This is a genomic window from Lysinibacillus sp. NPDC093190, from assembly GCF_050280425.1.
GTDB lineage: Bacteria > Bacillota > Bacilli > Bacillales_A > Planococcaceae > Lysinibacillus.
This window is the reverse complement of sequence record NZ_JBNNVG010000007.1, coordinates 1-115,343: the sequence shown is the minus strand read 5'-3', so window position 1 is coordinate 115,343 and position 115,343 is coordinate 1. Positions and strand designations below refer to the sequence as shown.

100 protein-coding genes, 2 pseudogenes and 1 riboswitch are annotated in these 115,343 nt (G+C 38.7%); of the genes and pseudogenes, 91 read left to right on the top strand and 11 right to left on the bottom strand.

Annotated features, from left to right (window positions below):
• Window positions 1–33 precede the first annotated feature (33 nt).
• On the bottom strand, window positions 34–783 hold the full coding sequence (gene hemQ / locus ACQKOF_RS08080; protein ID WP_427555273.1) for a hydrogen peroxide-dependent heme synthase: 750 nt from the start codon (window positions 781–783) through the stop codon (window positions 34–36).
• 157 nt (window positions 784–940) lie between these two features.
• Here hemQ and ACQKOF_RS08075 point away from each other — a divergent pair, with 157 nt between their 5' ends.
• A complete protein-coding gene (locus ACQKOF_RS08075; protein ID WP_427555271.1) occupies window positions 941–1,774 on the top strand; it encodes a lipoate--protein ligase family protein in 834 nt (277 codons plus the stop codon).
• 65 nt (window positions 1,775–1,839) lie between these two features.
• Here ACQKOF_RS08075 and ACQKOF_RS08070 read toward each other — a convergent pair whose 3' ends face one another.
• Window positions 1,840–2,484, bottom strand: a complete 645-nt coding sequence (locus ACQKOF_RS08070; RefSeq protein ID WP_370048160.1) for an RsfA family transcriptional regulator — start codon at window positions 2,482–2,484, stop codon at window positions 1,840–1,842.
• A gap of 236 nt (window positions 2,485–2,720) precedes the next feature.
• Between ACQKOF_RS08070 and ACQKOF_RS08065 the strand changes: the two genes are divergently transcribed.
• The 3 genes from ACQKOF_RS08065 to ACQKOF_RS08055 all read left to right on the top strand — a co-directional run bounded on the left by ACQKOF_RS08065 (window position 2,721) and on the right by ACQKOF_RS08055 (window position 10,329).
• Entirely contained in the window at window positions 2,721–2,945 is a 225-nt protein-coding gene (locus ACQKOF_RS08065; RefSeq protein ID WP_049667962.1) for a DUF1450 domain-containing protein, read from the top strand.
• Between the two features lie 352 nt (window positions 2,946–3,297).
• The gene (locus ACQKOF_RS08060; RefSeq protein ID WP_427555269.1) at window positions 3,298–4,671 is read left to right on the top strand and encodes an HD domain-containing protein; all 1,374 of its coding nucleotides are present in this window, start codon (window positions 3,298–3,300) and stop codon (window positions 4,669–4,671) included.
• 480 nt (window positions 4,672–5,151) lie between these two features.
• The gene (locus ACQKOF_RS08055; RefSeq protein WP_427555267.1) at window positions 5,152–10,329 is read left to right on the top strand and encodes a collagen binding domain-containing protein; all 5,178 of its coding nucleotides are present in this window, start codon (window positions 5,152–5,154) and stop codon (window positions 10,327–10,329) included.
• 50 nt (window positions 10,330–10,379) lie between these two features.
• Here ACQKOF_RS08055 and ACQKOF_RS08050 read toward each other — a convergent pair whose 3' ends face one another.
• Complete coding sequence (locus tag ACQKOF_RS08050; protein ID WP_427555265.1) at window positions 10,380–11,048, bottom strand: class A sortase; 669 nt, start codon at window positions 11,046–11,048, stop codon at window positions 10,380–10,382.
• A gap of 222 nt (window positions 11,049–11,270) precedes the next feature.
• The gene (locus ACQKOF_RS08045) at window positions 11,271–11,456 is read right to left on the bottom strand and encodes a 2-hydroxymuconate tautomerase (RefSeq protein WP_370044727.1); all 186 of its coding nucleotides are present in this window, start codon (window positions 11,454–11,456) and stop codon (window positions 11,271–11,273) included.
• Between the two features lie 169 nt (window positions 11,457–11,625).
• Here ACQKOF_RS08045 and ACQKOF_RS08040 point away from each other — a divergent pair, with 169 nt between their 5' ends.
• Window positions 11,626–12,141 carry a YwhD family protein gene (locus tag ACQKOF_RS08040; RefSeq protein WP_427555263.1) on the top strand — a complete coding sequence of 172 codons (516 nt, stop codon included), beginning with the start codon at window positions 11,626–11,628 and terminating at the stop codon, window positions 12,139–12,141.
• Between the two features lie 354 nt (window positions 12,142–12,495).
• Here the strand turns inward: ACQKOF_RS08040 and ACQKOF_RS08035 are convergent, their stop codons facing one another.
• Complete coding sequence (locus ACQKOF_RS08035) at window positions 12,496–14,550, bottom strand: transglycosylase domain-containing protein (protein ID WP_427555261.1); 2,055 nt, start codon at window positions 14,548–14,550, stop codon at window positions 12,496–12,498.
• 435 nt (window positions 14,551–14,985) lie between these two features.
• Here ACQKOF_RS08035 and speB point away from each other — a divergent pair, with 435 nt between their 5' ends.
• Entirely contained in the window at window positions 14,986–15,858 is an 873-nt protein-coding gene (gene speB / locus ACQKOF_RS08030; RefSeq protein WP_370044723.1) for an agmatinase, read from the top strand.
• A 235-nt stretch (window positions 15,859–16,093) separates the two neighbouring features.
• Here speB and ACQKOF_RS08025 read toward each other — a convergent pair whose 3' ends face one another.
• Window positions 16,094–16,810, bottom strand: coding sequence for a 3-ketoacyl-ACP reductase (locus ACQKOF_RS08025; protein WP_376075001.1), 717 nt, complete (start codon window positions 16,808–16,810; stop codon window positions 16,094–16,096).
• Between the two features lie 165 nt (window positions 16,811–16,975).
• Here ACQKOF_RS08025 and ACQKOF_RS08020 point away from each other — a divergent pair, with 165 nt between their 5' ends.
• The 26 genes and pseudogenes from ACQKOF_RS08020 (at window position 16,976) to ACQKOF_RS07895 (ending at window position 47,080) form a co-directional block, all read left to right on the top strand.
• Window positions 16,976–17,359, top strand: coding sequence for a winged helix-turn-helix transcriptional regulator (locus ACQKOF_RS08020; RefSeq protein WP_370044719.1), 384 nt, complete (start codon window positions 16,976–16,978; stop codon window positions 17,357–17,359).
• A 99-nt stretch (window positions 17,360–17,458) separates the two neighbouring features.
• Window positions 17,459–17,653: a hypothetical protein gene (locus ACQKOF_RS08015; RefSeq protein ID WP_427555258.1), complete on the top strand. Its 195-nt coding sequence runs from the start codon at window positions 17,459–17,461 to the stop codon at window positions 17,651–17,653.
• A gap of 458 nt (window positions 17,654–18,111) precedes the next feature.
• Entirely contained in the window at window positions 18,112–18,870 is a 759-nt protein-coding gene (locus tag ACQKOF_RS08010; protein WP_427555256.1) for a CPBP family intramembrane glutamic endopeptidase, read from the top strand.
• 396 nt (window positions 18,871–19,266) lie between these two features.
• Window positions 19,267–19,836, top strand: a complete 570-nt coding sequence (locus ACQKOF_RS08005; protein ID WP_427555254.1) for a TetR/AcrR family transcriptional regulator — start codon at window positions 19,267–19,269, stop codon at window positions 19,834–19,836.
• Window positions 19,833–20,603, top strand: coding sequence for a CPBP family intramembrane glutamic endopeptidase (locus tag ACQKOF_RS08000; RefSeq protein ID WP_427555252.1), 771 nt, complete (start codon window positions 19,833–19,835; stop codon window positions 20,601–20,603). The genes ACQKOF_RS08005 and ACQKOF_RS08000 overlap by 4 nt, the downstream gene beginning before the upstream one ends.
• 201 nt (window positions 20,604–20,804) lie before the next feature.
• Entirely contained in the window at window positions 20,805–21,236 is a 432-nt protein-coding gene (locus tag ACQKOF_RS07995) for a DUF1934 domain-containing protein (RefSeq protein ID WP_427555250.1), read from the top strand.
• Window positions 21,236–22,903, top strand: coding sequence for an arginine--tRNA ligase (gene argS / locus ACQKOF_RS07990; RefSeq protein ID WP_427555249.1), 1,668 nt, complete (start codon window positions 21,236–21,238; stop codon window positions 22,901–22,903). The genes ACQKOF_RS07995 and argS overlap by 1 nt, the downstream gene beginning before the upstream one ends.
• Before the next feature lie 548 nt (window positions 22,904–23,451).
• Entirely contained in the window at window positions 23,452–23,841 is a 390-nt protein-coding gene (locus ACQKOF_RS07985) for a MerR family transcriptional regulator (protein WP_427555247.1), read from the top strand.
• Window positions 23,834–25,338, top strand: a pseudogene (locus ACQKOF_RS07980) (class I adenylate-forming enzyme family protein). The gene ACQKOF_RS07985 and the pseudogene ACQKOF_RS07980 overlap by 8 nt, the downstream one beginning before the upstream one ends.
• Window position 25,339: 1 nt before the next feature.
• Complete coding sequence (locus tag ACQKOF_RS07975; protein WP_427555245.1) at window positions 25,340–27,007, top strand: acyl-CoA dehydrogenase family protein; 1,668 nt, start codon at window positions 25,340–25,342, stop codon at window positions 27,005–27,007.
• Between the two features lie 86 nt (window positions 27,008–27,093).
• A riboswitch (cobalamin riboswitch) is annotated at window positions 27,094–27,276 on the top strand.
• Window positions 27,277–27,294: 18 nt separating this feature from the next.
• The gene (locus ACQKOF_RS07970) at window positions 27,295–27,507 is read left to right on the top strand and encodes a hypothetical protein (protein ID WP_427555243.1); all 213 of its coding nucleotides are present in this window, start codon (window positions 27,295–27,297) and stop codon (window positions 27,505–27,507) included.
• Window positions 27,508–27,526: 19 nt separating this feature from the next.
• A complete protein-coding gene (locus ACQKOF_RS07965; protein WP_427555241.1) occupies window positions 27,527–28,492 on the top strand; it encodes an ABC transporter substrate-binding protein in 966 nt (321 codons plus the stop codon).
• Window positions 28,489–29,490, top strand: coding sequence for a FecCD family ABC transporter permease (locus tag ACQKOF_RS07960; protein ID WP_427555239.1), 1,002 nt, complete (start codon window positions 28,489–28,491; stop codon window positions 29,488–29,490). Before ACQKOF_RS07965 ends, ACQKOF_RS07960 begins: the two co-directional genes overlap by 4 nt.
• Entirely contained in the window at window positions 29,487–30,953 is a 1,467-nt protein-coding gene (locus ACQKOF_RS07955; protein WP_427555237.1) for an adenosylcobinamide amidohydrolase, read from the top strand. Before ACQKOF_RS07960 ends, ACQKOF_RS07955 begins: the two co-directional genes overlap by 4 nt.
• 5 nt (window positions 30,954–30,958) lie before the next feature.
• Window positions 30,959–31,522, top strand: coding sequence for a cob(I)yrinic acid a,c-diamide adenosyltransferase (locus tag ACQKOF_RS07950; RefSeq protein WP_427555235.1), 564 nt, complete (start codon window positions 30,959–30,961; stop codon window positions 31,520–31,522).
• 706 nt (window positions 31,523–32,228) lie between these two features.
• Window positions 32,229–34,427: a (Fe-S)-binding protein gene (locus ACQKOF_RS07945; protein WP_427555233.1), complete on the top strand. Its 2,199-nt coding sequence runs from the start codon at window positions 32,229–32,231 to the stop codon at window positions 34,425–34,427.
• Between the two features lie 331 nt (window positions 34,428–34,758).
• A complete protein-coding gene (locus tag ACQKOF_RS07940; protein WP_427555231.1) occupies window positions 34,759–35,964 on the top strand; it encodes an acetyl-CoA C-acetyltransferase in 1,206 nt (401 codons plus the stop codon).
• Entirely contained in the window at window positions 35,964–36,815 is an 852-nt protein-coding gene (locus ACQKOF_RS07935) for a 3-hydroxybutyryl-CoA dehydrogenase (RefSeq protein WP_427555403.1), read from the top strand. Before ACQKOF_RS07940 ends, ACQKOF_RS07935 begins: the two co-directional genes overlap by 1 nt.
• A gap of 68 nt (window positions 36,816–36,883) precedes the next feature.
• The gene (locus ACQKOF_RS07930) at window positions 36,884–38,020 is read left to right on the top strand and encodes an acyl-CoA dehydrogenase (protein ID WP_427555229.1); all 1,137 of its coding nucleotides are present in this window, start codon (window positions 36,884–36,886) and stop codon (window positions 38,018–38,020) included.
• 219 nt (window positions 38,021–38,239) lie between these two features.
• Window positions 38,240–39,376: an acyl-CoA dehydrogenase gene (locus ACQKOF_RS07925; protein ID WP_427555227.1), complete on the top strand. Its 1,137-nt coding sequence runs from the start codon at window positions 38,240–38,242 to the stop codon at window positions 39,374–39,376.
• A gap of 3 nt (window positions 39,377–39,379) precedes the next feature.
• Window positions 39,380–40,012 (top strand): TetR/AcrR family transcriptional regulator, encoded by a 633-nt coding sequence (locus ACQKOF_RS07920; RefSeq protein WP_427555225.1) that lies wholly within the window; start codon window positions 39,380–39,382, stop codon window positions 40,010–40,012.
• Window positions 40,013–40,447: 435 nt separating this feature from the next.
• A complete protein-coding gene (gene icmF / locus ACQKOF_RS07915) occupies window positions 40,448–43,696 on the top strand; it encodes a fused isobutyryl-CoA mutase/GTPase IcmF (RefSeq protein ID WP_427555223.1) in 3,249 nt (1,082 codons plus the stop codon).
• 148 nt (window positions 43,697–43,844) lie between these two features.
• Entirely contained in the window at window positions 43,845–44,006 is a 162-nt protein-coding gene (locus ACQKOF_RS07910) for a hypothetical protein (RefSeq protein ID WP_170938864.1), read from the top strand.
• A gap of 151 nt (window positions 44,007–44,157) precedes the next feature.
• A complete protein-coding gene (rpoE, locus tag ACQKOF_RS07905; RefSeq protein WP_427555221.1) occupies window positions 44,158–44,697 on the top strand; it encodes a DNA-directed RNA polymerase subunit delta in 540 nt (179 codons plus the stop codon).
• Between the two features lie 620 nt (window positions 44,698–45,317).
• Window positions 45,318–46,910: a CTP synthase gene (locus ACQKOF_RS07900; protein ID WP_427555219.1), complete on the top strand. Its 1,593-nt coding sequence runs from the start codon at window positions 45,318–45,320 to the stop codon at window positions 46,908–46,910.
• Entirely contained in the window at window positions 46,910–47,080 is a 171-nt protein-coding gene (locus ACQKOF_RS07895) for a hypothetical protein (protein WP_427555217.1), read from the top strand. Before ACQKOF_RS07900 ends, ACQKOF_RS07895 begins: the two co-directional genes overlap by 1 nt.
• On the opposite strand, the gene ACQKOF_RS07890 is transcribed toward ACQKOF_RS07895, so the two are convergent.
• Window positions 47,075–47,605 carry a DUF2529 family protein gene (locus tag ACQKOF_RS07890; RefSeq protein ID WP_427555215.1) on the bottom strand — a complete coding sequence of 177 codons (531 nt, stop codon included), beginning with the start codon at window positions 47,603–47,605 and terminating at the stop codon, window positions 47,075–47,077. The genes ACQKOF_RS07895 and ACQKOF_RS07890 overlap by 6 nt on opposite strands.
• Before the next feature lie 156 nt (window positions 47,606–47,761).
• Here ACQKOF_RS07890 and ACQKOF_RS07885 point away from each other — a divergent pair, with 156 nt between their 5' ends.
• The 49 genes from ACQKOF_RS07885 to ACQKOF_RS07645 all read left to right on the top strand — a co-directional run bounded on the left by ACQKOF_RS07885 (window position 47,762) and on the right by ACQKOF_RS07645 (window position 96,925).
• On the top strand, window positions 47,762–48,118 hold the full coding sequence (locus ACQKOF_RS07885; protein ID WP_053484466.1) for a response regulator: 357 nt from the start codon (window positions 47,762–47,764) through the stop codon (window positions 48,116–48,118).
• A 414-nt stretch (window positions 48,119–48,532) separates the two neighbouring features.
• Window positions 48,533–49,387 (top strand): class II fructose-bisphosphate aldolase, encoded by an 855-nt coding sequence (locus tag ACQKOF_RS07880; RefSeq protein WP_370044672.1) that lies wholly within the window; start codon window positions 48,533–48,535, stop codon window positions 49,385–49,387.
• A 227-nt stretch (window positions 49,388–49,614) separates the two neighbouring features.
• Window positions 49,615–50,265 carry a fructose-6-phosphate aldolase gene (gene fsa, locus ACQKOF_RS07875; RefSeq protein WP_053484463.1) on the top strand — a complete coding sequence of 217 codons (651 nt, stop codon included), beginning with the start codon at window positions 49,615–49,617 and terminating at the stop codon, window positions 50,263–50,265.
• 61 nt (window positions 50,266–50,326) lie between these two features.
• The gene (locus ACQKOF_RS07870; RefSeq protein WP_427555212.1) at window positions 50,327–51,613 is read left to right on the top strand and encodes a UDP-N-acetylglucosamine 1-carboxyvinyltransferase; all 1,287 of its coding nucleotides are present in this window, start codon (window positions 50,327–50,329) and stop codon (window positions 51,611–51,613) included.
• A gap of 95 nt (window positions 51,614–51,708) precedes the next feature.
• The gene (gene glpX / locus ACQKOF_RS07865; protein WP_100546229.1) at window positions 51,709–52,665 is read left to right on the top strand and encodes a class II fructose-bisphosphatase; all 957 of its coding nucleotides are present in this window, start codon (window positions 51,709–51,711) and stop codon (window positions 52,663–52,665) included.
• Between the two features lie 275 nt (window positions 52,666–52,940).
• Window positions 52,941–54,224 carry a transcription termination factor Rho gene (rho, locus tag ACQKOF_RS07860; protein ID WP_427555210.1) on the top strand — a complete coding sequence of 428 codons (1,284 nt, stop codon included), beginning with the start codon at window positions 52,941–52,943 and terminating at the stop codon, window positions 54,222–54,224.
• A 232-nt stretch (window positions 54,225–54,456) separates the two neighbouring features.
• Window positions 54,457–56,364, top strand: coding sequence for an AraC family transcriptional regulator (locus tag ACQKOF_RS07855; RefSeq protein ID WP_427555208.1), 1,908 nt, complete (start codon window positions 54,457–54,459; stop codon window positions 56,362–56,364).
• Window positions 56,365–56,456: 92 nt separating this feature from the next.
• Entirely contained in the window at window positions 56,457–58,181 is a 1,725-nt protein-coding gene (locus tag ACQKOF_RS07850) for an ABC transporter ATP-binding protein (protein ID WP_427555206.1), read from the top strand.
• Between the two features lie 39 nt (window positions 58,182–58,220).
• Entirely contained in the window at window positions 58,221–59,015 is a 795-nt protein-coding gene (locus ACQKOF_RS07845; protein ID WP_427555204.1) for an ABC transporter ATP-binding protein, read from the top strand.
• Between the two features lie 40 nt (window positions 59,016–59,055).
• A complete protein-coding gene (locus ACQKOF_RS07840; RefSeq protein ID WP_427555202.1) occupies window positions 59,056–60,108 on the top strand; it encodes a FecCD family ABC transporter permease in 1,053 nt (350 codons plus the stop codon).
• The gene (locus tag ACQKOF_RS07835) at window positions 60,105–61,139 is read left to right on the top strand and encodes a FecCD family ABC transporter permease (protein ID WP_427555200.1); all 1,035 of its coding nucleotides are present in this window, start codon (window positions 60,105–60,107) and stop codon (window positions 61,137–61,139) included. Before ACQKOF_RS07840 ends, ACQKOF_RS07835 begins: the two co-directional genes overlap by 4 nt.
• A gap of 57 nt (window positions 61,140–61,196) precedes the next feature.
• The gene (locus tag ACQKOF_RS07830) at window positions 61,197–62,135 is read left to right on the top strand and encodes an ABC transporter substrate-binding protein (protein WP_427555198.1); all 939 of its coding nucleotides are present in this window, start codon (window positions 61,197–61,199) and stop codon (window positions 62,133–62,135) included.
• 62 nt (window positions 62,136–62,197) lie between these two features.
• The gene (locus tag ACQKOF_RS07825) at window positions 62,198–63,247 is read left to right on the top strand and encodes an NAD(P)/FAD-dependent oxidoreductase (protein ID WP_427555196.1); all 1,050 of its coding nucleotides are present in this window, start codon (window positions 62,198–62,200) and stop codon (window positions 63,245–63,247) included.
• A 166-nt stretch (window positions 63,248–63,413) separates the two neighbouring features.
• Window positions 63,414–63,617, top strand: a complete 204-nt coding sequence (rpmE, locus tag ACQKOF_RS07820; protein ID WP_100543414.1) for a 50S ribosomal protein L31 — start codon at window positions 63,414–63,416, stop codon at window positions 63,615–63,617.
• Window positions 63,618–63,738: 121 nt separating this feature from the next.
• Window positions 63,739–64,311, top strand: coding sequence for a thymidine kinase (locus tag ACQKOF_RS07815; protein ID WP_049668006.1), 573 nt, complete (start codon window positions 63,739–63,741; stop codon window positions 64,309–64,311).
• Window positions 64,312–64,495: 184 nt separating this feature from the next.
• Window positions 64,496–65,572: a peptide chain release factor 1 gene (prfA, locus tag ACQKOF_RS07810; protein ID WP_427555194.1), complete on the top strand. Its 1,077-nt coding sequence runs from the start codon at window positions 64,496–64,498 to the stop codon at window positions 65,570–65,572.
• Window positions 65,559–66,419, top strand: coding sequence for a peptide chain release factor N(5)-glutamine methyltransferase (gene prmC / locus ACQKOF_RS07805; RefSeq protein WP_427555192.1), 861 nt, complete (start codon window positions 65,559–65,561; stop codon window positions 66,417–66,419). Before prfA ends, prmC begins: the two co-directional genes overlap by 14 nt.
• 44 nt (window positions 66,420–66,463) lie before the next feature.
• Window positions 66,464–67,063, top strand: coding sequence for a stage II sporulation protein R (locus ACQKOF_RS07800; protein ID WP_427555190.1), 600 nt, complete (start codon window positions 66,464–66,466; stop codon window positions 67,061–67,063).
• 101 nt (window positions 67,064–67,164) lie between these two features.
• The gene (locus ACQKOF_RS07795; protein WP_427555188.1) at window positions 67,165–68,199 is read left to right on the top strand and encodes an L-threonylcarbamoyladenylate synthase; all 1,035 of its coding nucleotides are present in this window, start codon (window positions 67,165–67,167) and stop codon (window positions 68,197–68,199) included.
• A gap of 245 nt (window positions 68,200–68,444) precedes the next feature.
• Window positions 68,445–68,942, top strand: coding sequence for a manganese efflux pump MntP family protein (locus tag ACQKOF_RS07790; protein WP_427555186.1), 498 nt, complete (start codon window positions 68,445–68,447; stop codon window positions 68,940–68,942).
• 24 nt (window positions 68,943–68,966) lie between these two features.
• Window positions 68,967–69,407: a low molecular weight protein arginine phosphatase gene (locus ACQKOF_RS07785; RefSeq protein WP_427555184.1), complete on the top strand. Its 441-nt coding sequence runs from the start codon at window positions 68,967–68,969 to the stop codon at window positions 69,405–69,407.
• A gap of 8 nt (window positions 69,408–69,415) precedes the next feature.
• A complete protein-coding gene (locus ACQKOF_RS07780; RefSeq protein WP_427555182.1) occupies window positions 69,416–70,699 on the top strand; it encodes a methyl-accepting chemotaxis protein in 1,284 nt (427 codons plus the stop codon).
• A gap of 658 nt (window positions 70,700–71,357) precedes the next feature.
• On the top strand, window positions 71,358–71,795 hold the full coding sequence (rpiB, locus tag ACQKOF_RS07775) for a ribose 5-phosphate isomerase B (protein ID WP_370044640.1): 438 nt from the start codon (window positions 71,358–71,360) through the stop codon (window positions 71,793–71,795).
• 79 nt (window positions 71,796–71,874) lie between these two features.
• Complete coding sequence (locus ACQKOF_RS07770; RefSeq protein ID WP_427555179.1) at window positions 71,875–72,417, top strand: TIGR01440 family protein; 543 nt, start codon at window positions 71,875–71,877, stop codon at window positions 72,415–72,417.
• A gap of 60 nt (window positions 72,418–72,477) precedes the next feature.
• Window positions 72,478–73,719, top strand: a complete 1,242-nt coding sequence (glyA, locus tag ACQKOF_RS07765) for a serine hydroxymethyltransferase (RefSeq protein ID WP_427555177.1) — start codon at window positions 72,478–72,480, stop codon at window positions 73,717–73,719.
• A gap of 1,283 nt (window positions 73,720–75,002) precedes the next feature.
• Window positions 75,003–77,153 carry an EAL domain-containing protein gene (locus ACQKOF_RS07760; protein WP_427555175.1) on the top strand — a complete coding sequence of 717 codons (2,151 nt, stop codon included), beginning with the start codon at window positions 75,003–75,005 and terminating at the stop codon, window positions 77,151–77,153.
• Between the two features lie 125 nt (window positions 77,154–77,278).
• Window positions 77,279–77,908, top strand: a complete 630-nt coding sequence (gene upp, locus ACQKOF_RS07755; protein WP_427555173.1) for a uracil phosphoribosyltransferase — start codon at window positions 77,279–77,281, stop codon at window positions 77,906–77,908.
• A gap of 496 nt (window positions 77,909–78,404) precedes the next feature.
• On the top strand, window positions 78,405–79,526 hold the full coding sequence (wecB, locus tag ACQKOF_RS07750) for a non-hydrolyzing UDP-N-acetylglucosamine 2-epimerase (RefSeq protein WP_427555171.1): 1,122 nt from the start codon (window positions 78,405–78,407) through the stop codon (window positions 79,524–79,526).
• Between the two features lie 518 nt (window positions 79,527–80,044).
• Window positions 80,045–80,416, top strand: a complete 372-nt coding sequence (locus ACQKOF_RS07745) for an ATP synthase subunit I (RefSeq protein WP_053484445.1) — start codon at window positions 80,045–80,047, stop codon at window positions 80,414–80,416.
• A gap of 36 nt (window positions 80,417–80,452) precedes the next feature.
• On the top strand, window positions 80,453–81,175 hold the full coding sequence (gene atpB / locus ACQKOF_RS07740) for a F0F1 ATP synthase subunit A (protein ID WP_427555169.1): 723 nt from the start codon (window positions 80,453–80,455) through the stop codon (window positions 81,173–81,175).
• 64 nt (window positions 81,176–81,239) lie between these two features.
• A complete protein-coding gene (gene atpE, locus ACQKOF_RS07735; RefSeq protein ID WP_049668022.1) occupies window positions 81,240–81,452 on the top strand; it encodes a F0F1 ATP synthase subunit C in 213 nt (70 codons plus the stop codon).
• Window positions 81,453–81,625: 173 nt separating this feature from the next.
• Window positions 81,626–82,147: a F0F1 ATP synthase subunit B gene (gene atpF / locus ACQKOF_RS07730; protein ID WP_427555167.1), complete on the top strand. Its 522-nt coding sequence runs from the start codon at window positions 81,626–81,628 to the stop codon at window positions 82,145–82,147.
• The gene (locus ACQKOF_RS07725) at window positions 82,144–82,680 is read left to right on the top strand and encodes a F0F1 ATP synthase subunit delta (protein WP_427555165.1); all 537 of its coding nucleotides are present in this window, start codon (window positions 82,144–82,146) and stop codon (window positions 82,678–82,680) included. Before atpF ends, ACQKOF_RS07725 begins: the two co-directional genes overlap by 4 nt.
• A gap of 28 nt (window positions 82,681–82,708) precedes the next feature.
• Window positions 82,709–84,217, top strand: coding sequence for a F0F1 ATP synthase subunit alpha (gene atpA, locus ACQKOF_RS07720; RefSeq protein WP_053596444.1), 1,509 nt, complete (start codon window positions 82,709–82,711; stop codon window positions 84,215–84,217).
• Between the two features lie 47 nt (window positions 84,218–84,264).
• A complete protein-coding gene (gene atpG / locus ACQKOF_RS07715; protein ID WP_053484440.1) occupies window positions 84,265–85,122 on the top strand; it encodes an ATP synthase F1 subunit gamma in 858 nt (285 codons plus the stop codon).
• Window positions 85,123–85,171: 49 nt separating this feature from the next.
• Window positions 85,172–86,587 carry a F0F1 ATP synthase subunit beta gene (gene atpD, locus ACQKOF_RS07710; RefSeq protein WP_323654278.1) on the top strand — a complete coding sequence of 472 codons (1,416 nt, stop codon included), beginning with the start codon at window positions 85,172–85,174 and terminating at the stop codon, window positions 86,585–86,587.
• Window positions 86,588–86,611: 24 nt separating this feature from the next.
• On the top strand, window positions 86,612–87,019 hold the full coding sequence (locus ACQKOF_RS07705) for a F0F1 ATP synthase subunit epsilon (protein WP_100545243.1): 408 nt from the start codon (window positions 86,612–86,614) through the stop codon (window positions 87,017–87,019).
• Between the two features lie 97 nt (window positions 87,020–87,116).
• Window positions 87,117–87,356: a DUF1146 family protein gene (locus ACQKOF_RS07700; RefSeq protein WP_132360374.1), complete on the top strand. Its 240-nt coding sequence runs from the start codon at window positions 87,117–87,119 to the stop codon at window positions 87,354–87,356.
• Between the two features lie 385 nt (window positions 87,357–87,741).
• Entirely contained in the window at window positions 87,742–89,055 is a 1,314-nt protein-coding gene (murA, locus tag ACQKOF_RS07695) for a UDP-N-acetylglucosamine 1-carboxyvinyltransferase (protein WP_427555162.1), read from the top strand.
• A 495-nt stretch (window positions 89,056–89,550) separates the two neighbouring features.
• On the top strand, window positions 89,551–90,432 hold the full coding sequence (gene spoIID, locus ACQKOF_RS07690) for a stage II sporulation protein D (protein ID WP_427555160.1): 882 nt from the start codon (window positions 89,551–89,553) through the stop codon (window positions 90,430–90,432).
• Window positions 90,433–90,469: 37 nt separating this feature from the next.
• A complete protein-coding gene (locus ACQKOF_RS07685; RefSeq protein ID WP_370044612.1) occupies window positions 90,470–91,138 on the top strand; it encodes a peptidoglycan DD-metalloendopeptidase family protein in 669 nt (222 codons plus the stop codon).
• 298 nt (window positions 91,139–91,436) lie between these two features.
• Entirely contained in the window at window positions 91,437–91,697 is a 261-nt protein-coding gene (locus ACQKOF_RS07680) for a sporulation transcriptional regulator SpoIIID (RefSeq protein ID WP_053484600.1), read from the top strand.
• A 458-nt stretch (window positions 91,698–92,155) separates the two neighbouring features.
• Window positions 92,156–93,151, top strand: coding sequence for a rod shape-determining protein (locus ACQKOF_RS07675; protein WP_053484433.1), 996 nt, complete (start codon window positions 92,156–92,158; stop codon window positions 93,149–93,151).
• A gap of 21 nt (window positions 93,152–93,172) precedes the next feature.
• Window positions 93,173–94,006, top strand: coding sequence for a flagellar hook-basal body protein (locus ACQKOF_RS07670; RefSeq protein ID WP_427555157.1), 834 nt, complete (start codon window positions 93,173–93,175; stop codon window positions 94,004–94,006).
• A 24-nt stretch (window positions 94,007–94,030) separates the two neighbouring features.
• The gene (locus tag ACQKOF_RS07665) at window positions 94,031–94,870 is read left to right on the top strand and encodes a flagellar hook-basal body protein (protein ID WP_427555155.1); all 840 of its coding nucleotides are present in this window, start codon (window positions 94,031–94,033) and stop codon (window positions 94,868–94,870) included.
• 47 nt (window positions 94,871–94,917) lie between these two features.
• Window positions 94,918–95,202 carry a DNA-directed RNA polymerase subunit beta gene (locus tag ACQKOF_RS07660; protein ID WP_427555153.1) on the top strand — a complete coding sequence of 95 codons (285 nt, stop codon included), beginning with the start codon at window positions 94,918–94,920 and terminating at the stop codon, window positions 95,200–95,202.
• Between the two features lie 180 nt (window positions 95,203–95,382).
• Window positions 95,383–95,826: a 3-hydroxyacyl-ACP dehydratase FabZ gene (gene fabZ / locus ACQKOF_RS07655; RefSeq protein ID WP_427555151.1), complete on the top strand. Its 444-nt coding sequence runs from the start codon at window positions 95,383–95,385 to the stop codon at window positions 95,824–95,826.
• Window positions 95,827–96,042: 216 nt separating this feature from the next.
• A complete protein-coding gene (locus tag ACQKOF_RS07650; RefSeq protein ID WP_427555149.1) occupies window positions 96,043–96,426 on the top strand; it encodes a hypothetical protein in 384 nt (127 codons plus the stop codon).
• A gap of 109 nt (window positions 96,427–96,535) precedes the next feature.
• The gene (locus ACQKOF_RS07645; RefSeq protein WP_427555147.1) at window positions 96,536–96,925 is read left to right on the top strand and encodes a hypothetical protein; all 390 of its coding nucleotides are present in this window, start codon (window positions 96,536–96,538) and stop codon (window positions 96,923–96,925) included.
• A 142-nt stretch (window positions 96,926–97,067) separates the two neighbouring features.
• On the opposite strand, the gene ACQKOF_RS07640 is transcribed toward ACQKOF_RS07645, so the two are convergent.
• Both ACQKOF_RS07640 and ACQKOF_RS07635 read right to left on the bottom strand, forming a co-directional pair.
• The gene (locus tag ACQKOF_RS07640) at window positions 97,068–97,247 is read right to left on the bottom strand and encodes a nuclease-related domain-containing protein (RefSeq protein ID WP_427555145.1); all 180 of its coding nucleotides are present in this window, start codon (window positions 97,245–97,247) and stop codon (window positions 97,068–97,070) included.
• A gap of 182 nt (window positions 97,248–97,429) precedes the next feature.
• Window positions 97,430–97,855: a YwpF family protein gene (locus ACQKOF_RS07635; protein WP_427555143.1), complete on the bottom strand. Its 426-nt coding sequence runs from the start codon at window positions 97,853–97,855 to the stop codon at window positions 97,430–97,432.
• 481 nt (window positions 97,856–98,336) lie between these two features.
• Between ACQKOF_RS07635 and ACQKOF_RS07630 the strand changes: the two genes are divergently transcribed.
• Window positions 98,337–98,768: a single-stranded DNA-binding protein gene (locus ACQKOF_RS07630; RefSeq protein WP_427555141.1), complete on the top strand. Its 432-nt coding sequence runs from the start codon at window positions 98,337–98,339 to the stop codon at window positions 98,766–98,768.
• A gap of 140 nt (window positions 98,769–98,908) precedes the next feature.
• Window positions 98,909–99,031 (top strand): hypothetical protein, encoded by a 123-nt coding sequence (locus tag ACQKOF_RS07625; RefSeq protein WP_427555139.1) that lies wholly within the window; start codon window positions 98,909–98,911, stop codon window positions 99,029–99,031.
• Here ACQKOF_RS07625 and ACQKOF_RS07620 read toward each other — a convergent pair.
• Both ACQKOF_RS07620 and ACQKOF_RS07615 read right to left on the bottom strand, forming a co-directional pair.
• Window positions 99,028–101,790 (bottom strand): DEAD/DEAH box helicase, encoded by a 2,763-nt coding sequence (locus ACQKOF_RS07620; protein WP_427555137.1) that lies wholly within the window; start codon window positions 101,788–101,790, stop codon window positions 99,028–99,030. The two genes, ACQKOF_RS07625 and ACQKOF_RS07620, sit on opposite strands and share 4 nt — an antisense overlap.
• Complete coding sequence (locus ACQKOF_RS07615; RefSeq protein ID WP_427555135.1) at window positions 101,787–103,361, bottom strand: hypothetical protein; 1,575 nt, start codon at window positions 103,359–103,361, stop codon at window positions 101,787–101,789. Before ACQKOF_RS07615 ends, ACQKOF_RS07620 begins: the two co-directional genes overlap by 4 nt.
• Before the next feature lie 198 nt (window positions 103,362–103,559).
• Here ACQKOF_RS07615 and ACQKOF_RS07610 point away from each other — a divergent pair, with 198 nt between their 5' ends.
• From ACQKOF_RS07610 to ltrA, 8 genes and pseudogenes are all read left to right on the top strand, one after another.
• On the top strand, window positions 103,560–104,033 hold the full coding sequence (locus tag ACQKOF_RS07610; RefSeq protein WP_427555133.1) for a transcriptional regulator: 474 nt from the start codon (window positions 103,560–103,562) through the stop codon (window positions 104,031–104,033).
• Between the two features lie 202 nt (window positions 104,034–104,235).
• On the top strand, window positions 104,236–105,084 hold the full coding sequence (locus tag ACQKOF_RS07605) for a flagellin (protein ID WP_427555400.1): 849 nt from the start codon (window positions 104,236–104,238) through the stop codon (window positions 105,082–105,084).
• A gap of 83 nt (window positions 105,085–105,167) precedes the next feature.
• Window positions 105,168–105,317, top strand: a complete 150-nt coding sequence (locus ACQKOF_RS07600; RefSeq protein ID WP_427555131.1) for a hypothetical protein — start codon at window positions 105,168–105,170, stop codon at window positions 105,315–105,317.
• Between the two features lie 90 nt (window positions 105,318–105,407).
• Window positions 105,408–106,352, top strand: coding sequence for a nuclease-related domain-containing protein (locus ACQKOF_RS07595; RefSeq protein ID WP_427555129.1), 945 nt, complete (start codon window positions 105,408–105,410; stop codon window positions 106,350–106,352).
• A gap of 308 nt (window positions 106,353–106,660) precedes the next feature.
• Window positions 106,661–107,932, top strand: coding sequence for a nucleotide sugar dehydrogenase (locus tag ACQKOF_RS07590; RefSeq protein ID WP_427555127.1), 1,272 nt, complete (start codon window positions 106,661–106,663; stop codon window positions 107,930–107,932).
• On the top strand, window positions 107,929–108,645 hold the full coding sequence (locus ACQKOF_RS07585; protein WP_427555125.1) for a WecB/TagA/CpsF family glycosyltransferase: 717 nt from the start codon (window positions 107,929–107,931) through the stop codon (window positions 108,643–108,645). The genes ACQKOF_RS07590 and ACQKOF_RS07585 overlap by 4 nt, the downstream gene beginning before the upstream one ends.
• A 602-nt stretch (window positions 108,646–109,247) precedes the next feature.
• Window positions 109,248–112,796 carry an S-layer homology domain-containing protein gene (locus tag ACQKOF_RS07580; protein ID WP_427555123.1) on the top strand — a complete coding sequence of 1,183 codons (3,549 nt, stop codon included), beginning with the start codon at window positions 109,248–109,250 and terminating at the stop codon, window positions 112,794–112,796.
• Window positions 112,797–114,068: 1,272 nt separating this feature from the next.
• Window positions 114,069–115,330: pseudogene (ltrA, locus tag ACQKOF_RS07575) on the top strand (group II intron reverse transcriptase/maturase).
• The last annotated feature ends 13 nt before the right edge of the window (window positions 115,331–115,343 follow it).

The window sequence follows — 115,343 nt, the reverse complement described above, 5'->3', positions numbered from 1 at the left end:
GACTCGCATTTTTATATTTAAAGGCATTTTAGATTAGACTGTTAAGAATTTCATAAGTTTTTCTTGATCAAGAAGGTTACCAACGAAGAATGCACCGAACTCACCGTAGCGAGCTGAAACTTCATCAAAACGCATTTCATATACTAATTTTTTGAATTGTAGTACGTCATCTGCAAATAGTGTTACGCCCCATTCATGATCGTCGAAGCCAACAGAACCAGTAATAATTTGTTTAACTTTACCAGCATAGCCACGACCAATCATACCGTGAGAACGCATTAGAGATTTGCGCTCATCCATTGAAAGCATATACCAGTTGTCATTGCCTTGACGACGCTTATCCATTGGATAGAAGCATACATGCTTAGCACGTGGAAGTTCAGGATATAGACGAGCACGAACATGTGGATTTTGGTAAGGATCTTCGTCTGAATCACCCGCTAAATAGTTAGAAAGCTCTACAACAGATACATATGAATATGTAGGAATTGTAAAATCAGCAATCGCCAATTTATTGAATTCAGCTTCAAGCTCTTGTAGCTCATCCATTGTTTCACGTAATGTCATAATCATAAAGTCAGCTTTTTGACCAACGATTGCGTAAAATGCATGGGCACCTGTTTTAGCGATATCAGCTTCGTTTAATTTTTCTAAATATGCAATGAATTCTTCTACTGCTGCTTGACGTTCTTCAGCAGAAACTAGTTTCCATGAAGCCCAGTCGATTGAGCGAAAATCATGTAAAGCGTACCAACCATCTAAAGTAATTGCTGCTTCATTCATTATTAAAAACACTCCTTTATAAGTGAATAGCATTCAAATTTTAGTTTATCATAGTTTGTACAAATTCCCTAAGTTCATGATTGCATTTCACGAATTTGACACCTTCCATAGATAATGTATTCTAAAGAGAAGAGATGTAAATAGAGGAGCTCCAATCATGAAAAGTATTTTACAACAGCCAATTTGGCGTCTTTACGATCAATCCATTAGTGCGAAGCAAAGATCGCCACTTGAATCATTTGCAACAGACGATACTTTATGTCAGCTAGTTGGACAATTAGCCTCTCCACCAACTATACGTACATGGGTACATGATGCATCTGTTGTGCTTGGTATTCAGGATCACCGTTTACCATATGTGCAGCAGGGCATGGATTTGCTCAAAGCACGTGGCTATGATCCTATTGTACGCAATTCAGGCGGATTAGCAGTTGTCCTGGATGAAGGTGTCCTGAATATTTCTATAGTTTTATCTGAACAAACGGAAGCACTAAGTATTAATGATGGCTATGATGTAATGGTAGCTCTAGTAAAGGGATTATTCCCTGAAGTAGCGGATCAAATTGAAGCCTATGAAATTGTAGGCTCCTATTGCCCGGGATCCTATGATTTAAGTATTGCAGGAAAGAAATTTGCTGGTATTTCTCAGAGACGCTTACGTCAAGGTGTAGCAGTGCAAATTTATTTATGTATTGAAGGAAGCGGTTCAGATCGAGCTGCACTCATTCGTGACTTTTATGAGGAAAGTCTTAGAGGGGCGGAAACAAAATTTACGTATCCTAATATTGTCCCTGATGTGATGGCGTCATTATCTGAACTTATGGATACATCATTAACAGTGGAAGCCGTTGTTATTCGTTTACAGCAGCTTCTTAACACTATGGCAGAAGAAGTTCGAGTTGGATCTTTTCATGATGAAGAATTAACGCTATATGCATTTTATTTACAACGAGTTTTAGACCGGAATAAGAAAATGCTTGAACCAAAGTGATGAAGTGAAACCTTTAATCAGTAGGGATCCTTCATAAATGCTGTCCAAAGAAAAAAGCGATGCTGCTAATTAAGCGCATCGCCATTTTCTTGAAAAGGGCTACTTACAACAAGATTTCCGTTTTTCTCCATTTTGAAAACAGGTGCAATTCGTTCTTCCTCTTCATCTAGTGTTACTAGTCGTCTAGCGCGATTCATAATTTGTACAAATTGCTCGTAATCTTTTCGAATAGCTCTATTTTCCTCTTCAAGCTGTGTAACGGTCTTCTCTAGTTTTTTATTTTTCTCAGATGTTACGTGTACTAGTTGTCTCCATTTTGAAGACTCATTGCCTATTTCACCAGAGTGCTGTAAACGTAGTAAATAGGCTATGACAATATCAAGATTTAATGCAGAAAGAGGAATTGATTTACCCTCCGCGGCACTACTATTAACTGTAAACATACTAGAAGCACGGCGTCTTGCTGGAGCTCCTAACACTCGCATTCTTTCTTTTCTTTCTTTTTTGGCTTCTGATAATTGTTCCTCGTATTCTTTACGAACAACAGCATTCCAACGAAAACCACATGCAGCAGCAGTACGATTTAAAGCATCACCCGCTTCTTCAAAGGCATTTAATTGTGTACTACCTTCCGTCACATGGCGAATTACCGCCTCTGCTAATAATTCATCGTTTTCTTCTAACCAAGCATCTTGTCTTACTTTACTCATATTAAAATCCTCCCACCTTTATTTGGAACTTTTATTTACTACTAGCATGACCAATCTTTTAACCTTTTATTCATCTATGTGGAAGGAATTATGCTTGAATACAAGGGGAAAAATGCGATACAATACCCGATGTAGGTTTGTACGTATGCTACATACTTAAATATGTGAAAGTCATACGTTCCATAGAAACGATTTTTAGATTAAAAAAATACTATATAGAAAGGGTTGTTGACAAAATGGCAAACGAATTTAAAGTTTGCGATGAATGTCAGGCCGTTAACTTAAAAACGTTAATTCCAAAATTAAAGGAAATCGATCCTGATGCAACCATCGAAATTGGCTGTCATTCCTATTGTGGCCCAGGACGTAAAAAAACATTTACCTTTGTAAATAGCCGTCCTGTTGCTGCATTAACGGAAGAAGAACTAATGGAAAAGGTTTTAGCAAAGTTAAAGAAATAAGCAAAACAAAGCGCTATCTTCACTAGTCTAGTTGGAGATAGTTTTTGTTTTTTCCGTACATCTATAGAGTCATCGGAGCGACGGATAAAAGATTTAGAGCGACGGATAGACCTCGAGGTGACGGAAAGAAGAGCCAAAGCGACGGATAGAATCATCGGAGCGACGGAAAGAAGAGTCAAGGCCATCAGGTGACGGAAAGAAAAGCCAAAGCGACGGATAGAACGTCATAAAGTGAGGGGCGAGAAGCTTTATTTTCGCGCCATCTCTTGGAAATTAGGTCAATAGAAACCTAAAATAAGACGAGAATACAGTGAGTTAGGTTGATAGTCTCTATAATTAAAAGGGAATATGTATGCTAGTCCTATATAAATCGCATATAATAGAACAAATAGGAAACGGAGGTGCTGTACAATTGACACATTATGCAAAAGCTAAATTACAAGAGGAAAAAGTATTCAAGGACCCAGTGCATCGCTATGTGCATGTACGGGATCAAGCGATTTGGGATCTAGTTGGTACGAAAGAATTTCAACGATTACGTCGAATTCGCCAGCTAGGTACAACGTTTTTAGTATTCCATGGTGCAGAGCATAGCCGCTTTAGTCACTCACTAGGCGTTTACGAAATTGTACGCCGCATAGTAGATGATATATTTGCAGGTCGTCCTGAATGGGATGAAGGTGAACGACTGCTTGTGCTTTGTGCAGCCCTATTACATGATTTAGGGCATGGGCCATTTTCACATGCTTTTGAAAATGTTTTTGAGCTGGATCATGAATTTTATACAAGACAAATTTTGCTTGGCGATACAGAAGTAAATGCAGTATTAAAAAAAGTATCGGCTGATTTCCCGGAGAAAGTATCACAGGTAATTGAAAAAACATATCCAAATAAGCAGGTCGTTAGTTTAATATCGAGTCAAATAGACGCTGATCGTATGGACTACCTACAGCGTGATGCTTATTTCACTGGCGTAAGCTATGGTCATTTTGATATGGAACGTATTTTAAGAGTGATGCGTCCACGAAAAAATCAGGTCGTTATTAAGGCGACGGGCATGCATGCGGTAGAGGATTATATAATGAGCCGCTATCAAATGTACTTGCAAATTTATTTCCACCCAGTATCTCGCAGTGCAGAGGTTGTTTTAAATAATATTTTAAAACGCGCTAAGCAACTAAGCTTGACAGGCTACAAATTTAAGCACGAGCCTACACACTTTTTAGCATTTTTCCGCAACTCAATTACGCTTGAGGACTATCTTGCATTAGATGAGAGTATTCTTTTTACATATTTTCAGCTTTGGATGCAAGAGGAAGACGCTATATTAAGTGACTTAAGTCGCCGTTTTGTTAATCGAAAGCTATTTCAGTACATCGATTTAGATCCAGGTGTAGAGCTAGATAAATATCAAAAACTACAAGAACTCTTCAAACAAGCTGATTTAAATCCAGAATATTATCTTGTCCACGATACGACAGCAGATTTACCTTATGATTTTTATCGACCAGGAGAGGAAGAAGTGCGAGTTCCTATTTTCTTAGAAATGAAAAATGGAGAACTACGAGAGCTATCGCGTGAATCTATTATTGTAGATTCGATTTCTGGTCGCATGAAGCGAGATCATAAAGTATATTTCCCACTAGATTTCTTAGAGGACAACAGTATCCACCCCGTTGTGAAGGAACAAATATTAACCTTACTTCAAGGACAGGGGAAAAATTAATAAAAAAATTTTTGTGTATAAAAATGTGTATATAAAATACTTGAATTAAATAGTATTTCAACATAACTATAGTGAAAAACAGTGAAAATACTCTATTAGAGATATTTTCGCTGTTTTTTTGTTGTGTATAAAAATGAAAAAAGTGGAAAATATATAGAATTTTTTAGATTTTTTTAAATAGAAAGTCCGTGATTGTTTAGAAATTGTTTAGTATCATCTCTTATAATGAGCCTAAAACCCTAAGGGAGGTGAGGCCAATTATTGGAGGTGTCACAAAAGTACTATGTATACATTCAAATTGTACATCGAACATACATAAGTCATCATGATTGCCTATTCGAAGTACTTATTAAAATGTATGACGACAGCTGAATAGAAGGAAAGAGAGACCAACCTATGTTTGTGTACCTTTACAGAAAGGATGCATCGTCGTCAGCAAACATCAACAGGTATTCTCTGAACTTAGAAAAGGAGAGAAACATGAAGAAATTAAAAAAAATAAACATAGCAATTATCTTAATGCTACTCGTATTCCAAACAGTGCTTTCACCGATATCGGTGTTTGCAGATGAAGATACTTCTTCAACATTGCCAGAGCAACAAGCAGGTACTGAACAAGAAGCTGGCACAAACAACGTAGAATCTAGTGGTAATGCTAGTACCACAAATGGAGAAACAAGAAGCGCAGATGATAAAAATCCAAGTGCAGATGAAAAAAACCAAAGCGCAGATGAAAAAAACCCAAGTGCAGATGGTAAAAACCCAAGTGCAGATGGTAAAAAACCAAGCACGGATGATGAAAATCTAAGTGCAGATGATCTTGAGGGAGAAGGGGCAGATGCTGAAATACCAGTAGAAGGTAAATCACCACAGCTATTGAATGCACCAATAATACCCGGTCTACCTGTTGATAGAGAAGACCCTAATTTTAAAGAGACAATCACTTTAAAAATTAATGATGCAGAAGTTTCTGAAACATCGGCACAAGGTAAAGTTGGAGATAAAGTAGAATTTAGAGTGGATTTAAGTTTAATCCCAGGTCACCAATATAGTGCAGGGTCAACTTTAACTTATACATTGCCGAGTCAGTTTGCAGGTCTAAGTGGAGACACACCTTTATATTATCAAGGTACGTTAATTGGTAACGTAGTGGTTTCAGGGCAAACTGCTAAACTTACATTCACAGATGCAATTCGTGATGAAACTAATGCTGGTACAATCGTAGAAGATGTTTATTTCACTATTAAAGGTAAACTACAATCAGTAGGTAATGATTGGTTACAGAATATCGAAGTGCCAGGATTCCAGACAATTTCACTGAATTTCAAACCAGCTAATAGCGGTCAAACAATTACTAAATCAGGTACAGCAGACCGTGATGGTCAAAACAGTGAATTGATTACATGGGTAGTAGATGTCAATACAAACTTAGATGTTAATACAGGCACTGGTAATACAACATTTACTGACACATTATCAGGTCAGCATAGCTTTGAAGGTAGCCCAACTGTAACAGAATTAAGTATTTCTCCAACGGGGGCTATAACAGTAGGTAACGAATTAACACCAGCACCAACGACAACAATTAGTGGTAATACAATGTCAATTGACTTACCTAATAAGGAACATACAGGTTACCGTATTACTTACACAACAAAAATTGGTGACCCAGGTAATGTTGATAAAACAGAATTTGGTAACGTTGCTAATTACAATGGAACACAAACAAAAGAAATAAAAGTACCTGTTAAATTCGGTACACCTTTAGAAAAGTCAAGTTCAGGTCCAAATATTGCTGACTTAACAACAGAATGGACGATTAAATACAACTTTAATAAACGTAATATTCCAGCAGCCCAAGCAGTATTAACTGATACATGGGACGATACTCAAATCTTAGCTGGAGATGTAGAGGTTTATGACGAAAATGGCACTCCTGTTACTGGGGAGTATAAATTAATTCATAATGGAACAAATGGTTTTATATTGTCATTTAATAGCAATGTAACAGGCGCATATGTTATTAAATACAAAACAAAGCCTTCTGACGGTGTATATCCAACAAAGAACTTAACAGTAACAAATACAGTTACTCGTGCGGATATTACTGATTACACAGATCTGAAAAATATTGCATATTCTACTTATCAAAAGAAAGCTCTAATATTAGCCAAATCTCCTACGGGCGTTGACTATCAAAACAAAACAATGTCGTGGAAGATCGTGGCGAACCAAGCGAAATATGCGTTGAAATCAGGTACAACATTTGAAGATACGTATGATGGTTCGTTACTAACATTAAAAGATGGTTTAACTGTTACTGTTGATGGTGCTGATTTTACAGAATTCACTTTAAATACAACAGTAGTTGATGGTAAAGAAACAGGATTTATTCTTGAATTGAATAAAGATGTTAGTGGTGTAATTGAAATTAAGTATACAACAGACTATGAAATTAAGGATGCTGGTACAAATACTCGTATTTACACTAATACTGTGAAATTGAAAGACACTGGGGTATTCACAGCGGAGTCGTTTGATTCAGCAACGCAAACAATTAAAGATGAACAAAAAGCAAATGGTAAGAAAGATGGTTATTACGATTATGAATCAAAAACATTCCATTGGGATGTTGAGCTAAACTTTAACTACAATGAATTCAAGGAAGCGGTATTTAAAGATACACTAGATCCTTCTCAAAAAGTGACTGGTATTACAGTAACTGAAGGTACATTAAATGCAGCAGGACAATTTGTACCAGGCTCAACAAAAAATATTCCTAATACTTCAGGTAACGATCATGAAATTGTACTTGAATTAGGACCGATTAAAGGACCTTATAAGGTGACGTATACATCAGTAGACGCTGATGATGTATTCCCACACGGTTCAGACATTATAATTAGTAATAAAGCAGCATTGTATGAAGGAACAAGTACTAAACCAAACGCAGAATGGAAGAAAGATGTACCGGTTTCTCATACTAAGAAAATCTTAGATAAAACAGGAAATCAAGTAGGTACTTCACCGCAAGTTAACTGGAATTTTAAGTTTAACTATGCGCAGTCACAGTTAAATAACATTGTTATTACGGACGCTGTAGGTAAAGACAGCGAAGGTAATCCAAACCAATTGATCTTAAAAGATTCATTTGAAGTATATGAAATGAATTTTAAAGGGACTAATTCAACACCAACTCGTGGTCAAAAAATTACTTTATCAGATGCTAATATAAATGTTGATATTGAAAAAGGTACATTTACATTAAAATTACCTGATGGTGATAAAGCCTATTATGTTACGTACTCTACAGTATTTATGGGAGCTTCAGGTGAGAATTTAAACAACACAGTAAATGTTGCTTATACTAGTAAAGAGGGTAATCAAGGCACTGATGTGTTTAATAAAGCAAACTTCACTTATGATGGTGGTGGTAAAGTTGGTAAAGTACCATTCGTCATTATTAAAACAGATGCAGCAACAGGTCTACCAATGGAAAACGTTAAGTTTGACTTAAAAGGGCCATACACAGGTAACACAGTGTTAGCGTCAAAAACAACAGATGCAGATGGCTATTTAGACTACGGCTTAAAATTAGCGCCAAGTACTGCTGGTAAGAAATATAAAGTAATTGAGGAAACACAGCCAGGCTATGAACCATTAACAAAAGAGTTTGAACTTGATGCAAAAGAAATAGAAACATCAGGTAAGTATGCCGGTTTCCAAGTGATTGAAATTGAAAACAAACCATTAAGTGGTTTAGCGTGTACAGAATTTGAATTAACAGTATATGATATTGACGGTGAATTAGTTAATGGAACAGTAACATTAGTAAGTAAAGTCACGGGTTTATCAGAAGATCATATCATTAAAAACGGTAAAGCTACTTTTACTCCAGACCAAGTTAAAGCAGGTCAGTACGATGTTGTTTATGATGGTGTAACGATAAAGACGATTACAGTTGAGTACAATGACAAATGTATGGAGAGTATTCAACCAGCACCTAAGTGCGATAACTTCACAATCGTGGTTGAAGATACAGAAGGAAATATCCGTACAAATATAAAAGAGTTAACTTTAAAATCGGGTACTAAAGAAGTAAAGATGTCACCTAATGCGTCAGGTAAGTTTATTTTTGAGTCTAATAAAAATAATCCTAGTAATGGCTTAAAGCCAGGTGAGTACGCGGTGTACGAAGGTAACCAATTCTTAGGAACAGTAACTTTAACGTACACAGAAGACTGTGGGCATGAATTTATTGTTAAACAAGCACCAAAATGCGAAAAGTTTGAACTAACTGTAAAAGATGTGGATGGTAATAATATTACTGAGGGTACTTCAACAATCGTTGTTAAAGATACTGATGGTAACGAAATTATTAACACAACAACTACAACAGGTGTTATTGAATTAACTAATTTAGAACCAGGTACTTACACAATTGAAGTAGATGGTGAAGAAATTGGTACATTCGAAACAAATATCGAATGTAAAAAATCAGTTCAACCAGCACCAAAATGCAAATTATTTACATTAACGGTGAAGGATGAAAATGGCAAACCACGTCCTAATGTTAGCAACATCACAATCAAAGACAAAACAGGGGCAATTATTGCTACAAACCAAACAACAAATGAGTTAGGTCAAATTACCATTCAACCTAAAGAAATTCCTTCAGGTGAATATAGTGTATATCAAGGTGATCTATTCATTGGTCAAATAACAGTTAAATATTCAGTTAAATGTGAAGCAGAAGTATCAGCAGCACCTGCATGTCCTTCATTTACATTAACTGTACAAAATAAATTTGGAACGCCTAATGCGAATGCAAAGATAACAGTAAAAGATGCTAATGGTAATATCGTTAAAGGTGTAGACAACAGTGAAGTTCTAACAACTAGTGTTGTTGGAACGGTTTTATTGCCAAACGAAGCTATTAAACAAGGTACGTACTATGTATATGAGGGAAGTGGTTTAATTGGCTCATTTACTGTAAAAGATACATGTTCTGCATTAGTAAAACCAAAACCTGATCCAGGTCCAAACCCTGGCCCAGGTCCAAATCCAGGCCCAGGCCCAAATCCAGATCCAGAGAAACCAGTTGATCCAAACAAACCAAATCCAGATCCAGAGAAACCGGTTGATCCAAACAAACCAAATCCAGATCCAGAGAAACCGGTTGATCCAAACAAACCGAATCCAGATCCAGAGAAGCCAGTTGATCCAAACAAACCAAATCCAGATCCGGAGAAACCAGTTGATCCAGAAAATCCAGGTAACCCAACAACAGATTCGAAAAACCCAACAAATCCTGGAAAACCTGAAACAACTAAACCATCTGTACAAGAAGTCATTGATCAAGGGAAAGACTTAAAGCCATACAATCCTTCTACAGCAAATAAAGACACTTTAGATGCATATAAGGATTTCCTCGATAAATACAACAAGTTATCTAAAGAGGAACAGGAAGAAGTAGCAAAATCTCTTGATATTGACAAAATCAAAGCAAATGCTAAAGAAATGGAAGCACAGTTAAAGGCGCAAGGCCAGCTGCCACAAACAAATGGAGCAAACCAAACGGCTCTTGCACTAATTGGTGTAGCTCTTGTTCTAGGTGCATTATTCTTATTGCGTCGTCGCAATACAGAAGTGAAATAATTTTCAATAAGAAAACCCCAAGATTATAAAATCTTGGGGCTTTTCTTATACTAAAAAGTCTCTGATAGTTTTGCTGGTGCTTGGTCGAATGGATATTGCTCGATAAAATCTGCTTGAACGGCAAGTCGTTTCGTACCTTTATCAGCGCATGTCACGAGGGTTAAGATAGTTTTGTCAGGGATGTCATCAATAACATAAATATCCGTTGCAGCGATGATTTCCTTAGTCGTTATTTTGTACTCATAAATATACGTTAAATCCGTTAAATAAATCGTATCTCCTATGCTCGCTTTGTATAAGGGGCCAAATAAAATATCTTTTTCCTCAAAGTAATGACCTGCTAATGCGTAGTTTCCTTGTCCAATTTTTTGATTAGGCTTCATTGTGCCTGCTCCAACGGCAAGAGAGGCATTCCCAACTCCTTTGACGATAGGAAGTTTCATCCCAACACTAGGGACAGCGATACTACCAATGACAGGCATTTTATTTGCGGTTGTTTGGGCTTTTAAAACTTCTGCAATGGATAGAGATTGCACTGCATCAAATTCAAAATCGGCATCTGCATTATTGTTTTTTTCAATATCCTCTGCACTGTAATCAGTTGTATTTAGTTGTTTACTCAAGTGAGCGATGATTGCATTTTGAATGGGATTAATAAAAATAAGTAAGAGGCCAACGATGAGCATACAAATGAGTAGTGACAGTTTAAATTTATTCATTTATAGATCACATCCTAGTATTGAAATTACGAGTTGCCGGCAGAAGGTCAAGTTCCATCACTAGAACTGGGAGAATCGCCGGTAGAAGGTCAAATTCCGCCGCTAAAACTGAAAAACGCCGATAACAAGGCAATTACAGCATTCCAAATGTTGTAAAGCACTCGTAAAGTTACCATACGTTAAAAATGGGTAGAGCTTTATGTGCTCTACCCGTTCTAATCTTTATTTATCACTGAAGCGCACGCCTGCAACACCGATATGGTTTTTAGGCATTTCTTCGATGAAAACTGTTACGTTTTCTGGTGGCGCGTCTACTGTACGAGAAACGGCTTCGGTTACTTCTTTTACTAGTGCACGTTTTTGTTCGTCTGTACGACCTTCAAGCATTTTCACTGTTACGTATGGCATAATATTGCCTCCTTTATTGAATAATGTTGTATAGTAAGTTTATAAGAAAGTATATAAACTTCTTACTTGTATGTAGGCATTTGCGCAATGCCAGTGTCGCTATCATTACGGCGCTAATGCGCTTAACTATGCTTTACTTTTATAATAGCAGAATGGAGGTAGTTAGAGTATGGCAAATGAAGAAAAACCAAAACAAAAAATGGGCTTTACTATTATCAAAAATGACCCAACAGATGGACATAAGGGATTTGGTATCGGTTCGCTTTCACTAGAAAACGTATCGCCAGTCATTATCGATATAGAAGAGGGGACGGCATCAGTTGAAATCGGTGCTATGCATGCTCGCAGTGATGTGGAACGAGGTATTAAATTTACGACAGATCGTGCTGATTCAGAAGGTGGGAAACCGTATTGGTTAGTGTGGGTGACAATAGACCATAAAGCGGATGGACCTTACTATGCGGGTGTAACAGCGTGTGAAATGGTAGTCAATCGAGAAAAACGTCGTGGCTATAAAATTTTAGCTGATCATGTGAATAGAATGGATAAATCTATGAAGCGTTATATTATTGTAGAACATATGGATGCACGATCTAAAAAGGTGTTATCTTCTTTCCTAGAAGAGCTTAATCCGGACTTGTGGGCACGTAGTGAGGAGCAATTGCGTCAAGATTTATTTGTTTAATAGACCTACAATGATTGAACAATCTGTGACATTTCATGTTCGCTTTCGATATAAGGTTGAAAGTGGGTTTGAAACAAAGTAAACTTGATAAAGAGCTTACATTTTAGTAAGCTAGGACACTTGGTTCTGCGAATGTGATGAGCGCTATGCGGCATTTGAACAACCCAAACCCAAGCCAAATGCCCCATGATGCTCATCTACTTCGCGAACCATAAATAAAAAGAAAAGCTTTCTGTTCCCACGGACACGTCTCCGGGGAAGAGAAAGCTTTTCTTTTTTGTATATGTCTGTTACTTTGTCGAGAGCCTTCGTTAATTGAAACGTTTGTACCTAATAAAGGTTCCACATGATTCGTTAATTTTTGAAAATAGAGAATGGAAGCATGTTCCAGAAATTACCCCATGTATTGGTATCGAGAATATCGAAGTTTGAACATTTTTCAGTTGGTACATCTTTCGCATCCATATAGACGAGACGTTGTTTAGGGCAGGCATCTGTTGCTAACTTACCTGATTCAATATCGATGACCACACCTTTAACGTCTTTAGGCTTTGCAAAATCTTCGTTCTTTGTACCTTTATTGACAGCCTCCATAAAGTCAATCCAAATTTGCTTTGTAGATGCAGTATCTTCTCTTTCCGTTAGATTTTTTCCTTGGTCATAGCCGTTCCACACGCCGGCAGTTAAGCTAGGTGTAAATCCAATTAGCCACTGATCGCTATTTGTAGAGCCAGATTTTGCTGCATACGTATGCGTCATGCGAGAGCGAATGCCAATCCCTGTAGCTGGAGAATAATCGCTAAAGACTGGATCGAAAATACCTGTCATCATTTCTGTTAAGATATACGTATTTTCTTTTGAGAGAACTGTCTCATCTTCATTACTAACTTCTTTATTTTCGTAGATGATATCGCCATTAGCATTTTTAATAGAAACAATAGTAGTAGGAGTAGTTTTTTTACCCTGCGATGCTAAAATATTATAAGCATTCGTCATTTCATATAATGTTGTTTCGGTCGTTCCAAGTGCGATGGATAAATTGTCCTTAGTACCGATATTCACGTTGAAGCGATTTGCCATATTGTGAAATGCTTTAAATCCAATCTCCTCTAAAGTTTTAACAGCGTAAATATTATCAGAAATAGCGATAGCTTGTGCCATTGACATATCATGCTTTGCAAATTGACCGTTAACATTTTTTGGTGAATATGTGGCACGTCCATGATCATAAGTGAAAGTCGTCTCACCTACATTTAAATATGTTAAAGGTGTATAACCATTTTCTAAAGCAGCCGCATATAAAATAGGTTTAATGGTTGAGCCTGGCTGACGTTTTGCCTGTGTAACTCTGTTAAATGAACTTGTAGCATAGTCACGACCTCCAACTAATGCTGTAACGGCACCTGTTTTGGATTTCATACTAACAAAAGCAGTTTGGAGATCATCATTAGGCATATGTTTGGCTACAGCTCCTTCTGCTGCCTTTTGGTGTTCTAGATTAAGAGTTGTCTGGATAGTCCAGCCACCTTCACTAATATCGAGATTTTTTGATTTCAAAATTTCACTAGACTCTTGCCAGGCTACGTCTAGGAAAAATGGTGCAACAGATTTTGTGGCTACCCAGCTATCACTCTTTAAGACAAGCTTTTCACTTTCTGCACGTGTTTTTTCATCTTGCGTAATAGCACCTTGATCGGTCATCAGTTTTAAAATAACGTGTTGGCGATTAGTTGCCTTATCTAAATTGACAATAGGGGAGTAAATACTTGGCCCTTTTGGAACCCCAGTTAACATTGCTGCTTCCGCAAGTGTTAAATCTTTTGCAGATTTTCCGAAATAAAATCGACTTGCAGCTTCTACGCCGTACATACCATGGCCATAGTAAACAGTATTTAAGTAGCCTTCCAGTATTTCATCCTTATTATAAAAAACTTCTAATCTATAAGCATATAGTGCTTCATTTAATTTTCGTGTCCACGATTTCTCATGTGAAAGATATAGATTTCGAGCATATTGTTGTGTAATTGTACTTGCTCCTTGAACCTTACCTCCAGCCTTAAGATCCACTAATAATGCACCAGCGATACGAGAAAAATCCAAACCGCCATGCTTATAAAAATCTTTATCCTCAACAGCTACTACTGCTTGCTTTAAATAGGGGGACATCTCATCGAGACTAACCCAATAACGTCGTTCATTCGTAAAGTGATCCCCAATTTGGTTCTCATTTTCATCTAAGAAAATAGAGGCTTTAGGTACGGTTAAAGGTGGGGCACCAGCCACTTGAACATAGACGCGTAAAGCTATAAATGCTACTACAATTGCAGATGTAAAGGCGATAAAAAGGGTAAGTGCTTTACGCGTACGCTTTACACGCTTTTGTTTACGTTGATAGCTTTTTCTCTGCATCCGACTTCACCTCGTTTTCTCACACTTGCGTATAGTATGTGTCTGAACATTCATATTTAATCGAAATTATTGGTAAAAACTATTGCACTTTATTCAAAAACATCTATACTTTTTTTGTACTGTTTGAAATGCTAGCGTTCGACAAAAGAATGCCACCTTGTAGATTTTAATCGAATTTTGCTAGACGTTCCAATAATGTATACGAGGATACAAGGATAGAGGTTTCATTACAATCCTGTAAGTCCTTAATAGAGTAATGATAAAAAGGTTTATCATTGAAAGATTTGAATGCCATTTTGCTAGAACATATGTCATGTGTATAAGTTGATTGGAGTGATGAGGATGGCCGCCTCAGAAAAGCGCCTAGTCGGAACGGATATCAACTCTAATGGTGAAAATGAATTTAGTAATTTCTAATATAGTGGAGGTCGAGTAATGAGATTTGATGAAGCTTATTCAGGAAATGTTTTTATAAAAAGTCATCCTACATATGAGGATGCTCAGGCGGTCATTTATGGTATGCCAATGGACTGGACAGTTAGTTATCGTCCGGGCTCACGTTTTGGTCCGCAGCGTATCCGTGAAGTATCTATTGGACTAGAAGAATATAGCCCATATTTAGACCGCGAGCTAGAAGAAGTGAAATATTTTGATGCGGGTGATATACCGTTACCATTCGGCAACGCTCAGCGCTCGCTAGATGAAATTGAAAAGTATATTGAGAAGCTTTTAGCAGATGACAAGATTCCTGTAGGTATGGGCGGCGAACATTTAGTATCGTGGCCTGTTATGAAAGCTGTATCAGCAAAATATGATGACCTAGCAATTATCCACTTCGATGCACATACAGACTTACGTGTAGAATATGAAGGGGAGCCACTTTCTCACTCAACACCTATTCGCAAAATTGCTGAACATATCGGACCGAAAAATGTCTATTCATTTGGTATTCGTTCAGGTATGAAGGAAGAATTCGAATGGGCGAAGGAAAATGGCATGCACATTTCAAAATTTGAAGTGCTAGAACCATTAAAAGGAGTATTACCGTCTTTAGCGGGACGTAATGTTTACGTTACGATTGATATAGATGTACTTGACCCAGCACATGCACCAGGTACGGGAACAGTAGATTGCGGAGGGATTACATCAAAAGAATTACTAGCGTCAATCCATGCGATTGCAGCAAGTAACGTCAATGTAGTGGGCTTTGACCTAGTTGAAGTAGCGCCAATCTACGACTCATCCGAAATGACAGCGAATACAGCTTCAAAACTATTAAGAGAAATGATTTTGGGTTGGGTAAAATAAGACCAGAAACAATAAATAATGCATTCTGCGACGAAAGTGAAACGCCAGTCGCAAATACAGCTTCTAAATTGCTAAGAGAAATGATTTTGGGTTGGGTAAAATAAGTAGGGTTTTCTAATATTGATATAAACCGGTTGGAGTGGGGTTTAGCTATAAGCTAGCCCCATTTTCCTTATCGTTATAAAAAAGAAGACGCCATCTAAAAGATAGCGCCTTGAGATTTCGAATAGTTCTATTAAGGGTTCGTTGACCAAAGTCCAGCATGTTTTAATACAACACGTGGATGAAGTTTTAGCTGTGCAACCATTAAATCTGCCAAATCTTCTGCTTGCATCACTTTTTCTGGATTACCGTCTGTTAAGTTTAGCTCAACCGCCATATCTGTAGCAACTGTACTTGGCGTTAAAGTTGTAACGCGAATATTTTTCTTACGCACTTCAAGCATTAATGATTCACTTAATCCGATAACTGCAGCTTTTGAAGCCGAGTATGCACTTGTAATTGGTGCACCTTTTTGACCAGCTGTTGAGGAGATATTAATGATATCGCCTGTATTGCGCTCGATCATCTCCGGTAATACAGCGCGTGTTGTGTAGTACACACCTTTTACGTTGACATCGATAATATTTGTCCATTCTTCAGGCGTTAAGTCCATGAAGCTACCGAATTTTGAAATACCGGCATTGTTTACTAAAATATCGATGGCGCCAAGCTCACCACGAATAGATTCAACGGCTGTAGTAATAGAGTCTAAATCCGCCACATTTGCCACAGCGATTGCTACCTTCACATCATACTGTTTAAGTTCCTCTGCTACTTGTTGTAAATTTTCAAGCGTACGTCCAACAAGACCTACGTGAATACCTTCTTGCGCAAAAGCTACTGCTGTTGCGCGTCCAATTCCACGTCCTGCACCTGTAATTAACGCCACTTTTCCTGCGATTGTTTGCATGTTATTCGCTCCTTTAGTTGAGATAATTTTATTTAGACGAAAAAATAGATTAAGATTTATCTTTAAGACTATCCTCATTTTACTACGGTTTTATACATTGTGAAGAGTGCACTTTTTGGTGCGGAGGTTACTAAAAGTTACTTACATGAAAAGGGAGTTAGCTCTATGTCAGATAAATTAAGAGAAGAGATAAAAGAGAGAATATTAAATAACGATTATCATTGCGAAAAAGAACTTACCTTATCAATTATTAGCGGGAAATGGAAAGTAGTTATTTTGTGGCATTTAGGTGTAGAAGGGACGCATCGTTTCAGTGAGCTTCAAAGACTTTTTCCGAAAATATCTCATAAGATATTAACAAACCAATTACGTGAACTGATGGAAGATGGGATTGTTCATCGAGAAGTGTTTCCAGAAGTCCCTCCGAAAGTCGAATATTCCATGACAGAACTAGGGATGACGTTATTACCAATCGTTGAGATGATGTATGATTGGGGTAAAAAGAGAATCGATCAAATTAAACAAGAAAGTAATAACGAGGTCATTTAGGATGATTTAAATAGTCGTTGCTGTTTTTAACTTTAATGCCCTTAAGACAGTTGAACTTTCCGTAACCTGTAACGTCTTTTTTGTAAAAGGGGTGAGCTAATGGGAGTTTGGTATTTCTTAATCTTATTTGTAGGGCTGTTTTTGATATTTAAAGGACTTTTTATGAAAAAGCAATCTTTGTTAATGAAGAAGATTGGCATTGTATTTGTAGGATTATTATGTATTTCATTCTCAATATTTATGTTTTCACCAGGAAGTGCAGAAATTATTTCGAATTTGTTAAATTTGGAATGAGGGAAATTTAAGTAATATAATTTATTTTATAATGTGGGCTAAAAGTGGGGAGGCATAAGAGTTCACTTTTAGCCCCACTTGTATTTGGCTAACATAATCATTTCAGGGTTCAATTGATATGGGGAGATAACATGCTTTCTTGGGAAAAAAGCTCATTTACAAAGTGAGCTTTTTTATTTATTTTTTTTGGAAACTTTTTGATTAGATTCACATATCTTATTGACATAGCCAGGAAAAAAAATTTGCATTATAGGTAACGCATGTTACCTATTGAATGGAGGCAGATTTTTTGGGATTGTGCTTTTAAAATGGTTAAGAAGAATGATGTTGATAGTGTGAATGCAAGGGATTTAGCAAAAGAGTTAGGTTGTTCGATAAAGCTTAAGCATGGAAATTGAAAGTATTTAAAAAGACATTTTTGAAGGTGTTAAACAAAAATTATTGAATGGAGAAAATAAATGAAAATGAAAAATTCACCTATTCTTTTATCATTATTATTTACTGTGCTTGCACTTGTTTTTCCTGCTATAGCTGGGGCAATTATAACAATCAAAAATATAAGTAGCTTAAGCACTATATTTTTGATTCAATTTATCTCCACTGCAGTTGGTGTTCTAGTTATTCTTTGGATTATGGAAAAAAGTAAATTCGCTTTCCAAGATTTCGGATTCAGAAAGTTTAAAGCAGAGGCGTGGTTGGCTGTTATCGTTATTTTTGAGCTGGTTCCATTCTTAAATGGTATTACAGATAATGATGGTTTTTCTGCGCAGTATGTATTGATTTTACTTCTATTTGTTATTGCCGTTGGTTTTTGTGAAGAGCTTATTTTCCGAGGTCTAATTTTTAAATATTTATCAGCAAAAGGGCTTAAAGTGGCTATTATAGGCTCCTCAATTTTATTTGGTATTGGACATCTTGCAAATTTAGCTTCCGGTCAGGATTTTTTTATGACATTACTACAACTTATTTTTGCATTCCTCTTTGGGCTAGTTTGTGCAGAAATTGTAGCAAAGACAAAAAGTATTATTTTCCCAATTGTCTGGCACGCTATGCACGATTTTATAGCTTTCTTGACTGATAAAAGTGAGCCGAATGTCCTTGAGGTTTCTATTTATGTTTTTCATTGTATAGTGTTAATTGGTCTTGCAATTTATTTCTGGAGAGCTTTATTTATTAAGAAAGATAAGGCGGGAGCGATAATCATAAACAATGGGTAGCCTGAGAGTTACGTTTAATGGAATCCGCTAAGAGAACTGGTACTGGACTAGATAAAACAATTTATTTAACTTCTTCAGCTGATGACCAAACACCCGCTGAAAGAAGTTAAAGCCTCTGGACGCAATTATGCCGAGGCATAATTGATTAATGTGGGTCTAAAAGTGAGGAAGCGTAATGAGCTCACTTTTAGACCCGCTTGCTTTTAAAACTTGACTAACATAATCATTTCAAGGATACCTTTGTTTATCACAATAGCTATTGAAAAAGGGGGCTCATTTACAAAGTGAGCTTCTTTTATTTCTTTGGAATTTTTTTGAATACCTTATTGACATTAATAGGGAAATACTGTTACATTATAGGTAACGAATGTTACCTATTGATAGGAGGCAATTTTTTTGGCACCAAAAGAGCGATTTACAGAGGCAATTTTATTGGATTGTGCTTTTGAAATGGTTAGGAAGAGTGGCATTGATAGTGTGAATGCAAGGGATTTAGCAAAAGAGTTAGGTTGTTCGACAAAGCCTATATTTCGATTATTCTCGAGTATGGACGATTTGAAGTATGCAATATATGAAAGAGCTGGCAATCTTTATAACGAGAGAATGTTTCAGGGTTTGCAAGAAAGTTCTTTTTTAGGAATGGGGTTAGCTTATATTAACTTTGCTCGCGAAGAAAAAAAGTTATTTGAGCTGTTATTCCTATCCAATAAATATAAGATCTCGAGCTTTTCAGATTTGGTAAATGACGTAGAAAACCAAGGAATTATAGCATTAATTTCTAATTTAACAGGATTAACTCAAACCTCTGCTAGATCTTTATTTATAGATATTTGGTTAACTACGCACGGAATAGCGACAATGTGTGCGACGAATACTTGCGATTTAGATAGCTCGGAAATTGAGGGTATTTTAAAAGAGGTTTATGAAGGTGTTAAACAAAAATTGTTGAATGGAGAAAATAAATGAAAATGAAAAATTCACCTATTCTTTTATCAATATTATTTACTGTGCTTGCACTTATTTTTCCTACCATAGCTGGTGTAATTGTATCTGTCAAAAATATAACTAGCTTAAGCTCCATATGTTTGATTCAATTTATCTTCACTACAGCTGGTGTTCTAATTACTCTTTGGATCATGAAAAAAAGTAAATTCTCTTTCCAAGATTTCGGATTTAGAAAGTTTAAAGCAGAGGCGTGGATAGCTGTTATCGTTGTTTCTGAGCTGGTTTCATTCTTGAATGGTATTACTGATAAAGATGGTTTTTCTGCGCAGTATGTATTGATTTTACTTCTATTTGTTATTGCCGTTGGTTTTTGTGAAGAGCTTATTTTCCGAGGCCTAGTTTTCAAATATTTATCGGCAAAAGGGCTTAAAGTGGCTATTATAGGTTCCTCAATTTTATTTAGTATTGGACATCTTGCAAATTTATTTTCCGGTCAGGATTTTTTAATGACATTACTACAAGTTACTTATGCATTCCTCTTTGGGCTAGTTTGTGCAGAAATTGTAGCAAAGACAAAAAGTATTATTTTCCTGATTGTCTGGCACGCTATGCATGATTTTATTGCATTCTTGACCGATAGTGAGCCGAATGTTCTTTCTGTTTCTATTTATGTCTTCCATTGTTTAGTGTTAATGGGTCTCGCAATTTATTTCTGGAGAGCTTTATTTACTAAAAAAGATAGGGTGGGATCAATAATAAATAAAGGAAAGTCTGAAAGTTACGTTTAAACTCGACGCGTTAAAAAAGCATCTACTCTTCAATTTGAGTGGATGCTTTTTTGTCTAGTCTTCTTATGTCAAAGCTTCTTAACATACAGCAATCCGTAAAATTCCAAGGGATTTGTGACAATGATTAAACCTTGAAAAAATATGAGGATTCATCCTATAATAAAAAGGTTATAGTAAAAACATAAAAAGGGAGCGTCCGTAATGGCGAACGAAGCAAGATCGCAGGTGAACATTAAGCTCATTTCTACGATTCACCCGATTGATGGGGAGTCTGAAAGTTATGAAATGTGGCTGACAGGGCAGCTACTTGAAAAAGCAGGAAGCATGTATTTGAAATATGAAGAGGTGCAGGAGGATAAAACCATCCGCACAACTATGAAGCTAGGCAATGAACAGGCATTAATTATGCGTGCTGGAGCAGTAAAAATGCGACTACCACTTAACATAATTGAACAACAAATAGGTCATTATGAAAGTGAATTCGGTTCAATGCCACTCGTCATCCACACGAAAAAAATGACGTATACAAAACAGGCAGTAAGCGGAGATTTCCATGTACAGTACGACTTACTAATGGGTGGGCAATCCGTTGGCAATTATAAATTAGACATTACATTTACGGAGGTACAATGATGAACGCAGTAGAACAAGTACAACAAGCCATTAAAGCAGCGATTGCGCAGGCTGTTGAAAAAGCTGGCTTAGTCGATGCTGGCACAGAGTTAAATATTCACCTTGAAACACCGAAAGATAAGGCAAATGGAGACTATGCGACAAATATTGCTATGCAATTAACGAAATTAGCAAAAAAACCACCTCGTACGATTGCAGAAGCCATTTTAGAAAATCTTGAAACAGCAGGTACAGATATTGAGAAAATCGATATTGCTGGCCCTGGTTTCATGAATATTACTGTTCGTAAAGATTTCCTAGCAGGTGTAGTAAAAGCAGTGCTTGAGCAAAGTGCTGACTATGGTCGTTCTAATGCTGGGGCGGGAGAAAAAGTTCAAGTTGAATTCGTATCTGCAAATCCAACAGGTGATCTTCATTTAGGTCACGCACGTGGAGCTTCTGTAGGGGATTCATTATGTAATGTGCTAGATATGGCAGGTTTCAATGTATCTCGTGAGTACTACATTAACGATGCAGGTAACCAAATTAATAACTTAGCTTATTCACTTGAAGCACGTTATAAGCAAGCTTTAGGGTTGGATGCTGAGATGCCAGAGGATGGCTACCACGGTCAAGATATTATTGAAATCGCTGGTAAACTAGCAGGAGAGCATAGCGATGCAATTTTATCAAAATCTGAAGAAGAACGTTTTGCATTCTTCCGTCAACATGGTTTAGCGTTAGAATTAGACAAGTTAAAAACAGACCTTGCAAACTTCCGTGTAAACTTTGATGTGTGGTATTCAGAAACTTCTCTGTATGAAAACGGCAAAATTGAAGTAGCGTTAGATAAACTGAAAGCCAATGGTCATGTATTTGAAGAAGACGGTGCTACTTGGTTCCGTTCGACAACATTTGGCGACGATAAAGACCGCGTGTTAATTAAAAATGATGGCTCTTTCACATATTTAACTCCAGATATCGCATACCATGAGGATAAAATTGTACGTGGCTTCGATAAATTAATTAATATTTGGGGAGCTGACCACCACGGTTATATCCCACGTATGAAGGCTGCTATTCAAGCACTTGGCTACGACCGTGATACACTTGAAGTAGAAATTATCCAAATGGTTCAGCTTTATAAAAACGGTGAGAAATTCAAAATGTCTAAACGCACAGGGAACGCTGTTACAATGCGTGAGCTTGTAGAAGAGGTTGGCTTAGATGCAGTTCGTTATTTCTTCGTGAAAACTGCGGGCGATTCTCACATGGACTTTGACCTTGACCTTGCCGTATCTCAATCAAATGAAAACCCAGTGTATTATGCACAATATGCACATGCACGTATTTCTTCTATTTTACGCTCAGCGAATGAGCAAGGATTTGCTGCAACAACAGATCATTTAACTCTGTTAACTGCTGAAAAAGAAATTGATTTACTGAAAAAAGTGGGCGACTTCCCGAAAGTGGTAGCAGATGCTGCGAAACACCGTACACCACACCGTATCGCCAACTATATTCAAGAAACAGCAGCTGCATTCCACAGCTTCTATAACGCTGAAAAAGTGTTAGATGCTTCAAATAAAGAGCAAACAGAAGCTCGCTTAGCGCTTATTACTGCTGTGCGTACAACAATTGCCAACGCATTACGCTTAATCGGCGTATCTGCACCGGAAAAAATGTAATAATAGTCTTCCTAGCCCCCGGCACAACAATGTGCCGGGGGCTTTTTATGTTGAAATGGACTTGGTCTTGTGCTTAGCGGCGGAATTTCGGGTTTTAGCGGCGTTCCTCCTTTGGTTAGCGGCGCAATTCACACTTTTAGCGGCGAATTCCAACATAAGCTGGACAATTTGACAAAACTAAAGTCAGGGTTGAAAAACTTTTTATAGAATTTTACACAATATAAGGACTTGATGGATAGAACCGCTGAAGCGACGGATAGAGCAGTCAAAGCGACGGAAAGCCCCGCCAGAGCGACGGAAAAAACAGACGAACCGACGGATAGAAGCGGAGGCGACGGATAGGTCCATCGAAGTGACGGAAAGCCCCTCCAGAGCGACGGAAGGAACAGACGAACCGACGGATAGACCAGCCAAACTGACGAACAGCACTCCGAAATATCCCAATTCATCTCTTTAGTTCGATAATTTTCTTCAAAATTCGGAAATCTTGTTGAAGTTTACGTTAGCGTCAATGATATACTGAGGAAAAACGGGAAGGGGAGATGATGTTGAGGACGATTCAAGAAGTGGCTAAGCAATTTAATGTTTCAACACGGACAATTCGCTATTATGAGGAGCTTGGGCTGCTTAATCCTAATCGATCATCTACTAATCAGCGAACCTTTTCAAAAAAAGAATTAGCGAAGCTTAAGCTTATTTTCCGAGGAAAGCGTTACGGGTTTTCACTTGAGGAGATTAAGGAGATGGTGTTGCTGTTTGATTTTGATCGCACGGGCATTCAGCAGTTGGAGCGTACGGTCGAATATGGGGAGCAAAAAATTCAAGAGATTGATAGCAAAATAGCAGAGCTTGCACAAATGAAGAGTGAATTACTGCAATTACAAGGCATATTTACAGAAAAATTAGCGACTTTAAAGGGAGAGATGGACAATGAATAGTTCGAATTTGTTAGCACGTAATGCGCGAAAGTACCCTATGAGTGAAGCTGTTGTTTGTCAGGGGAGACGGGTGACTTATCGTGATTTAGATGAGCAAGTGACACGTTTTAGTCATGCTTTAGTAGAGCAGGGTGTGCGGCAAGGCGATAAAGTAATCATTTTTATGCCAAATGTTGTAGAGTTTGTTGTTAGCTATTTTGCTATTCAGCGTATTGGAGAGCTATTGTCGTTCCAGTAAATGCGAAATTTACGCTGCAAGAGGTCGAATATGTAGCACAGCATGCTGATACTAAAGCTATTCTAGTACATGAGGCAATTTTTGCAGCAGTCGAAAATATCACGGTTGTTCCTTTAAAAATCAAAACAGGTCAAGAGAAGGCTGGTTGGCTAAACTATGAAACACTTATTCAACATGCGAGCATTCAAACAATTGATTGCCAGTTGAATGAAGATGATGTTTCAACTATTTTATATACCTCGGGTACAACGGGAAAACCAAAGGGAGTATTGTTTAGCTATCGCAATATTTTAACTGTAGCGCAAATGATTGCAGTAGAAATGGAAGTAAAGCCAGAAAGTCGGATTCTTCTTATGATGCCGTTGACGCATTCAGCCCCATTACATTTATTTTTAATGGCAGGAGTACTTGTAGGCTCAACAAATGTGCTAACGCCAACATTTACGCCTGATTTATTGATAGATTCAATCGAGCAGGAACGGACAACGCATTTCTTCGGCGCACCTGTCGCGTATTTGTTAACCGCTCAAATGCCAAGATTGCAAACAACTGATTTATCATCGATGAAATGGTGGGCTTATGGTGGAGCGCCGTTATCACAAAACGAAGTCCGCCATTTACAAAAAGCTTTTAGAACAGAAAATTTAACTTGTGTTTATGGCTTAACAGAGGCTGGTCCAAACGGTTCAATATTGTTTGGCGAAGAGCATGCAACGAAGGCGGGGAGCGTTGGTCGTCGTGCACCACTTGGGGCGGAGCTGCGTATTATCAACGACAATGGAGAAGATGTCAGTGTTGGTGAAGTAGGAGAAATTGTGTTGTCCGGTGAGGGTAATATGCTGGGCTATTATAAGGATGATAGTGCAACAAAGGCTGCATTTATAGATGGCTGGCTGAAAACAGGTGACTTGGCTCGCATAGATGAGGACGGCTATATTTGGATTGTGGATCGCAAAAAGGATGTTATTTTTTCAGGCGGTGTGAATATTTACCCGAAAGAAATTGAAGATAGTATGTTGAGCTATGAGGGGATATTTGAAGTGGCTGTAATCGGTGTTCCACATCCGGAGTGGGGAGAAACGGTGAAGGCCGTTTATGCCGCTAAAACAGAAATTGGCGAGGACGAACTTAAAGCTTATTTGGAGGAGCATCTTGCTAAATATAAAATTCCACGCATCTTTGAACGTGTGGAAGCGCTACCACGAAATGCATCGGGCAAAATACTAAAACAATCCTTGAAGGGGCAAGAGGTGAGATAGTATGAAGGTTTTACAGCAGGAAGAAATGAAAACAACAAACTTTTTTAAAGATAATGATACACTTCATAAAGTTTTAGAAATGATGCTAGATAAAGAGTTTGTGGAATATGCAACACGTGAGCTAACAGATTTCGGTGAGCTTTGTGCTGGAGATATTGATGTGAGAGCCAAACATACGGATAGAGAGGGTGAACCTCGATTACAAAGGTATAATGCCTATGGTGAAGAAGTGTCAGAAGTTTGGGTCAATGATGGCTATAAAAAAACAATTGAAGAAACGTACAATACCGGCATTGTTGGCTATGTTCATAAGGATATTCCGCAATTAGGTAGAAAGGGCAACTATGTTTATAGCTTTGCTCAAGGCTATATACTATCACATGCTGAGCCAGGCTTTTATTGTCCTGTTACTTTAACAATGGCAGCTGCTTATCTCCTTGATCATTATGCGAGTGATGAGGTGAAGGAACACTTTTTACCGCATGTTTGTGCAACTGGAGATACCGAGCTATATGAGGGGGCGACATTTTTAACGGAGCGTCAAGGTGGCTCTGATGTTGGGGCGAATGTTGTAGAGGCAAGAAAGGACGGCAATCAATATCGTTTATATGGGGAGAAATATTTTGCATCTAACGCGGGAATGTGTGGAGTAACCATGGTATTGGCACGCATGGAAGGGGCTCAGGCAGGCTCAAAAGGCTTAACATTGTTTGCAGTTCCATGGCGAAATGAGGATGGCACAGTTAATAACCTGCGCATTCGGCGTTTAAAGGATAAGCTTGGTGTTAGAGCAGTACCTTCTGGTGAGGTTGAATTTGATGGAGCGCTAGCTTATGTCGTAGGTGATCCGAATAAAGGAATTTATTATATGCTGGAGGCACTTAATTTATCAAGAATTTGCAATGCGGTTGCTTCTATCGGTATTATGCGCCGCGGATATTTAGAGGCGAAACATTATGTGACAAATCGTCATGCGTTTGGTAAGCCTTTAACGCAATACCCTATGATTCAGGATACACTAGGGAAATTAGCTGCCAAGCTTCATGTAGAAGTTGCCACAGTTTTTGATCTTATTCAGCTGTACGATAAAGTAACTAGTGGACAGGGGAATGAAGAGGAAATTATTTTAAATCGCTTGTATATTGCTATTATGAAAAAAGAAACGGCAGAGCAAGCTGTGCATTATGCTAGTGAAGCCATTGAATTACATGGCGGAAACGGCTATATTGAAGATTTTGTTACACCACGGCTATTAAGAGATGCACAGGTGCTTACTGTATGGGAGGGAACTGCTAATATTTTAGCTTTAGAGCTCATTCGTTTAGTTGATAAGTTTCATGCGCATGAATTGTTTGTTCGTGTCATGGAGGAGCGCCTAGAAAAATTAGCTGACAGTCCATTAGTCGAAATTGTAGCGGAGCAATTAGCAAAACTAGATTCAACTTTGCAAACATTTAGCCGTTTAGATGATGCAACGAAAACGTTTGAGGCAAAAAAGGTTGCAGAGAAAATGGCACATATATATGAAAGTGTTGTAGCAGTCGAATGGGCACAAAGATTCGGCGGCAAATATGAGAAGCTAGCAGATATTTATTTAGAGCACACATGGGCGTTACGAGAAATGGGTGCACCGATGAAAACGGTACAGTATTTTTCATATATAGTCTAACTTCTTTCAGTATGCCGGACATAATTGATTTGTTTAGGAGTCGTCTCGAATGGAGGCGACTTCTTTCATTTTCATGTATAATACAATCAACTGAATATTATAAAGGTTCTTTACTTAAGTAAAGTGAAAAGGGAAATCGGTGTAATTCCGATGCGGTCCCGCCACTGTATGTGTGAGTTTTTTCAATCTACGCCACTGAAATTTTCGGGAAGGCTTGAAAAAGCGTATGGAGCACGAGCCAGGAGACCTGCCTTTATAGAAAACACGTTGTAGCCTACGAGGATAGGATGGTGGATTTTGTATATGTTTTTTGTGCAAATTTGACCCCCTCATTGTTTTATGATGAGGGGTATTTGTTTTGGAAGATGAATGTCGATAAATTTGAAACAGTGGGCGATAAATCCACAAAGTTGGGCGATAAACTCACAATGTTAGGCGATAAAAAACTAAAATGTATCGATAAATCAGAAAAACAAAGCGATAAAAACTATATGCACTAATAGACTAAGGGGGATTCACATGAAGAAAATTTGGAAAATAGGATTATCAGCATTTTTAGCTATTGGCTTGCTTGCTGCATGTAATACAAAAGAGGCAACAAATGAAAAGCCATCATCTTCTGAGCAACAAGAGACTGCAAAAGTAGATCAAGCAACATTCCCAATGACGATAAAGGATGCTACTGGCAAGGATATTACGCTAGAAGCACCTCCTAAAAAAATTGTCTCTCTCATTCCAAGTAACACAGAAATTTTATTTAGCCTTGGCTTAAATGATGAAATAGTTGGTGTAACAGATAATGACGATTATCCACCAGAGGCTAGTAAAAAAGAAAAGGTTGGCGGTATGGATTATAATATTGAACGAATTATTGCTTTATCGCCAGATATCGTTCTTGCGCATGCATCGGGTATGAGTTATTCAAAAGGAGCAATTGAACAGCTTGAGGCTGCAGGTGTGAAAGTATTTGTTGTAGCGGATGCAAAAAACTTTAATGAAACTTACACAACGATTGAACAGCTTGGTCGTGCAACAGGAAAACTAGAAGAGGCTAAAAAAATAGTCGCAAACATGAAGACAAAAGTTGAAGAAGTTGAAACAAAACTTGAGGGTGCTGAGCCAAAGAAAGTCTTAGTGGAATCGTCTGATGAGCCACAGATTTATACAGCTGGTAAAGGTACATTTATGAATGAGATGCTAGAAATGATTCATGCCGAAAATGTGGCAGCAGATACAAATGACTGGTATCAAATTGATGCTGAACAAATTATCGCGAAAAATCCAGATGTCATTGTTGTGGCATATAATTATGTACCTGATATTTTAACGAAAATTCCACAACGTCCAGGCTTTGAGACAATTACTGCTGTGAAAAATAAAGCTATAGTACAAGTGGATGAAAATACGACAAGTCGTCAAGGTCCTCGTTTAGCAGATGGTCTGGAGGAATTAGCAAAGGCCGTCTACCCAGAGGCGTTTAAATGAGTAAAACAATTGTAGCCTATGGTTCAGCTATTACGCTTTTAATCATTAGCATCTGGTGTGGAGTAGCGATAGGCTCAGTTCATATTCCACTAGAAGTAGTGTGGAATAAGGCGGCTGATGAAACAGCTGCCAATATTTTGTGGAAAATTCGTTTACCTCGAGTCCTACTGGCAGGGCTTGTAGGGGCATCACTTGCTATAGCAGGGGCAGCTTTTCAAGGCTTATTAAAAAATCCTTTGGCTGACCCTTATACGTTAGGTGTTTCCTCTGGTGCATCAGTTGGCGCAGTTATGACGATTTTCTTTAGTATATCAATACCTGTAGTCGGCCATTATACATTGCCAATCTTTAGTATGATTGGTGCCATATTAACGATGGTAGCTGTTATGGGTTTTGCTAGAATAGTAGACCGTTCACTAAAAATGGAAACTCTTATTTTAACAGGGGTAATATTTAGTTCATTTCTAGGTTCCCTGATTTCATTAATGATTGCATTGTCTGGTGAGGAGCTACGCCAAGTTATCGGATGGCTGCTCGGTTCAGTATCGATGCGTGGTTGGCCATACGTTCAGATGATTATCCCGTTTGTAATAATTGGCTCAATTATGCTTTGGACACAAAGACGCGAGTTAAATGTTCTGTTATATGGAGAAGAACGCGCGAAGCACTTAGGTGTCAATGTTAAGCGTAGTAAATATATTATTTTAGTGGGTGGATCAATGTTGACAGGAGCTGCGGTAGCGGTTTCTGGAACGATTGGCTTTGTCGGTTTAGTTGTTCCTCATATGACGAGAATGGTTTGGGGTTCCGATCATCGTCATTTATTGCCATTATCATTTTTAAATGGAGCAACTTTGCTGATTATTTGTGATTTAATAGCACGAACAATTATTATACCAAGAGAGCTACCGATCGGTGTCATTACTGCATTTATTGGGGCGCCCGTTTTTTCCTATATTTTTTATAAGCAACGTAGAGGCAAGGGGGTACGGGCATGATTGTTGTTGAACATCTTTCTGGTGGCTATGAAGATGTACCGATCGTCCATGATATTAGTTTTTCCGTTGAAAAAGGAAAAATACTAGGGATTTTAGGGCCGAATGGTAGCGGGAAATCCACTCTGTTAAAAGTAATAAGTGGCATACTACCAGCAACTGCAGGCACTATATTAGTAGATGGTAAAAATATTAGCTCTTACAATGCTCGTGCATTAGCAAAAAAAATGGCGGTGCTACCACAATTACATGCTAATGCCTTTTCAAACAGTGTACGGGAGGCAGTATCACTTGGACGTTATCCACATCAAACGGGCTTCTTTTCAAGCTGGACTGATCGTGATGAACAAGCAGTGCAACAGGCGATGCTGCAAACAGGTGTGAAACGCTATGAACAGACACCGATGGAATTTTTGTCGGGCGGTGAACAACAGAGAGTTTTTGTAGCTCAAGCTCTTGCACAAACAGCGGAAATATTGCTGCTAGACGAGCCAACGAACCATCTTGATATTGCACATCAACGTCAAATTTTAGATATGGTGCGAAAGGAAGCAATTGAACGTGGTTTAACCGTTATTATGGTGCTGCATGATATGAATTTAGCTTCTCTCTATTGTGATGAATTATTACTAATGGAGGAAGGACGGATGCGGGCATTGGGGGCGCCACATGAAGTATTAATCGCTTCGCAAATCGAAGACGTCTATCATGCCCGAGTTGCAACTTATGCACATCCAGAAATCCCAAAGCCTCAAATTACCATGATGCCAGCCTCAGTTGAACATCAGCAACGTGCTGTCATTAAAAAAGAAAATTTCACTATTACGGATCGTTACATTCAGCTTCAATCAGAGTTTCCTTTAAAAATAGTGTCCTCAGCTGTCCATAATCCGGGTATCGGTTGGTATGATTGTCTGCTAAATCGCTCTGTACCAATAGATTATGTTATTAATGATGTAAAGAGAGAGGTCGCTGAATTTTTACTAAAGGAGCATTTTTTATCTACAAGCACCGTCGTCATGTTAACAGCTGTCCCAACAAATCTAGTAGCTATTAATGAATTTAAAGCTTCCTTTGGCAGCGTCCTAGTTGCCGTTACGGCTGGAGTTGGCAATGCTGTTGATGTGTCTCGTGCACATGAAAGACAAGATGAACCACATATTGGTACTATAAATACGTGGGTCATTGTTAATGGTTGTTTATCAGAAGAAGCGTTTTTTCAAGCAATGATGACGGCTACCGAGGCGAAAACAAAGGCATTGCAATCAGAAAATATTCGTGATGAACTTAGTGGTACGATTGCGACTAGTACAGCTACAGATAGTTTATTGATTGCAGCGACACAAAAAGGGGAAGAAATGCTGTACGGTGGTCCCGTTACTGATGTAGGTAAGATTATCGGTAAAGGTGTTTTTGAAACAACTGTGCAGGCGATAAAAAATTATAAAAAGAATTCAAGGAGATGAGAGAAATGAAGCTTTACACGAAAACAGGCGATACAGGGAAAACAAGTCTTATCGGTGAACGTGTTGATAAAGATAGCTTACGCGTAGAGACATATGGGGCCATTGATGAATTAAATTCTTTTATTGGTAAGGCTGTCAGTGAATTAGATCGTGAGCTATTCAAGGATATTCTAATTGATTTAGAAACGATTCAGCATGAGCTTTTCGATGCAGGCGGTGACCTCGCTAACGTCATGAAGGAGCGTCATTATAAGCTGACAGAGCAGCCAATTGAAGTGTTGGAAACGCGTATTGATGCATTGTCAGATGAAGCGCCACCATTACAGCGCTTTATTTTACCAGGTGGTGCTCCGGCAGCTGCAACTTTACACATAGGTCGCACAGTAGCACGTCGAGCAGAGCGTCAGATGGTAACGCTTATGAAGGAAATCGAAGACGTACCGACAATTGTACAAAAATATTTAAACCGTCTATCTGATTATCTATTTGCAGCTGCACGTGTTGTTAATTTTAGATTGAATGTCGCGGATATCGAATATATTCGAAGCGGCAATGTCTTTAAAAAATAGCCTGTAATTTATAGACAAATTACGCTCGTTAGCAAAACGTGGGGTTGATTTCCGTTCCGACTGAGCGCTTTGTTGCTGCCGCTTCGCTTTCGCACAGATAAAACATTTGTTGCTGCCGCTTCGCTTTCGCACAGATAAAACATTTGTTGCTGCCGCTTCGTTTTCGCACAGAGCAAAGCTTCCTGGGGGCGTCCGATGAGCCGCTTCACTCGCGCTGCTCGCTCCAGGGTCTCGGGCCAACACGATGTTGGTCACGAAGGCGTTATCACAGGATGTGATGGTTTTAGCCTTCGTTCCTCTATGGCTAATCCCCAAGGAGTCGCCCAGTCTCCACTCCAATCAACCTATATACGTGGGATAGCTTTTAACAAATATCATCTCAAACTGAAAAAGTCGATTTGCCACCTTAACATGATGCAAATCGGCTTTTTTGAGTATCTAAATACAACAAAAGAAGATAAATTTATAATATATATAAATAAATTTCTTTAGTGTTTTAGCACGCTCTTTAAAATTCAGGGTGGCTTTTTTTCTTGTAAAATGTAAGAATATAAAATTATCAGAAATATTTCCGTTTTATGTTGACTGAATGCTCACTCATTTATTAGAATAGGAATATAATGATGGAATGACGTACATTTACGTATGAGCTAGCAAATTTATCACAAAGAGAGAAACTTACGACAAACTAAAGGGGGGACCAACCATGAGTCCATTAGTAATTGCAAACATTGTTCTAACAGTCGTGGTTGTGCTTTATGCAGTAGGATTGTTCTTCTATCTGTTAAAAACACGCTATAAATTTGTGCAATTGGGGAAAAAGGTTGAGTTTGATGAAAGTGTTAAAGAACGAGTTCGATATCTTATGGTTAATGTACTTGGCCAAAACAAGCTATTAAAAGATCCAAAGAGTGGTTTAATTCACGTCATGTTCTTCTATGGATTTTTAATGGTGCAGCTAGGTGCCATTGATTTAATTTGGAAGGGGTTAGCACCTGGATCACATTTGCCGCTTGGCATTTTCTACAGTATGTTTACATTCTTCCAAGAGCTTGTAGTATTAATGATTTTAGTGGCGGTTGTGTGGGCATTTTACCGTCGTTATGTAGAAAAGCTAGTACGTCTTAAACGAGGCTGGAAAAATGGTCTTGTCTTAATTTTCATTGGTGGGTTAATGGTATCCACATTGCTTGCAAATGGTATGGGAATAATTTGGCATGGTGAAGGACTAACTTATACAGAGCCAGTTGCTTCTGGCATTGCTGCTATTTTTGGCTACTTGCCAGCATCAGCAGCGGCTGTTGTTTTCTATGTAATGTGGTGGGCGCACTTATTAACTCTTTTGACATTCTTAGTGTATGTACCACAATCGAAGCACTTCCACTTGATTGTAAGCCCGATTAATGTGTACATGAACCGTTTAGATCGTACAGGTACGCTAACACCGATCGACTTTGAAGCATTAGAAAATGCTGAAGATGAAGAGGATATTCCAGCAATTGGTGTTGGACGTATTCAAGACTTCACACAAAAACAAATGCTAGATTTATATTCTTGTGTAGAGTGCGGACGTTGTACAAATATGTGTCCAGCAGCAGGAACAGGGAAAATGCTATCACCGATGGATTTAATCGTGAAGCTACGAGATCATTTAACATTTACAGGTGCTGTTGTGACAAAGCAAAAGCCTTGGGTACCTTATCAATTCTTTGCTAATACAAAGGGGAATCAGCTAGCGATGGCAGCTGGAGCCGAGGGGGCGGTCATTGAAGATATCTACAACCCTTCTTTAATCGGTGATGTCATTACAGAAGAAGAGATTTGGGCATGTACAACTTGTCGTAACTGTGAAGATCAATGTCCTGTTATGAACGAGCATGTCGATAAAATTATTGATTTACGTCGTTACTTAACAATGACTGAAGGAAAAGTAAACCCTGATGCACAACGCGCGATGACAAATATCGAGCGTCAAGGCAATCCTTGGGGCTTAAACCGTAAAGAAAAAGAAAATTGGCGTGACCTAGATCCAACAATTCATATTCCAACAGTGAAAGAGCTGAAAAAATCAGGCGAGGAAATGGAATATTTATTCTGGGTAGGTTCAATGGGTGCATTTGATAACCGCTCGCAAAAAATTGCATTAGCTTTCTGTCGTTTATTAAACGAGGCAGATGTGAAGTTTGCGATTTTAGGAAATAAAGAGAAAAACTCAGGGGACACTCCTCGTCGTTTAGGAAATGAATTCTTATTCCAAGAGCTGGCAACAGCAAATATCGATGAATTTGAGAAAAACGACGTGAAGAAAATCGTTACGATCGACCCGCACGCTTATAATATCTTTAAAAATGAATACCAAGACTTTGGCTGGCAGGGCGAGGTCTACCACCATACTGAACTATTGAATCAATTGATTGAAGAAAATCGTCTAGCGTTAAACTACGAAGTTCATGAAACGATTGTTTTCCACGATTCTTGTTATTTAGGGCGTTATAACGATGTTTATGATGCACCACGCGAGATTTTACGTGGTATTCCAGGTGTTAAGCTTGTGGAAATGGAGCGTAATCGTGAGACGGCCATGTGCTGTGGTGCAGGTGGCGGTTTAATGTGGATGGAAGAGCATGTCGGCAACCGTATTAACGTAGCACGAACAGAGCAAGCTTTAGCAACTGATGCATCTGTTATTTCTTCTGGATGTCCTTACTGTTTAACAATGCTTGAGGATGGTACAAAGGCAAAAGAGGTCGAGGATTCAATCGGTACATTCGATGTTGCAGAACTATTAGAGCGTTCTGTATTTGGTGGAAAAGTGAAAGCTGTCGAGGAATCTGTTGAAGAAGCAGTAGCCGCTGTGGACAGTGTCGAAAAAGACGAGAATGTAGAAATTAGCGCAGAAAAATGATGGTTATTGCAGAAATATTTTAGTTATCTGAAAAATATAAATTGCACAATAAATAATTGTTTTGTAGAATAAGATTAAATGGAGATGGGAGTTGAGATATAACTTCTTTCAGCGGGTGTCCAAACACTCGCTGAAAGAAGTTAAAGCCTCCGGCGGATGTCACGGAATCGGAAAGGAGTGCTTTGTGCAAGCACAAAGCCGATTCCAGACGCAATTATGCCGAGGCATAATTGATACTCCCATTTTTCATCGCAAGAAGTCGAGCGAGCGTTCAGTCAACGCGGATGCTCTAATACTTCTTCTGGAACGTAAAACAAAAGGGGTGTTTTACTTGAATAGAGCTGTAATTTTAGCAGGAGCAAGAACTGCATTTGGTAAGTTTGGAGGTTCACTATCAGCATTAAGCGCAAGTGATTTAGGCGCAATCGCCATAAAAGGGGCACTTGAAAAAGCGAATCTTTCGCCTGACGAAGTGGATGAAGTAATTTTAGGCTCAGTTTTACAAGGGGGGCAGGGCCAAATTCCTTCAAGGCAGGCTGCGATCAAAGCTAATTTACCAATAGCAGTGAAAACAGAAACGATTAACAAAGTTTGTGCGTCAGGGATGCGTGCTGTAACACTAGCGGATCAGCTAATTCGATTAGGGGACGAAGAAGTAATAATCGCTGGTGGTATGGAGTCCATGTCCAATGCACCGTATTATCTACAAAATGGTCGAACAGGCTTACGCATGGGCGACTCAACGATGGTGGATGGCATGCTATATGATGGCTTAACATGTGCCTTTGATAAGGCAAGGCCGCATATGGGAAGTTACGGTAATACAACGGCCAAAGAATATTCGTTAAGTCGCGAGGAGCAGGATGCTTGGTCAGTTCGCAGTCATGAACGTGCACTTGCAGCAATTGAGAAAGGTTACTTTGCTGAAGAAATCGTGCCTGTGGAAATTCCACAACGTAAGGGAGAACCGCTTCATGTCGATACAGACGAGGCACCAAGAGCCGGTACGTCAATGGAGGTACTTGCAAAACTCAAGCCGGCCTTTGACAAGGACGGAACGATTACAGCAGGTAATGCTCCTGGCGTTAACGATGGTGCATGTGCCTTAGTAGTAATGAGTGAGGAACGTGCAGCGCGTGAAGGCAGAGAACCACTTGCGGTTATTATAGGCCATGAAGAGCTTGCTATTGAGCCAGAGAACTTCCCGCAAACACCAGGACTTGTCATTAACAAATTACTGAAAAAGACAGGGAAATCATTAACTGACATTGATTTGATCGAAATCAATGAAGCATTTGCAGCAGTAGCTCTTGTCAGCAAGCAGATGGCGGATTTAGATGCTGAAAAGGTCAATGTTAACGGTGGTGCAGTTGCACTAGGTCATCCAATCGGAGCGTCGGGAGCACGCATTATTTTAACACTTGCACATGAATTAAAACGTCGTGGCGGCGGTATCGGAATTGCTGCAATCTGCTCAGGTGGAGGGCAAGGCGATGCGATTATGATTGAAGTACCGAAAACAGGGGGACACGAATGATGGGAATTCAAAAAGTGATGGTTATTGGTGCTGGACAAATGGGCTCCGGCATTGCACAAGTTTGTGCACAAGCTGGTTATGATGTCAAACTGAACGACATGAAGCAAGAATTTTTCGAACGTGGTTTAGGAGTCATTATGAAAAACCTGACACGTGATGTCGAAAAGGGTCGTAAAACTGAGGATGAGAAGGCGGCTATTTTAGGTCGTATTAGTATGTCACTAGATTTACAGGATGCTAGTGACGTAGATATTATCATCGAGGCAGCTGTGGAAAATATGGAAGTGAAGCAATCCATCTTTAAGCAAATTGATCAGATTGCACCGGCACATGCCATTTTAGCTACGAATACATCATCTTTACCAATTACGGAAATTGCAGCTGTAACAAATCGTCCAGAGCAAGTGATTGGTATGCACTTTATGAATCCGGTACCTGTTATGAAGCTTGTAGAAATTATTAGAGGGTTAGCAACAAGTGATGAAGTCTACAAATCAGTTGAAGACATGACAGTAAAATTATCGAAAACTCCAGTGGAAGTAAATGACTTCCCAGGCTTTATTTCGAACCGTATTTTATTACCAATGATTAATGAAGCGATCTACGCATTGTATGAGGGTGTAGCATCGAAAGAAGCTATTGATGATGTGATGAAGCTCGGAATGAATCATCCGATGGGTCCGTTGACATTAGCAGACTTTATTGGTCTTGATACATGTCTATCTATCATGGAGATCTTACATGAGGGCTTAGGGGATAGTAAATATAGACCTTGTCCATTGCTTCGTAAATATGTGGCAGCAGGCTGGCTAGGTAAAAAATCTGGAAGAGGCTTTTACGTCTATGAATAATCCTATGGGGATGGGACGATTCAAACGAATGTAATGCTACGGGACAACGTACAGGGGTGACATTATAGATGCATTTACAATTTACAGATGAACAAATAATGATGCGTGATATGGTTCGCAATTTTGCTCAGGATAAAATTGAACCGTGGGTAGAACGTATGGAGGCAGGAGAGTTTCCACGCGAACTCCTTGCACAAATGGGAGAATTAGGTTTAATGGGAATCACGACACCTGAGGAATTAGGCGGCTCAGCGATGGATTTTACATCGTACATAATTGCTATCAATGAACTATCGAAGGTTAGCGCAGTAATGGGTGTTATTTTATCTGTGCATACTTCGGTTGGAACAAATCCTATTATTTATTTCGGTAACGATGAACAGAAGAAACGTTATGTTCCAAAGCTTGCTGCAGGTGAATATTTAGGGGCATTTTGTTTAACAGAGCCTAGCGCGGGTTCTGATGCTGGCTCTTTACAATCCAAAGCAGTGCGAGATGGAGATGACTATATCATCAACGGCTCCAAGGTGTTTATTACAAACGGTGGAGAAGCAGATGTTTATATTGTCTTTGCCTCAACGAATCCTGCTGAAAAAACACGCGGTATTTCAGCATTTATTGTTGAAAAAGGAACGCCAGGCTTAATCATAGGGAAAGATGAACATAAAATGGGTCTACACGGCTCACGTACAGTTCAACTAACATTCGACAACTGTCGCATTCCAGCCACGAACCTTCTTGGGGAGGAAGGGGAAGGCTTTAAAATTGCAATGGCCAACTTAGACGTTGGACGTATTGGAATTGCAGCACAAGCTCTAGGCATTGCTGAAGCGGCGCTAGAGGCAGCTACTGCATATGCAAAAGAACGTGTTCAATTTGGAAAGCCTATTGCAGCGCAACAAGGGGTTGGCTTCAAACTTGCTGATATGGCGACTGCTGTAGAAGCAGCAAAATTACTAGTCTATCGGGCAGCAGATTTACGCACAAAAGGGTTACCGTGTGGGGCCGAGGCCTCGATGGCGAAACTTTTTGCCTCTCGTATGGCAGTACAAACAGCGATAGACGCTATACAAATTTTTGGTGGCTATGGCTATACAAAAGACTATCCCGTAGAGCGTTATTTCCGAGATGCAAAGGTGACAGAAATATACGAGGGTACAAGTGAAATTCAAAAACTAGTCATTAGTAAACATTTACTTAAATGAAGTCAGATGTTATGTTGCAATGTTGATATTTAACGGATGATGTTGATTGCTAAAAGAAATTGTTCGGGTAACTTGAAGAAATGATCAGGTCGAGCAATAAATCGCTCGGGTAACCAAGAGATTTGCTCGGTTTCCCGAGGAATACCGCAGAAACATAATCAAATATAGAAATAAACAATATAGCACTAACAGAGTCTAACGAAAAAGGGGAAATGGACAATGAACTTTCAATTATCAGAAGAGCATGAGCAATTACGCGAAATGATTCGTGATTTTGCTATTAATGAAGTAGCACCAACTGCAGCTGAACGTGACGAGAACGAAGAGTTTGATCGTGCAATTTTCGATAAAATGGCAGAGCTAGGCTTAACAGGTATTCCATGGCCAGAAGAATATGGCGGTGCAGGCTTTGATTATCTTGCATATGTCATTGCTGTAGAGGAATTATCACGTGTATGTGCTTCAACGGGGGTAACTTTATCTGCACATACTTCGCTTGCTGGTTGGCCGATCTTTAAATTCGGTAATGAAGAACAAAAACAAAAATATCTTCGTCCAATGGCAGAAGGTAAACATATCGGTGCATATGGCTTAACAGAGCCAGGATCAGGCTCTGATGCTGGCGGCATGAGAACATATGCAAAACGTGATGGCGATGAATATATTTTAAACGGCTCGAAAATTTTCATTACCAATGGTGGAGTAGCAGATACATATGTTGTGTTTGCAGTAACAGATCCAGAAGCTAAACATGGCACAACTGCTTTTATCGTTGAAGCTGGCTTTGAAGGTTTCTCGGTAGGGAAGAAGGAGAAAAAACTAGGAATTCGTTCATCTCCTACAACTGAAATTATTTTTGATAACTGTCGTGTTCCGAAAGAAAACATGCTTGGAGCTGAGGGAGAAGGCTTCAAAATTGCGATGACAACACTTGATGGAGGGCGTAATGGTATTGCGGCACAAGCTGTAGGGATTGCACAAGGAGCATTGGATGCAGCGGTTGAATACGGAAAAGAACGTGTGCAATTTGGCAAACCGATTACTGCCAACCAAGGTGTATCCTTTAAACTAGCGGATATGGCAACTCAAATTGAAGCATCTCGACTGCTTACATACCAAGCGGCTTGGTTGGAATCAAATGGCCTACCTTATGGTAAGGCATCGGCAATGGCAAAATTAATGGCTGGCGATACTGCGATGAATGTAACGACTGAAGCGGTTCAAGTCTTTGGTGGCTATGGATATACGAAAGATTATCCAGTTGAGCGTTTTATGCGTGATGCAAAAATTACACAAATTTACGAAGGTACACAAGAGATTCAACGACTTGTTATCTCTCGTATGTTGACAAAATAACGTATGACAGAAAGAGATAAAAGACCCCAAGTACAGTCAACGGTAAAAGATGAAAGTCTCATCGCCATTCGTCGAGAACAAATGATAGAGGGAGCCATTAAATTATTTAAAGAAAAAGGTTTTCATCGTGCCACGACGAGAGAAATCGCAAAAGCTGCAGGCTTTAGTATCGGAACATTATATGAGTATATTCGTACTAAGGAAGACGTCCTTTACCTTGTATGTGATAGTATTTATCACCATGCGATGGAGCGACTTTCAAGTTATGAGATTAAGGCAGGAACTATAGAAGAGTTAAAGGAAATGATTCGAGAGTATTTCTTGCAAATTGATAGTATGGTTGATGAACTAACAATCATGTATCAGGAAACTAAATCATTGTCAAAAGAAGCGCAGCGATATGTATTTAGTAAGGAGTTTGAAATGGTTGGTACTTTTGAGCGATTACTACAACGCTGTGTGCAGTCAGGTGAAATAACGATGACCGATAAACAAATTCATTTGGCAGCAAATAACTTAGTCGTTTCTGGACAAAGCTGGGCATTCCGTAAATGGGCGCTCCACCGTCAGCACTCTATTGACGATTTTATTGAAATGCAAATAACATTGTTTATTTCAGGCATAAAGGGGTTCTAATAAGTTCCGTAAAGGGGTTGTCGGTAATTGCATAATGCGACATTGCAATTACCGATTTTTTTATGAAAAGACTCATCTCATAAAGTTGGGGATGATATTTGTTAAAAACGTATGTCATGTAAATTAGTTGATTGAAGTGGAGACTGGGCGACTCCTTGGGGATCAGCCATAGAGGAACGAAGGCTAAAACCATCACAACCTGTAATAACGCCTTCGTGACCAACATCGTGTTGGCCCGAGACCCTGCAGCGAAGCGGCTCATCGGACGCCCCCAGGAAGCTTTGCTCTGTGCGAAAGCGAAGCGGCAGCAACAAATGTTTTATCTGTGCGAAAGCGAAGCGGCAGCAACAAAGCGCCCAGTCGAAACAAAAATCAACCACACGTTATGATGATGAGTCGATAAAGAACATTAAGGGGAGAAAGTGGGGATTTCATATGACAAAGGTAGAAGTATATCGTCCAAAAAATCACGTACGTTTTGTAACAGCATCGAGTCTTTTTGATGGACATGATGCTTCGGTTAACATTATGCGACGTATTTTACAATCAAGCGGTGTAGAGGTAATCCATTTAGGACATAACCGCTCCGTGGAAGAAGTCGTAAATGCTGCTATTCAAGAGGATGCTCAAGGCATTGCGGTATCTTCTTATCAAGGCGGGCATATGGAATACTTTAAATATATGTATGATTTGCTGCGTGAAAAAGGGGCGCCACATATTAAAATATACGGTGGCGGCGGTGGAGTTATTTTACCACGTGAAATTAAAGAGCTACATGGTTACGGGATTGCAGGGATTTTCTCTCCGGAGGATGGTCGTGTCTTAGGATTACAAGGGATGATTAATGAGAAAATTAAAGGAACTGATTTCCCAACTGCTATAGGTAACTATCAAGAAAAACTTGATGCTCTAACGACAGAAACACCAGAAATTTTAGCAAATTTAATAACTGCTGCTGAGTCGAATGATGATGAAGAAACGAAAAAGATGCTAGAGGAAGCTCGTAAACGTTCAAATGGAACACCTGTATTAGGTATTACAGGGACAGGTGGTGCGGGTAAATCTTCCTTAACGGATGAATTAATTCGTCGTTTCCTGAAGGAGTTTCCGGATAAGCGCGTAGCTATTCTTTCTGTCGATCCGACAAAGCAAAAAACAGGTGGGGCTTTACTTGGTGACCGAATTCGTATGAATGCGATTTTCAATAATCGAGTATATATGCGTAGTTTAGCAACCCGTGGATCTCGTACAGAGCTTACTGCTTCAATTGGGGACGTTATAGATGTAGTGCGTGTAGCGGGCTATGATTTAATCATTGTAGAAACAAGTGGTATTGGTCAGGGGGATGCGGAAATTACAAAATACACTGACCTATCCATGTACGTTATGACAAGTGAGTTTGGTGCTCCAACACAGCTTGAAAAAATTGACATGATTGATTTTGCGGATGTTATCGCCATCAATAAATTTGAACGCAAAGGCTCTGAGGATGCGCTACGTCAAGTACAAAAGCAATATCAACGTTCACGAGAGCTTTGGGATGAATCGCTTGATACAATGCCTGTGTACGGTACGATTGCCAGTCAATTTAATGATAAAGGAACGAATGCTTTATTTGCTGCATTAGTAAATATCATTAATATGAAGGTAGGAAGTAATTGGGAGACGGGTTATGAGCAATTTGCGAAAACTCAAAAACAAGATGTTATCATTCCAAACGACCGTCGTTATTATTTACGAGAACTTACAGATACTGTGCGTGGCTATCATAAAAAATCAGAGCAGCAGGTAGAATTTGCTCGACGTCTATTCCAATTAGAGGGAGCTATTGCAACGATTAATGAAAAAGCGCCAAATGATGCACTTGTAGCATCTCTCACTTCTTTAGCGGAAGGTGTTAGAGCTGAATTAATGGCTGAGTCTAAACGTATATTAGATAATTGGCATGCTTTAAAAGAAGCGTATGCTGGAGACGAATTTGTAACAAAAGTTCGAGATAAAGAAATTCGAACGATTTTAAAGACAACAAGCCTTTCTGGTACAAAAATTCCTAAAGTTGCCTTACCGAAATTCGTAGATTATGGTGAAATTTTACGCTGGGTTTATAAAGAAAATGTACCTGGTGAATTCCCGTATACAGCAGGGGTATTCCAATTTAAGCGTGAAGGTGAAGATCCGAAGCGACAATTTGCTGGCGAAGGAACACCTGAGCGTACAAATAAACGATTCCATTATTTATCGAAGGATGATGATGCAAAACGTTTATCAACAGCATTTGATTCGGTAACGCTATACGGTGAGGATCCAGATTACCGACCAGATATTTATGGGAAGGTTGGAGAGTCAGGTGTATCCATTTGTACACTAGAGGATATGAAAAAGCTTTATGCAGGCTTTGATTTATGTGCACCATCAACTTCAGTGTCAATGACAATTAACGGTCCAGCACCAGTTATTTTGGCGATGTTCATGAATACAGCTATTGATCAACAAGTGAAACTACGTGAGGAAGAGCTTGGTCGACCTTTGACAGTTGAAGAATTTACAGAGACACGAGAGAAAACATTACAGGTTGTACGTGGAACCGTGCAAGCAGATATTTTAAAAGAAGATCAAGGGCAAAATACATGTATTTTCTCAACAGAGTTTGCGTTACGAATGATGGGAGATATTCAGCAATACTTTATCGATCATAAAGTTCGTAATTATTACTCAGTATCTATTTCTGGTTACCATATTGCCGAAGCTGGTGCGAACCCAATATCTCAGTTGGCCTTTACGTTAGCAAATGGCTTCACGTATGTGGAATATTATTTAAGTCGAGGAATGAATATTGACGACTTTGCGCCAAATCTATCATTCTTCTTCTCTAACGGACTTGATCCGGAGTACACAGTTATTGGACGCGTAGCCCGCCGTATTTGGGCAGTTGTAATGCGTGATAAGTACGGTGCCAATGAACGAGCACAAAAATTAAAATATCATATCCAAACATCTGGACGCAGCTTGCATGCACAAGAGATTGATTTTAATGATATCCGCACAACATTACAGGCATTAATGGCATTACAGGATAACTGTAATTCATTGCATACAAATGCATATGATGAAGCAATTACAACGCCTACGGAAGAATCTGTTCGTCGTGCGATGGCCATTCAAATGATTATTACGAAGGAACATGGCTTAGCGAAAAATGAAAATCCATTACAAGGAGCTTTTATCGTAGAAGAGTTAACGGACCTTGTAGAAGAAGCGGTACTAGAAGAGTTTGATCGTATCAATGATCGTGGTGGCGTGCTAGGCGCAATGGAAACACAATATCAACGTGGCAAGATTCAAGAGGAATCCATGTACTACGAGATGTTAAAGCATTCTGGTGAGTTACCAATCATTGGTGTGAACACATACTTAAATCCGAATCCTCCTTCAGAAGATGAAATTAACAATATGGAAATTGCGCGTGCATCTACGGAAGAAAAAGAGACGCAAATTCATAATTTACATGCCTTCTGGAAGCAACATGAAGGAGAGAACAAAGCGGCTCTTGCTCGTTTACAACAAGTAGCTGTAAACAACGGTAATATTTTCGCGGAGCTTATGGAGACCGTAAAAGTCGCTAGCTTAGGGCAAATCACAAATGCTTTATATGAGGTAGGCGGACAATATCGTCGTAATATGTAATTCTAAACGTGCATATCTTCTCGTTGTATAACATTTATTCTATTTTGTACAAAATGTTTGTGTAGTTTTAGGTGTCTAGTCTTAGGATTAGGCACTTCTTTTTATTTCCGTTATAATAGAAATGTAAAAAAAAGGGGAGGCGCAGTAGATGATGAAATCTGCTATTAACTACATCATTATTTTAGCTTTGGTGGTAGGAGTTATTTTCCTGTATGATAAGCAAATTGGCGCTGTTCCTTTACTCTTATTATCTGTCTATTTGTTTTACTTAGGGATAAAAAAAATGCGTGATATAAAAAACAGTAATTGAAGCTAGCAAAGAGGATAAAACTTTGTATATAATGGGTATTATGCTTATGATATGGAAAGTTACTTTTGTGCGGGCTTTTTTGCTGCGCTCCGAAAATAAAGCTATATGAATTTTAAAACGTCCATTGTGATGAAGGAAAGGAAGTGCACGAATGAATTTTCGTGAAATGACAAAAGAACAATTAACGGAAGAATCGTTAATTAACTTAGCTTATGCAATTTTAAATGAAAAGCGTGCCTCAGTGTCTTTTAATGACTTATTAACAATTATTCAAGAGTTTGTAGGCTATAGTGATGAAGAAATGAAAGCTCGCTTACTACAATTTTACACAGATTTAAATGTAGATGGCCGCTTCTTATTTAATCAGGAAACTGGCTGGGGTTTACGTGAATGGTATAAAGTTGAACAGATTGAAGAAGAAACAGCTCCTTCTGTTAAAACTCATAAGAAAAAATCTAAAGCTGCCGTTGAGGATGAAGATGATTTAGAGGAAGATTTAGAAGAGGAAGACATTGACTTTGATGAAGATTATGAAGAATTCGTTGAAGAAGATGAACTAGATGAAGAAGAAGAAGAAGATAAAGAAGATATCGACTTTGAAGATGAGGATATAGAAGACATCGATGAGGAAATCGACGAAGACTTTATCGAAGATGAAGAAGAACTTGAAGAAGAAGAGGATGAAATCTAACTTATTTCAGCAAACATCCGCTGAGATAAAGGAACTCAGTCTAAGAACGCCACGTCCTGTGGCAACGACTGAGTGACCAACATCGTGTTGGCCTAAAGCCTCCGGACGTAATTATGCCGAGGCATAATTGATGATAATTACTCTTTGAAATTTTCTTTCTTTTATCCTTGTAGTAAAAAATCTTGACTTCTATCGCGGTTACGTTTAATCTTTTACTTGGGCTCCTTAATTAAAGGAGAAAGACCGTGTATATAATACGCTCCCCTGCAAACCTATGCAGGAGGAGCGTTTTTTTATTTTTTAACTTTATTCAGTCAAGTTCTCCCATGTTTAGCTACGGAATGAATATAAATGCTCTAAATTATTCATGATGTATAATAATCGGGACTGAGTATATGTTAGAGCTTTTTAAAAGGAAAGTAGAAAAGAGATAGAAACGATTACAGCTTCGAATCGACTACAATTTTGTAGGCATTCTCGGCTTTTCTTATTTTAGGGATAAGAAATATTAATTTTCTTAGCCTGTAGAGATATTTGCACCAATGCTTAGAATTAGCATGTGGCGTGAATGCACTTTTCTTACTAGCAATTTCTAGAACAACATAAGGAGGAATTTTTTCATGACGAAGTATATTTTTGTAACAGGTGGGGTTGTGTCATCACTTGGAAAAGGGATTGTAGCAGCATCTCTAGGTCGTTTATTAAAAAATCGTGGATTAGAAGTAACGATTCAAAAATTTGACCCATATATCAATATTGACCCAGGTACAATGAGTCCTTATCAACATGGTGAGGTTTTCGTAACAGATGATGGCGCAGAAGCGGACTTAGACTTAGGTCACTACGAACGTTTCATTGATATTAACCTAGGAAAACATTCCACCGTAACATCAGGTCGTGTTTATCAGTCTGTATTACAAAAAGAACGCCGTGGTGATTACAATGGTGGAACAGTACAAGTAATTCCTCACATTACAAATGAGATCAAAGATCGTATTCAACGAGCTGGTCGCGAAACAAATGCAGATGTAGTTATTACAGAAGTAGGTGGAACAGTTGGGGATATTGAGTCATTGCCATTCCTTGAAGCAATTCGCCAAATGAAAACGAATTTAGGTCATAATAATGTGATGTATGTTCATTGTACACTTATTCCTTATATTAAAGCTGCGGGTGAGCTAAAAACAAAGCCAACTCAACATTCTGTAAAAGAATTACGTTCTTTAGGTATTCAACCAAATATTATCGTTGTACGCACAGAGCAAGAAGTGCCTCAGGATATGAAAGAAAAATTAGCTTTATTCTGTGATGTTCAACCACACGAAATTATTGAATCTCGCGATGCAGAACATTTATATGAAGTACCTTTAAACCTTCATGCACAAGATATTGATGATATCGTGCTTGACCATTTTGGCATTGAAGCACCAGAGGCGGATATGGAAGAATGGCGTGAGCTTGTAGCAAAAGTGAAGAGCTTACCAAATAAACGAAAAGTAGCATTAGTAGGTAAATATGTAGAACTACAAGATGCTTACATTTCTGTTGTAGAGGCATTAAAGCATGCAGGCTATGCATTTAATTCTGATATTGAGATTGACTGGATTAATGCAGAACATGTAGATGCTGACAATGTTGCTACGCTATTAAAAGGTGCTGACGCAATTTTAGTTCCAGGTGGCTTCGGTGATCGTGGAGTTGAAGGTAAAATTTTAGCGACACAATACGCTCGTGAAAATGATGTACCATTCTTAGGTATTTGCTTAGGTATGCAGCTTGCAACAGTAGAATTTGCTCGTAACGTACTTGGTTTACAAGGAGCGCATTCTACAGAGCTTGATCCAAATACGGAATATCCTATTATTGACTTCCTACCAGATCAAAACGACAATGTAGACATCGGTGGTACATTACGTTTAGGTTTATATCCATGTAAGTTAAGAGATGGCTCAAAGGCAAGCAAAGCCTATGGTCAAGAGCTAGTTTATGAGCGCCACCGCCATCGTTATGAATTTAACAATGAATATCGTGAAGCGATGGAAGCTGCAGGTCTTGTCTTCTCAGGTACAAGTCCTGATGGTAAATTAGTGGAAATTATCGAGTTACCAGAAAAGAATTTCTTCGTAGCATGTCAATTCCACCCTGAGCTTGTATCACGTCCAAATCGTCCACAGCCATTGTTCCGTGATTTTATCGGAGCAACATTCAAATAATGAAAAAAAGAGTTGTCTCAAGTGCTGAGACAACTCTTTTTTATCTTCATTCGGCAATTATTTTAGTAGCGAAAGTATGCCTTTTGAATGAAGATAAAGCCTCTGAACGCATTGTTTATTTGTGCGACAGCATCAATGACGCCAAAGCGAAATTGATGGGATTTTTATAACTCCTCGTCATCAAGGCCAAGCATTTCATCATACGCAATTTTTACTGCTTCATAAACAAAAAGGGCAGCAATAGCATGTGGCACAACTATGCGCTTTCCTAAATCGTTCGGTAATAAACCACCTCGTATGCGTGTTGAAATATACGTATACGCTAAATCTGCTAGTGGGTTTTCGGAATTAGCAGCCTCGCTAGCAACTGCTGCAAATGGAATAAACTGGTTATTTAATTGCTGTGCTAAGGATAATGCATCCTCATCATGTGCACTACGTGTAAAAATGCATACACGATCAGCTTCCGTGATAACTGTATCTTTTGTCCAAGGGACTAACTTAGTAAAACGTTCCGCAGCTTGACATGCATTTAATTCGATAACTTGCATTTCACCAAAGCATGCGAAATAGACATTACCTTCACTAATACCCGCTTGTGCAAGTAATCGTGCTGTTTCTTCAATAGCTTCTTCTTCATTTTGTGTTATTCTTTGTAATAATCCACTCAATTGTGTTGTTAGAATTTTTGACATGGTCCCACCTCAATCAATATTATAGGTTTGAAAAGAGCATAAAGCAAAAGTAGATAATTTATAATACTAGAAGGTATTAAGAGGTTAAAGGAGAATAATACATAATATAGGAAGTTTTTCTGCAAGAATAATAACTCAAAAAGGGCGGAATGAAATGTGAAACGATTACTAATTGTCGATGATCAACCAGGAATTCGTTTGCTTTTAAATGAAGTGTTGAAAAAGGAAGGTTATGGTACATATTTAGCTGCAAATGGTATGGAAGCACTGAAGTATGCTGAGGAGGGAATGGATTGTGTCCTATTAGACATGAAAATTCCAGGGATGGATGGCATAGAAATTTTAAAGCGCTTAAAAGAGAAGTGGCCACAACTCCCGGTATTCATGATGACTGCATATGGAGAATTGGATGTTGTACAGGAGGCATTAGATTTAGGAGCAATTCGATACTTTACTAAGCCTTTTGATATTTTTGAAGTACGTGATGAAGTTAATAAAACATTAAAAGTTTAGATGAACAGGCAGTGGTCAACACCGCCTGTTTTTTATGGTTGTTTTACAATTTGTAGTAATTTACTACCGTTTCATATTCACTTGCTTCCAAAATATATTTTGAGTGTATCTTTGCTTTGGTATGAAGAAATTTTTGTATTTGCTCTTCGCTTTCGCGTAACCTTCGTTCACTACGGTTGGCACTGCCGCTACGTTGCACTCCGCTTTCGTGCAGAAAATAACAGCCCCTGCTTTTCAGGGGCTGAAACCTTCGTTCCGTTGCACTGCACTGCGGTTGGCACTGCCGCTCCGTTGCACTTCGCTTTCGTGCAGAAAACAAAGTAACCTGAAATGCTTTTCAGGTTACTTTGTTTTTGCTATGATTAAATAGCATATCTATGTAAAAAGAATAGTCCTAAGAGGAGGATTTTTAGTATGGCATTAGTATCTATGAAAGAGATGTTAATTAAAGCAAAAGCAGAAGGTTATGCGGTTGGTCAGTTCAACATCAACAACCTTGAGTGGACTCAAGCAATTTTACAAGCCGCAGAAGAAGAAAAATCTCCAGTTATTCTAGGCGTTTCTGAAGGCGCAGGTAAATATATGGGCGGATTCATCTCCGTTGTACACATGGTAAAAGGTTTAATGGAGTCTTATGGCACTACAGTACCTGTAGCTATTCATCTTGACCATGGTTCAAGCTTTGAAAAATGTAAAGAAGCCATTGATGCAGGCTTTACTTCCGTTATGATTGATGCATCTCATCATCCATTCGAGGAAAATGTTGCGACTACTTCAAAAGTAGTTGAGTACGCTCATTCGAAAGGTGTTTCTGTTGAAGCTGAGCTTGGAACAGTAGGTGGTGACGAGGATGGCGTAATCGGTGGTATTATGTACGCTGATCCAGAGGAATGCCGTAAAATGGTTGAACTAACAGATATCGACTGCTTAGCACCAGCACTTGGCTCTGTACATGGTCCTTACCAAGGAGAACCAAACTTAGGCTTTAAAGAAATGGAAGAAATCTCAAACTTAGCAGATCTTCCATTAGTATTACATGGTGGTACAGGTATTCCAACAAAAGATATTCAACGTTCAATTTCATTAGGTACAGCAAAAATTAATGTTAATACTGAAAATCAAATTGCTGCTACAAAAGTAATCCGTGAAGTTCTTGATAATGATAAAGTTGTTTATGATCCTCGTAAATTCCTTGCTCCAGCACGTGAAGCGATTAAAGCAACAGTTATTGGGAAAATCCGTGAATTTGGTAGTGCACAAAAAGCATAATTTTTGTATCTATATGTTACAAAAACACAGATGAATACACATAATAAGAGAAGTGTTGATGCTTTTATCGACCTTCTCTTAATTTTGAAATAAAAAATTTTTGGCGAAAATTCAAATATAAGGCTCATTACCAAAAGATGTGGATGACATTTGTTAAACGTATGTCATGTGAATAATCAACCTCAAGTATGGTAAGTGAACCAAAACAGTGATCAGGAGGGTATATTATGAAATTTTTCATTGATACAGCAAACTTTGAAGAGATTAAAGAAGCACACGCATGGGGTATTTTATCAGGTGTTACAACAAACCCATCGTTAGTTGCTAAAGAAGAGAATGTTTCTTTCCATGATCGACTTCGTGAAATCACAGAGCTTGTAGATGGCTCTGTGAGTGGGGAAGTAATTGCTCTAGACGCGGAAGGTATGATTAAAGAAGGCTTAGAATTGGCTGCAATTGCGCCAAATATTACAGTTAAACTGCCAATGACTCCAGCTGGATTAGAGGCATGTCGCTTCTTTGCAGACAAAGGTATTAAAACGAACGTAACATTAATCTTCAGTGCAAACCAAGCATTAATGGCTGCTCGTGCGGGTGCTACATATGTATCACCATTTATCGGTCGTCTAGATGATATGGGTCAAAATGGTGTAGAACTAATTGAAACGATTGCAGATATTTTTACAATTCATAATATCGACACGCAAATTATCGCTGCATCTATTCGTCATCCGCAGCATGTAACAGCTGCAGCACTTGCTGGTGCACATATTGCAACTACTCCTTTTAAAGTATTAAAGCAACTTTTCCATCATCCATTAACGGAAAAAGGAATTGAAGGATTTTTAGCGGATTGGAATAAGAGAAAAGGCGAATAATAAGATTATATAGTGAGCCAATTGTAGAAAATTACTTTCCAATCATGAGGGAGAACGCAAAATGGATGTTTATAAAATTACAGGCGAAAATCGTCTACAGGGTACAATAAAAGTTAGTGGTGCAAAAAATAGTGCAGTTGCCTTAATTCCAGCATCAATTTTGGCGAACTCTCCAGTGATAATTGGAGGGATACCAGAAATTTCCGATGCTTGGACGTTAAAGGCTTTATTAGAGGAAATCGGTGGAGAAGTTTCATTTGAGGATGGCATAATGACAATTGATCCAACAGATATGATTGCGTTGCCATTACCAAACGGCAACGTGAAAAAGCTTCGTGCCTCTTATTACTTAATGGGAGCAATGCTTGGTCGCTTTAAAAAAGCTGTGATTGGTTTACCAGGAGGCTGCTTCTTAGGGCCACGTCCTATTGACCAACATATAAAAGGATTTGAGGCATTAGGTGCGAAAATCACTAATGAGCATGGAGCAATTTATTTACGTGCTGATGAATTAATTGGCGCAAAAATATATTTAGACGTTGCCAGTGTTGGCGCAACAATTAATATTATGTTAGCTGCTGTCCTCGCGAAGGGACGTACGGTTATTGAAAATGCAGCAAAAGAACCGGAAATTATTGATGTAGCGACTCTTCTTACTAACATGGGAGCTAATATTAAAGGTGCGGGTACAAGTGTTATCCGGATTGAAGGCGTAGAGGAGCTTCATGGTACGGAGCATACGATTATTCCAGATCGCATTGAAGCTGCTACGTTTATGATTATGGCTGCCGCTTTAGGTGAAGGCATTACAATCGATAATGTTATTCCATTGCATTTAGAGGCAATTACTGCAAAACTTCGCGAAATGGGCGTAAAAATTGAAATCGGTGAAGAAAGTATTTTTGTGCCAAAAACGGACCTCTCCACATTGCAAGCCGTTGATGTTAAAACATTAGTGTATCCTGGGTTCCCAACGGATATTCAGCAACCACTTTCTGTGTTAATGTCTCAAGCATTTGGTTCCTCAAAGGTAACAGATACAATCTATACAGCTCGATTTAAGCATATTGATGAACTTCGTCGTATGAATGCCAATGCACGCGTTGAAGGAAATACAGCTATGATTACAGGTCCTAGTAAATTACATGGTTCAACTGTAACAGCTACAGATCTTCGTGCTGGTGCCGCATTAGTATTAGCAGGCCTTTTAGCTGAAGGTGAAACAGAAATTCATGATATCTATCATATTGAGCGTGGTTATAGCTCACTTATTGAGAAATTACGTGATTTAGGCGCTGATATTCGACGTGAAACAATAATGGCTCGCGTAGCAGAGACAAAGGAATAATGAGAGCTAAATATTTTGAACTAACTATGTTACAATAGAGGTAATTTGAATGTTTCGGTGAAGAAATATGCCGATAACGGGAGGCAAATAAAACAATGGAACGTAGTTTATCGATGGAAGTAGTACGAGTAACAGAGGCAGCAGCAATCGCATCCGGGAAATGGATGGGTCGCGGTTTGAAAATTGAGGCAGATGATGCAGCGACGACAGCGATGCGCGTGATGTTCGATACAATTCCAATGCATGCTACAGTAGTGATTGGTGAAGGCGAAATGGATGAAGCACCAATGCTTTATATTGGTGAAGAGCTAGGCCTACGTAATGGGGGTCCTCAAGTAGATATCGCAGTTGACCCATTAGAAGGTACAAATATTGTAGCGAAGGGTACAAATGGTGCAATGACAGTTCTTGCTATTGCAGATAAAGGTAATCTATTAAACGCACCTGATATGTACATGGAGAAAATTGCGGTAGGTCCAGAAGCAGCAGGTAAGGTAGATATTAACGCTTCTGTTACGTATAATTTATTACAGGTAGCAAAAGCTAAAAATAAAGATATTTCAGACGTAGTAGCTACACTTTTAGATCGACCACGTCACCAAGCAATTGTTGATGAAATCCGAGAAGCTGGGGCACGTATTAAATTTATTCAAGACGGCGACGTTGGGGCAGCTATCAATACTGCTTTTGATGAAACTGGCATTGATATTATGTTTGGTACAGGTGGTGCTCCAGAGGGTGTTATTTCAGCTGTTGCATTAAAATGTCTAGGTGGAGACTTCCAAGCGAAGCTAGTGCCAGAAGATGAGGAACAGTTAGAGCGTTGCAAAAAAATGGGTGTAGACGTAGATAAAGTTCTTTATTTAGATGACCTAGTTAAAGGTGACGATGCTATTTTTGCAGCGACTGCAGTAACAGATTGTGAGCTTTTAAAAGGCGTTCAATATAAAGGAGCCTATGCATTAACGCATTCAGTTGTTATGCGAGCTAAATCTGGAACTGTGCGTTTTGTAGAAGGTCGTCACGCTCTTGATAAAAAACCTAGCTATTAATAAAAATTTCTTCTAAAATATACCTAGTGCATCTTTTTGTGCTAGGTACCTTCTTCTAAATTTTCAACCATCCCATAGTTTTATAAGGCTAGTTATGCTTTAATGTTTTGCATAGTTAATTAAAGTACCTATCGCTTTGCTTCAAACTGCTTCATTTCTGACTTATGAATGAAAATGATGACAGGTACGAAAAGATTACAGAGCCTATCGTAAAAAACTTCTTTAATAACCCCAAAAATGGCAATTATATTTTGAAAAAGACTGGAGTTGTGCATATGTCTGCATTGACAATCGCTCAATTAGAAAACATGACGTTAAAAGAGCTTTACGCCCTTGCACGCCAATATAAAATTTCATATTATAGCAAGCTAACGAAAAAAGAATTAATATTTGCTATTTTGAAAACACGTTCGGAGCAAGAGGGCTATTTCTTTATGGAAGGTGTACTAGAAATTGTTTCGCAAGAGGGCTTTGGTTTCCTTCGACCAATTAACTACTCACCAAGTAAAGAGGATATTTATATTTCTGCTTCTCAGATTCGTCGCTTTGACCTACGAAATGGGGACAAGGTATCTGGTAAAGTACGTCCACCTAAAGAAAACGAACGCTATTATGGACTACTACAGGTGGATGCTGTTAACGGCGAAGACCCAGAGGTAGCAAAGGAACGTGTGCATTTTCCTGCATTAACGCCTTTATATCCTGACCGACAAATTAAGCTTGAAACAACACAACGCAATTTATCGACGCGTATTATGGATTTAGTGGCACCTGTAGGCTTTGGGCAGCGTGGGTTGATCGTTGCACCACCAAAGGCAGGGAAAACTTCATTATTAAAAGAAATCGCGAATGCTATTACAACAAATTATCCGGAGGCAGAGTTAATTGTATTACTTATTGACGAACGCCCTGAGGAAGTAACTGATATTGAACGTTCAGTGAATGCAGATGTAGTGAGCTCGACTTTCGATGAGGTTCCAGAAAATCATGTGAAAGTTGCAGAAATAGTATTAGAGCGTGCACGTCGCTTAGTTGAGCATAAGCGTGATGTTATTATTTTAATGGACTCTATTACACGTTTAGCACGAGCTTATAACTTAGTTATTCCTCCGAGCGGTCGTACGCTTTCAGGTGGTATTGATCCTGCTGCCTTCCATAGACCAAAACGATTCTTCGGTTCTGCACGTAATATTGAAGAAGGCGGAAGCTTAACAATTTTAGCGACAGCTTTAGTGGATACTGGATCTCGTATGGATGAGGTCATTTATGAAGAGTTTAAAGGAACAGGTAATTTAGAGCTTCATCTTGATCGCCAATTAGCAGAGCGTCGTATTTTCCCTGCGCTTGATATCCGCCGTTCAGGTACACGTAAGGAAGAGCTTCTTCTTGAGCCTGAACAACTTGAAAAGCTGTGGGCAATTCGTAAAACATTCTCGGATGCACCTGATTTTGCAGAGCGCTTCATGAAAAAATTACGTACGACAAACTCAAATGAAGAATTCTTTGAAAAGTTAAATGAAGATATGAAAAAAGCTACTAAAGGTAAAGGCTTACTATAAACATGAATCACCGTTGACTAGCAATAGTCGATGGTGATTTTTTATTGATTAAAAAGGGCATAGCGTTACATAAAAGCTGATTGTTCCGATAAATGCTGAAATTGTTCAAATAAATATAGTCTCGCTTTGACTATTTGTATATTTTTCATCTCATAAAATAACAATGATATTGATAATCATTATCATTGCCGATATAATGGTAGCATGAAATCTTATTTTTAAGGAGACAGAGATGAATTATGATGCCTATATGCTTCTATGGCAAAATGCATTTATCCAGTTGAAGCAAATTGATTATGTCAGTAATACCGCTGTACGAATGTCAAAGGTTTTAAAAAATAGCACATTTCTTGTTATGACAGCAGGAGATGCAAAAATTAGCATTGATGAGCAACCTTATCATGTTCAGCACTTTAGTATTTTCCACATTGGAAAGTCCCAATCTCTCCATATTACAGCACCAAATAGCATTAGCTACTTCCTCATTTCCTATAAAGGGGATGTGCTATACAAAGACGCATTTTTGCTACACTTACAGATGCAATATCAGCCATTCCAAACAAGTTTCTCTTGTGTACCATCAAATCCAATAGCCATCCATACAGTTCTGCAAGATATGTACAGCAAATGGCAGTCAGGTTCTATTCAAGAGCATTTATCAGTGAAAGTATCCTTTTATGAATTCATCTATCGCGTTTTTCAAGAATTAGCAGAGGGACATGGGAAACCACATGACATTGATAAGGCAGAAGTAGCACGTCTGTATATAGAGCAACACATTCGTGAACCTTTATCCGTCCAAGCTCTTGCCGATTTACTGAACATTAGTACACGTCATTTATTACGTATTTTTAAAGCTCGCTATAAAGTTGGTCCACAAATTTATTTACAGGAGCTAAGAATAGAAAAGGCCAAGCATTATTTAATAGCTAATCATTATGGCATAAAAGAAATTGCTATTTCACTTGGATTTGAAGATGAAAACTATTTTAGTCGAGCTTTTAAAAAAGCAACAAATATGGCGCCAAGTAATTTTAGGCTGAAATATACATCTAGCTTGTCCGAAATTGCTATTACAAATGAGAATCATTTTCAATACAATAAGAATCAGCTCGCGCAAGCAAAACAATTTGAAAATGAGGAAAATAACATAATGATGAAAAAAATAAGTAGGAATTTAAAGATACCGTTTTTATTAAGTCTATTCGTTTTACTTGCAGCATGTGGGAATGATACAAAACAATCTGCTGAACAAAAAGAGAATGCAACGACGTCAGAAGAGGCACAGACTAGAACTGTAACTGATGATAGCGGACGACAGGTAGAGATTCCAGCAAAAGCAGAACGGGTAGTGACAGACTGGTACCTTGGACAAATTCTAGCGTTGGATGTCGTCCCAGTAGGAGCAGTGACAGCTAATTTAGACTATGCTGCATTTTTAAAACAGTATTACAAGGAAGGCGAAATTTCTAATATTGGTACAGATGGTAATGCGTCATTAGAAAAGATCTTAGAATTAAAGCCAGATTTAATCATTACATGGAATAAAGAAGATGTAGAGAAATATGAAAAGATTGCACCAACTATTGTATTTGCTGAATCAGCACATAAATCAGCTACCGAGGAAGTTAAAGCGATGGGCGAATATTTAGGTCGTCAGGACGAAGCTAGCGTATTCGTTCAAGAGTTTGAGAACAGAATAGCTCAAGCGCAGAAAAAAATAAATAATGCAATCCCAGAAGGAGCAACTTTTACTATTTTTGATGTGTTCGAAAAAAATGCAACAGTTGTATCGAATTCAAGTGTTTCAGGTGGAAGAGCACTTTATCAAATACTTAATATGAAGCCACAGGAAAAGGTGCAGAAGCTTTTTGATACAAAAGAATCTTCAGGTGGGCGTTATGACATTTCCTATGAAGTGGTGGGAGACTATGTTGGGGATTTTGTTTTTGTTATTAATTTCTTTAATAAAGAAGAGAAATTCCCTTCCACTTGGACAAATTTAGATGTTGTAAAAAATAATAAAACAATCGAATTAGAACCAGAATATTATTTTGCTTCTGATCCACTCTCTGGATTACACCAAGCTGAAGATATGGCTGACAAAATAGTAGAGTTTACAAATGCTCAACAGCAATAATGCGGATTACAAAAACGTGAGCTACCTGTGTATGATCAGGTAGCTTATTTACTAGAGAACTATGAATGATATTGATAATAGGAGGCTTCTCAATGTTATTACAGCGTTTCTTTTCATATTACAAGCCCTATAAAGGATTATTTATTTTGGATTTTTCCTGTGCCATATTAGTAGCCCTTATTGAACTGGCTTTTCCCATCGTCTTAAATAAGGTCATTGATGATATTCTTCCTGACGGTGAAATGAAATGGATTATTATGGCTAGTTTATTGCTCCTAATGCTTTACATATTCAATTCAATATTAGATTTTATCGTTTCCTATTGGGGACATATGCTTGGCATTAATATCGAAACAGATATGCGAAAGGAAGCTTTCAGTCACATCCAAAAGTTATCATTTCGATATTTTGATAATAATAAAACAGGTCATCTTGTCTCACGATTAACGAACGATTTAATGGATATTGGTGAGCTTGCACACCATGGTCCCGAGGATATGTTCATTGCTGCGATGACGATTGTGGGTACATTCGGTGTTATGTTCTACATTGATCCAACCTTTACAATACTTATTTTTCTACTGGTACCAATTATCTTAATTTTAACGATTATTTTTGGGAAGTTAATGTCCAAAGCATTCCGTCAGATGTTTGGAGATATCGCAGATTTTAATGCACGTGTTGAAAACAATGTAAGTGGTATCCGTGTTGTACAAGCCTTTACGAATGAAGAACATGAGATAAAACGTTTTAAAGTAAACAATGAAAGATTTCGAATGACAAAGCTCTTTTCCTATAAAGTAATGGCTTGGAATGAAGCAATTTCAGGCATTCTCACAAAGGTTTTATCATTATTTACTCTATTTGTTGGGGCATATTTCGTTTTAAAGGGTCATTTAACAAATGGTGAATTTATCGCATTTATTTTATTATCAAGTATTCTTTTAAATCCAATTAATAAAATTAATATGTTTATTGAAAGCTATCCGAAAGGAATGGCAGGGTTTAGACGGTACATCGAATTTCTAGAAACAGCACCTGAAATTTCAGATCATTCAGAGGCAAAAGATATCGATGAAATTGATGGGGAAATTATTTTTAATAAAGTATCGTTCGGTTACTCTGAAAATAATCGTGCCTTACATCATATTAATTTAAAGGTACGTCCTGGTGAAACAGTTGCGCTAGTAGGTCCATCTGGTGCAGGGAAGTCTACCATCTGCAGTTTATTACCACGTTTTTATGAAGTAAATGAAGGTTCAATTAATATTGATGGCATTGATATACGAGACTTTAAGCTACAGTCGTTACGTTCACATATAGGAATTGTACAACAGGATGTCTTTTTGTTTGATGGCACAATTCGAGAAAACATCGCTTATGGGGATTTAAACGCAAATGAGGAAGACATTTGGGATGCTGCACAGCGAGCGCAGCTTACAGATGTCATTAAAGATCTCCCCGAGGGCATGGATACATTAATAGGTGAACGTGGAGTGAAATTATCAGGTGGGCAAAAGCAAAGATTATCGATAGCACGTATCTTCTTGAAAAACCCAAAAATATTGATTTTGGATGAAGCAACATCTGCATTAGATACGGAAACCGAACAGGCAATTCAACAAGCATTAAACAAGCTTGCGGTAGGGCGTACAACATTAGTAATTGCACATCGTTTAGCAACGATAAAAGACGCAGATCGAATTGTCGTTGTATCGAAGAAAGGCGTTATTGAAGAAGGTACTCATGAGCAATTAATGGAAAGAAAAAATGCTTACTATGGTTTGTATACAGCGCAATTCGGCTTACAAATTTAAGCAGTAATTTATCATTTTAAAAAGGGAAGGAAGTTTTATATGTCTGTACTTGAGATAGATCGTGTGGCTATTGGTTACTCCTCGACGCTCATTGTAAATGATTTAAGTGTAGAAATTCCAAAGGGACAAATCTCGACGATTATTGGTCCAAACGGCTGTGGTAAATCTACTTTATTAAAGGCTGTAGCACGTGTACTGCGAACACAAAATGGGGCAGTTTACTTAGATGGAAAGGCAATTCATCAGCTGAAGACAAAAGATGTTGCAAAAAGAATGGCAATTTTGCCTCAAACAGCAACAGCACCAGGAGGGTTAACAGTTTTTGAATTAGTATCCTATGGCCGTTTTCCTCATCAAGCGGGCTTTGGTACATTACACAAGGAAGATTATGAATATATTCATTGGGCTATTGATGTAACAGGCCTTAGAGAGTTTAGTGACCGTCCTATAGAGGCGCTATCAGGTGGTCAACGTCAACGAGTATGGATTGCCATGGCATTAGCTCAAGGTACAGACATTCTAGTACTTGATGAACCAACTACTTATTTAGATTTAGCACATCAGCTAGATATTTTATTACTGTTACAAAAGCTAAATAAAGAGGAAAAACGAACGATTGTGATGGTATTACACGATTTGAACCATGCTTCTCGTTTTTCTCACTTTATGATTGCTATGAGGGAGGGGCAATTAATTGTGAATGGTCAGCCAAATGAAGTGATGACAAAGGAAAATTTACAAAAGGTGTTCAATATTGATGCAGAAATGGCCGTCTGCCCATATAGTAAAAATCCAATTTGCTTATCTTACCAACTGTATGACATGAAAGAATAACGTTTTGTAGAGAATTGAATAAGTAGTAAGGAGGAAGTGTATGACTACGTCTACAGGAGTAGGAGGGCATAGAGATTTAGAGGAACTACAGCAACGATCTCATCCAGTCCGTGGTGTAGTAGCTTTAATTGTTGGGGTGGTAGGGTTAATATTAGCAATCGGCTTATCTATTTCATTTGGTGCGGCAAATATATCATTGAGTACTGTATGGACAGCTATTACTCATTTTTCACCGGATTTAACAACACATCAAATTATACATGATATTCGATTACCACGAGTGTTAGGCGCAGGATTAGTAGGTGGATGCTTTGCGGTCGCAGGTGCGATTATGCAAGGCATGACACGCAATCCATTAGCTGATTCTGGATTATTAGGCTTAAATTCTGGGGCCGCGTTTATGCTAGCAATATGCTTTGCTTTTTTCCCTGATTTATCGTACATGTATATAATTTTATGGTCATTTGTTGGAGCGGGCTTAGGTGTTGCGATTGTTTATGGCGTAGGTTCGCTGTCAAAAGGTGGTCTAACGCCAATGCGATTAGTGCTGGCAGGTGCTGCTGTAAGTGCTCTATTAGGTGCGCTAGGGGAAGGAGTTGCCCTTTATTATCGTATTGGACAAGACTTAGCCTTTTGGTATGCAGGAGGTGTTTCAGGTACAAAATGGTATCATCTTCAAATATTGTCGCCATGGATACTGGCGGCAATGATTGGAGCTCTAATTTTATCACGCTCCATAACATTACTGAGTTTAGGAGAAGAAATTGCCGTAGGACTTGGGCAACGTACTAACGTAGTAAAAGTATGGGGAATGGTGATTGTTTTAGTTTTGGCTGGAGCGGCAGTATCAGTCGTAGGAGCAGTCGGGTTTGTTGGGTTAATAGTTCCGCATTTTATGAGATACATAGTTGGACACGATTATCGTTGGATTATCTCGTGTTCATTAGTATATGGAGCATTACTTGTTGTGGTGGCTGATCTTGTTGCACGGATGATTAATCCACCTTACGAAACGCCGATTGGAGCGCTAATTGCCTTTATCGGAGTTCCATTCTTCCTATATTTAGCACGTAAAGGAGGAAAAGAACTATGAGTAATAGCTTTTTAACACCAACTCAACAAAAAGCTAAAAAGAAAAACTTCCTAATTCTGGGTACACTAGCTCTGCTAATAGTCATCACATTTGTCATTAGTATGAATACAGGGGTTATAAAACTAACACCAATGGAGGTTATTCGAACATTATTTGGTCAGGGGGATACCCAACAACAACTTATTTTATTTGAATTTAGGCTACCTCGTCTTGTTATCGCCGTTTTAGTAGGGATGGGCTTAGCAATTTCGGGGGCTATTTTACAAGGCATTTCTAAAAATGCTCTAGCTGACCCAGGCATTTTGGGGATAAATGCAGGAGCTGGACTTGCAGTTATGCTTTATATTTCATTTTTTCCATCTACTGAAGCAGCACCTGTATATTTACTGCCAGTGTTAGCATTTGTAGGATCAGGATTGGCAGCTGCTTTAATTTATACACTTTCTTATCGACGTCATGAAGGAATTACCCCAATGCGCCTAATATTAACAGGGATTGCAATAGCAGCGGGTATTAGCTCAGCAATGATTGTGCTAACTCTGCGTTTAACACCTGAAAATTACCAATTCGTTGCAACATGGTTAGCGGGGAGTATTTGGGGATCAAATTGGAGATTCGTATTATCTTTATTGCCATGGTTACTAATTTTACTACCATTTGTGTATACAAAATCCCGTGTATTGAATGTATTAAATTTAGGAGAAATAACAGCAGTCGGATTGGGAGCTTCTATTGAAAGGGAACGTCGTTGGCTTCTAGCAGCATCAGTAGGATTAGCTGGAGCAAGTGTGTCAGTTAGTGGTGGTATTGGATTTGTCGGATTAATTGCACCACATTTGGCACGTCAGCTTGTTGGGTCCAAACATCAGTTTTTACTGCCAGCAGCAGCACTCTTAGGGGGCTTATTAGTTTTAATGGCTGATACAATCGGTCGTTCTATTCTAGAGCCATCAGAAATTCCAGCTGGGATTGTTGTAGCAGTTTTAGGCGCACCATATTTCTTATATTTATTAGCACGTTTAAAGGAATAAAAGGGAGTATTTTTATTTTCTTTATTGAGAATGAATATTATTATCGAAGGTGAGAGAATGATAAAAAAACTAAATATATTTATATTTATATTTATGCTTGTGGGATGTAGTAGCAATGATGAGAACTCAATGGTTAGTGATCCTAAAGAAGAGACAGGTGCTACGACTAAAAAGATATCCACTATTAATGGAGAAATTGAAATTCCTACAAAAGTTGAGCGACTTGTAGTGGATGCATATTTGCCAACTTCATTACTATTAGGGGTAAAGCCAGTAGGTGCGACACAACAAGATTTAGAAAATGTACACATTCAAGATCAAATTGATGATATAGAAAATACAGGGGAAAGTGCAATTGAATCTATTCTAGCCTTGAAACCAGATTTAATTATTACAGCTCAAGCGGATGCAGAATCGTACGAAAAGTTATCAAAAATAGCACCCACTGTTGTTTTGCCATATGAAACCTATCGTAGTGTGGAAGAAGAAGTAAGAGGGATTGCTGAAATTTTAGGAAAGCAAGCAGAAGGAGAAGCTTGGTTGAAAATGTTTGAAGAGCAAGTGTCAGAAAATCGTGAAAAGCTAGCAGAAGTTTTAGATCAAAATGAAACGTTTTCTATCTTTGGTGCATACGGCAAGGAATTTTATTTATACGGTGATGGTATTTATCGCGGTGGGCAGGCAATTTATAAGAAATTGCAACTTAAAGCGCCCCAAAATATTCAAGAGGAGTTAATTGGAAAAGGGGAAACGTTCAAGCAAGTTTCTTACGAGGTATTACCTGAATATGCGGGAGACTATATTTTCGTTGATGAAACAAATGGCGCTGAGCTAAACAGAGAAGATTCTCTATGGAAGTCGATAGATGCAGTAAAAAACAACAATGTATTTTATTTAGATGCTAAAAGATTTTGGCCGTTTGACCCGATTGCTGTACTTGCACAAGTAGAAGAAGTGACAAATATGCTGTTAGAGAAGAAAAAGAGTGAAAAATAAATTGTCGTATATGTTCAAAAAAATTGATGAATTTGACAAAGATGAAATGAGGAATGCCGATTATGACGTTAGAAATGTATGATGTAACGATTGTTGGTGGGGGACCCGCAGGACTTTATACATCCTTTTATAGTGGGATGCGCGACTTAAAGACGAAAATTATTGAATATAGCTCTCAGCTTGGTGGTCGAATGTTAATTTATCCTGAAAAGATGATTTGGGATGTTGGTGGTGTAACACCAATATTAGGTGGACAGCTAATTGAACAACTAGTTGAACAGGCAAGAACATTTGAACCAACTATTGTCTTAAATCAAAAGGTTGAAAGATTAGAAAAGCAGAGTGATGGTACATTTATTTTAACGTCCTCAACAGGTGAAAAACACTATTCGAAAACGGTCATTTTAACAGTTGGATACGGTGTACTTTCTATGCAAAAGCTTGAGATAGCAGGAGTAGATCGCTATGAGGTGACAAATTTATATTACACAGTACAAGAGTTAGAAATTTTCCGTAATAAGCATGTTTTAATTTCTGGTGGTGGTAATTCTGCTGTAGATTGGGCAAATGAGCTAGTGCCAATTGCTGCTAGTGTAACAATTGTTCATCGACGTGATGAATTTGGTGGTCATGAAAAAAATGTTATAAAAATGCGCGAATCCGCTGTATCTATAAAAACACCTTATGAAGTGGTGCAATTGCATGGTGATGATGATTTAATACAGTCTGTGTCAATCGCCAATAAAGAGACGGACGAAATAGAACAATTAGAAGTGGATGCAGTCATCGTTAATCATGGCTTAAAATGTGATTATAGCGCACTTGAAGAGTGGGGCTTAGATATTCAAGACGGAGTAGCTATTGTCAATGAAAAGCGTGAAACAAATATAGAAGGTGTTTATGGTGCAGGAGATTTTGTAGATCACCCTTCTAAGGTAAGATTAATAGCAGGTGCATTTACGGATGGTATTCTAGCATTGAATAGTGCAAAGCTTTATTTAGAGCCGGATGCACCAAAAGTGGCGTACGTGTCTTCCCATAATATTCGATTCAAAGAACGAAATAAAAAAATAGGTTTAGTGGATAATGACTATCGTGAAGTGCGTGGTTAACTATTATTGAAATATTAATATTTTCTTCTTGAAATAAATCAAATATCTATGATATACTTCAAAAGTATGTAACGTGTACATATGTAGCCGACATATTCGGGCTATGTAAGGTACAGTTCGATAATACTCTGTTCCAGATGGTTCAGGGCGAGAGGAGAAAACGAATATGAAACAAGGAATTCATCCAGATTACAAAGAAGCAACAGTAACTTGCTCTTGCGGTAACTCTTTCAAAACTGGTTCAGTAAAAGAAAACATCGTTGTCGAGTTCTGCAACGAATGTCACCCATTCTATACTGGCCGTCAAAAATTCGCGTCTGCTGATGGTCGCGTGGATCGTTTCAACAAAAAATACGGTCTTAAAAACTAATGTTAGTTTAATACCTGCCAAGCATGTGCTTGGCAGGTATTTTTTTCAGTATATCTAGGAAATACGTTGATGCGAGTCTTTTCAGTATCCAGATTGACATGAAGAAAGGGAGAAGACAAAAATGGCACAGCTATATTTTAAACATGGTGCAATGAATAGTGGTAAATCCATAGAAATTCTAAAAGTTGCGCATAACTATGAAGAACAACAAAAACCTGTAATGATGTTTACACCAGGCATAGATACGAGAGATGAAGTAGGCTTTATCTCAAGTCGAGTAGGCTTACGTCAACAAGCCATTCCTGTTAATGATGATACAAATATTTTTGAGCTAGTAAAAAACAATGCTGTAAAACCATATTGTGTACTTGTTGATGAAGTACAATTTCTAAAAAAAGAGCATGTTTTGCAGTTAGCATATATCGTAGATGAGTTAGATATTCCAGTCATGGGCTTCGGTCTAAAAAACGATTTCCAAAATGAGCTATTTGAAGGCAGTCAGTACATGCTCACATATGCAGATAAAATTGAGGAAATGAAAACGATTTGCTGGTTCTGTCATAAAAAAGCGACAATGAATTTACGTGTTGATGAAAGTGGAAAGCCTGTTTATACAGGTGATCAAATTCAAATTGGTGGGAATGATTCCTACTATCCGGTTTGTCGAAAGTGTCACGCGCATCCGCCGCTATAATGCAAACTGATTCAGTTGATTGAACTAAGAAAAAGTAGCATACATGCGGAAATTTCCTTATACTAAGTGGTGGAAATAAAAAATGTTCAAAAATATTCTTACGCGCTTAGCGTAATTCTAATTTAAAGTTTCTCTGCAGTTACAAAAGAGCAAACTTCATAAAAACTTAATAGAGGTGAAATCCATGTTCGATCGATTACAAGCAGTGGAGGATCGTTACGAAAGGCTAACAGAGCTTTTAAGTGATCCCGATATTGTGAATGATAGTAAAAAATTACGTGAATATTCTAAAGAGCAATCAGATATCCAAGAAACTGTAGAAGCTTATCGTGAATATAAAAGTGTAAAAGAGCAATTAGCGGATACACGTGAAATGCTAGATAATGAAAAAGATCCTGATATGCATGAGATGGTGAAAGAAGAATTCAACTTACTAAAAGATCAGCAAGAAGAGTTGGAAGAACGTTTACGCATTCTATTAATTCCGAAAGATCCAAATGATAATAAAAACGTTATTATGGAGATTCGTGGAGCAGCTGGTGGAGACGAGGCGAATATTTTCGCAGGAGATTTGTTCCGTATGTACTCTCGTTATGCTGAGACACAAGGCTGGAAAATTGACGTAATGGAAGCGACGCCAAACGCAATGGGCGGCTATAAAGAAGTTATTTTTATGATTAACGGTCAAGGTGCATATTCAAAATTCAAATTTGAAAATGGTGCGCACCGTGTACAACGTGTACCTGCAACAGAATCTCAAGGGCGTATTCATACATCGACAGCGACAGTAGCTTGCTTACCTGAGGTTGAAGAAGTAGATGTTGAGATCCATGAAAAAGATATCCGAGTTGATACATTTGCTTCTTCTGGTGCCGGTGGTCAATCGGTAAATACTACGATGTCAGCTGTGCGTATGACTCACTTACCGACAGGTGTTGTTGTATCGATGCAGGATGAACGATCACAAATTAAAAACCGTGAAAAGGCAATGAAAATTCTGCGTGCTCGTGTTGCTGATATGTATCTGCAAGAAGCACAAAAGGAAATCGATGCCACACGTAAATCAGCTGTAGGTTCAGGCGATCGCTCTGAGCGTATTCGCACATACAATTATCCACAAAACCGTGTAACAGACCACCGTATTGGTCTAACGATTCAAAAACTAGATCAAATCGTCGAAGGTAAACTAGACGAAATCATTGATACGCTCATTTTAGAGGAGCAAGCATCAAAGTTAGAGCGATTAAATGATGACCTATAATAATGTAATGGAGGCCCTTCATTGGGCTTCTTCTTTTTTAGTGGATAATGGTCGTGAGGAAACGGCAGCGCGTATTGTCATGCAGCATATACTGGGCACTAGCTATTCAGAAGTAATGCTACACCTTCAAGACGTATTAACAGCTGAACAAAAAGAAAAATTTAAAGAACTCATCGAAGAGCATGCAAGTGGACGACCTGTACAGTATTGCGTCGGTAGTGAAGAATTTTATGGTCGTTCATTTATTGTCGATGAGTCAGTACTTATTCCTAGACCTGAGACCGAGGAATTAGTGCTTGGAACAATCAATCGCATGAACAAAATATTTAATCATCAAGAATTGAAGCTTGCAGATATCGGAACGGGCAGTGGTGCAATTGCTATTTCTATGAAGCTAGAATGTCCAGAGCTAACGGTCGTAGCCACTGATTTATCCGAAGCCGCTTTAATTACAGCACATAAAAATGCACAAAGATTGGCGGCGGATATTGATTTTCGTCAAGGGGATTTAGCGAAGCCTCTGGCAGGTGAGAGATTTGATATCGTTTTATCGAATCCACCGTATATTGCTTTTGATGAAGCGAAAGAGATGTCAAGTACTGTGCTGGAGCATGAACCACATAGTGCTCTTTTTGCAGAAGAAGACGGGCTTATTTTATATAGAAAATTAGCTGAGCAACTTCCGCCCCTTATGAATAAACCAGCCCTCATTGGTCTTGAAATCGGTTATACACAAGGGGAGAAGGTGGCTCAATTCTTTAAAAATAGTTTTCCACAGGCTACAATTTCAATAGAAAAAGATATAAATGGTAAGCCTCGAATGATTTTTTGTGAAATTCATGTATAAACGATCTACTTCTTGCCAACAATGTTGAGCAAGGAGGGGTTTTTATGTTAAACGAATACAAGATTATTAGATTACCAAAACGAAATATTTTACTAGCTTTTGCAAGATTAGTATTAATTGCGATTGCTTTACAATTATGTATTTTATATATTCCATCATTAGTAGGTTTTGCGAAAGAAGCTAGCGATCATGAACAAGAAAATGATTTTCGTATACGCGTTATTGCCAATAGCAACACGACAAAGGATCAGCTTGAAAAGGAGCAGCTTGTCAAAAATTTAAAGCCGTATTTCAAGCAAGTAGTCGCTAGTGCGGGAGCTAGAACTGTGGATAACGAGCAAATACTTTCATTAAAACAAGAAATTGAAGCAGAAATAAAAGAAAATTATCCACAACTTCATACACAAGTTGTACTTGGGGATAACTTATTTCCACCAAAGAGACAGAACGCTGTACTTTATCCACAAAATTTATATCATTCGATTGTCGTGAAAATCGGTGATGCACGTGGTGATAACTGGTGGTGTAGCATATTCCCATCAATTTGTGAGCCCGATAAAGAAGAACAAAAAGTAGAACCGAAAGAAGAGAAGGAACACGTTACATTTTTTATATGGGAATGGATTAAAGGTTTTTTTGAATGAATTGTTCACGAATTCAGACAACTTATACACAATTTTTAATAAGTTATAAACATTATGTGGATAATTCAGTGAAAACGAATAATTGAAGGAAGGTTTTAATTATGGAAACCGTTTGCAAGATTGTGGACAGTAATGTGAATAGTCAGAAAAATTATACACAGGCTGTGGATATCTTAAATGCAGGTGAGGTCGTGGCATTTCCAACAGAAACGGTTTATGGCCTAGGAGCTGTTGCAACAAATGATGTAGCAGTTAAAAAGATATTTGAAGCAAAAGGTCGTCCTTCAGACAATCCGCTAATTGTTCACATTGGCACGAAAGAGGAAGTTGAACTCTATATAGAGCATATTTCAGAAGTAGCCAAAAAATGCATGGATTTATTTTGGCCAGGTCCACTGACACTTGTCATGCCTGTAAAACCAAACGTGCTGGCAAACAGTGTGACAGCTGGTCTAATGACTGTCGGCATTCGTATGCCAGATCATCCAGTTGCGCTCGCCTTACTACAACAATTAAAAAAGCCACTTGCTGCGCCTAGTGCTAATCGTAGTGGGAAGCCAAGTCCTACAGAAGCAATACATGTTCAGGATGATTTGGGAGGGTACATACCTTATATTTTAGATGGAGGTTCTACTGGGATTGGACTCGAATCCACTGTGTTAGATGTAACACATGAACCTCCAGTAATTTTGCGTCCAGGTGGAATTACGAAGGAAATGTTAGAGGATAAGATTGGTCAAGTACTTCAACCTTCAAAAATAGAGCAAAAATTAGAGGCTACTCCAAAAGCCCCTGGTATGAAATATACACACTATGCTCCTAACGCACCTGTACTATTAATTGAATGTGATTTGAAGAAAGTCCAGGAGGCTGTACATCAATTACAAAAACAAGGGCATAAAGTAGCGTTACTTGCACCAGCTAACTTTATTGACAGTAAGGCTGATTTTTATTTCTCAGTAGGAGAAGCTGGTAGTAAAGAAGAAATGGGTGCGACATTGTACCATGCCCTAAGAGCTTGCGATAAAACAGCAGCTACAATTATCCTAGCGACTACTACATCGACTGAAGGGGTAGGAGCTGCTATTATGAATCGACTTGAGAAAGCGGCTGGAGGAAAATGGTATACTCGTTAATAAAATACCTATAAAAATAGTATGTTAGAAGTAACTTCTGGCATGCTATTTTTTTGTATTGAAGATACTAGACTTTGTACTTGAGCTATAGTTGTGGAAAGCGTAGCGAGTTTTTACCATAACGGAAGGTGATTGTTCATTGTTAGAGTGACTTTCAACACCTCTTTGTAAGGAAATTGTATTATGATAATACTGTATTTCCGAGCATAAAATGATAAAATATTAGAGAGTGAAGGAGTGCTTTCTTGCAGGGAATTCTTGCAGGTATAATAACGTCTATAGATGTGATTGGTTTATATGTATTGATACCAAATGTTAGATATCGATTTTTTTTGTCAGTTTGGACAGCTGCTTTGCATATGCTTTTCCCGTTATTAGGTTTCGAATTAGGACACTTTTTAGTGCATTTCCTCTTAGAGTGGGGACAATGGATTTCAAGTATTTTATTATTTTGCATGGGCTTACATTTACTATTATTTTCGCGAAAAGATGAAAAGGTTTCAATTTCACCAATACTTTTAGCTGTGACTGCAAGCCTAGATACCTTTTCAGTAAGTGTTTCTTTTGGTATGCTACACTTAGAGAAAACAGTATTTATTATAAGTGCAGGAGTAAGTGCGCTTATTTGCTCTTATGGGTCATTAGTCATTGCACGAAGAAGTCAGGTCTTGCTTGGCAATAAATTTCAAATAATTACAGGGATTTTTTTTATCATTATGAGTGTACTAGCTATCCGGCAATAGAGAAAACAGTGGAGGGTGATAAGTATGAAAATACTATTTGTTTGCACCGGAAATACTTGTCGCAGTCCTATGGCAGAGGTTATTTTAAAACATAAACAAATTGACAATGTAGAGGTCCGTTCAGCGGGCATTTATGCTATGCCTAATGCTGAAATGTCTGCACATGCACAACAAGTATTATATGAAGCAAATATGACGCATCAGCATTTAGCAACACAATTATCAATAATTGAAATGGAGTGGGCTGATTTAATTTTAACAATGACAACAGCTCATAAAGGTACAATCATCGCTCATTATCCAAATGCAGAACAAAAAGTTTTTACTTTAAAAGAATATACAAGTGAAGGTAGCGTAGGAAATGTTGTAGATCCTTACGGAGGTAGTAAAGAAATCTATGAAGTAACATTTGCAGAATTAACGGAATTGGTAGAACGACTAGTAAAAAAACTTGAAGAGGATTGAGGGTCGCTATGAAAAAACAGTTTGGCTTACGACTTAAACTAGTATTATTTGTCAGTATACTTGCCCTAATCACGTACAGTATCAGTTTTATTTTCATCGAATATTTACAACCTACCTTTTTCCCAGAGACTAATCGTAAGCTGTTTGAAATTTTTACTTATGTGTCAGGGATTGCGTGGTCAGGTATTTTGGCTGCAGTTTTCAGTGTAATCTTAATTAAACCTTTACAGCAGCTCGAAAATTCAGCTTCCCGTGTAGCACAAGGGAAAATTGGACAGGATGTAGAAATGCCGAAAACAAGTGATGAGATTCGTTCTGTGGCAGAGGCATTTCAACAAATGGTATTAAATTTACGACAGATGGTTGAAAGTATAGATCTTAACTTCCAACAAACAAATCAATCGATAATTCAACTATCTGATGAAGCCGCAGTTGCAACAAAAAAAGCAGAGAATATTGCCTCTACAGTAAAACATATTTCTACAGGAGCAGAGGCGTCCGCTACAGCAGTACAAGATACAGCTGAAGCTATTGAAGATGTACGAGCTCTCGCAACAGAAGTCAATAGTAGAGCGGAGGCATCTGCATCACAATCCAAAGAGATTCTACATAATTTAACGACAACAACAAAAGCGATCGAAACGTTAGTGAATAGTATTCAACAAATTGCGGCTGGCAATAATGAGGCATTAGAAAGCATTCGCCTATTAGAGGAAAACGCTGGACAGGTAGAGCGTATCATTAGCCTAGTTGGCGATATTGCAGCACAAACAAATTTACTAGCTTTAAATGCTTCAATTGAGGCAGCGCGTGCTGGAGAACATGGAAAAGGTTTTGCTGTTGTAGCTGAAGAAGTTCGTAGTTTAGCTGATGAAAGTGCGAAGGCGGTACAAGGCATTACTTCCCTTGTTCAATCCATGCAACAAAACGTTGAGATTGTTGTAAAACAAATGAATCATCAGGTGACATTTGCGACAAAAGAAGCTGCACGTGTATCAGAAACTACGACAGCGGTAGAAGGTATGTCTTCAAGTGTACACGAAATGGCAACATCGATTGTGGAAATTTCTTCACTAATTGAACAGCAAATGCATAATATTGAAACAACTGCTCGTCAATCTCAAGAAGTTGCAGCCATTGCTCAAGAAACGTCAGCAGGTGCACAGGAAGTACGCAGCGCAACAGAAGAACAAGCATACGCCATTGAGCAAGTAGAAAAACTAGCAGAAAGCTTAAAGATACAATCAGAAGAACTGCATAAAATGATTCAACAATTCGATAGACAAGCATAAATATGATTTTAGACTGTAGATAAACTCGAGTAAGTATCGAGTTTGCTACAGTTTTTTTATAGTGTGTTAAGGCTTGTATAGGGTACCCGGAGAGTTGGGAGCGACGGAAAGAACAGCAGAAGTGACGGATAGAACTTGAAGTGACGGAAAGAAGAGCAGCAACGACGGAAAGAATAGGCAAAGCGACGGAAAGAACAGGCGAAGCGACAGAAAGAAGAGCATCAGTGACGGATAGAACTCGAAGCGACGGAAAGAAGAGCAGCAACGGTGGAAAGAAGAGCTACATCGACGGATAGAACATCAAACTAAAAAGGCTCCACATTACGCCACACTCGCATTTGGCATAGAATTCCTCTATATCATCAACTATTGGTAATACATAGAAAAATATTGATATAGTATGTCCACTGTAATTGAAAAGGTAAAAAAACTTTAGAAGATAGAATATTACAACAAGTAACCATTATCCGAATTTATCAACATGATATTCACAATATCCACAGAAAAATGAATTTAAAGGTGAATGATTTTATGTGAATTTACAAGAAACGTTCGTCTTTTAGGAGAAATCAGCATAAAAATGCAAGAAAAATCATGTTATTCTTGAGATAGAAGTGGTACACTAGTGTTGACTATAATTTCGAAAAGAGGGAACCCAGTGAGAATAGCAATTTCTTCTGATCACGGAGGCAATAACTTACGTCGTGAGATTATGCAGCTGTTAGATGAGCTACATATTAGCTACGAAGATTTTGGTCCACAATCTGCGGATTCAGTAGACTATCCTGATTATGCAAAACCAGTTACTGAAGGTGTTGCTAGCGGGGAATTTGATAAAGGTATTTTAATTTGTGGTACAGGCATTGGGATGTCCATTGCTGCAAATAAAGTTAAGGGGATTCGTTGTGCTTTAGTACATGATTTATTCAGCGCGAAAGCAACGCGTTGCCACAACGATTCAAATATTTTAGCGATGGGTGAACGTGTTATTGGGCCAGGTCTTGCACGTGAAATCGCTAAAGTATGGCTTGAAACAGATTTTGAAGGTGGTCGTCATACGCGCCGCATTGAAAAAATCGCTGAGCTTGAGCAATAAGAAAAGCAATTAAGTTTGTTGACATATGTCCTAAGTTTAGTGGGACATAAATAATTTAGAAATAAAGGGGCTGAGCATAGTGGTTGTACAACAAATACGAACACATTTGACTCAGTTACTCAGTGAATTTGAAGAGCAGGTAACCCTACGACCAAATACTATTTTTGTCGTAGGCTGCTCGACATCTGAAGTGATTGGTCAGAAAATTGGCACAGCAGGCGCGCTTGAAATTGCAGAGGCGATTTTTGAGCCGTTGCAGGCATTTGCAAAGAAACATCAACTACACCTAGCGTTCCAAGGATGTGAGCATATTAATCGTGCTATTACAATGGAAGCAACAACGGCAGAACAATTTGGTTATGAACCAGTAGCAGTTGTACCAGTTCGTACAGCAGGTGGTTCGATGTCTGCTTATGCGTTTACGCAATTTACAAATCCAGTTGTTGTGGAAGCTGTGCAAGCAAATGCAGGTATTGACATTGGTCAAACACTTATAGGTATGCATTTAAAGGCAGTAGCTGTTCCAGTTCGTACTTCTGTGCGAATGGTAGGAGAAGCGGTTGTAACAATTGCAACAACACGTCCAAAGCTGATTGGCGGAGAGCGTGCAGTATATAAATAAAATTACCTCTGAAATCAGTGGTATACAAATAACGATTATACTTAGGAGGCTTTTTCAAACATGGCATACGAAAAATTAGCAGTACAAGACAAAGCAGTATTAGACGGAATTCTTGCGGAAAAAAAACGCCAACAAGCAAATATTGAGTTAATCGCATCAGAAAACTTTGTATCTGAAGCGGTAATGGAAGCACAAGGTTCTGTTCTAACAAATAAATATGCTGAAGGTTATCCAGGTAAACGCTACTATGGCGGTTGTGAACACGTAGATGTTGTGGAAGATATCGCACGTGACCGTGTGAAAGAAATCTTTGGTGCAGAATATGCAAACGTACAACCACACTCAGGTGCACAAGCAAACATGGCTGTATACCACACGATTTTAGAACCAGGTGATACAGTACTTGGGATGAATTTATCTCATGGCGGTCACTTAACTCATGGATCTCCTGTAAACTTCTCAGGTATTCTATATAACTTCGTTGAATATGGCGTAACAAAAGATACTCAAGTAATCGATTATGAAGATGTGCGCCAAAAAGCGTTAGAGCATAAGCCAAAACTAATTGTTGCAGGAGCATCTGCATACCCACGTGAAATCGATTTTGCTAAATTCCGTGAAATCGCTGATGAAGTAGGAGCATATTTCATGGTGGATATGGCGCATATCGCTGGTCTTGTAGCTACTGGTGAGCACCAATCACCAGTGCCATACGCTGATTTTGTAACATCTACAACACATAAAACATTACGTGGCCCACGTGGTGGTTTAATCCTAGCTTCGAAAGAATGGGAGCAAAAGCTTAATAAATCTGTATTCCCAGGTATCCAAGGTGGACCATTAATGCACGTAATCGCTGCAAAAGCTGTAGCATTCGGTGAAGCATTACAGCCAGAATTCAAAGAGTATGCAAAACAAATTAAAGCTAATGCAAAAGCTTTAGCAGAAGTTTTAATTGCAGAAGGTGTTGAAATTGTATCTGGTGGTACGGATAACCACTTGTTACTTCTTAATGTGAAATCTCTTGGCTTAACAGGAAAAGTAGCAGAGCACGCACTAGATGAAGTAGGCATTACAACAAATAAAAATACAATCCCTTACGATACAGAATCTCCATTCGTAACTTCTGGTATCCGTATTGGTACACCAGCTGTGACATCTCGTGGCTTCAAAGAAGAGGACATGAAAGAAGTAGGTTTAGTTATTGCTGCGGTTCTTAAAAACCCAGAAGATGAAGCAGTTAAAACGGAAGCAAAAGCTCGCGTCAAAGCTTTAACTGACAAACATCCATTATACGCATAATTTAATAGAAGAGGAGGCTGGGACAAAAGTGTTTCAGCCAACAAAAAAACCGAACTATCCAATGAAACGCTCATGAAGTGTTTCAAAATAGTTCGGTTTTTCTAATTATCGTGTTTTGTTAATTTAGAGATTATTCGGCTTTATGAAGGAACCATTTAGTTATGTCCCAGCCTCTTTTTTATTAGTTAAAAGTGAAGGCTGGGCATCAGCGTCACAAATGAGACCCTGGAAGTTAGAGGAACGAAGGCTAAGAGCATCACGTCCTGTGATAACGCCTTCGTGACCAACTTCGTGCTGTTGCCGCTGCCGCTTCGCTTTCGCGCAGATAAAACCCTTTTGCTATCGCTTCGCTTTCGCACAGATAAAAACACGTTGCTGTCGCTTCGCTTTCGCGCAAAAAACATCTGTTGGCCCAAGCGGCTAATCGGACGCCCCCAGGAAAGCTCCCAGTCGGAACGGAAATTAACCACACGTTTTGAAGATGAGCTGGTTTTTTGTTAACATAGAAATAAAATACTCCTATTTTTGAATTTATTTACATAAACTTGGTAGAAAAGGATATATTATAGTAGAGTGAGACAGATAATGTCCCCTTGCGAAGAAAAATTTTCATAAAAGTGACAATTTATTGAATTTTTATGTACAATATTAGAGAGATTTAACTTCTTTCAGCGGAAGTCTCCACCTCTATAGGTGGTGAGATGAATGCAGGCAGGTTTAAGTTACTTTTCAGCGGTGTCCAAATATCCACTGAAATAGAGGAACTCAGTCTAAGAACGCCACGTCTTGTGGCAACGACTGAGTGACCAACTTCGTGCTGTTGCTGTCGCTACGTTTCACAACGCTTTCGCACAGTCAAAACACGTTGCTGCCGCTGCGTTAGCACTACGCTTTCGCGCAAAAAACATCTGTTGGCCTAAAGCTTCCGGCGGATGTCACAGAATCGGAAAGGAGTGCTTAAAGGATGTTAGCCTAAAATCATCGCATCCATGCGATAACGGCTAACTGATCTGCATCGGTGCCGCTGCCGCTACGTTAGCACTGCGCTTTCGCGCAAAAAACATCTGTTGCTGCCGCTACGTTAGCACTGCGCTTTCGCGCAAAAAACATCTGTTGCTGCCGCTACGTTAGCACTACGCTTTCGCGCAAAAAACATCTGTTGCTGCCGCTACGTTAGCACTGCGCTTTCGCACAAAAAACATCTGCAGGCCTAAGCACAAAGCCGATTCCGGACGCAATTATGCCGAGGCATAATTGATAGAGATAGAGGGAGGAGGGACTGGATGGTTACTAAAACAATGTGCATAGAAAATGAAATGCTATTAAATACAATTCGTAGGTTAGGTGATAACTCTAAAGAAAGCTACGTTATTTTTGATGCAACAAATAATCATTGCGTAATAGAATGTAATGATTCTTTTTGTACGCTTACAAATACTACACGTTCAAAAATAATAAATAACGATTATTTTTCATTGATGGGAAACGAAGAACAGACAACTATTGAAAAGATTAAACAAAAAATACATAGCGGAGTCATAGTACAAGCAAAATGGCACCATAATTGTTTCGATAAACCTCCTTTTTGGGCAGAGATACAAGCACTCCCATTTCAAAATAATAAAAATGAAACATTATTTGTACTAGTACTTGTGAAGGATGTTACGTACTATCACACCGATGAATTTTTAATGCGCCTTGAGAAAGCTATGTACGAAGGGATTGAAAAGGACAATTCCTTTGATAAAAAGATGAGCATTATTTGCAGTAGTCTTGATGAATTTTTTATGCCGGATATATCAAGTATGGTACTTGTCAAAACGGAGGCAGATCAATTACGAATTTTTAATGGGAACGATAAAACAAAAGGTTTACCAGAGCGTTGTGAAAACAATGAATTTTTTAAGAGAGTTATGCAAGGAGAGACATCCATTCTCGTTAAGAGCTTGGATGAAATTGATATTCCAATAGAACATAAAATGTTTGCCAATTCCTCTAAAAAGCTATTTGGATGGTTTATGCCAATATACAATCAACAACAGCAAGCAATTGGATTATTTGCGATATTTTTAGAGCAACAGAGTAGTGACCAGAAGTTTTTTGAAAGTTTGTTTCGAAAAATTGGTGCTCTTGTTGCATTGGCATACTCGTATGCAAAAACACAAAAAAGGATATGGGATTTAGCCTATACCGATATCACAACGGGGCTGCCTAATCGACATGGTTTTTTAAACAAGGTAGAAAAAGAATGCGGTCAAAATGGCAATATCAAAATTTTAAAGCCGAGCGAATTCCCTCAAATTGTTGAGTTATATGGTCGTGAAGCGGGAGATGAGCTTTTAAGACAAATTGCCAAACGTCTAAATGAAGAGAAGTATGAGCATAACGAATATATCGCTAGGTTTACAAGCTCTAGTTTAATCATTTCAAATGTGACATTCGATGAAGGTTTCTTAAATTATGAAAGGCGTATAAAAGAAATTATTCGTCAGCCCTTTATTGTAGGTGGCAAGCAAATTTATATTACACTGAAAACCGGAATTGCTTTATATAATGATGAGATAAAAATGATTGATGCGATTCGCTTTGCAGATAATGCTGTATCCTTTGCGGCCAATAAACCAGGTACTCATACGGAAATATTTACGCAAGAAAGAAATGATGTGCTTGAGCAGCAAATGACAGTGTTAAACCATTTGGCACAAGCATTAAAAAACAAAGAAATCTCGGTGAATTTACAGCCAAAGGTGGATTTACGGACAGGTGAAATTCAAAGTATTGAAGCGCTCGCTCGCTGGATTTCTCCGAAACTCGGTTTCGTATCTCCGGCAATCTTTATTCCAGTGGCAGAAAGTGCAGGAAAGGTACGAGAAATCGATATTCAAATATTAGAGATAGTTCTTTCGTGGTTAGCAGGGCGTAAAAGATTAGGGAAAAAATTAGTGAAGGTAGCAGTAAATATTTCGCCTGATCATTTTTACTATGCTAATTTTGTGCAGGATACATTGGAACTTGTTCAGAAATACGATATAGATCCGAGATATATCATTTTAGAAGTAACGGAAACTATTGGCCTAGTTGATTTTCAGACCGCTTTTTCTATTATTCAGGAATTAAAGGGATACGGCTTTGAAACTTCGGTGGATGATTTTGGAACAGGCTTCTCATCACTAAGTTATTTACAAAGACTGCCGTTTACTGAATTGAAAATAGATCGAAGCTTTATTAATGCTATTAATGATGCTGCGACACTCGCTATTGTCCGATCCATTATTCAATTAGCATTAAATTTAGGAATGACTTCAGTCGCAGAAGGTATTGAAAGTAAAGAGCAGGTTGAGATTTTACGCGCACTCGGCTGTACAGTAGGACAAGGTTACTTCTATTATAAGCCGATGACAATAGAAAAATTAGATGCAATACTTGATGAATAATCGCTATTATATGTAGTAAACATTCTTGAAAAGGAGTTGTCCCAAATTTATTTTTGAGACGACTCCTTTTTTCTGTTATACTAGGTGAGATAAAAATGAATCCGAACGGTTAGGAGCGAATCCCTTTGAGCAAAGTATACGTATTTGATCATCCACTAATCCAACATAAGCTAACTTATATTCGTGATAAGAATACAGGAACAAAAGAATTCCGTGAGCTAGTAGACGAAGTTGCAACATTAATGGCATTCGAAATTACACGTGATATGCCAGTAGAGGAAATTGAAATTGAGACACCTGTTACAGTCGCTAAGACAAAAGTACTTTCTGGTAAGAAAATTGCGATTGTACCGATTTTACGTGCAGGTATTGGCATGGTAGATGGTGTATTAAATCTAATTCCAGCCGCAAAAGTTGGTCATATTGGTCTTTATCGTGACCCAGAAACTTTAAAACCTGTAGAATACTATGCAAAACTTCCTGCAGATGTTGAAGAACGTGATTTCATCATTGTAGATCCAATGCTTGCAACTGGTGGATCAGCAGTGGAAGCGATCAACTCACTGAAAAAACGTGGTGCGAAAAGCATTAAATTCATGTGCTTAATCGCAGCGCCAGAGGGTGTAAAAGAAATTCAAGAACAGCATCCAGATGTAGATATCTATATCGCTGCACTTGATGAAAAATTAGATGACCATGGCTACATTGTCCCTGGTTTAGGTGATGCAGGCGACCGCTTATTCGGTACGAAATAATACTGAACAGTTTACAGTTGAATTCATTTAGCTTCTTTCAGCAAATTTCTTTTGTAGCGAAAGCGAAGCGTCAGCTACAGAAGCCTCCCACCTCTATAGGTAGTGAGATGAATGCGGATTTAAGCTACTTTTCAGAGGGTGTCCAAAAACCCTCTGAAAGAAGTTAAAGCCTCCGGCGGATGTCACGGAATCGTAAAGGAATTCACATAGGATGTTAGCCTAAAATCATCGCATCCATGCGATAACGGCTAACTGACCTGCGTCATGCAGGCCTAAGCACAAAGCCGATTCCGGACGCAATTATGCCGAGGCATAATTGATTATGTAATTTTTGGCAACTTATAACTTTTGAGAGCGTCCTTCAATATTGAAGGACGTTTCATAGTATGTTAGGCGAATTACTTCTCTTGAAGTCCGGCACTTTTCTCATATGACGCAGATCAATGGGAGTAAAGCACTTTTCATACAAATATAACAAAGGACGGTGCAATTCGTTTTGACGAAAAAATGGAAAGTAATGACGATTTTCGGTACGAGACCAGAAGCTATTAAAATGGCTCCACTTGTATTGGAATTACAAAAGCATCCTGAGCAAATAGAATCGATTGTGACGGTAACAGCCCAACATCGCCAAATGCTCGATCAAGTTTTAGAAACATTTAAAATTACACCAGACTACGATTTAAATATTATGAAGGATCGTCAAACATTAATTGACGTGACGACTAATGCATTACAAGGCTTAGACAAAGTCATGAAAGAAGCAAAACCGGATATTGTTTTAGTACATGGCGATACAGCAACAACGTTCATTGCAAGCCTAGCTGCATTTTATAACCAAATTGCTATCGGACATGTGGAAGCAGGTCTTCGAACTTGGAATAAGTATTCACCATACCCAGAGGAAATGAATCGCCAGTTAACAGGTGTCATGGCTGACCTTCATTTCGCACCGACAGAAGTATCAAAGAAAAACCTTTTAGATGAAAATAAAAACCCTGAGACTATTTTTGTGACAGGTAACACAGCTATCGACGCATTAGCGACAACAGTAAGTGAACATTACACACATCCTGTGTTAGAAAAAATAGGTTCGGATCGTATGATTTTATTAACAGCACATCGTCGTGAAAATCTAGGTGAACCTATGCGTCATATGTTTAGAGCGATTACTAGAATTTTAGCAGAGCATGAGGATGTACAAGTTGTTTACCCAGTCCATATGAACCCAGCTGTAAGAGAAATAGCTAATGAGATTTTAGGAGATCATAAGCGTGTACATTTAATTGAACCTCTTGAGGTTTTCGATTTCCATAACTTTGCGGCTAATTCTTATATGATTTTAACTGATTCTGGTGGCGTCCAAGAAGAAGCACCTTCATTAGGTAAACCAGTTTTAGTACTTAGAGATACAACAGAGCGCCCAGAAGGTATTGCAGCAGGGACTCTTAAGCTAGCTGGAACGGAAGAAGAAACAATCTACTCTCTAGCTAAGCAATTAATAGAAGATACAAATGCCTATGAAGCAATGTCGAAAGCGTCAAATCCTTATGGTGATGGACACGCTTCTGAGCGTATTGTGAAGACTCTTTTGGGATTTTTACAAAAAAGCAAGTAATATCCCTTATCGAAAACGAAAAATGAGTCTAATTTACTAACCGTGATGAGTGAGCTAATTTGCGAGCATAAATGTGTCGTAAATTAGCTTTTTTTTGCACAAACGTAAACTTTGATTTTGAAGCTATGAATTTCCATACACAAATTTGTCAACAATTTGACAAGAGTATAGTAGCTGTGAAGTTTTTCTCCTTTACTAATTGACTTCAAATATCTCCTATTGTATGCTTACAAAGGGTAATAATGATAAGGGTTTCAAATCGTAAATAGAGGTTGAAACACTTGTTACATCAAGTTTCTACTAAATTGACAGTTCAAACCATAAGCTGTCGATTTGCAACGTTTTGTGCGTTTCGGGGTGTAAGATATTTTTTGGGATTTACACCTGTAATTTCAAAATGACGCTCTCCCGTTACTATTCCGCTGTGAGTAGTGTTTTTCACTGCTCTTTTCTGATTTCACATAGTGGTCAGCAAACGTTTCTTTACTCGAAAAAATGATTCAGGAGATTATAAACCAATGCTAGATTTGCATCACATTATTGCTGTGCAGAAGAGAGCGTTATTTTTTTTGCTCGCACTCTGTGCATTAGGCTGGGGATTTACACCCTATCAGACGGTTTTTGCGGGCATCGCAATCGGTGCATTCTTTGGTACGTATAATTTTTGGATTTTAGTTCGCCGTATGGACAAGTTTGATCGATCCATTAGTGAAGGGAAGAAAGTAGGCTCACTTGGTACAGCGCTTCGCTTTGCATCAGGTGTAGCGGCAGTCGCTTTAGCCATTTCGTTGCCAAACTATTTTCACTTAATTAGCACGGTCATAGGGCTAATGATTCCGTACGTTTTTCTCTTTGTCGAGAGAATTGTGTCACATGTAAGGAACCGCTAATGTGCTTTAAATTAGAAAGAGAGGTGAAAAATAACAATGAATCATGAAGCTCCATTACAAGTAGTTGATTTTGGTTTGTTCAAGCTAACGTTCAACCTTTCAACTGTTATGATGTTACTAGTTGCGGCCGTAATCGTTTTCTTAATCGCATTTATCTCAACTAGAAGCCTAAAGTTAAAACCTACTGGCATGCAAAACTTTATGGAATGGATTATGGATTTCGTAAAGAACATCATAAAAAGCAACATGGACTGGAAAACTGGTGGACGATTCCATATATTAGGTATCACACTAATTATGTTTATCGCTGTATCTAACTTATTAGGTCTTCCATTCTCTATCGCCTATAATGGCGAACTTTGGTGGAAATCTCCTACAGCTGACCCAACTGTTACAATGACGCTTGCAGCAATGATTTTAGCCTTAACACATTTCTATGGTATTAAAATGAAGGGGACAGGCCATTATGTTGGTACATTCTTCAAACCAATGTCATTCATGTTCCCGCTAAAAATCGTTGAAGAATTTGCGAACACTTTAACATTAGGTCTTCGTCTTTACGGTAACATTTATGCAGGTGAGATTTTACTTGGCTTAATCGCAGGTTTAGCATCATCAGGTGCTGTTGGATTCATCGGAGCAATTGTTCCAATGATGGCATGGCAAGGTTTCTCTATTTTCATCGGCTTTATCCAAGCCTTTATCTTCACAATGTTAACAATGGTATACATGGCTCATAAAGTGAGCGATGACCATTAATATAAAGCATATATCTTATGCTTGAACTAAAAAAAACATACAATTCCAAGGAGGAAATTTTCAAATGGGTTTATTAGCAGCAGCAATCGCAATCGGTTTAGGTGCACTTGGTGCAGGTATCGGTAACGGTCTTATCGTTTCAAAAACAGTAGAAGGTATCGCTCGTCAGCCAGAAGCTCGTGGCGTTCTTCAAACTACAATGTTCATCGGGGTAGCATTAGTTGAGGCCCTACCAATCATCGCAGTAGTAATCGCATTCATCGTAATGAACAAATAATTCAGTTGTACACTGAATTCTAGTGGCGAAGCAGGAATCTCCAGATGAAACTTCGCCATTCATTTTGGAACTGATAAAAGCTATGTGTAAATATAGCTTTTTAAAATAGGTAGTTTTTCAAGTTATTAAATTATTATGTTGAAGTTAAAGCTCTTGAAGGGAGTGAAACAATCGTGTTTTTAGATTATCTTGTACTAGGCAACGCTGAGCCAGGTTTCAATGGTGGCGATATCGCCGCAACTTTAGTTATCTTCTTAGTGTTAATGCTTTTACTTAAAAAGTTCGCTTGGGGTCCACTTATGGGCATCATGCAACAACGTGAAGAATTAGTAGCTAGTGAAATCGAAGCAGCTGAAAAAGCCCGCAAAGATTCTCACCAATATTTAGAAGAACAAAAGAGCCTTCTTAAAGAAGCTCGTACGGAAGCACAATCGATTGTTGAGGGCGCTAAGAAGCAAGGCGAAACGCAAAAAGAAGAAATTCTTACTGCAGCTCGCAATGAAGCAAACCGCTTAAAAGAATCGGCTTTACGTGAAATTGAGTCTGAAAAAGAAAAAGCTATTGCAGCTGTACGTGATGAAGTCGTTTCATTATCTGTACTTGCAGCATCTAAAGTCCTTAGCAAAGAGATTTCTGAGGCAGACAACCGTGCTCTAATTGAAGAGACGATTGCGAAGGCAGGGGAAGCTCGATGAGTAATTCAACTGTAGCAAAACGTTACGCACAAGCGCTTTTTCAATTAGCGCAACAAAAAAACATTCTTGCTGAAGTTGGAGCAGACTTAAACGAGCTAACAAAGGTTGTCAAAGAATCTCCTGATTTTTTAACACTTCTAAATGCTCCTAAGTTCTCTATCGAACGTAAGAAACAAATGGTAGCAGAAATCTTTGCAGGTGCAACTCCAGAGGTTGTACACACAGTTCAACTACTTGTTGAGAAAAAACGTGTAAACGAACTGAAGCTTATTGCTAACGCATATGCTGAGCTTGCTGCACAGGCACAAGGTACTGCAGATGCAACAGTATTCTCTACTCGTGCACTTTCTGCTGAAGAAAGCGCTAATATTTCTACAACATTTGCGAAACTTGTAGGGAAACAATCATTAAACATTACAAACGAAATTGATCCATCACTTCTTGGTGGTATTCGTGTTCAAATCGGTAATCATATTTATGATAGCTCAGTAGCGAACAAGCTTGAGCGCCTAAAACGTGAATTAATCGGTTAATAATTTAGAAATGTGAGAGGTGACATACATGGGCATCAAGGCTGAAGAAATCAGCAGTCTGATTAAACAACAGATTGAGAATTATGAATCTGAACTTAAAGTAAGCGAAGTTGGTACAGTTATCCGTATTGGTGACGGTATCGCTCTTGCTCATGGCCTCGACAACGCCATGGCTGGAGAACTTCTAGAGTTCTCTAACGGTGTTATGGGTATGGCTCAAAACCTAGAAGAAGGTAACGTTGGTATCGTAATCTTAGGTCCATACGCTGACATCAAAGAAGGCGATGAAGTTCGTCGTACAGGTCGTATCATGGAAGTACCAGTTGGTGAAGAACTAATTGGCCGTGTTGTAAACCCACTTGGTCAACCAGTGGATGGACAAGGTCCAATCAACACAACAAAATCTCGTCCAATCGAAAGTCCAGCTTTCGGTGTAATGGCTCGTAAATCAGTACACGAACCACTACAAACTGGTATCAAAGCGATTGACGCTTTAGTACCAATCGGTCGTGGTCAACGTGAGTTAATCATCGGTGACCGTCAAACTGGTAAAACATCAGTAGCAATCGATACAATCTTAAACCAAACTGGTGAAAATATGATTTGTATCTATGTTGCTATCGGTCAAAAAGAATCAACTGTACGTGGTGTAGTTGAAACGTTACGTAAGCACGGTGCATTAGATTATACAATCGTTGTAACTGCTGCTGCGTCTCAACCAGCTCCATTACTATACTTAGCACCATTTGCTGGTGTTTCTATGGCAGAAGAATTCATGTTACAAGGTAAGCACGTATTAATCGTGTATGATGATCTTTCTAAACAAGCATCAGCTTACCGTGAACTTTCACTTCTTCTACGCCGTCCTCCAGGTCGTGAAGCATACCCTGGTGACGTGTTCTACTTACACAGCCGCTTACTTGAACGTGCTGCGAAGTTAAATGAAACATACCAAAATGGTTCTATTACAGCTCTTCCATTCGTTGAGACACAAGCTGGGGATATCTCTGCATACATCCCAACTAACGTAATCTCAATTACTGATGGTCAAATATTCTTACAATCTGACTTATTCAACTCAGGTGTACGTCCAGCGATTAACGCCGGTCTTTCTGTATCACGTGTAGGTGGATCTGCTCAAATTAAAGCGATGAAAAAAGTTGCTGGTACACTACGTCTTGACTTAGCTGCATTCCGTGAACTTGAATCATTTGCTCAATTCGGTTCTGATTTAGATAAAATCACACTTGCTAAACTTGAGCGTGGTAAACGTACGGTTGAAGTGCTTAAACAAGACCTAAACAAACCACTTAAAGTTGAAAAACAAGTTGCTATCCTTTATGCATTAACTAAAGGTCACTTAGATGATATTCCAGTACAAGATATCGTTCGCTTTGAAGGTGAATTCTTAAGCTGGTTAGAAACAAACCACACAAACGTTTTAGATCACGTTCGTACTACAAAAGAACTTGCTCCTGATGCGGATTACGTAGCAGCTTTAACTGAGTTTAAAAAAACTTTCGCTAAATCAGAATAAGTTCGAGCTAGTCACTTGATTAAAAAACAAAAGGTGGTGAAATACCAGTGGTAAACTTACGCGAAATAAAAGGTCGTATTAATTCTACAAAGAGTACGAAACAAATTACGAAAGCGATGCAGATGGTTTCTTCTTCCAAGTTACGTCGTGCAGAGCAAAACGCTAAAGCGTACGTTCCTTACATGGAAAAAATCCAGGACGTAGTAGGCGCGATCGCTTCAGGGACAAAAGACAGTGGACATCCAATGTTAACTGCTCGTCCTGTTAAGAAAACAGCTTACCTAGTCATTGGTTCTGACCGTGGTCTTGCAGGTGCTTACAACTCAAGTATCCTACGTCAAGTACAGCGTACAATTGATGAGCGTCATAAATCAAAAGACGAATACGTTATTTTAGCGGTAGGTCGTGTTGTTCGTGACTACTTTGTGAAACGTGATCATAATGTCATCAGCGATGTTGTCGGTCTTCCGGACCAACCATCATTTGCTGATATTAAAGAAATCGCTCGTAAAGCTGTTGGTATGTTCACTGATGGTACGTATGATGAACTTTATATGTACTACAATCACTTTGTCAGCGCTATTGCTAGCGAAGTGACAGAGAAAAAACTTCTTCCATTAACGGATCTTGCACCTGCTAGCAGTAATGCTTCTTACGAATTTGAGCCATCTGGTGAAGCAATTCTTGAAGTGTTACTTCCACAATACGCGGAAAGCTTAGTTTACGGCGCATTATTAGATGGGAAAGCAAGTGAACATGCTTCTCGTATGACGGCTATGAAAAATGCAACTGATAACGCATCTGATCTTATTTCAGACCTTTCATTGCAATATAACCGTGCGCGTCAAGCGGCGATTACACAAGAAATTACAGAAATCGTTGGTGGAGCTGCAGCCTTAGAATAGGCCCAGCTTCCCAATGTCGTATAAGAATACGATAGGAGGATACACAGTAATGAATAAAGGACATGTTATTCAAGTAATGGGTCCAGTTGTTGACGTAAAATTTGACAATGGCCAATTACCAGCAATCTATAACTCACTAACAGTTAAGATTGAACGTCCTAATGAAGAACCAACAATTCTTGCATTAGAAGTTGCTCTTCATTTAGGTGATGATTCTGTTCGTACAATTGCAATGTCATCTACTGATGGCTTACAACGTGGAGCAGAAGTAACAGACTCAGGAAAAGCTATCTCAGTACCAGTTGGTGAAGTTACTTTAGGTCGTGTATTCAACGTACTTGGAGAAGTAATCGACTTAGGTGAAGAGATTCCAGCTGACGTTCGTCGTGATTCAATTCACCGCGAAGCACCATCTTTCGATGAACTTTCAACTACAGTTGAAATTCTTGAAACAGGTATCAAAGTAGTAGATTTATTAGCACCATATATTAAAGGTGGTAAAATCGGTCTATTCGGTGGTGCCGGTGTAGGTAAAACTGTATTAATCCAAGAATTAATCAACAACATCGCACAAGAGCACTCAGGTATCTCTGTATTCGCCGGTGTAGGTGAGCGTACTCGTGAAGGGAACGACTTATTCTTCGAGATGAGCGATTCAGGCGTTATCAAGCAAACAGCGATGGTATTCGGTCAAATGAACGAACCACCAGGTGCACGTATGCGTGTAGCTTTAACTGGTCTTACAATGGCAGAATACTTCCGTGATGAGCAAGGTGCTGACGTACTTTTATTCATCGACAATATCTTCCGTTTCACTCAAGCAGGTTCTGAGGTTTCTGCCCTATTAGGTCGTATGCCTTCTGCGGTAGGTTACCAACCAACACTTGCAACTGAAATGGGTAAATTACAAGAACGTATCACATCTACTAACAAAGGTTCTGTAACTTCTATTCAAGCGATCTATGTACCAGCCGATGACTATACTGACCCGGCTCCAGCTACAACTTTCGCCCATTTAGATGCAACTACTAACCTTGAGCGTAAATTATCAGAAATGGGTATCTACCCTGCGGTTGACCCATTAGCTTCGACTTCTCGTGCTTTATCACCAGAAATCGTAGGCGCTGAGCACTATGCAATCGCTACTGGTGTACAACGTACAATCCAACGTTACCGTGAATTACAAGATATCATTGCTATCTTAGGTATGGATGAATTATCTGATGAAGATAAACAAACAGTAGAACGTGCTCGTCGTATTCAATTCTTCTTATCTCAAAACTTCCACGTTGCGGAACAATTTACTGGTCAAAAAGGTTCTTATGTACCTGTTAAAGAAACTGTTCGCTCATTCAAGGAAATCCTTGATGGCAAATGGGATCACCTACCAGAAGATGCTTTCCGTCTAGTTGGTTCTATTGATGAAGTAGTTGAAAAAGCGAAAAGCATGGGCGTAGAGGTTTAATACCAGGGACGAGGAGGAAAAAATATGAAGACAGTTCTAGTCAATATTGTCACTCCCGACGGCCCGGTATACGATTCTGAAGTATCAATGGTAATCGCTAAAACAACTTCAGGTGAAATCGGTGTTCTTGCAGGCCATATTCCTATGGTTGCTCCACTTGCAATTGGTGCGGTGAAGCTAAAAAAAGAAAACGGTTCAACTGAACTTGTAGCTTTAAGCGGTGGTTTCATTGAAGTTCGCCCTGAAAAAATCTCAATTTTAGCTCCGTCTGCTGAAATTGCTGAAAGCATCGATGTTAAACGTGCTAAAGAAGCCGTTAAACGTGCTGAAGGTCGTCTTCAAGATAAACAAGATAACATTGATTTCAAACGTGCTGACCTAGCATTAAAACGTGCGTTGAATCGTATCAACGTTCATGAGGGTAATATCTAATTCAAATTTTAACGGACAGATTCAACATCTGTCCGTTTTTTAACATTATGCAACCGTTTGAGAGTATCGCTAGAGGAATTAATATGGAGGAACCAACATGGAAATATATGAGGCAATAGGGCAGGAAGCTTTAATAGGGATTTTATCGCATATATTTTTTATCGCTATTACTTTTTATGCGCTACAAGCGTTTATGCTTGAAAAGATCTTCAAGAAGAATAAAGTATTTCAAATCCAATTAATATATATCTTATTAAGTATTGCGATCGGATCAGCCGTTTCAAATTTCTTTCTGCAAATTTCAAACTGGTCAGGGAAGCTTCCGTATTTATTTTAATAGCTCCCTTATTACTATCTTTATGTTAGTAATTGAATCTACATGTTTCACAGGGCTTTATAACATTTTTATGTGGTCCTTTGAAATATGTAAAAATCAGTTTTAAGAAATCCATAGATTTTGTTTTTTGTTCACATATCTTTGGGTATATATTAGAAATTTACGCATTTCTTCCGTGTTATTGGTCATTCACAAAAAAAAATTTCATGCGTACAATAAATAAATAGCAAAATATCAATAAATGACGTAAAATAGTGATTTGGATGCTTGAACGAGCGTAAGAAAAGTTGTACTATAAAGTTGTTTGTTTACTGATTATGACATTATACTTCTTTTTAAAATAAAATTTTGATAGATTAATAGATTGAATTCGGAGGGACATAGGGTGGAAAAAATAATAGTGACTGGCGGCCAAAAGCTACAGGGGAAAGTGCGCGTAGAGGGCGCAAAAAATGCGGTGTTACCAATCCTAGCAGCGGCTTTACTTGCCTCTAAAGGAGAAAATGTAATTAAAGAAGTCCCTAACTTAGCAGATGTCTTTACTATAAATGAAGTACTAAAAAGTCTAAATGCGGCAGTTACATATATACCTGAGGACAATACAGTATATATAGATACAACAAAAGAACTTTCTAGCGAAGCTCAATTTGAATTTGTCAGCAAAATGCGTGCATCGATTTTAGTGATGGGTTCTTTACTTGCTCGAAATGGCTATGCTCGTGTTGCTTTACCTGGGGGCTGTGCAATCGGTTCTCGTCCAATTGAGTTACATTTAAAGGGCTTTGAAGCTATGGGAGCAAAAATCTCTTTTGGTCATGGATATGTAGAGGCGAAGGCAGAAGGACGTTTAAAAGGCGCAAATGTGTATTTGGACTTCCCAAGTGTTGGGGCAACAGAAAATATTATGACAGCTGCAGCCTTAGCGCAAGGAACAACTGTAATTGAAAATGCAGCGAAAGAGCCTGAAATTGTAGACCTTGCAAACTTCATTAATAGTATGGGTGGTCGTGTTATCGGTGCAGGTACGAATACGATTCGTATTGAAGGAGTCGATACATTATATGGAACAGAACATCATATTATTCCTGACCGTATTGAAGCTGGCACATTTATGGTTGCAGCAGCAATTACAAAAGGGGATGTAACGATTGAAAATGCTGTCCCTGAGCATATGACAGCATTAATTGCAAAGATGCGTGAAATGGGTGTAGAAATAACTGAGCTAGATGAAGGAATCCGTGTACGTGCTCCTAAAACATTAAAAGCTGTTGATATTAAAACTATGCCACATCCAGGCTTCCCGACAGATATGCAATCTCAAATGATGGCCTTGATGTTAACGGCTGAAGGTACGAGTATTATTACGGAAACTGTTTTTGAAAATCGTTTTATGCATGTTGAGGAGTTCCGTCGTATGAATGCCGGTGCTAAAATAGAAGGACGTTCTGTGTTTATCGAAGGGCCAGTAAACCTTCAGGGCGCTGAAGTAATGGCGACTGATTTACGAGCTGCGGCTGCGCTAATTTTAGCAGGTCTTGTATCTGAAGGTGTGACTAGAGTTACAAAGCTTCATCACTTAGATCGCGGTTATGTCGATTTCCATGGCAAGCTAGCTGCACTTGGCGCACACATTGAACGTGTACCACTTGAGGAAGTTATCACTAAAGAGAAAACAACTGTTGAATTACCAACAAACTAAATAGATTTATAAACCCTTTGCCTTTGAGCAGAGGGTTTTTTCTTTGTAGTGCAATCCATGTTAGCGAGAGTGAAGCAACAGCCAAAAAAATCGCTCATCATAACGTGGAGTTGATTTCCGTTCCGGCTGGGCGCTTTCCTGGGGGCGTCCGATGAGCCGCTTCACTCGCTAGGCTCGCACCAGGGTCTCGGGCCAACAGATGTTTTTTGCGCGAAAGCGAAGCGGCAGCAGCACCGATGTTGGTCACGAAGGCGTTATCACAGGACGTGATAAGGCTGAAAACGCTTCTTTTCCGCAAATACATTGTCACTAGATAAGACGGTTTTAACCTCCGTGCCACCTAACGCTCATGCTTTACATGTGCAGCACCCAACCATGTTTACCAGGCTTTACCTTCGTCAACATCCACATATTTTGAAGAGTTCTAGCATATTATTCCTTATGAAAAAATGGATAATGAGTATAGGCATAATTTGTTTGATTGGAGCATTATATATGCTTCCTGTGGCATTTAGTGAGAGACGCACGGTTGAGGATTCACCTTCAACAGCAGAGCAAGCTTGTGAAATATTCATAGAAGTGGAGGGGCAACAGGAGAAAATCCCTTTAGAAACGTATATAACTGGTGTAGTAGCTGCAGAAATGCCTGTTTCATTTAAAAAAGAAGCTTTAAAGGCGCAGGCTATTGCAGCAAGGACGTACGCGTTGAAATCGACAAATTACGGTAAAATAGCTATCGCTCCTACTGTTGCTAGACAAGTTTTTTACGATAAGGAGCAAAGAAAAGCGAATTGGACTAGCAATTTCCCGGGGAATGAAAAGAAAATTGTCGAGGCTATTAACGAAACGAAAGGACAAGTTCTTCTATATAATAATGAATTAATTACGGCAATGTTTCACTCTACTAGCAATGGGAAAACAGAAAGTGCCTACGATTTTAGTGGCAATGATGTACCTTATTTACAAAGCGTTGCGAGTATGTCGGATCTATCATCACCAAAGTTTTCAGCGATGAAAGAATGGACATTATCTGAATGGAATGCACTGTGGCCTATTAAATGGCAAGCAAGTGATTTCAACCGTGCACAGTTCTTTTTAAATGATACAGGACGTGTTGAACGCATGCAGTTAGGTAAGAATGTGTGGTCAGGGCGAGAAGTTCGAACACTTTTGCAAATACCGTCAACGGATTTTAAAATTTCATATAATTCCACCGCTGGAAAAGTGCAAGTGAGCACGAAAGGGTACGGGCATGGGGTAGGAATGAGTCAATATGGAGCAGAGGCTTTGGCAAGTGATGGGAAAAATGCTGCCGAAATTTTACACTATTATTATCAAGATATTGAAATAAAAAAGATAGATGCATGTTTAAAATAACTTCTAGTTGTTCACACTGCAATTAGAGGTGATGAAAATGAGAGAGGATAAAAATAGTAAAACTTCTCAGAATCAACAAGATGAAAAAGTTCAATTACAGAAGAAACCGTGGTTTTGGCCAGTTGTTTACGCTGGTGGGGCTCTAATGCTAGCAGGTTTGCTGCTTGGTTACAATAGTCTCGTATCAAAAGTAGAAGAGGCTCCGTCAACAAATGTAGCAGAAGTAGATTCAGGTCCTGTAGTTGAAACAAATGCAAAAACAGAAACAATGAAGTACCCGTTCAAGGAAGCGAATCTTAGTAAGATTCAAGTTTCACAAGAGTTTTATGAAGTAGAGGCTAATGCAGAGTCGCGTGAAAAAGCACTTATGGTATTTAATCAAACATTTACGACATCTTCCGGTATTACTCTTTCTATGAATGGTGAAGAATTTGAAGTACTTGCTGCTCTAAGTGGTAAAGTAAAACAAGTAAAACTTGATGCATTCACAGGCAATAAAATTGTTATTGAGCATGCAGATGGTAAGGAAACACATTATAGCTCTGTAAAAGACATTGCTGTCAAGGAAGGCGATGAGGTAACACAAGGTCAAGTACTTGGAAAAGCGACTGACAATGAGTGGAACCAATCAGCTGGCGTTAACTTGCATTTTGAAGTACTAGAAAACGGGAAATATATTAATCCGAAAAAATTACTAGCCTTTTAACTTAAACCAGCAGAAGTCTCTCACCTCTATAGGCGAGAGACTTCTGCTGGTTTAAGCCACTTTTCAGCGGGTATCCAAACTGAGGCATAATTGATGATAGGAAAATTCGTAGATTTCAAATATAGTAAATGATAATTTATATTGAGAGAAACGAATACTAAAAAATGCATAAAAAATCGGTATTTTATCGTGAAAATGTAAAATGTGTTCTGAATAGCTTTATCCTCACATAAGGTGAAGAAATGCGCAGACGTGCATCTGATGCCATTTGTGAAATTGTGTGGAAAGGACGAAGAACGTGCACGAGCACATTCGGAAGCGCTGCATACGCCTCGGTGAATTATTGATTGAGACGCGTGAAACTGTGCGTGTCCTCGCGAAAATGACAGGTTATTCAAAAAGTACGGTGCACAAAGATTTAACAGAGCGACTGCCAACAATTCATGAAGCATTAGCTGAGCAAGTAAAGGAAATACTCGCCTACCATAAGGCCGTACGTCATATTCGTGGAGGAGAGGCAACGAAAAACAAGTGGAAAGAAAGAGCGAGTCATGAATGATTCGTTCTTTTTTTGCAAAGGACAAGCTAAGTACATACTTCCTATTTATTTACATAATCAAGAATTTTAAAAACAGAGGTTCATTACCCAAAGTTGTGAGAAGACATTTGATAAATACTGGGCGACTCCTTGGGGATCAGCAATAGAGGAACGAAGGCTAAAACACCACGTCCTGTGATAACGCCTTCGTTGACCAACCTCCTTTTGGCCCAAGCGGCTCATCGGACGCCCCCAGGAAAGCACCCAGTCGGAACGGAAATCAACCCCACGTTAGGTGATGAACCAAAAAATGTTTAAACGATTTCTTCTTTTCAATAAGTGTTCATATAATTGAAAGAATGCAGTTCTATTCACTAAAATTAGGTGTAATTACCAATAGGATATGATAAAATATTCTAGATAAACAGATAAAAATGAACGTTATGTAGTTGGAAATGGCGGGAAGGAGAAATTATAAAATGTTTTCGAAAGATATTGGCATTGACTTAGGAACTGCGAACGTATTAATACACGTTAAAGGTAAAGGAATCGTCTTAAATGAACCATCTGTTGTGGCGATTGATAAAAAAACAAATAAAGTATTAGCGGTGGGGGAAGAGGCTCGCCAAATGGTAGGGCGTACACCGGGTAATATTACTGCAATTCGTCCATTACGAGATGGTGTCATTGCAGATTTTGACGTTACAGAAGCGATGCTAAAACATTTCATCAACAAATTAAACGTCAAAGGATTTTTAGCTAAGCCACGTATTTTAATTTGTTGTCCAACAAACATTACTAGTGTTGAGCAAAAAGCTATTCGTGAAGCTGCAGAAAAATCAGGTGGAAAAAAAGTATACTTAGAAGAAGAACCAAAAGTTGCAGCTATTGGAGCAGGCATGGATATATTCCAACCCAGCGGCAATATGGTAGTCGATATTGGCGGCGGAACAACAGATATTGCAGTCCTATCAATGGGTGATATTGTAACGAGTGAGTCCATTAAGGTGGCAGGAGACATTTTTGATAATGATATTTTACAATATATTAAAAAAGAATATAAATTGCTAATTGGTGAACGTACAGCAGAAGCCATAAAAATTACTATCGGTACAGTCTTTAAAGGTAGCCGAAACGATTCAATGGACATTCGTGGCCGAGACATGGTGACAGGTCTACCACGTACAATAACGATTCACTCAGAGGAGATTGAACGTGCATTACATGAATCGGTTGCTATGATCGTCCAATCTGCAAAAAATGTTTTAGAAAAAACACCACCAGAATTATCAGCTGATATAATTGATCGTGGGGTCATCATTACTGGCGGTGGTGCATTACTACACGGTATGGACCAGCTATTAATCGAAGAGCTAAAGGTACCTGTGTTCATTGCAGAGCAACCTATGGATTGTGTAGCAATCGGTACAGGCATTATGCTTGAAAATATTGATCGAGTGCCCGCATCCTTATAAAAATACAATGAGGTGATTCCTTTGTTTAAAGGGTTTTATACAGTTGCAACTGGTATGATTGCACAACAAAGACGAACAGAATTACTTACCAATAATTTATCAAATACGAATACACCAGGATTTAAAGCAGACCAATCAACAATTCGCTCATTTCCAGACATGCTTATGTCAAGTGTAGGAAAAACAAATGCATCTGCTAAGGAGCAAGCAGGCTCTCAATATATGAGCCAAGTTGGCGCATTAAATACAGGGATTTATATGCAAGAAACATTACCAAATTACATACAAGGCCAAATCTATAGCACTGATTTCCCGACAGATATGGCTTTGATCGATGGAAACTTACCGCAAAATGAAGATGGCACTAATGGATCTATTTTCTTCCGTTTAGCACATCCAGATGGTGGCGAAGCATATACACGCAACGGGAATTTTACATTAGATGGTCAAGGCTATTTAGTTAATCCACAGGGACTGTACGTGCTATCAGACAGAGGTCAGCGTATCCAGCTACCGAATGATGATTTCCGCTTAGATGAGAACGGGGCAATTTATGTTAATAATCAGCAAGTAGCTCGTGTTGGAGTATCATTTTCAGCGAATCCGAACATGCTAAGTAAACAGGATAATGGCTTAATGCGAACAGAAAATGGTCAGAACTTACCGACAGCTTATGGTGCTAATGGCGTATCCTTTACACTGCGTCAAAATTATCTAGAGGGCTCAAACGTAGATTCTAGTCGCACAATGACTGATTTAATGACAGCATATCGCGCTTTCGAAGCTAACCAAAAAGTGTTACAGGCTTATGATCGCAGCATGGAAAAGGCTGCCAACGAAATCGGAAAAGTATAATAGGCGAACTGGAGGCGTTTGAACATGCTACGTACAATGATGACTGCAACAAACACAATGGGGCAATTACAAAATAAACTAGATACTATTAGTAATAACATTGCCAATAGTAATACAGTCGGCTATAAAACACAAGAAGCCACATTTAATGAATTGCTTTATCAGCAATTTAATAATGATAAGCAAGACCGTGCTGACCGACAATCACCTGTTGGCATCCGATATGGTTCAGGTGCAATGCTTGGACAAATCCAATCAAATCAAAAGCAAGGCTCTCTACAAACAACAAATCGCGACCTTGACTTAGCTTTTACAAAACCAAAGCAATATTTCAATATTTTGATGCCAGATGGTGAAAATGGCACAAAAACAGTGTATACTCGTCAAGGTGACTTTTATTTATCACCATTAAATAATGGAACAGTAATGGTTGTAACTGCAGATGGATATCCATTGGCAAACGCAACAGGACAAGCTATTACATTACCGGATAATGTAAAAAAATTCGCGATCAGTAATGGAGGCGTCTTAGAGGCATCCTATCCAAATGGAGATATTATTCGTACTGATTTAGCAGTGACAGAATTCCAAAAGCCACAGCTAATGGAGAAAATTTCTGGCTCCTATGTTGGATTGCCGAATAACTTAGCTCAGCTTGGATATACACAAGCTGAAGTAGTCACTGAATTACAAGGAGCAAATCGTCAGCAAATTGGCATGCAGAGCGGTTCGCTAGAAATGTCGAATGTAGATCTTTCAAAGGAAATGACGGATTTAATTCAGACGCAGCGTTCTTATCAATTCAATGCAAGAGCTGTAACTTTAGCAGACCAAATGCTTGGGCTCATTAATGGTATTCGATAGTAAATCCGTTATTACTGTTTAGTAAGTAATGAAGAGGAGTACAATCTATGACAGACGATTCAAGTCGAGGTTCTATGCAAACAAATGAAACCGATACGCCACCAGAAGAGAAGAAACACGGCTCAAATGGAGAGCAACGAGAGGTTCGATGGGTGCAAATACGGCTGATTCCGATTTGGCTACGCGTTGTACTTATTATCATCTTAGTTGTTGTTGCAGCAGTTGTAGGTGCAATGTTTGGCTATAGTGTAATTGGACAAGGTAAAGCCATGGACGTTTTCAAACCAGAAACATGGCAGCATATATTTGATATTATGAATGGTAAAGAATAAAATTATTCTTTACCATACTTTGTGTTTACATATAATATCTTCATTTAGTAGGCGTTGGACACCTCCTACTAAATGAAGATATAGCCTCTGGCGGATGTCACGGATGTTGAATTGAGCGTGCACAATTCAACATCCGGACGCAATTACGCCAAGGCGAAATTGATATAAGGGGGAAAAGAAATGTTAACAGCAGAGCAAATTCAAGCAATTTTACCACATCGGTATCCTTTTTTATTCGTTGATCGTATCGTTGAATTAGAAGAAGGCAAGCGTGCAGTCGGTTTAAAAAATGTCTCTATGAACGAAGACTTTTTTAATGGGCATTTTCCGGGCTATCCAGTAATGCCTGGGGTTTTAATTGTCGAGGCGCTAGCACAAGTTGGTGGTTTAGCGTTATTAAACGCGGATGAATTCAAAGGTCGTCTAGCTTTCTTGACGGGTATTGATAATTGTCGTTTCAAGCGCCAAGTAGTACCGGGAGATCAACTTCGATTAGAGGTAGAGTTCGTGAAACTACGTGGAGTAATGGGTAAAGGTCACGGTGTGGCGACAGTCGATGGAGAACTAGTATGTGAAGCGGATATTTTATTTGCTATTGGGCCTGAGCAACCAAAGCAGGCTTAATTTGCAATTATAGGCTAAAAGATATAAAATAATGATGTCGAATAATGTCTTTACTGTTAATCTTTTAATAGTTTATCTTTATTCTGCACTCTCCCTCTATAGGTAGTGTAGTTAAAGATATTACGGATTTAGAAAAATGCAATGGCGTATATGTGATTGTGTATTGAAATACATGTAATTTTAGTTTTGTTTTTAAAACGTAGGAGGATTAAATAGATGTATAAGGAATTGTCTTCAGGTATTAAAATTAGCATTACGCGTTCGATTTCAACATCTTTTGAATCATACTTAGCAAGTATTGATTGGAAAGAAGAGCGTTTTTCTATGGAAGACTTCATTGCTAGCTGGCAAACTTATTTTCAAGAAAATGCCGCATGGATCGAAAAAATCCCAGCAGATGTTTTGATGAGTACTGAATTCCATGAAGAGATGGCGCAAAAAATCGATGAAGTAATTGCAAAAATTTTAAATGAAGAACCAACAGCTAAGCAAATTGAAACAATCGAGGCATTGCAAAAAGAGCTAGGTACAAACTATGGCTACAATTGTAAAGCAGAAGCAGCCTACATTGAACAATTGTTAAAAGAAAAACAAAAATAGTTTGTACAAAAATCGGATAGTTCCCTCCTTTCCCGGGCAATCTATGTAAGATCACAAATACACACGTTGTATTTGATGACATAGCACCGAAGAAAGGAGGTTTTTTCTTATGTGGAGAATGTCATTTTTGGCAATCATTCTTGCTACTGTATTTCTTGGAGGTTGTAACTGGGGAAACAAAGCAGTTGAAACAAGACCAGTGGAGAATGTTAAACACGACGTTCGCCGAGGTGTAGAAGACGTTGTAGAACCGACTCGAAGAAATGACGTTTACAATCGTGACGTAAATGGTGTTAACCGTAACACTGTTCTTCCTGAAGCTACAACTCCAGGCACTACTACTACACCAAGAACAACAACACCAGGTACGACAACAGTACCAGGAACAACAACACCAGGAACAAATGCTGATTTAAATGGTACAAATGGCTATAACAACGTTCCAAATGCAAACGGCGTTGTTAAAGAAAAGATCGTCGAAGAGAAAGTAACACGATAATATAAAAAAGAGTGTTTCAATTAATGGAACACTCTTTTTTTCTTTTCGAATTCGCGAAAGGGGAAATACCCGCGGCTGAGTAATTGCATTTGGAAATCCTTCAACAGTTCCATCTGGCTTTGTTATCGTCAAAATCAAGACGTCAGTTAATATTTTTTATTTCAACAACTAGCATAAAATTACTGCAAATAAAAAGTGTATCGAGTTGATGTGAATGCTGTGCAGAATTCATCAGAATTAAATTATGTAACACTAAAACAGTATAGGGACAAACTAATTCAAGCCATTCACGGTCAACTTTCTTTTCACCAGCAATGCTCATGATAATAGCTAATATCAGGGTCCTCTTTGAACAACCGCCTCTTTAATAATTTTAATGCCTTTTCCTAACAGCAATATTCAAGTGTAGTTACCTTCTATAATTTTTACATCGAATTTAACCTTAAATTCTCTACCTGTCCAATAAAAAATAACGATGCAAACTTTTGCATCGTTAAATCAAGTTCAATCATTTTTGAGTTTTGGTCGTTCTTTCATATCGTGTGTGAAGCGGTCCAATAACTTATCTAAAGTAACTCCCTCAGCTAGTAACTCGGCAAGTAATTGCTCGGCATATTTCGAGCGTTTTGTCTTTAGCGTTCCTTTTAAAAGGACAGAGATGTGCTCGCCAATTTCTTGAACTGTATGTACGACAACCTGGAAAGGAGCAGGCTCATTATCTGGAAATGAAATAACTGCACGTACATTAAAGACAGTAGCATTCGCTAAAAGTTTTTCGAAAGTTGAACGATATTGCCGGTCCATAAATAGTTCAAGAACCCAAGATTGATGGCTGTTTTCCTGGTTAATAATAATACCATCGACTAAAGGGAAAGGTTGCATGCCGTCTTTTGTGACAAGGTCAAAGGAAAGCATCTTAAATGTTTTCAATATGTAATATCCTCCTAAGTCAGTCATCTATTTTAGTATAACATATTCAACTAGCCCTGTTTAACTTCATTCAGCGGAAGTCTCCCACCTCTATAGGTGGTGAGATGAAGCGGTTTTAAGTCACTTTTCAGCGGGTGTCCAAACATCCGCTGAAAGAAGTCACGGAATCGGAAAGGAGTTCTTTGTGCAAGCACAAAGCCGATTCCGGACGCAATTATGCCAAGGCATAATTGATGATAGGGCCAATACTGTGTTTTCGTACAATCTGCAAAAACAGCTAAATTGCATATTTCAACAATTAGCATTTGCTATTACAGCGAAAAGCATTCAGCTCGAAAAATTATTCAATAATTGAAAAGTAAAAGGCTCAATATATCTAATTTATGATTAAAAACTAAGGGAAATGATAAAAATCGACTTTTGCCAATGCTGGATTAATTTTTGTAAGATGAGAGCAATCAAAAGCAAAGGAGGTGAATCAATGAATCAAGTCGGACTGGTCGGAAGATTAACAAAGGATCCAGTGTTACGACACTTATCTGAAAATCGCGTGCAAACACATTTTTCTCTAGCCATTAATCGCAATTACAAAAACAGTCGTGGGGAAGTGGATGCTGACTTTATTCTTTGTTCAGTTTGGGGAAGACTTGCAGAGCATATCGTCAAATATTGCGGAAAAGGCTCATTAATTGGGGCAAATGGTCGTATTCAATCAAGATCATTTCTAAATGAAGAAAGCACAAAGGTTTTTATAACAGAAGTAGTCGTAGAAGATGTCCGATTTTATCAGCTTAAGCCAAGGGATAGCGACGGAGCAATTGTGCTACCAAAGCCACCTGATGAGCAAGACGGCTTAAAGGATTTTGTGCTACCTGAGCCAGAAGTGCAATTACCAGTAGTAAGCAATTCCTAAATGGTACATACGGGGCAAGTGACAAGTACCAAGTTGTCTGATCCGCCATTCTCCTTCTATTACTTGCACCGTAATCAATTTAGAAAGGAATGATGTATACCTCTTTTATAACGTAGTTCATTGCTGAAGACCGCACAGCAATGAGCATTTTACACACAACTAAATATAAATATGAAGTAAGTAGGGAAGAAGTAACTGCAATATCCACTGAAATAAAAGAGCGCCAAGAACGTTGTGCTCTTGGCGCATCTACTCATTTTTAAAAATCGAGTTTCATTAAATCACGAAGTTCGTCATCTTCTAACTCAGTTAACCACTTGCTTGATTGAATTAGTTCTTCCGATAATGCAGATTTCTGGGCTAGCATTTTATCGATTTTTTCTTCGATAGTACCAATTGTAACAAACTTATGCACCTGCACAAATTGTGTTTGACCAATTCGATATGCACGGTCTGTCGCTTGATTTTCAACGGCAGGATTCCACCAGCGATCTGCGTGTAATACATGATTTGCAGCTGTTAAATTGAGCCCTGTTCCACCTGCTTTTAAGGAAAGGATAAATATTGGGAAATCTCCTGCCTGAAAAGCCTCTACTAAGCGGTCACGCTGCTGCTTAGGCATTGCACCTGTTAAGAACGGTGCATCAATATTATATAGTTCACTAAAACAATGCTGTAGTAATTGTCCCATTCCAATATATTGTGTGAAAATGAGGCACTGCTCGCCGTTGTCCACAATTTCTGTAGCCATTTGCACGATACTTTCTAATTTCGTAGAACGAGTTAGCATTGATTCGGCATCCTCGAAAGGTTCTTTTAAATACAAGGCAGGATGATTACATAATTGCTTTAACTTACTAAGCATCTTTAAGACGCGTCCCTTTTTCTGAAAGCCTGTTAATTGCTCCAGCTGATCGAGTGTCTCTAATATATATCCTTCATATAGAGATGCTTGCTCAGTTGTTAATGGGCAATACTCATGAGACTCTTGTTTATCTGGTAAGTTAAGCTGTAAGTGTGGGTCACGTTTTGTACGGCGAAGTAAAAACGGTTGTATTTTTGCACGTAGCTTCTGTTTATGTGACTCAGACTCATCTCGTTCTATCGGTAAAATAAATTCTTCATTAAATCGACCGAAGCTACCTAAATAGCCTTTATGGATAAAATCAAAAATTGCCCATAGCTCCGATAAACGGTTTTCCACAGGTGTACCTGTCAAAGCAATATGATGAGCACCCTGTAATTTACGAATAGCTCTTGATTGTAGCGTTTGCATATTTTTAATATTTTGGGCTTCATCTAGTACAACTGCTGCCCATTCTACTTCCTGTAAAAACTCAGCATCCTGTGATACCGTGCCATAGGTAGATAAAATCACATGTGGTTTTTCTCTTTCTACTAGCTGTTTAAAAGCATCCTCTTTTGCTCGATTCGCCTGATAATGCGTATGCACAGTCAAGGAAGGAGCAAAACGAGCTAGTTCCTTTTGCCAGTTGCCGAGCACGGACGTAGGGCAAATAATGATAGATGGCTTTGTATCCCTAATTGTGTCATTAAGATGTAGCAAATATGAAATAAGCTGAACCGTTTTACCAAGACCCATATCATCGGCTAGACACGCACCAAAGCCTTGTTCGCGCATGAAGACAAGCCATTCAAAGCCCTCATGCTGATAAGGACGTAATTCAGCCTGCAAAGATGTAGGGACTGGTACTGTTGGAAGTCCTTTTTTCTCCTGAAGCTGATCCATATAGGATTTAAGCGATTTTTGCAATTCAAATGCAAAAATTGGATCATCTCGCATTGCATCATCGGCATCCTCTTCTTCAAGAGGTAAGGATAAATCCTCTGGCAGCTCACGAAATAGCAATTCACGAACAGTCCAGCTTTCATCTGCTGCTTGCTGCATCAATGCACGCATTTCTTGCATCCAGTTTGCATCGACTCGAAACCATTCAGTACCAATACGAATGAATTCGCGTTTTTCATCCACAAGCTTTTTAAATTGCTCAGGTGAAATGGACTGTCCATTCATAGAAAATTGCCATTTGAACGTTAAAATATCGTCTAGTCCAGCAACCTTCTTTGTCGCTACATTGCCAGTACTTACACGAACACGCATTTTTGATTGTTTTAAATCCTTTAGCCAAGCCGGTAATACAACGTCAAAGCCAAGTGCCTGTAATCTTGCTAAATCCTCACGTAAAAATGTTCGAACTTGTAAATCCTCGAGCATAATACGGATGAAAATATCGCTACGTAAATCTTCAACAGCAAGAAGATCTACAATTTGTCCTTGTTGTTGTTCAATAGCATCAGCATACATTTGCCACTTTGTCGGCAGAGCTTCAGCAATTGGTAGTGACTGCTTTCGCATAGCAGGCGTCCAGTAGTTTTTAGTTGTAGCCGTGCTAAGTACTGTTTCTAAAAGCCAAACATCTGAATCTTCCTCAGGCTCACTTAAGCGTAGGGAGACAGTAACTGCACCTGCCTGTCGTTCCTGCTCTAATGGCCAGCCACCACGCAAGAAAAATGGCATTAGCTTTGGTAAATCAGATAATACAAGACCTGCTTGAGCTAGTTTTTGCTGCACTGCCGTTTCTAATAAACCTGTATCTTCACCGTCTATAGGGAATGTTAGCGCGGAAAAATCATCTGCAATATTTGCGTATGACCAGAGCGAGGATTCCTGCCAATACGTTTGTAAAGCAGACGCTTTTTCTAGCCATACCTGACTTTCTGCGTTAGCACCTTGCCATGCAATAAAAGGATGCGAATAGCGCTGTGAAAAAATATCAAGGAGCTCAGAGGTTGAAACTTCAATCGTAAGTTCTGAACGATTGGTTAATAAACCATAGACATTCGCTTCATAGTTAAAAAATAATGAAGAAATGAGTGAGTCTACATCCATTGCTGCACCATCAGCAGTAAATCCCTGTAACGTAAAATATCCTTCCTGTCCTGCATTAATACGAAGCTGTTGTTTTTTTGAAAACGGGGAAGGAGCATTTATAGTCATCATACTAAGTTTCCTTTCTCAATTTCTTCCTGTAATGCACGAAGTCGTTTATACTCTGCACGGATTGTTTGCATATATGTTTCAAAATAAGCAGTTTTACCAGCACGCTTTGCCGCACTGCGCATACTTTTCCAGATTCGTACAGCCTGCTTATAGTTCATACGTGATTTTTGTGTAATTTCAGCCATGGCATATAGATGATATAAGGGCAATACTGTTGCAGGCGCAACCTGAAGCACATCTTTCAATCCACACATTTCTAAATAAGAAAGGGAGGAGAGATTTAACTGGTGGAGGGCTGCCCATTCACGATAACGTCCTTTTTTAATAAGAAAGAACGAAAACGGTTGAAGTCCATAAACACCAAATGCACTATATAATGTAGCTTCCTGTTCCTCCGTTAGCTGTATGTCTTCGTATAAAAGCTGAAATTGCCTTACGTATTGAGCACGTTTTACAACTGGCACAGTTTGCTGTAAAAAGACTTCGGTAAATGGTAGCATCGCACGTAAAATAATTGACTGCGCATGTGATTCGCCAGCACGTTTTGCAAAAGTAGCCAGTTCAAATAGATCCTGCATATGTTGTACATCAATATGTGCAATGCTTTCCTGTAATAAACTTTCTTTTTGTAGCAGCACATAAAATAGCAGTTTTAATGACTGCAAGGAAATCTCAGGTGAAGGATTCTCAAGCTTATTTATCAGTGCCAATTCTTGTTCACGACGCGGCTTTTCATAAAAAAGCACTGCCCAAAGCAACATATAAATTTGTAGTCGATCAGCAAATAATCCTTGTCGTTCCAATAAAAACTTTCTGACTAATTCCTGAATCGCATCATAAAATGGATCAGTAGCAAAAAGACGTGATCGACCCGTTAGTTCCGTCAATATACTCTCGAATGATTGAACACTTTGATCAATAAAATATTTCATATAAGGAGAATCCAATGAATGTCCTTTTGTTGCATTTAAATGACGCCATATTGTATTAAAGATGGATAGCTCCATGAAAAGCTTATAAAGTGGCTGCCACTCGCGCTCGAAGGGCACATGGCGTTGAAGTCGCTCCAATGCATCTGTCCGTATTGCAGAAAGGCCATACCCTTCCAGAATACGCCCAGGTGGCAATAAACGTTTCATTACTTCATCGACCATCAATTTCCAGCTTTCTGGACTTCGTTCATCTGCTAATGATTTTAATTGCACTGATTTTTGAGCACGCCAAGCACTTGACCAATTTTGCACCGAATCAAAATACTGATAGAGGGCAAGCAATGCGCCAACCTGATGTCTACACCATTTCAGCTGAGGACAATTACAGCTCAACTCCTCTTTGGCAAAATCAATTTCGACAGAAGCAGGTCTGACATCCTGTACGCTTGCATATAATGTAGAACTCGCTCCATTAAAACGTTCAAAGACAACTGATTTGTTCCGCACTGAAAAAACAGCACGACGCACTAGCTCTTCGTCTTCAATAGAGGAAGGATGTAACGCCTGTTCAGCTTCATTTACTTTGGCAAGGATAAATTCTTGATGTTCCTTAGCTAATTGGGCAATAGACAATGCCATAACCTCACTCCTTTCATAATGTATAGCTAGTGGGCATTTAAGCATGAAGGAAAAAAGACTGTCCTTCCATTATACGATTAAAATGCGTACATGATAAGCTGAATGATTTAAAAGAAAAAAATCAAGGAGAAGATAGTTAACAAGATAATTGATATGTGTTAAAATCTGAATAATCAGATAAATAAGGAGGGATGAAGGATGATGCAAGTTCAATATATGAAGCCATTTTACACAAAAATCACTGGAGACAAACTACGTCTCGTGTTTGCTTATCAATATTTCTCTATTTTAAAAGAGAATGAGATTTTCCATTTCATTCCCATCGAAGGTAAAGAGATGATTATCAACTTGAATACACAGCAAATCGAAAATATATCCGAGGTATTTGTTTTCCAGAAAGGGAATCGATTTATCCGACTGCCATTATATCAATTATTATTAATTACCAATGTTCATGAGCATCTAACACCGATTCTTGAAAGCGCTACTCCAAAACCGCAGTTACCACTTGTTTCTTCAGTGACTGTTGGCGAAGTAGATCAGCTCATTGCAGAATTGGAGCAGCAGAACATTGATTATTTAATCGACCAGGCATTACTAGATAATAATAAAGTTCTCTTTTTTGAACTGCTACAACAAAAGAACCATCAACTCGGAGGATTCGAAAATTGAATACACGGCATTGCAATTAAGCACCTACTTTTCATATGTGAAAAGCGGTGCTTTTATATATTATTGGGTCTAAAGTTTAAATTATGAAAATGAATTAAAAATCATTACTGTATAGAACATACTAAATTAGAATACATTACCAAAATGAACTTAAAAGAATTTAACATAGACCGATATAAATAACAATAGGGGTGGTGAAATGATGCTTGGAAAATGGTCAGCAACGGGGTTGTCAATTTTAAATAATATGAATAGACATTACGATGCAATGAGCAAGGCAATGCTTCGAATTTCTTCAGGCTACCGCATCAATAGTGCTGCGGATGATCCAGCAGGACTTGCGATTTCAGAAAAAATGCGTGCGCAAATTCGCGGTTTGAACATGGCAGCGAAAAATATTCAAGACGGTATTTCACTCGTTCAAACAGCTGAGGGTGCACTAAATGAAGTACACGATATGATTCAGCGCATGCGCGAGCTCGCGGTCCAGGCGAGCAATGATACTTTAACAGATAGTGATCGTGAGAATCTCGATATGGAATTTCAGGAATTAAAAAAAGAAATTCAACGCATCTCGAAAGACACTGAATTTAATACAAAGACATTACTAAATGGGGATTATACTACAAACGGTATTAAAATTCAGGCAGGTGCCAACTCCGGTCAAAGCATCGAGCTGTTCATAAACGATATGGGCGCTGGGGCACTTGGCTTAGACGACACGACATCCATTGCAACTCGTGATAGTGCCAATAAAGCGATTTCCACAATGGACGATGCTTTAAAGCACGTATCAAACGAGCGCTCAAGATTAGGTGCCTACCAAAATCGCCTAGAGCACGCTTACAATGCGAACGTAAACACAGCAGAAAATCTACAAGATGCCGAATCCCGCATTCGCGATGCAGATATCGCAAAGGAAATGATGAATATGGTAAAAGCCCAAATACTAATGCAAGCAAGTCAATATGTACTAGCAATGCACATGCAGCAAGCACAATCAATTCTACAATTACTCGAAAGCGGAACAACAAGGAATCCCCGATATTAAAGGTGATTCCTTTTTTAGTTGGGTTAAATCGTTGATAAAAAGCGAGGACCGCCGATAAAAGTGAGACAATCGCTGATAAGAGAGTGAACATCGCCGATAAAAGTGAAACAATCGCTGATAAGAAAGTGAACATCGCTGATAAAAGTGAGACAATCGCCGATAAGAGAGTGAACATCGCTGATAAAGAAGAGAACATCGTTGATAAAAGTGATGCAATCGCCGATAAAAAGTGAACACTGCTGATAGACATGCTATAATCGCTGAAAGGATCCTAAACTAGCTGATAAACCTATTAAAATTTATATAGAAAAGGAGAGAATTAATTGATCATAAAACCCTTCGCACCATCTCCATTGACAAAAGGACTCCAAGCGCTTGTGACTCGGTTACACCCCACGCACCCACAATATCAAAATCTTCAGCAGGAACTTAAAAATAAAGAAGCGGGCGATTTTGGTGAGCAATATGTTATGAAGGAACTACAGCAAATAGCACTGCTCAATGATTGCTACATTTTCCACAATGTAATACTTCCCTCTGTTCTTCCCATGCAAATTGATATTTTACTCATTGTCCCCAACGCTATTATTCTATTAGAAATTAAAAATATTCGAGGAACTGTACATTTTAAAAATGACCCACGTCAGCTCATTCGCACTTCGGAATCTGGAGAGGTTCACGTTTTTACGCATCCTGAAATTCAGCTTGAACAGTATATTCAAGGGATGAAGCATTTCTTAGAAGCCCAACGTGTATCTATACCGATTTATGGAGCGGTTGTTTTTCCATTTAATAATGTAAACATTCATAGAGAAGACGGACAATTGCCGATTTTAATGGCAAAAGAGCTGCCGATATTTCTTCATAAACATTTAGAGAAAAGCAAAGAGACGGCAACAATGGCAGAAATCAAAAGCATTATTTTGTCACATTTGCGGAACAAAATGCCATTTCCGCTTTGCCAATACTATAAAATTGACGTCTCTGCTTTGCGGCGGGGTGTTTATTGTGAGGACTGTGGTCAGTTTGGGATGGAGAAATTGAAAATAGGTTGGCATTGCCAGAAGTGTCAACATCGGTGTCGCGATGCTCATATTCAGGCGTTAAAAGATTATTATATGCTTGTTGGCGAAACGATAACGAATCGTGAATGTCGCGATTTTTTGATGATTGATAGCGAGCATGTAACAAAACGTATATTACAAAAATTACAATTACCACGAAGCGGATCTAACAAATACTCAAGTTACAAATTGTCTGGTTTATAGATGAATCGCTGATAAACTCCTGAACATCGCTGATAGAACCAGCATAATCGCTGATAAACCCCTGAAAATCGCTAATAAAACTAACATAATCGCTGATAAAACTCAAAAAAACGCTGATAAACGCGCCCAAACCGCCACTAACCAACAAAACTTTTGCAAATCGGACACAGAAAACAGCTTCAAAATAACAAATTGATTCACACTTTCACTTGAAAGATGTATACTATAATGCAGAACAAAATGCACCACGCATTTCATAAAACATATAATATAACTACTCGTTTTTGAAACGGAAGGAAGAATAGAGAATGACTAAATCAATTTGTGTCGTTGGACTTGGCTACATCGGTTTACCAACGGCTGTAATGTTTGCCAACCACGGCATAAAAGTACATGGGGTGGACGTAAACCCAGCGGCAGTAAAAAGTATTCAAGAGAAAAAGCTTCATATTGAAGAAAATGGATTACAGGAGCGCCTGAACAAAGCAGTTGATGAAGGTTTCTTAACGGCGTCAACGACACCACAGGAAGCAGACGTATTCATCGTGGCAGTTCCGTCGCCAATTAATCCTGATAATACAGCGAATTTAGAATATGTACGTCAAGCTACGGCTTCTATCGTGCCATTCTTGAAAAAAGGTGACCTTGTCATTCTGGAATCGACAGTACCACCGAAAACTGTAGAGCACATTATGCTACCAGAGTTAATCAAAGCAAATCTTGAATTTGGTATCGATTTATTTGTTGCACATTCACCAGAGCGTGTTATTCCTGGTCGTATTTTTGAAGAGTTAGTGAACAACGACCGTATCGTTGGTGGGATTGATGACAAGTCTGCACAAATGACAAAAGAGCTTTATCAAACATTTGTGAATGGCACAATCCACCTAACAGATGCAACTACAGCTGAGTTAGTAAAAGTAATGGAAAACACATACCGTGATGTAAACATTGCGTTTGCCAATGAGCTTGCAAAATTAGCAGAGAAGCTTGACGTAAACATTTGGGAAGCCATTAAATTTGCGAACTATCACCCACGTGTAAATGTTCACTTCCCAGGTCCTGGTGTAGGTGGTCACTGTATCGCGGTTGACCCTTGGTTCTTAGTTGAGCTAGGTGGCGAGACAGCACAAATTATTCACCTATCTCGTAATACAAATGATAGTATGCCGAGCTTCACAGCACAAAAAACACAATCCATCTTAAATCAAAACAAAATTGCTGGTGGCAAAGTAGCTGTTCTTGGACTAGCCTTCAAAGGTAACGTAGATGACATGCGCGAAAGTCCATCTACAATCGTTATTGACGAGTTACAAAATCTTGGATTAGAAGTTATTTCATACGATCCACACATTAAAGAAAACAAACATGCTACACAAACACAAAGCTTAGAAGAAGCTACAAAAGATGCAGATATCATCGTTGTTCTAACGGATCATAATGAATTCAAAGCATTAGAAGCTGCAGAAATTACAGTGAAATCAAAAATCGTCTTCGATACGAAAAACTGCTTAAAACGTGATAATTGGGAAGAAGCAGGCTTCCAGTTCCACCTTTTAGGAGATGCGAAAAACCGATGAAAGAAACAGTACTTGGCATCAATGTCAATACGGAAGGCTACGATGAATTAATGGAGATGGCATTCGAGCGTATTGAAACAAAACAAAAGGCGCTCGTTGTTGCCATCAATCCAGAAAAGATTATCAAGGCAAAAGAAGACCCTGCTCTAAAGAAGCTGCTTAACGAGGCGGAATTTCAAATTCCAGATGGCATTGGGGTTATTCTTGCTTCCAAAATTCAAAAAGGGCAAATTCGTGAACGTGTTACAGGCGTCGATATGATGATGAAGCTTTGCGAGGAAGCGGCAAAACGTGGCAAGCCTATTTTCCTTTACGGAGGGAAACCAGGTGTTGCAGATGCGGCAAAAGCAAAGCTAGAATCATTATTTCCTTCTATTAAAATAGTCGGCATACAGGACGGCTATGAAAAGGACGAACAGAAGGTACTTGACCGCATTAATGAAGCACAGCCCGATCTACTTTTTGTAGCAATGGGCAGCCCAAAACAAGAAAACTGGATTAATGCAAATCGCGATCAATTGCATCCAACCATTTATCAAGGCGTGGGTGGATCATTCGATGTGCTTGCAGGTACAGTTAAACGTGCACCAGAGATTTTCCAAAAATTTGGTCTTGAATGGTTTTATCGATTAATGAAAGAACCTAAGCGTATCAAGCGTCAAATCGCTCTTCCATTATTTTTATTGGAAGTGGCAAGGCAGAAACGTCAATAATTTTAAAAATTGGTATTGTCGTTTTATATTGAAAGTGTTAGACTGTAGGTGTATAGGAATTTCCTCTATGAAATAAATAGAATTCCCTGCAAGGAAACAACGGTTGGTAGCCCAAGCGAAAAAAGCTCAAGCATTTATATGCTTGAGCTTTTTTCGTATATAAAAATATGATTCTGCACTTAAAAACATAGATGCACTGTCCAAAGATCCCACAGTACATTCACCGGAATATCTTCAAATATTACGCCCCTTACAATTTCCATAGAACCAAAAAGAATTACCAATTTTTATATCAGCCTAAATGGGAATGGAATATATAATTGTTTAATACTGTAAAAAAATGATTGTTTAAGGTGATGTTGCCAAATTATTGTTGGAAAAGATGTGTAATATCACTTGAAAAATCATTTAAAATAGATGACAATGGTAAAAGAGAGTTGTATGCCCATGTTTTTCCGGAAATGAATTAGAAACTTTCCCAAAATATGATTGACAACTTTTAGGGATACAACTATACTTTTATGTGTAGTTGTTTATTTACTGCATTTCTATGGATTTGTAGTAGAGACATATTTTATGAACTTAGAGGAGGAAATTTTTCTATGGCTAACCAACCAAAGAAATACAAAAAATTCGTAGCAACAGCTGCTACAGCTACATTAGTAGCATCTGCAATCGTACCAGTTGCTTCTGCAGCAGGATTCACAGATGTCAAAGGTAATTCTCATGAAGAAGCAATCAACGCTCTTGCTGATGCAGGTATCATCAATGGATACGCTGACGGCACATTCAAACCAAACCAAGATGTAAACCGTGGTCAAGTAGTTAAATTATTAGGCCGTTGGTTAGAGTCTGAAGGTTATGAAGCTCCAGCTGACTGGGATACAAAACAACGTTTCAACGATCTTCCATTAACAGCTGAAAAAGAATTAGTAAAATATGCTGCACTTGCTAAAGATGCAGGCGTATTCGCTGGTTCAAACGGCAACTTAAACTTCACACAAAATATGCAACGTCAACAAATGGCAGTTGTTTTAGTTCGTGCTATCAACGAAATCTATGAATTAGATCTAGTAAAAGAGTACAAAGCTGCTAAATTCAAAAGCGAAATCGCTGACTTAGACAAAGCTTTCTCTGCTGAACAACGTGAAGCAATCACAGCTTTAGAGTATGCTGAGTTAACAAATGCTGCTAGCCTACCAGGTAAAGCATTCAACCCAACTAATTCTATCACTCGCGGTCAATTCGCTTCATTCTTATACCGTACAATCAACCTTGAGTTACCAAATGAAGCAAAAGCTTCTGTAAAAGCTATCAACAGCACAACTGTTGAAGTAACATTTGACCAAGAAGTTGACAACGTACAAGCTCTTAAATTCGAAATCAAAGATTTAGAAGTTAAGAACGCAGCTGTAAAACAAACTAACAAAAAAGTTGTTGTTTTAACTACTGCACCTCAAACAGCTGACAAAGAGTACACTGTATCTCTTGGCGGCGAAGAAATCGGTAAATTCAAAGGTGTTACAGCTGTAGTACCAACTAAAATTGATATCGTTTCTAAATCTGAACAAGGTAAACTTGGTCAACAAGTAACAGTTAAAGCAAAAGTTACTGTCGCTGAAGGTCAATCTAAAGCAGGTATTCCAGTAACTTTCAACGTTCCTGGTAACAACAACGATGCTGTTAACCCAACACTTACTGGTGAAGCAGTTACTAATGATGAAGGTATTGCAACTTACTCTTACACTCGTTATGCTGCAAAAACTGACACTGTAACTGCTTATGCAACTGGTGATCGTTCTAAATTCTCTATCGGTTACGTATTCTGGGGAGTTGACACAATCCTTACAGTAAAAGATGTAAATGAAGGTTCTGCTGTTAACAATGGAGCTAATAAAACTTATAAAGTTGCATTTAAAAATGCTGTAACTGGTAAAGCTGAAGCTAATAAAACATTCAACGTTTCTGTACTTGAAAACATTGATGTTACAGCTGATAAGTTACAAAATGTAACTGTGAACGGTACTCCTGTAGCTCAATTAAGTAACGGTACTGTAGTTAAAGCAGCACAAATTACTACTGATGGAAATGGTGAAGCAACATTTACAGTATCAGGTACAAACGCTGAAGTAACACCGGTAGTTTACGAAGCAACAGCTATTTATGATGCAAATAATAAAGTAACTTCTTATTCTTCAAAATACGATGCATCAGCATTACAAGCATCAGCTGCAAAAGTAAAATTTGGTGCACTTCAAGCTGAATACACTATCGACCTTAAACGTGATGGTGGAGAAGTAGCTGCTATCGGAGATACAAACGGTGGTCGTAAATATAACATCGTTGTAAAAGATAAAGATGGTAAAGTTGCTAAGAATGAAATTGTAAACGTTGCATTTAATGAAGATATCGATGGTGTAATTGCTACAAATACAAAAGCTAAATTCATTAAAGTAGATGCTGATGGTAACCAATCATTCTACGGTGACGCTGTTGATAAAGACGGCAACAAAGCTAAGCAAATTGCTGTAAAAACAAATGATAAAGGTGAAGCTTCATTTGTAATCGGAAGCAGTGATGTTAATGACTATGCTACTCCAGTTGCATGGATTGATATCAATACATCAAATGCAGCAGATGGAAAATTAGATAAAGGTGAACCAACAGCTGTTGGAGCAATTGCATATTTCCAAGAGCAATACCTTGATGGTGCAAAAATAACTTCTTATGATGCTACTAATAAAAAAGTAGATAAATTCAAAGATAAAGAAGAAGCAACATTCAAACCATCTTTAACAAACCAAAGTGGTAAAACGTATAACGCAACTGCTGTTACATTCACATCAGTAACTTATACTGTTACAAACACTGGTGCAAATGACATTGAGGTACAAGATATTGCAGACGGAAAATGGAAAGTAGTTTCTCCAAACCGTAACTTCACAACGTCAACAACAACAACATCAACAACAACTGATTTGAAAGTACGTTCAGTAGACGGAAAAACTACATCTGTAAAAGTATTAGCTACAGGTAATGCTAAATACACTGAAAGAAATTCAACTACAGAAAAAACGTATGCATTTACTTCTAAAGAAGCAACTGCTGCATTCACGAAAACAAGTGAAGTTGGAAACACTTATACTGGTATTGTAAAATCAATCAATACAGATAAAGAAGAACTTGTAATTAATGATAAAGAAGCAGTTAAATATGATGGTGAATCTGGTAAAACTTACGTATACAAAGGTTTAGGTGGAGCAACAATTAGTGATGCTGATGCATTCATCGACATCATTAAGAATGCTGAAGTTACTGTAACTCGCACTGTAGACGGTAACACAGTAACATTCACTATTGTTAACATTAATAATAATGGTACTAAACCTGTAGATACTGCAGCAGCAGAAAAAGCAGAAGCTGTAAAAGCTTTAGCTGATGCAATTAAAGCAGAAGAAACTGCTGCCCTAAAAGAAGCAGACTACACTGCAGCTTCTTGGACAGTATATTCTGATGCATTAAAAGCAGCAAAAGCTGTAGACGTAACTAAAGCTTCAACTACAGATATTAAAAAAGCAACTGATGCGTTAGCTAATGCTAAAAAAGCATTAAAACCATCTGCAGCATCAGAAGTAGAAAAAGCAGAAGCAAAAACAGCTTTAGCTGATGCAATTAAAGCTGTTAAACCAGAAGATTATAAATCTCCTGCAGCTGCAAAAGCATTTGTAAAAGCTGCAACTGATGTATTAGACAACCCAGCTTCTACAAAAGCTGATTATGAAAAAGCAAAAACTGAATTAGCAGCTAATCTTGGAACATTAGACAAAGTAGCAGTACTTGTTGATGCAGTTGCTCCAACAGCTACAGCTACAGTAGATGCTGCTGGTACACTTGTTACAGTTACATTCTCTTCAAACGTAACAATTGAAGATGGTCAAACAATTACTGTTGACGGTAAAGCAGGTACTGTTGCTAAAGTAGACACTGCAGCTACTGGTACAACAATTACATTTGCAGATGTTCCAACAGCTGATGGTACAGGAACAATTACTGTTAAAACTCCAGCAAATGCTACTACAAAAGAAGGTAATTTCACATATGATGTGGAGTTTGTTGCAGCAACTAAAGAGTGGACAGTAACTCTTAAATAAAACTAAACGAAACGTTACTTTATAAACTAGCTTGCTAGTGAAATAAGTAGATGATGGCCCCGTAGATATAACTTTAATTAGTTTGACTCTATGGGGTCTTTTCTAACTATCGTATTTGTATTCATCAGGGAAGTTCTGATGCGTGGGAAACAGTTCCGTTTGCTCACGAGCCTAATCCTCCTGCATCCAATGCGAGTGTCTATCCGCTCAAAGGGGTGAAGTCAGGTGAAGTCGTACTCAAGGAATTGAGGCGGGGTTCTTTAAAAAATGGCTATGGCTAGGACGACGAATCCATGTAGGCTGTATGTGTCGATTATGCGTGCGTAAATTGCTAGGGGTTCATGCATAATTCTTTCATTTACAATAATGAGGAGATCATCTGCATAATTTAGGAACTGTTAAACAGATGATGTGCATACTGTATAGTGGGAGCCTAAGGTCATTAAAAAAAGGGAACAAGACGATGGAACGTTTGAAGTCTTTTCGGAAGAGGTTCGATAGAAAACCTATGAAGCCGAAATAGATGGCAGCGGGTTCATAGTAGTGTGGATTGCTAGCCACTTGGACTTGTATGGTAACATATGAGAAGGATAAAACTAGCAGGAGCGAAGGAACCCAGTCAGTAGTAGTTTTATAAGAAACTTATTTCCCAAAAGATTTGTTTCTTTCCATATGATATTTTCCAGAGGCAATCATGTATGTGATTGCCTCTTTTTTTTGGGTGCGCCCGGCATGCGCATGAACTATAGGGTGCAAGTCCCGAACCTCGAAGACAGAAGTAGAGGTTAGCCAAGAGCAAGGGTGTCCGTGGCGACGCGGAATCTGAAGGAAGCTGGAGGCAAAACACCGGTCCGAGGAACACGAATCTCATATAAGGCTAGGTATGATTGGATGAGTGTGCCTAACAACACAAAGTCCTTTCTGTCGAAGGTCATATCGAGTAAATGAGGCGGATAGATGGTGTGAAAGTGCATACGCTTACCCGGGGAGGTCTGATGGAAACGTGAAGTACCCTTCATAAACTACTTGGTGACAAGTAGCTGAACCATCAGAAGTCAGCAGAGGTCATAGTACGATTGGGTCTAGAACTAATCGGAAGGGCTGAACAACTAAGAGAGAATAGCCCTTGGCATTCCATCTTGAATGAATAAACACAGAAAACAGAGAAACCTCACGCTTAGAAAGTAATGGTGAAGTCCATGAGGGTATTTGCGGAGGGTGTAGTTCAGGTGGGCATAAGAAGACAAGCTATTCACGGAAAGGAACGAAATGGTGATGTTGAATCAAATTCTAGCACGTCCGAATATGATACAAGCATTAAAGCGAGTGGAAGCGAATAAAGGAAGCCATGGAGTAGACATGATGCCCGTACAAACCTTACGTCAGCACATCCTCGAAAACTGGGAATCCATTAAAGCGCAAATTCTAGCGGGAACCTATGAACCGCAACCAGTACGTCGTGTCGAAATCCCGAAACCAGACGGTGGTGTGCGACTATTAGGAATCCCAACCGTGACAGACCGTTTGATTCAACAAGCCATATCGCAGATATTATCAATGGAATATGACCGAACTTTTTCGGACAACAGTTATGGATTCCGTCCTAATCGAAGTGCTCATGACGCAGTCCGAAAAGCGAAGGATTATATGAAGGAAGGATATCGATGGGTTGTGGATATGGATTTAGAGAAATTCTTTGATAAGGTCAACCACGACCGATTAATGGCAACATTAGCGAAAAGAATTCACGATAAATCACTATTAAAACTTATCCGCAAATTTCTCCAATCTGGTGTCATGATAAATGGAGTTGTTTCAAGTACAGGAGAGGGAACGCCGCAAGGTGGACCATTAAGTCCACTTCTTTCTAATATCGTGCTAGATGAGCTAGATAAAGAATTAGAGAAACGTGGTCATAAATTCGTTCGCTACGCAGACGACTGCAATATCTATGTAAAGAGCAAACGTGCAGGAGAGCGTACAATAGCAAGCGTACAGCGATTCGTCGAAGGAACATTACGCTTGAAAGTGAATGAGTCCAAATCAGCGGTAGACCGACCATGGAATCGAAAATTCTTGGGGTTTAGTTTTTCACACCATAAAGAACCAAAAGTTCGAGTGGCGAAAACAAGCCTCCAACGAATGAAGAAGAAAATACGAGAAATTACCTCTAGAAAGATGCCATTTCCAATGGAATACCGTATCAAGAAATTAAACCAATATCTAATTGGATGGTGTGGATATTTTGCGCTGCAGATACACCTTCAATATTCAACAAACTAGACAGTTGGATTAAAAGAAGGTTGCGAATGTGTCTTTGGAATAATTGGAAGAAACCTCGAACCAGAGTCAGAAACCTTATTCGTTTAAAAGTTCCATACGGAAAGGCATACGAATGGGGAAATACCCGAAAAGGGTACTGGCGCATTTCAAATAGCCCCATATTACACAAAACCCTCGGCAATTCCTATTGGGAAAGCCAAGGGCTGAAAAGTCTGCAAGTTCGTTACGAAACTTTGCGTTATTCATCTTAATTGAACCGCCGTA

What these genes read in the sequence shown, in the direction of transcription:
- hemQ (WP_427555273.1), bottom strand. Translation starts at nt 783, where the DNA reads ATGAATGAAGCAGCAATTACTTTAGATGGTTGGTACGCTTTACATGAT.
- ACQKOF_RS08075 (WP_427555271.1), top strand. Translation starts at nt 941, where the DNA reads ATGAAAAGTATTTTACAACAGCCAATTTGGCGTCTTTACGATCAATCC.
- ACQKOF_RS08070 (WP_370048160.1), bottom strand. Translation starts at nt 2,484, where the DNA reads ATGAGTAAAGTAAGACAAGATGCTTGGTTAGAAGAAAACGATGAATTA.
- ACQKOF_RS08065 (WP_049667962.1), top strand. Translation starts at nt 2,721, where the DNA reads ATGGCAAACGAATTTAAAGTTTGCGATGAATGTCAGGCCGTTAACTTA.
- ACQKOF_RS08060 (WP_427555269.1), top strand. Translation starts at nt 3,298, where the DNA reads ATGCTAGTCCTATATAAATCGCATATAATAGAACAAATAGGAAACGGA.
- ACQKOF_RS08055 (WP_427555267.1), top strand. Translation starts at nt 5,152, where the DNA reads ATGAAGAAATTAAAAAAAATAAACATAGCAATTATCTTAATGCTACTC.
- ACQKOF_RS08050 (WP_427555265.1), bottom strand. Translation starts at nt 11,048, where the DNA reads ATGAATAAATTTAAACTGTCACTACTCATTTGTATGCTCATCGTTGGC.
- ACQKOF_RS08045 (WP_370044727.1), bottom strand. Translation starts at nt 11,456, where the DNA reads ATGCCATACGTAACAGTGAAAATGCTTGAAGGTCGTACAGACGAACAA.
- ACQKOF_RS08040 (WP_427555263.1), top strand. Translation starts at nt 11,626, where the DNA reads ATGGCAAATGAAGAAAAACCAAAACAAAAAATGGGCTTTACTATTATC.
- ACQKOF_RS08035 (WP_427555261.1), bottom strand. Translation starts at nt 14,550, where the DNA reads ATGCAGAGAAAAAGCTATCAACGTAAACAAAAGCGTGTAAAGCGTACG.
- speB (WP_370044723.1), top strand. Translation starts at nt 14,986, where the DNA reads ATGAGATTTGATGAAGCTTATTCAGGAAATGTTTTTATAAAAAGTCAT.
- ACQKOF_RS08025 (WP_376075001.1), bottom strand. Translation starts at nt 16,810, where the DNA reads ATGCAAACAATCGCAGGAAAAGTGGCGTTAATTACAGGTGCAGGACGT.
- ACQKOF_RS08020 (WP_370044719.1), top strand. Translation starts at nt 16,976, where the DNA reads ATGTCAGATAAATTAAGAGAAGAGATAAAAGAGAGAATATTAAATAAC.
- ACQKOF_RS08015 (WP_427555258.1), top strand. Translation starts at nt 17,459, where the DNA reads ATGGGAGTTTGGTATTTCTTAATCTTATTTGTAGGGCTGTTTTTGATA.
- ACQKOF_RS08010 (WP_427555256.1), top strand. Translation starts at nt 18,112, where the DNA reads ATGAAAATGAAAAATTCACCTATTCTTTTATCATTATTATTTACTGTG.
- ACQKOF_RS08000 (WP_427555252.1), top strand. Translation starts at nt 19,833, where the DNA reads ATGAAAATGAAAAATTCACCTATTCTTTTATCAATATTATTTACTGTG.
- ACQKOF_RS07995 (WP_427555250.1), top strand. Translation starts at nt 20,805, where the DNA reads ATGGCGAACGAAGCAAGATCGCAGGTGAACATTAAGCTCATTTCTACG.
- argS (WP_427555249.1), top strand. Translation starts at nt 21,236, where the DNA reads ATGAACGCAGTAGAACAAGTACAACAAGCCATTAAAGCAGCGATTGCG.
- ACQKOF_RS07975 (WP_427555245.1), top strand. Translation starts at nt 25,340, where the DNA reads ATGAAGGTTTTACAGCAGGAAGAAATGAAAACAACAAACTTTTTTAAA.
- ACQKOF_RS07970 (WP_427555243.1), top strand. Translation starts at nt 27,295, where the DNA reads ATGGTGGATTTTGTATATGTTTTTTGTGCAAATTTGACCCCCTCATTG.
- ACQKOF_RS07965 (WP_427555241.1), top strand. Translation starts at nt 27,527, where the DNA reads ATGAAGAAAATTTGGAAAATAGGATTATCAGCATTTTTAGCTATTGGC.
- ACQKOF_RS07960 (WP_427555239.1), top strand. Translation starts at nt 28,489, where the DNA reads ATGAGTAAAACAATTGTAGCCTATGGTTCAGCTATTACGCTTTTAATC.
- ACQKOF_RS07955 (WP_427555237.1), top strand. Translation starts at nt 29,487, where the DNA reads ATGATTGTTGTTGAACATCTTTCTGGTGGCTATGAAGATGTACCGATC.
- ACQKOF_RS07950 (WP_427555235.1), top strand. Translation starts at nt 30,959, where the DNA reads ATGAAGCTTTACACGAAAACAGGCGATACAGGGAAAACAAGTCTTATC.
- ACQKOF_RS07945 (WP_427555233.1), top strand. Translation starts at nt 32,229, where the DNA reads ATGAGTCCATTAGTAATTGCAAACATTGTTCTAACAGTCGTGGTTGTG.
- ACQKOF_RS07935 (WP_427555403.1), top strand. Translation starts at nt 35,964, where the DNA reads ATGGGAATTCAAAAAGTGATGGTTATTGGTGCTGGACAAATGGGCTCC.
- ACQKOF_RS07930 (WP_427555229.1), top strand. Translation starts at nt 36,884, where the DNA reads ATGCATTTACAATTTACAGATGAACAAATAATGATGCGTGATATGGTT.
- ACQKOF_RS07925 (WP_427555227.1), top strand. Translation starts at nt 38,240, where the DNA reads ATGAACTTTCAATTATCAGAAGAGCATGAGCAATTACGCGAAATGATT.
- ACQKOF_RS07920 (WP_427555225.1), top strand. Translation starts at nt 39,380, where the DNA reads ATGACAGAAAGAGATAAAAGACCCCAAGTACAGTCAACGGTAAAAGAT.
- icmF (WP_427555223.1), top strand. Translation starts at nt 40,448, where the DNA reads ATGACAAAGGTAGAAGTATATCGTCCAAAAAATCACGTACGTTTTGTA.
- ACQKOF_RS07910 (WP_170938864.1), top strand. Translation starts at nt 43,845, where the DNA reads ATGATGAAATCTGCTATTAACTACATCATTATTTTAGCTTTGGTGGTA.
- rpoE (WP_427555221.1), top strand. Translation starts at nt 44,158, where the DNA reads ATGAATTTTCGTGAAATGACAAAAGAACAATTAACGGAAGAATCGTTA.
- ACQKOF_RS07900 (WP_427555219.1), top strand. Translation starts at nt 45,318, where the DNA reads ATGACGAAGTATATTTTTGTAACAGGTGGGGTTGTGTCATCACTTGGA.
- ACQKOF_RS07895 (WP_427555217.1), top strand. Translation starts at nt 46,910, where the DNA reads ATGAAAAAAAGAGTTGTCTCAAGTGCTGAGACAACTCTTTTTTATCTT.
- ACQKOF_RS07890 (WP_427555215.1), bottom strand. Translation starts at nt 47,605, where the DNA reads ATGTCAAAAATTCTAACAACACAATTGAGTGGATTATTACAAAGAATA.
- ACQKOF_RS07880 (WP_370044672.1), top strand. Translation starts at nt 48,533, where the DNA reads ATGGCATTAGTATCTATGAAAGAGATGTTAATTAAAGCAAAAGCAGAA.
- fsa (WP_053484463.1), top strand. Translation starts at nt 49,615, where the DNA reads ATGAAATTTTTCATTGATACAGCAAACTTTGAAGAGATTAAAGAAGCA.
- ACQKOF_RS07870 (WP_427555212.1), top strand. Translation starts at nt 50,327, where the DNA reads ATGGATGTTTATAAAATTACAGGCGAAAATCGTCTACAGGGTACAATA.
- glpX (WP_100546229.1), top strand. Translation starts at nt 51,709, where the DNA reads ATGGAACGTAGTTTATCGATGGAAGTAGTACGAGTAACAGAGGCAGCA.
- rho (WP_427555210.1), top strand. Translation starts at nt 52,941, where the DNA reads ATGTCTGCATTGACAATCGCTCAATTAGAAAACATGACGTTAAAAGAG.
- ACQKOF_RS07855 (WP_427555208.1), top strand. Translation starts at nt 54,457, where the DNA reads ATGAATTATGATGCCTATATGCTTCTATGGCAAAATGCATTTATCCAG.
- ACQKOF_RS07850 (WP_427555206.1), top strand. Translation starts at nt 56,457, where the DNA reads ATGTTATTACAGCGTTTCTTTTCATATTACAAGCCCTATAAAGGATTA.
- ACQKOF_RS07845 (WP_427555204.1), top strand. Translation starts at nt 58,221, where the DNA reads ATGTCTGTACTTGAGATAGATCGTGTGGCTATTGGTTACTCCTCGACG.
- ACQKOF_RS07840 (WP_427555202.1), top strand. Translation starts at nt 59,056, where the DNA reads ATGACTACGTCTACAGGAGTAGGAGGGCATAGAGATTTAGAGGAACTA.
- ACQKOF_RS07835 (WP_427555200.1), top strand. Translation starts at nt 60,105, where the DNA reads ATGAGTAATAGCTTTTTAACACCAACTCAACAAAAAGCTAAAAAGAAA.
- ACQKOF_RS07830 (WP_427555198.1), top strand. Translation starts at nt 61,197, where the DNA reads ATGATAAAAAAACTAAATATATTTATATTTATATTTATGCTTGTGGGA.
- ACQKOF_RS07825 (WP_427555196.1), top strand. Translation starts at nt 62,198, where the DNA reads ATGACGTTAGAAATGTATGATGTAACGATTGTTGGTGGGGGACCCGCA.
- rpmE (WP_100543414.1), top strand. Translation starts at nt 63,414, where the DNA reads ATGAAACAAGGAATTCATCCAGATTACAAAGAAGCAACAGTAACTTGC.
- ACQKOF_RS07815 (WP_049668006.1), top strand. Translation starts at nt 63,739, where the DNA reads ATGGCACAGCTATATTTTAAACATGGTGCAATGAATAGTGGTAAATCC.
- prfA (WP_427555194.1), top strand. Translation starts at nt 64,496, where the DNA reads ATGTTCGATCGATTACAAGCAGTGGAGGATCGTTACGAAAGGCTAACA.
- prmC (WP_427555192.1), top strand. Translation starts at nt 65,559, where the DNA reads ATGATGACCTATAATAATGTAATGGAGGCCCTTCATTGGGCTTCTTCT.
- ACQKOF_RS07800 (WP_427555190.1), top strand. Translation starts at nt 66,464, where the DNA reads ATGTTAAACGAATACAAGATTATTAGATTACCAAAACGAAATATTTTA.
- ACQKOF_RS07795 (WP_427555188.1), top strand. Translation starts at nt 67,165, where the DNA reads ATGGAAACCGTTTGCAAGATTGTGGACAGTAATGTGAATAGTCAGAAA.
- ACQKOF_RS07785 (WP_427555184.1), top strand. Translation starts at nt 68,967, where the DNA reads ATGAAAATACTATTTGTTTGCACCGGAAATACTTGTCGCAGTCCTATG.
- ACQKOF_RS07780 (WP_427555182.1), top strand. Translation starts at nt 69,416, where the DNA reads ATGAAAAAACAGTTTGGCTTACGACTTAAACTAGTATTATTTGTCAGT.
- glyA (WP_427555177.1), top strand. Translation starts at nt 72,478, where the DNA reads ATGGCATACGAAAAATTAGCAGTACAAGACAAAGCAGTATTAGACGGA.
- ACQKOF_RS07760 (WP_427555175.1), top strand. Translation starts at nt 75,003, where the DNA reads ATGGTTACTAAAACAATGTGCATAGAAAATGAAATGCTATTAAATACA.
- ACQKOF_RS07745 (WP_053484445.1), top strand. Translation starts at nt 80,045, where the DNA reads ATGCTAGATTTGCATCACATTATTGCTGTGCAGAAGAGAGCGTTATTT.
- atpB (WP_427555169.1), top strand. Translation starts at nt 80,453, where the DNA reads ATGAATCATGAAGCTCCATTACAAGTAGTTGATTTTGGTTTGTTCAAG.
- atpE (WP_049668022.1), top strand. Translation starts at nt 81,240, where the DNA reads ATGGGTTTATTAGCAGCAGCAATCGCAATCGGTTTAGGTGCACTTGGT.
- ACQKOF_RS07725 (WP_427555165.1), top strand. Translation starts at nt 82,144, where the DNA reads ATGAGTAATTCAACTGTAGCAAAACGTTACGCACAAGCGCTTTTTCAA.
- atpA (WP_053596444.1), top strand. Translation starts at nt 82,709, where the DNA reads ATGGGCATCAAGGCTGAAGAAATCAGCAGTCTGATTAAACAACAGATT.
- atpD (WP_323654278.1), top strand. Translation starts at nt 85,172, where the DNA reads ATGAATAAAGGACATGTTATTCAAGTAATGGGTCCAGTTGTTGACGTA.
- ACQKOF_RS07705 (WP_100545243.1), top strand. Translation starts at nt 86,612, where the DNA reads ATGAAGACAGTTCTAGTCAATATTGTCACTCCCGACGGCCCGGTATAC.
- ACQKOF_RS07700 (WP_132360374.1), top strand. Translation starts at nt 87,117, where the DNA reads ATGGAAATATATGAGGCAATAGGGCAGGAAGCTTTAATAGGGATTTTA.
- spoIID (WP_427555160.1), top strand. Translation starts at nt 89,551, where the DNA reads ATGCTTCCTGTGGCATTTAGTGAGAGACGCACGGTTGAGGATTCACCT.
- ACQKOF_RS07685 (WP_370044612.1), top strand. Translation starts at nt 90,470, where the DNA reads ATGAGAGAGGATAAAAATAGTAAAACTTCTCAGAATCAACAAGATGAA.
- ACQKOF_RS07675 (WP_053484433.1), top strand. Translation starts at nt 92,156, where the DNA reads ATGTTTTCGAAAGATATTGGCATTGACTTAGGAACTGCGAACGTATTA.
- ACQKOF_RS07665 (WP_427555155.1), top strand. Translation starts at nt 94,031, where the DNA reads ATGCTACGTACAATGATGACTGCAACAAACACAATGGGGCAATTACAA.
- ACQKOF_RS07660 (WP_427555153.1), top strand. Translation starts at nt 94,918, where the DNA reads ATGACAGACGATTCAAGTCGAGGTTCTATGCAAACAAATGAAACCGAT.
- fabZ (WP_427555151.1), top strand. Translation starts at nt 95,383, where the DNA reads ATGTTAACAGCAGAGCAAATTCAAGCAATTTTACCACATCGGTATCCT.
- ACQKOF_RS07650 (WP_427555149.1), top strand. Translation starts at nt 96,043, where the DNA reads ATGTATAAGGAATTGTCTTCAGGTATTAAAATTAGCATTACGCGTTCG.
- ACQKOF_RS07645 (WP_427555147.1), top strand. Translation starts at nt 96,536, where the DNA reads ATGTGGAGAATGTCATTTTTGGCAATCATTCTTGCTACTGTATTTCTT.
- ACQKOF_RS07640 (WP_427555145.1), bottom strand. Translation starts at nt 97,247, where the DNA reads ATGAGCATTGCTGGTGAAAAGAAAGTTGACCGTGAATGGCTTGAATTA.
- ACQKOF_RS07630 (WP_427555141.1), top strand. Translation starts at nt 98,337, where the DNA reads ATGAATCAAGTCGGACTGGTCGGAAGATTAACAAAGGATCCAGTGTTA.
- ACQKOF_RS07625 (WP_427555139.1), top strand. Translation starts at nt 98,909, where the DNA reads ATGAGCATTTTACACACAACTAAATATAAATATGAAGTAAGTAGGGAA.
- ACQKOF_RS07620 (WP_427555137.1), bottom strand. Translation starts at nt 101,790, where the DNA reads ATGATGACTATAAATGCTCCTTCCCCGTTTTCAAAAAAACAACAGCTT.
- ACQKOF_RS07615 (WP_427555135.1), bottom strand. Translation starts at nt 103,361, where the DNA reads ATGGCATTGTCTATTGCCCAATTAGCTAAGGAACATCAAGAATTTATC.
- ACQKOF_RS07610 (WP_427555133.1), top strand. Translation starts at nt 103,560, where the DNA reads ATGATGCAAGTTCAATATATGAAGCCATTTTACACAAAAATCACTGGA.
- ACQKOF_RS07605 (WP_427555400.1), top strand. Translation starts at nt 104,236, where the DNA reads ATGCTTGGAAAATGGTCAGCAACGGGGTTGTCAATTTTAAATAATATG.
- ACQKOF_RS07590 (WP_427555127.1), top strand. Translation starts at nt 106,661, where the DNA reads ATGACTAAATCAATTTGTGTCGTTGGACTTGGCTACATCGGTTTACCA.
- ACQKOF_RS07585 (WP_427555125.1), top strand. Translation starts at nt 107,929, where the DNA reads ATGAAAGAAACAGTACTTGGCATCAATGTCAATACGGAAGGCTACGAT.
- ACQKOF_RS07580 (WP_427555123.1), top strand. Translation starts at nt 109,248, where the DNA reads ATGGCTAACCAACCAAAGAAATACAAAAAATTCGTAGCAACAGCTGCT.